Source organism: Niallia sp. FSL R7-0271, from assembly GCF_038005785.1.
Classification (GTDB): Bacteria; Bacillota; Bacilli; order Bacillales; family Cytobacillaceae; genus Niallia.
Window position 1 is genome coordinate 3,643,640 of record NZ_JBBOTZ010000001.1, and the last position, 115,343, is coordinate 3,758,982.

At 39.8% G+C, this 115,343-nt stretch carries 115 protein-coding genes and 1 riboswitch (2 of these 116 running past the window's edge); of the genes, 34 read left to right on the forward strand and 81 right to left on the reverse strand.

Annotation, left to right across the window (positions count from 1 at the left end; translation table 11 throughout):
• On the reverse strand, window positions 1-221 hold the 5' end (the start) of the coding sequence (locus MKX82_RS18635; RefSeq protein WP_233315889.1) for a SpoVR family protein. Its footprint begins 1,195 nt before the window's first position; the window shows 221 of its 1,416 coding nt (coding positions 1-221); its start codon is at window positions 219-221; its stop codon lies beyond the left edge, outside the window.
• A 175-nt stretch (window positions 222-396) separates the two neighbouring features.
• Complete coding sequence (locus MKX82_RS18640; protein ID WP_233315890.1) at window positions 397-2,397, reverse strand: penicillin-binding transpeptidase domain-containing protein; 2,001 nt, start codon at window positions 2,395-2,397, stop codon at window positions 397-399.
• 223 nt (window positions 2,398-2,620) lie between these two features.
• Here MKX82_RS18640 and MKX82_RS18645 point away from each other — a divergent pair, with 223 nt between their 5' ends.
• Window positions 2,621-3,010: a thiol-disulfide oxidoreductase DCC family protein gene (locus tag MKX82_RS18645; protein WP_233315891.1), complete on the forward strand. Its 390-nt coding sequence runs from the start codon at window positions 2,621-2,623 to the stop codon at window positions 3,008-3,010.
• A gap of 55 nt (window positions 3,011-3,065) precedes the next feature.
• Here the strand turns inward: MKX82_RS18645 and MKX82_RS18650 are convergent, their stop codons facing one another.
• Both MKX82_RS18650 and dcuS read right to left on the reverse strand, forming a co-directional pair.
• Window positions 3,066-3,773: a response regulator gene (locus MKX82_RS18650; protein ID WP_233315892.1), complete on the reverse strand. Its 708-nt coding sequence runs from the start codon at window positions 3,771-3,773 to the stop codon at window positions 3,066-3,068.
• Window positions 3,770-5,368, reverse strand: a complete 1,599-nt coding sequence (gene dcuS / locus MKX82_RS18655; RefSeq protein ID WP_237942052.1) for a DcuS/MalK family sensor histidine kinase — start codon at window positions 5,366-5,368, stop codon at window positions 3,770-3,772. Before dcuS ends, MKX82_RS18650 begins: the two co-directional genes overlap by 4 nt.
• Before the next feature lie 452 nt (window positions 5,369-5,820).
• Here dcuS and MKX82_RS18660 point away from each other — a divergent pair, with 452 nt between their 5' ends.
• From MKX82_RS18660 to MKX82_RS18675, 4 genes are all read left to right on the forward strand, one after another.
• Entirely contained in the window at window positions 5,821-6,717 is an 897-nt protein-coding gene (locus MKX82_RS18660) for a helix-turn-helix domain-containing protein (protein ID WP_233315894.1), read from the forward strand.
• A 211-nt stretch (window positions 6,718-6,928) separates the two neighbouring features.
• Window positions 6,929-7,999, forward strand: a complete 1,071-nt coding sequence (locus tag MKX82_RS18665; RefSeq protein WP_233315895.1) for a C40 family peptidase — start codon at window positions 6,929-6,931, stop codon at window positions 7,997-7,999.
• 206 nt (window positions 8,000-8,205) lie between these two features.
• Window positions 8,206-9,822 (forward strand): SWIM zinc finger family protein, encoded by a 1,617-nt coding sequence (locus MKX82_RS18670; RefSeq protein WP_237942053.1) that lies wholly within the window; start codon window positions 8,206-8,208, stop codon window positions 9,820-9,822.
• Window positions 9,809-12,634: a DEAD/DEAH box helicase gene (locus MKX82_RS18675; RefSeq protein ID WP_341079082.1), complete on the forward strand. Its 2,826-nt coding sequence runs from the start codon at window positions 9,809-9,811 to the stop codon at window positions 12,632-12,634. The genes MKX82_RS18670 and MKX82_RS18675 overlap by 14 nt, the downstream gene beginning before the upstream one ends.
• 94 nt (window positions 12,635-12,728) lie before the next feature.
• On the opposite strand, the gene MKX82_RS18680 is transcribed toward MKX82_RS18675, so the two are convergent.
• Window positions 12,729-16,526: a S8 family serine peptidase gene (locus tag MKX82_RS18680; protein WP_341079084.1), complete on the reverse strand. Its 3,798-nt coding sequence runs from the start codon at window positions 16,524-16,526 to the stop codon at window positions 12,729-12,731.
• 381 nt (window positions 16,527-16,907) lie between these two features.
• Here MKX82_RS18680 and MKX82_RS18685 point away from each other — a divergent pair, with 381 nt between their 5' ends.
• A complete protein-coding gene (locus MKX82_RS18685) occupies window positions 16,908-17,345 on the forward strand; it encodes a YwpF-like family protein (protein ID WP_233315899.1) in 438 nt (145 codons plus the stop codon).
• Window positions 17,346-17,381: 36 nt separating this feature from the next.
• On the opposite strand, the gene MKX82_RS18690 is transcribed toward MKX82_RS18685, so the two are convergent.
• The 7 genes from MKX82_RS18690 to spoIIID form a co-directional block, all read right to left on the reverse strand.
• Window positions 17,382-17,789: a hypothetical protein gene (locus MKX82_RS18690; protein ID WP_251646600.1), complete on the reverse strand. Its 408-nt coding sequence runs from the start codon at window positions 17,787-17,789 to the stop codon at window positions 17,382-17,384.
• Between the two features lie 168 nt (window positions 17,790-17,957).
• Window positions 17,958-18,395 (reverse strand): 3-hydroxyacyl-ACP dehydratase FabZ, encoded by a 438-nt coding sequence (gene fabZ, locus MKX82_RS18695; RefSeq protein ID WP_233315901.1) that lies wholly within the window; start codon window positions 18,393-18,395, stop codon window positions 17,958-17,960.
• 104 nt (window positions 18,396-18,499) lie between these two features.
• Entirely contained in the window at window positions 18,500-18,778 is a 279-nt protein-coding gene (locus MKX82_RS18700) for a DNA-directed RNA polymerase subunit beta (protein ID WP_233315902.1), read from the reverse strand.
• A gap of 15 nt (window positions 18,779-18,793) precedes the next feature.
• Window positions 18,794-19,636 carry a flagellar hook-basal body protein gene (locus MKX82_RS18705; protein WP_341079087.1) on the reverse strand — a complete coding sequence of 281 codons (843 nt, stop codon included), beginning with the start codon at window positions 19,634-19,636 and terminating at the stop codon, window positions 18,794-18,796.
• 49 nt (window positions 19,637-19,685) lie between these two features.
• A complete protein-coding gene (locus MKX82_RS18710; protein ID WP_233315904.1) occupies window positions 19,686-20,504 on the reverse strand; it encodes a flagellar hook-basal body protein in 819 nt (272 codons plus the stop codon).
• Between the two features lie 267 nt (window positions 20,505-20,771).
• Complete coding sequence (locus MKX82_RS18715; RefSeq protein WP_233315905.1) at window positions 20,772-21,773, reverse strand: rod shape-determining protein; 1,002 nt, start codon at window positions 21,771-21,773, stop codon at window positions 20,772-20,774.
• A gap of 629 nt (window positions 21,774-22,402) precedes the next feature.
• Window positions 22,403-22,675, reverse strand: coding sequence for a sporulation transcriptional regulator SpoIIID (gene spoIIID / locus MKX82_RS18720; protein WP_016204804.1), 273 nt, complete (start codon window positions 22,673-22,675; stop codon window positions 22,403-22,405).
• Window positions 22,676-23,057: 382 nt separating this feature from the next.
• Between spoIIID and MKX82_RS18725 the strand changes: the two genes are divergently transcribed.
• From MKX82_RS18725 to MKX82_RS18735, 3 genes are read left to right on the forward strand one after another with little or no spacing between them, the layout of a single operon-like run.
• Window positions 23,058-23,519, forward strand: a complete 462-nt coding sequence (locus MKX82_RS18725) for a hypothetical protein (protein WP_341079088.1) — start codon at window positions 23,058-23,060, stop codon at window positions 23,517-23,519.
• Between the two features lie 12 nt (window positions 23,520-23,531).
• Window positions 23,532-24,455, forward strand: a complete 924-nt coding sequence (locus MKX82_RS18730) for an FAD:protein FMN transferase (protein WP_341079090.1) — start codon at window positions 23,532-23,534, stop codon at window positions 24,453-24,455.
• Window positions 24,448-25,032, forward strand: a complete 585-nt coding sequence (locus tag MKX82_RS18735; protein ID WP_233315908.1) for a ferric reductase — start codon at window positions 24,448-24,450, stop codon at window positions 25,030-25,032. Before MKX82_RS18730 ends, MKX82_RS18735 begins: the two co-directional genes overlap by 8 nt.
• A gap of 103 nt (window positions 25,033-25,135) precedes the next feature.
• Here MKX82_RS18735 and MKX82_RS18740 read toward each other — a convergent pair whose 3' ends face one another.
• The 27 genes from MKX82_RS18740 to prfA all read right to left on the reverse strand — a co-directional run bounded on the left by MKX82_RS18740 (window position 25,136) and on the right by prfA (window position 50,766).
• The gene (locus MKX82_RS18740) at window positions 25,136-26,056 is read right to left on the reverse strand and encodes a M23 family metallopeptidase (RefSeq protein WP_233315909.1); all 921 of its coding nucleotides are present in this window, start codon (window positions 26,054-26,056) and stop codon (window positions 25,136-25,138) included.
• 190 nt (window positions 26,057-26,246) lie between these two features.
• The gene (spoIID, locus tag MKX82_RS18745; RefSeq protein ID WP_233315910.1) at window positions 26,247-27,263 is read right to left on the reverse strand and encodes a stage II sporulation protein D; all 1,017 of its coding nucleotides are present in this window, start codon (window positions 27,261-27,263) and stop codon (window positions 26,247-26,249) included.
• A gap of 285 nt (window positions 27,264-27,548) precedes the next feature.
• Window positions 27,549-28,856: a UDP-N-acetylglucosamine 1-carboxyvinyltransferase gene (gene murA / locus MKX82_RS18750; protein ID WP_233315911.1), complete on the reverse strand. Its 1,308-nt coding sequence runs from the start codon at window positions 28,854-28,856 to the stop codon at window positions 27,549-27,551.
• 33 nt (window positions 28,857-28,889) lie between these two features.
• Window positions 28,890-29,645, reverse strand: a complete 756-nt coding sequence (locus tag MKX82_RS18755; RefSeq protein ID WP_233315912.1) for a YwmB family TATA-box binding protein — start codon at window positions 29,643-29,645, stop codon at window positions 28,890-28,892.
• 208 nt (window positions 29,646-29,853) lie between these two features.
• The gene (locus MKX82_RS18760) at window positions 29,854-30,090 is read right to left on the reverse strand and encodes a DUF1146 family protein (protein WP_233315913.1); all 237 of its coding nucleotides are present in this window, start codon (window positions 30,088-30,090) and stop codon (window positions 29,854-29,856) included.
• A 198-nt stretch (window positions 30,091-30,288) separates the two neighbouring features.
• Entirely contained in the window at window positions 30,289-30,696 is a 408-nt protein-coding gene (locus MKX82_RS18765; protein WP_233315914.1) for a F0F1 ATP synthase subunit epsilon, read from the reverse strand.
• Window positions 30,697-30,717: 21 nt separating this feature from the next.
• Window positions 30,718-32,139: a F0F1 ATP synthase subunit beta gene (gene atpD, locus MKX82_RS18770; RefSeq protein WP_233315915.1), complete on the reverse strand. Its 1,422-nt coding sequence runs from the start codon at window positions 32,137-32,139 to the stop codon at window positions 30,718-30,720.
• 61 nt (window positions 32,140-32,200) lie between these two features.
• A complete protein-coding gene (atpG, locus tag MKX82_RS18775) occupies window positions 32,201-33,061 on the reverse strand; it encodes an ATP synthase F1 subunit gamma (protein ID WP_233315916.1) in 861 nt (286 codons plus the stop codon).
• Window positions 33,062-33,096: 35 nt separating this feature from the next.
• Window positions 33,097-34,605 carry a F0F1 ATP synthase subunit alpha gene (atpA, locus tag MKX82_RS18780; RefSeq protein ID WP_233315917.1) on the reverse strand — a complete coding sequence of 503 codons (1,509 nt, stop codon included), beginning with the start codon at window positions 34,603-34,605 and terminating at the stop codon, window positions 33,097-33,099.
• 24 nt (window positions 34,606-34,629) lie between these two features.
• Window positions 34,630-35,166, reverse strand: a complete 537-nt coding sequence (locus MKX82_RS18785) for a F0F1 ATP synthase subunit delta (protein WP_233315918.1) — start codon at window positions 35,164-35,166, stop codon at window positions 34,630-34,632.
• Complete coding sequence (locus MKX82_RS18790) at window positions 35,163-35,693, reverse strand: F0F1 ATP synthase subunit B (RefSeq protein ID WP_233315919.1); 531 nt, start codon at window positions 35,691-35,693, stop codon at window positions 35,163-35,165. Before MKX82_RS18790 ends, MKX82_RS18785 begins: the two co-directional genes overlap by 4 nt.
• A gap of 102 nt (window positions 35,694-35,795) precedes the next feature.
• The gene (gene atpE, locus MKX82_RS18795) at window positions 35,796-36,008 is read right to left on the reverse strand and encodes a F0F1 ATP synthase subunit C (protein WP_127739009.1); all 213 of its coding nucleotides are present in this window, start codon (window positions 36,006-36,008) and stop codon (window positions 35,796-35,798) included.
• A gap of 70 nt (window positions 36,009-36,078) precedes the next feature.
• Window positions 36,079-36,783, reverse strand: coding sequence for a F0F1 ATP synthase subunit A (atpB, locus tag MKX82_RS18800; protein WP_396953816.1), 705 nt, complete (start codon window positions 36,781-36,783; stop codon window positions 36,079-36,081).
• A 25-nt stretch (window positions 36,784-36,808) separates the two neighbouring features.
• Window positions 36,809-37,198: an ATP synthase subunit I gene (locus tag MKX82_RS18805; RefSeq protein WP_233315921.1), complete on the reverse strand. Its 390-nt coding sequence runs from the start codon at window positions 37,196-37,198 to the stop codon at window positions 36,809-36,811.
• A 393-nt stretch (window positions 37,199-37,591) separates the two neighbouring features.
• Window positions 37,592-39,829, reverse strand: a complete 2,238-nt coding sequence (locus tag MKX82_RS18810; protein ID WP_341079098.1) for a S8 family serine peptidase — start codon at window positions 39,827-39,829, stop codon at window positions 37,592-37,594.
• 137 nt (window positions 39,830-39,966) lie between these two features.
• Window positions 39,967-40,596 carry a uracil phosphoribosyltransferase gene (gene upp / locus MKX82_RS18815; RefSeq protein WP_127739133.1) on the reverse strand — a complete coding sequence of 210 codons (630 nt, stop codon included), beginning with the start codon at window positions 40,594-40,596 and terminating at the stop codon, window positions 39,967-39,969.
• A gap of 153 nt (window positions 40,597-40,749) precedes the next feature.
• Window positions 40,750-41,991 (reverse strand): serine hydroxymethyltransferase, encoded by a 1,242-nt coding sequence (glyA, locus tag MKX82_RS18820; protein ID WP_233315922.1) that lies wholly within the window; start codon window positions 41,989-41,991, stop codon window positions 40,750-40,752.
• Window positions 41,992-42,301: 310 nt separating this feature from the next.
• Entirely contained in the window at window positions 42,302-42,874 is a 573-nt protein-coding gene (locus MKX82_RS18825; protein WP_233315923.1) for a TIGR01440 family protein, read from the reverse strand.
• 32 nt (window positions 42,875-42,906) lie between these two features.
• Window positions 42,907-43,356, reverse strand: a complete 450-nt coding sequence (gene rpiB, locus MKX82_RS18830) for a ribose 5-phosphate isomerase B (protein ID WP_233315924.1) — start codon at window positions 43,354-43,356, stop codon at window positions 42,907-42,909.
• Between the two features lie 128 nt (window positions 43,357-43,484).
• Window positions 43,485-44,780: a methyl-accepting chemotaxis protein gene (locus MKX82_RS18835; RefSeq protein WP_237942058.1), complete on the reverse strand. Its 1,296-nt coding sequence runs from the start codon at window positions 44,778-44,780 to the stop codon at window positions 43,485-43,487.
• Window positions 44,781-44,791: 11 nt separating this feature from the next.
• Window positions 44,792-45,235: a low molecular weight protein arginine phosphatase gene (locus tag MKX82_RS18840; RefSeq protein ID WP_233315926.1), complete on the reverse strand. Its 444-nt coding sequence runs from the start codon at window positions 45,233-45,235 to the stop codon at window positions 44,792-44,794.
• 199 nt (window positions 45,236-45,434) lie between these two features.
• Window positions 45,435-45,989 (reverse strand): manganese efflux pump MntP, encoded by a 555-nt coding sequence (locus MKX82_RS18845; protein ID WP_237942059.1) that lies wholly within the window; start codon window positions 45,987-45,989, stop codon window positions 45,435-45,437.
• Window positions 45,990-46,097: 108 nt separating this feature from the next.
• Complete coding sequence (locus tag MKX82_RS18850) at window positions 46,098-47,138, reverse strand: L-threonylcarbamoyladenylate synthase (protein WP_237942060.1); 1,041 nt, start codon at window positions 47,136-47,138, stop codon at window positions 46,098-46,100.
• Between the two features lie 163 nt (window positions 47,139-47,301).
• Window positions 47,302-47,760 (reverse strand): hypothetical protein, encoded by a 459-nt coding sequence (locus MKX82_RS18855; RefSeq protein ID WP_237942061.1) that lies wholly within the window; start codon window positions 47,758-47,760, stop codon window positions 47,302-47,304.
• A gap of 216 nt (window positions 47,761-47,976) precedes the next feature.
• Entirely contained in the window at window positions 47,977-48,723 is a 747-nt protein-coding gene (spoIIR, locus tag MKX82_RS18860; protein WP_233315930.1) for a stage II sporulation protein R, read from the reverse strand.
• A gap of 101 nt (window positions 48,724-48,824) precedes the next feature.
• The gene (gene prmC / locus MKX82_RS18865) at window positions 48,825-49,682 is read right to left on the reverse strand and encodes a peptide chain release factor N(5)-glutamine methyltransferase (protein WP_341079105.1); all 858 of its coding nucleotides are present in this window, start codon (window positions 49,680-49,682) and stop codon (window positions 48,825-48,827) included.
• A 10-nt stretch (window positions 49,683-49,692) separates the two neighbouring features.
• Window positions 49,693-50,766, reverse strand: a complete 1,074-nt coding sequence (prfA, locus tag MKX82_RS18870) for a peptide chain release factor 1 (RefSeq protein WP_233315931.1) — start codon at window positions 50,764-50,766, stop codon at window positions 49,693-49,695.
• A 168-nt stretch (window positions 50,767-50,934) separates the two neighbouring features.
• Between prfA and MKX82_RS18875 the strand changes: the two genes are divergently transcribed.
• Window positions 50,935-51,783 (forward strand): STAS domain-containing protein, encoded by an 849-nt coding sequence (locus MKX82_RS18875; protein WP_233315932.1) that lies wholly within the window; start codon window positions 50,935-50,937, stop codon window positions 51,781-51,783.
• Window positions 51,784-51,831: 48 nt separating this feature from the next.
• Here the strand turns inward: MKX82_RS18875 and MKX82_RS18880 are convergent, their stop codons facing one another.
• From MKX82_RS18880 to MKX82_RS18905, 6 genes are all read right to left on the reverse strand, one after another.
• On the reverse strand, window positions 51,832-52,446 hold the full coding sequence (locus MKX82_RS18880; RefSeq protein ID WP_237942064.1) for a thymidine kinase: 615 nt from the start codon (window positions 52,444-52,446) through the stop codon (window positions 51,832-51,834).
• 222 nt (window positions 52,447-52,668) lie between these two features.
• Complete coding sequence (gene rpmE / locus MKX82_RS18885) at window positions 52,669-52,881, reverse strand: 50S ribosomal protein L31 (protein ID WP_233315934.1); 213 nt, start codon at window positions 52,879-52,881, stop codon at window positions 52,669-52,671.
• A 184-nt stretch (window positions 52,882-53,065) separates the two neighbouring features.
• The gene (rho, locus tag MKX82_RS18890; RefSeq protein ID WP_233316151.1) at window positions 53,066-54,343 is read right to left on the reverse strand and encodes a transcription termination factor Rho; all 1,278 of its coding nucleotides are present in this window, start codon (window positions 54,341-54,343) and stop codon (window positions 53,066-53,068) included.
• 448 nt (window positions 54,344-54,791) lie between these two features.
• Window positions 54,792-56,078 carry a UDP-N-acetylglucosamine 1-carboxyvinyltransferase gene (locus tag MKX82_RS18895; RefSeq protein WP_233315935.1) on the reverse strand — a complete coding sequence of 429 codons (1,287 nt, stop codon included), beginning with the start codon at window positions 56,076-56,078 and terminating at the stop codon, window positions 54,792-54,794.
• A 602-nt stretch (window positions 56,079-56,680) separates the two neighbouring features.
• A complete protein-coding gene (locus MKX82_RS18900; protein ID WP_233315936.1) occupies window positions 56,681-57,538 on the reverse strand; it encodes a class II fructose-bisphosphate aldolase in 858 nt (285 codons plus the stop codon).
• A 329-nt stretch (window positions 57,539-57,867) separates the two neighbouring features.
• Window positions 57,868-58,230, reverse strand: a complete 363-nt coding sequence (locus MKX82_RS18905; protein ID WP_127738990.1) for a response regulator — start codon at window positions 58,228-58,230, stop codon at window positions 57,868-57,870.
• Window positions 58,231-58,521: 291 nt separating this feature from the next.
• Between MKX82_RS18905 and MKX82_RS18910 the strand changes: the two genes are divergently transcribed.
• On the forward strand, window positions 58,522-59,055 hold the full coding sequence (locus MKX82_RS18910; protein WP_233315937.1) for a DUF2529 domain-containing protein: 534 nt from the start codon (window positions 58,522-58,524) through the stop codon (window positions 59,053-59,055).
• Between the two features lie 42 nt (window positions 59,056-59,097).
• Here the strand turns inward: MKX82_RS18910 and MKX82_RS18915 are convergent, their stop codons facing one another.
• Entirely contained in the window at window positions 59,098-60,702 is a 1,605-nt protein-coding gene (locus tag MKX82_RS18915; RefSeq protein ID WP_233315938.1) for a CTP synthase, read from the reverse strand.
• A 303-nt stretch (window positions 60,703-61,005) separates the two neighbouring features.
• Window positions 61,006-61,593: a DNA-directed RNA polymerase subunit delta gene (rpoE, locus tag MKX82_RS18920; protein ID WP_237942065.1), complete on the reverse strand. Its 588-nt coding sequence runs from the start codon at window positions 61,591-61,593 to the stop codon at window positions 61,006-61,008.
• Between the two features lie 323 nt (window positions 61,594-61,916).
• Here rpoE and cls point away from each other — a divergent pair, with 323 nt between their 5' ends.
• On the forward strand, window positions 61,917-63,116 hold the full coding sequence (gene cls, locus MKX82_RS18925; protein ID WP_341079117.1) for a cardiolipin synthase: 1,200 nt from the start codon (window positions 61,917-61,919) through the stop codon (window positions 63,114-63,116).
• A gap of 31 nt (window positions 63,117-63,147) precedes the next feature.
• Window positions 63,148-64,104, forward strand: a complete 957-nt coding sequence (uvsE, locus tag MKX82_RS18930; RefSeq protein ID WP_233315941.1) for a UV DNA damage repair endonuclease UvsE — start codon at window positions 63,148-63,150, stop codon at window positions 64,102-64,104.
• Window positions 64,105-64,143: 39 nt separating this feature from the next.
• Here the strand turns inward: uvsE and MKX82_RS18935 are convergent, their stop codons facing one another.
• The 3 genes from MKX82_RS18935 to MKX82_RS18945 form a co-directional block, all read right to left on the reverse strand.
• Window positions 64,144-64,329, reverse strand: a complete 186-nt coding sequence (locus MKX82_RS18935) for a XapX domain-containing protein (RefSeq protein ID WP_233315942.1) — start codon at window positions 64,327-64,329, stop codon at window positions 64,144-64,146.
• 73 nt (window positions 64,330-64,402) lie between these two features.
• On the reverse strand, window positions 64,403-65,383 hold the full coding sequence (locus tag MKX82_RS18940) for a sensor histidine kinase (protein ID WP_341079120.1): 981 nt from the start codon (window positions 65,381-65,383) through the stop codon (window positions 64,403-64,405).
• A 13-nt stretch (window positions 65,384-65,396) separates the two neighbouring features.
• Window positions 65,397-66,095 carry a LytR/AlgR family response regulator transcription factor gene (locus tag MKX82_RS18945; RefSeq protein ID WP_233315944.1) on the reverse strand — a complete coding sequence of 233 codons (699 nt, stop codon included), beginning with the start codon at window positions 66,093-66,095 and terminating at the stop codon, window positions 65,397-65,399.
• A 228-nt stretch (window positions 66,096-66,323) separates the two neighbouring features.
• Here MKX82_RS18945 and MKX82_RS18950 point away from each other — a divergent pair, with 228 nt between their 5' ends.
• Both MKX82_RS18950 and MKX82_RS18955 read left to right on the forward strand, forming a co-directional pair.
• Window positions 66,324-67,076, forward strand: a complete 753-nt coding sequence (locus MKX82_RS18950) for an ABC transporter ATP-binding protein (RefSeq protein ID WP_233315945.1) — start codon at window positions 66,324-66,326, stop codon at window positions 67,074-67,076.
• On the forward strand, window positions 67,066-68,223 hold the full coding sequence (locus MKX82_RS18955; protein ID WP_233315946.1) for an ABC transporter permease: 1,158 nt from the start codon (window positions 67,066-67,068) through the stop codon (window positions 68,221-68,223). Before MKX82_RS18950 ends, MKX82_RS18955 begins: the two co-directional genes overlap by 11 nt.
• A 36-nt stretch (window positions 68,224-68,259) precedes the next feature.
• On the opposite strand, the gene argS is transcribed toward MKX82_RS18955, so the two are convergent.
• From argS to speE, 4 genes are all read right to left on the reverse strand, one after another.
• Window positions 68,260-69,930 (reverse strand): arginine--tRNA ligase, encoded by a 1,671-nt coding sequence (gene argS, locus MKX82_RS18960; RefSeq protein WP_233315947.1) that lies wholly within the window; start codon window positions 69,928-69,930, stop codon window positions 68,260-68,262.
• On the reverse strand, window positions 69,927-70,376 hold the full coding sequence (locus MKX82_RS18965; protein WP_341079123.1) for a DUF1934 domain-containing protein: 450 nt from the start codon (window positions 70,374-70,376) through the stop codon (window positions 69,927-69,929). Before MKX82_RS18965 ends, argS begins: the two co-directional genes overlap by 4 nt.
• A 502-nt stretch (window positions 70,377-70,878) precedes the next feature.
• Window positions 70,879-71,751, reverse strand: coding sequence for an agmatinase (gene speB, locus MKX82_RS18970; protein WP_233315949.1), 873 nt, complete (start codon window positions 71,749-71,751; stop codon window positions 70,879-70,881).
• A gap of 86 nt (window positions 71,752-71,837) precedes the next feature.
• Window positions 71,838-72,665, reverse strand: coding sequence for a spermidine synthase (gene speE, locus MKX82_RS18975; RefSeq protein ID WP_233315950.1), 828 nt, complete (start codon window positions 72,663-72,665; stop codon window positions 71,838-71,840).
• A gap of 380 nt (window positions 72,666-73,045) precedes the next feature.
• On the opposite strand from speE, the gene MKX82_RS18980 reads away from it, so the two are divergent.
• Window positions 73,046-75,121, forward strand: coding sequence for a transglycosylase domain-containing protein (locus tag MKX82_RS18980; RefSeq protein ID WP_233315951.1), 2,076 nt, complete (start codon window positions 73,046-73,048; stop codon window positions 75,119-75,121).
• 37 nt (window positions 75,122-75,158) lie between these two features.
• Here MKX82_RS18980 and MKX82_RS18985 read toward each other — a convergent pair whose 3' ends face one another.
• A complete protein-coding gene (locus MKX82_RS18985) occupies window positions 75,159-75,668 on the reverse strand; it encodes a YwhD family protein (protein ID WP_233315952.1) in 510 nt (169 codons plus the stop codon).
• 27 nt (window positions 75,669-75,695) lie between these two features.
• A complete protein-coding gene (locus MKX82_RS18990; RefSeq protein WP_341079127.1) occupies window positions 75,696-76,334 on the reverse strand; it encodes a site-2 protease family protein in 639 nt (212 codons plus the stop codon).
• A gap of 202 nt (window positions 76,335-76,536) precedes the next feature.
• Here MKX82_RS18990 and MKX82_RS18995 point away from each other — a divergent pair, with 202 nt between their 5' ends.
• Window positions 76,537-76,722 carry a 2-hydroxymuconate tautomerase gene (locus tag MKX82_RS18995; protein ID WP_233315954.1) on the forward strand — a complete coding sequence of 62 codons (186 nt, stop codon included), beginning with the start codon at window positions 76,537-76,539 and terminating at the stop codon, window positions 76,720-76,722.
• 55 nt (window positions 76,723-76,777) lie between these two features.
• Here MKX82_RS18995 and MKX82_RS19000 read toward each other — a convergent pair whose 3' ends face one another.
• From MKX82_RS19000 to MKX82_RS19010, 3 genes are all read right to left on the reverse strand, one after another.
• Window positions 76,778-77,284, reverse strand: a complete 507-nt coding sequence (locus MKX82_RS19000) for a YwgA family protein (RefSeq protein WP_233315955.1) — start codon at window positions 77,282-77,284, stop codon at window positions 76,778-76,780.
• Between the two features lie 44 nt (window positions 77,285-77,328).
• Complete coding sequence (locus MKX82_RS19005) at window positions 77,329-78,627, reverse strand: HD domain-containing protein (protein WP_237942355.1); 1,299 nt, start codon at window positions 78,625-78,627, stop codon at window positions 77,329-77,331.
• Window positions 78,628-78,787: 160 nt separating this feature from the next.
• Complete coding sequence (locus tag MKX82_RS19010) at window positions 78,788-79,012, reverse strand: DUF1450 domain-containing protein (RefSeq protein ID WP_233316152.1); 225 nt, start codon at window positions 79,010-79,012, stop codon at window positions 78,788-78,790.
• Window positions 79,013-79,288: 276 nt separating this feature from the next.
• On the opposite strand from MKX82_RS19010, the gene MKX82_RS19015 reads away from it, so the two are divergent.
• Both MKX82_RS19015 and MKX82_RS19020 read left to right on the forward strand, forming a co-directional pair.
• Entirely contained in the window at window positions 79,289-80,629 is a 1,341-nt protein-coding gene (locus tag MKX82_RS19015) for an MFS transporter (RefSeq protein ID WP_237942070.1), read from the forward strand.
• A 125-nt stretch (window positions 80,630-80,754) separates the two neighbouring features.
• Window positions 80,755-81,534 carry an RsfA family transcriptional regulator gene (locus MKX82_RS19020; protein ID WP_341079132.1) on the forward strand — a complete coding sequence of 260 codons (780 nt, stop codon included), beginning with the start codon at window positions 80,755-80,757 and terminating at the stop codon, window positions 81,532-81,534.
• A 133-nt stretch (window positions 81,535-81,667) separates the two neighbouring features.
• Here the strand turns inward: MKX82_RS19020 and MKX82_RS19025 are convergent, their stop codons facing one another.
• Entirely contained in the window at window positions 81,668-82,513 is an 846-nt protein-coding gene (locus MKX82_RS19025) for a lipoate--protein ligase family protein (protein ID WP_341079599.1), read from the reverse strand.
• A 149-nt stretch (window positions 82,514-82,662) separates the two neighbouring features.
• The gene (gene pta, locus MKX82_RS19030) at window positions 82,663-83,640 is read right to left on the reverse strand and encodes a phosphate acetyltransferase (RefSeq protein ID WP_233315959.1); all 978 of its coding nucleotides are present in this window, start codon (window positions 83,638-83,640) and stop codon (window positions 82,663-82,665) included.
• 319 nt (window positions 83,641-83,959) lie between these two features.
• Between pta and hemQ the strand changes: the two genes are divergently transcribed.
• Entirely contained in the window at window positions 83,960-84,703 is a 744-nt protein-coding gene (gene hemQ / locus MKX82_RS19035) for a hydrogen peroxide-dependent heme synthase (RefSeq protein WP_233315960.1), read from the forward strand.
• 187 nt (window positions 84,704-84,890) lie between these two features.
• Window positions 84,891-85,403, forward strand: coding sequence for a spore coat protein GerQ (gerQ, locus tag MKX82_RS19040; RefSeq protein ID WP_233315961.1), 513 nt, complete (start codon window positions 84,891-84,893; stop codon window positions 85,401-85,403).
• 43 nt (window positions 85,404-85,446) lie between these two features.
• On the opposite strand, the gene MKX82_RS19045 is transcribed toward gerQ, so the two are convergent.
• From MKX82_RS19045 to MKX82_RS19060, 4 genes are all read right to left on the reverse strand, one after another.
• Window positions 85,447-85,818 carry a DUF423 domain-containing protein gene (locus MKX82_RS19045; protein WP_233315962.1) on the reverse strand — a complete coding sequence of 124 codons (372 nt, stop codon included), beginning with the start codon at window positions 85,816-85,818 and terminating at the stop codon, window positions 85,447-85,449.
• Between the two features lie 18 nt (window positions 85,819-85,836).
• Window positions 85,837-86,136 carry a YwdI family protein gene (locus MKX82_RS19050; RefSeq protein ID WP_233315963.1) on the reverse strand — a complete coding sequence of 100 codons (300 nt, stop codon included), beginning with the start codon at window positions 86,134-86,136 and terminating at the stop codon, window positions 85,837-85,839.
• 260 nt (window positions 86,137-86,396) lie between these two features.
• On the reverse strand, window positions 86,397-87,086 hold the full coding sequence (locus tag MKX82_RS19055; protein WP_341079601.1) for a uracil-DNA glycosylase: 690 nt from the start codon (window positions 87,084-87,086) through the stop codon (window positions 86,397-86,399).
• Between the two features lie 12 nt (window positions 87,087-87,098).
• Window positions 87,099-87,815 carry a DUF4230 domain-containing protein gene (locus tag MKX82_RS19060; protein ID WP_341079139.1) on the reverse strand — a complete coding sequence of 239 codons (717 nt, stop codon included), beginning with the start codon at window positions 87,813-87,815 and terminating at the stop codon, window positions 87,099-87,101.
• Between the two features lie 197 nt (window positions 87,816-88,012).
• Here MKX82_RS19060 and MKX82_RS19065 point away from each other — a divergent pair, with 197 nt between their 5' ends.
• Entirely contained in the window at window positions 88,013-88,336 is a 324-nt protein-coding gene (locus MKX82_RS19065; protein WP_233315965.1) for a general stress protein, read from the forward strand.
• Between the two features lie 39 nt (window positions 88,337-88,375).
• Here the strand turns inward: MKX82_RS19065 and MKX82_RS19070 are convergent, their stop codons facing one another.
• The 3 genes from MKX82_RS19070 to MKX82_RS19080 are packed head-to-tail and all read right to left on the reverse strand — an operon-like array spanning window position 88,376 to window position 90,094.
• The gene (locus MKX82_RS19070) at window positions 88,376-89,398 is read right to left on the reverse strand and encodes a ThiF family adenylyltransferase (protein WP_341079141.1); all 1,023 of its coding nucleotides are present in this window, start codon (window positions 89,396-89,398) and stop codon (window positions 88,376-88,378) included.
• A gap of 5 nt (window positions 89,399-89,403) precedes the next feature.
• A complete protein-coding gene (gene moaD, locus MKX82_RS19075; protein WP_341079144.1) occupies window positions 89,404-89,637 on the reverse strand; it encodes a molybdopterin converting factor subunit 1 in 234 nt (77 codons plus the stop codon).
• On the reverse strand, window positions 89,630-90,094 hold the full coding sequence (locus MKX82_RS19080) for a molybdenum cofactor biosynthesis protein MoaE (RefSeq protein WP_233315968.1): 465 nt from the start codon (window positions 90,092-90,094) through the stop codon (window positions 89,630-89,632). The genes moaD and MKX82_RS19080 overlap by 8 nt, the downstream gene beginning before the upstream one ends.
• Window positions 90,095-90,362: 268 nt before the next feature.
• Here MKX82_RS19080 and pdxK point away from each other — a divergent pair, with 268 nt between their 5' ends.
• Genes pdxK through bshB2 form a run of 3 tightly spaced genes read left to right on the forward strand, consistent with a single transcriptional unit; the run spans window position 90,363 to window position 92,249 of the window.
• Window positions 90,363-91,184: a pyridoxine/pyridoxal/pyridoxamine kinase gene (pdxK, locus tag MKX82_RS19085; protein ID WP_341079146.1), complete on the forward strand. Its 822-nt coding sequence runs from the start codon at window positions 90,363-90,365 to the stop codon at window positions 91,182-91,184.
• A gap of 18 nt (window positions 91,185-91,202) precedes the next feature.
• On the forward strand, window positions 91,203-91,550 hold the full coding sequence (locus MKX82_RS19090) for a YojF family protein (RefSeq protein WP_233315970.1): 348 nt from the start codon (window positions 91,203-91,205) through the stop codon (window positions 91,548-91,550).
• Between the two features lie 30 nt (window positions 91,551-91,580).
• Entirely contained in the window at window positions 91,581-92,249 is a 669-nt protein-coding gene (gene bshB2, locus MKX82_RS19095) for a bacillithiol biosynthesis deacetylase BshB2 (RefSeq protein ID WP_233315971.1), read from the forward strand.
• Window positions 92,250-92,275: 26 nt separating this feature from the next.
• On the opposite strand, the gene MKX82_RS19100 is transcribed toward bshB2, so the two are convergent.
• Window positions 92,276-92,743, reverse strand: a complete 468-nt coding sequence (locus tag MKX82_RS19100) for an SRPBCC family protein (RefSeq protein WP_233315972.1) — start codon at window positions 92,741-92,743, stop codon at window positions 92,276-92,278.
• A gap of 227 nt (window positions 92,744-92,970) precedes the next feature.
• On the opposite strand from MKX82_RS19100, the gene MKX82_RS19105 reads away from it, so the two are divergent.
• The 3 genes from MKX82_RS19105 to MKX82_RS19115 all read left to right on the forward strand — a co-directional run bounded on the left by MKX82_RS19105 (window position 92,971) and on the right by MKX82_RS19115 (window position 95,437).
• Window positions 92,971-93,705, forward strand: a complete 735-nt coding sequence (locus tag MKX82_RS19105; RefSeq protein WP_237942077.1) for an ABC transporter ATP-binding protein — start codon at window positions 92,971-92,973, stop codon at window positions 93,703-93,705.
• Window positions 93,695-94,705, forward strand: coding sequence for an ABC transporter permease (locus MKX82_RS19110; RefSeq protein ID WP_341079150.1), 1,011 nt, complete (start codon window positions 93,695-93,697; stop codon window positions 94,703-94,705). The genes MKX82_RS19105 and MKX82_RS19110 overlap by 11 nt, the downstream gene beginning before the upstream one ends.
• 87 nt (window positions 94,706-94,792) lie before the next feature.
• Window positions 94,793-95,437: a TetR/AcrR family transcriptional regulator gene (locus tag MKX82_RS19115; RefSeq protein ID WP_233315975.1), complete on the forward strand. Its 645-nt coding sequence runs from the start codon at window positions 94,793-94,795 to the stop codon at window positions 95,435-95,437.
• 71 nt (window positions 95,438-95,508) lie between these two features.
• Here MKX82_RS19115 and MKX82_RS19120 read toward each other — a convergent pair whose 3' ends face one another.
• Complete coding sequence (locus tag MKX82_RS19120) at window positions 95,509-96,363, reverse strand: Cof-type HAD-IIB family hydrolase (RefSeq protein ID WP_233315976.1); 855 nt, start codon at window positions 96,361-96,363, stop codon at window positions 95,509-95,511.
• A 481-nt stretch (window positions 96,364-96,844) separates the two neighbouring features.
• Between MKX82_RS19120 and MKX82_RS19125 the strand changes: the two genes are divergently transcribed.
• From MKX82_RS19125 to cydC, 4 genes are read left to right on the forward strand one after another with little or no spacing between them, the layout of a single operon-like run.
• Window positions 96,845-98,248, forward strand: coding sequence for a cytochrome ubiquinol oxidase subunit I (locus MKX82_RS19125; RefSeq protein ID WP_233315977.1), 1,404 nt, complete (start codon window positions 96,845-96,847; stop codon window positions 98,246-98,248).
• On the forward strand, window positions 98,241-99,257 hold the full coding sequence (gene cydB / locus MKX82_RS19130; protein WP_233315978.1) for a cytochrome d ubiquinol oxidase subunit II: 1,017 nt from the start codon (window positions 98,241-98,243) through the stop codon (window positions 99,255-99,257). The genes MKX82_RS19125 and cydB overlap by 8 nt, the downstream gene beginning before the upstream one ends.
• Window positions 99,257-100,957, forward strand: a complete 1,701-nt coding sequence (cydD, locus tag MKX82_RS19135) for a thiol reductant ABC exporter subunit CydD (RefSeq protein WP_341079154.1) — start codon at window positions 99,257-99,259, stop codon at window positions 100,955-100,957. Before cydB ends, cydD begins: the two co-directional genes overlap by 1 nt.
• A gap of 13 nt (window positions 100,958-100,970) precedes the next feature.
• Window positions 100,971-102,713 (forward strand): thiol reductant ABC exporter subunit CydC, encoded by a 1,743-nt coding sequence (gene cydC, locus MKX82_RS19140; protein ID WP_341079156.1) that lies wholly within the window; start codon window positions 100,971-100,973, stop codon window positions 102,711-102,713.
• A 28-nt stretch (window positions 102,714-102,741) separates the two neighbouring features.
• On the opposite strand, the gene MKX82_RS19145 is transcribed toward cydC, so the two are convergent.
• Window positions 102,742-103,641: an SDR family oxidoreductase gene (locus MKX82_RS19145; protein ID WP_341079158.1), complete on the reverse strand. Its 900-nt coding sequence runs from the start codon at window positions 103,639-103,641 to the stop codon at window positions 102,742-102,744.
• A 65-nt stretch (window positions 103,642-103,706) separates the two neighbouring features.
• Window positions 103,707-104,183 (reverse strand): Cys-tRNA(Pro) deacylase, encoded by a 477-nt coding sequence (ybaK, locus tag MKX82_RS19150; RefSeq protein WP_233315982.1) that lies wholly within the window; start codon window positions 104,181-104,183, stop codon window positions 103,707-103,709.
• A gap of 162 nt (window positions 104,184-104,345) precedes the next feature.
• Between ybaK and MKX82_RS19155 the strand changes: the two genes are divergently transcribed.
• The gene (locus tag MKX82_RS19155; protein WP_341079160.1) at window positions 104,346-105,071 is read left to right on the forward strand and encodes a class I SAM-dependent methyltransferase; all 726 of its coding nucleotides are present in this window, start codon (window positions 104,346-104,348) and stop codon (window positions 105,069-105,071) included.
• 30 nt (window positions 105,072-105,101) lie between these two features.
• Here MKX82_RS19155 and MKX82_RS19160 read toward each other — a convergent pair whose 3' ends face one another.
• Window positions 105,102-106,004, reverse strand: a complete 903-nt coding sequence (locus MKX82_RS19160) for an NAD(P)/FAD-dependent oxidoreductase (RefSeq protein WP_233315984.1) — start codon at window positions 106,002-106,004, stop codon at window positions 105,102-105,104.
• Window positions 106,005-106,189: 185 nt separating this feature from the next.
• Here MKX82_RS19160 and MKX82_RS19165 point away from each other — a divergent pair, with 185 nt between their 5' ends.
• Window positions 106,190-106,351 (forward strand): hypothetical protein, encoded by a 162-nt coding sequence (locus MKX82_RS19165; RefSeq protein ID WP_341079163.1) that lies wholly within the window; start codon window positions 106,190-106,192, stop codon window positions 106,349-106,351.
• A gap of 10 nt (window positions 106,352-106,361) precedes the next feature.
• Window positions 106,362-106,449, forward strand: a riboswitch (cyclic di-GMP riboswitch).
• Between the two features lie 450 nt (window positions 106,450-106,899).
• Here MKX82_RS19165 and MKX82_RS19170 read toward each other — a convergent pair.
• From MKX82_RS19170 to essC, 8 genes are all read right to left on the reverse strand, one after another.
• Window positions 106,900-107,094: a hypothetical protein gene (locus MKX82_RS19170; protein WP_341079165.1), complete on the reverse strand. Its 195-nt coding sequence runs from the start codon at window positions 107,092-107,094 to the stop codon at window positions 106,900-106,902.
• Between the two features lie 532 nt (window positions 107,095-107,626).
• Window positions 107,627-108,100, reverse strand: coding sequence for a hypothetical protein (locus MKX82_RS19175; protein WP_341079167.1), 474 nt, complete (start codon window positions 108,098-108,100; stop codon window positions 107,627-107,629).
• Window positions 108,101-108,115: 15 nt separating this feature from the next.
• Window positions 108,116-110,146 carry a ribonuclease YeeF family protein gene (locus tag MKX82_RS19180; RefSeq protein ID WP_341079168.1) on the reverse strand — a complete coding sequence of 677 codons (2,031 nt, stop codon included), beginning with the start codon at window positions 110,144-110,146 and terminating at the stop codon, window positions 108,116-108,118.
• Between the two features lie 12 nt (window positions 110,147-110,158).
• Window positions 110,159-110,422 carry a YwqI/YxiC family protein gene (locus MKX82_RS19185; protein ID WP_233315989.1) on the reverse strand — a complete coding sequence of 88 codons (264 nt, stop codon included), beginning with the start codon at window positions 110,420-110,422 and terminating at the stop codon, window positions 110,159-110,161.
• Window position 110,423: 1 nt separating this feature from the next.
• Window positions 110,424-110,849 carry a YwqH-like family protein gene (locus MKX82_RS19190; protein ID WP_233315990.1) on the reverse strand — a complete coding sequence of 142 codons (426 nt, stop codon included), beginning with the start codon at window positions 110,847-110,849 and terminating at the stop codon, window positions 110,424-110,426.
• A gap of 2 nt (window positions 110,850-110,851) precedes the next feature.
• On the reverse strand, window positions 110,852-111,319 hold the full coding sequence (gene essA / locus MKX82_RS19195) for a type VII secretion protein EssA (RefSeq protein WP_341079172.1): 468 nt from the start codon (window positions 111,317-111,319) through the stop codon (window positions 110,852-110,854).
• A gap of 28 nt (window positions 111,320-111,347) precedes the next feature.
• Window positions 111,348-114,455 (reverse strand): type VII secretion protein EsaA, encoded by a 3,108-nt coding sequence (esaA, locus tag MKX82_RS19200; RefSeq protein WP_341079174.1) that lies wholly within the window; start codon window positions 114,453-114,455, stop codon window positions 111,348-111,350.
• Window positions 114,455-115,343 carry the final stretch of a type VII secretion protein EssC gene (essC, locus tag MKX82_RS19205; protein ID WP_341079175.1) on the reverse strand. Its footprint extends 3,578 nt past the window's final position, so only the last 889 of its 4,467 coding nucleotides appear in the window; its start codon lies off the right edge, out of view — the gene reads right to left on this strand; the stop codon is at window positions 114,455-114,457. Before essC ends, esaA begins: the two co-directional genes overlap by 1 nt.

A 115,343-nucleotide genomic window follows, 5' to 3' on the forward strand; every position in this document is an offset into this window, starting at 1 on the left:
TTAGACAAGCCTAAATCATAATGAAGCTTCATCTTATGAAATTGCTTGCCAAAGCTCCAATGGGAAAAACGTGTAGGCATGCCGTAGGCGCCGAATGTGTAAATGATATCTGCAGGACAAATTTCATACCTCATCGGGTAGAAGTCCAACCCAAAGCCAGTGGCGATTTCTGTAATTTCTTCGATGGCGTATTGAAGTTCCTTTTGCTCTACTTCATTCATTCCGTTCTCTCCCTTCACCGTCTTAAATTAATGTATGAGCGAAATCGCAGAATGATGAGTTATTTCACTGTTTTTAAAAAGTGGAAAAAAATTCTTGCAAGCAATTACTCAAAAAAATATTTTGCCAAACTAAAGAAAAAAGCCTGCAAAGGATTGCCCTTTGCAGACTTAACGTTTATTCGAGGATATTTTTGACCTTTTTCACAACATGACTAGAACCGCCCTTATTTTGGACACCTTCAATCATCATCGCCACAAGCATATCCTTATCTTTCTTATCATATGTCACATACCAGCCGTTTTCTGTACCCTTTTCACCTTGCTTTGCTTTCAGCTCGGCAGTACCCGTTTTCCCAGCAAGCGTCATACCGTTGATTTTGCCAGCATGTGCTGTTCCACTTGGACTGTCGATTACTTGCTGCAAATCATCTGAAATTGTATTAGCAGTTGCACTGCTCATGATGCCTTCCTTCCAGACCTTGCCCTTTTCTTCGTCTTGAAGAAGGATTGGCTTGATTAAGTTGCCGCCGTTAACAAACGGTGTATATGCTGCTGCAAGCTGAATAACGCTTGTTTGAACCTGGCCTTGGCCATAGCCTGAGTCAGCTAACAGAATATCACTGTCCAGCTTGCCGATCGTTGCTTTCGTAATTGGATATGCATAATCAAACTCTTCTTCAAAACCGAATTTCTTCAGCTCTGTTGTATATTTATCTTTGCCCATATCTAATGCTGTCTGCGCAAAGTAAATATTATCACTGTACAGCAAGGCATCAGCTAGATTAACAGGTTCACTGCTAGTATGCACTCTCGTTACATAATAGTTGCCCCATGATTTGTCTTTTTGCCATTGCTTTGTCGTAATTTTGCGTTCCTGCTCTGGTGTGATGACACCTTCTGTTAAAGCTGCCGCTGCCACAACCGGCTTCAGCACAGATCCTGGTGCATATGTGTTCTTAAAGCGGTTCGTGTAAGGCTCCAGCTTATTATTGTTGTACTCTTCTTGTTCAGAAATTGTCAGCCCTGCAACCACCTTGTTAGGGTCATAAGACGGACTGCTGACAAGGGCCATCGTTTCCCCTGTAGTCGGATTGATTGCAGCAGCTGCTCCTGCTTCTCCGTCCATTTCATCATATATTTTCTTTTGAAGCTCGCCATCGATAGTCAGCTTGATGTTCTCACCATTTTTGACTTCTTTTTCAGCGAGAGTGACACTTGTGCCATCGACCTTAGAAATCGAAATTGTCGCGCCGTTTTCGCCTCTCAGCTTCTCTTCATAAACTTGCTCCAAGCCTCTTTTTCCAATAACATCAGAGCTTGAATAGCCTTTGCCTTTTTGCTCTTCCAGCTCTTCGGCAGTGATGTTGCCAATATAGCCGATTAAATGAGCTGCAGCTTCTCCATATGGATAAATTCTGCCTGCAACATCCTGCTTCTGAACACCTGGAAGGGCAAACAGTTTCTCAAGAAATGCTTGATCGCCTGTTGCCAGCTTCTTAATTGGCACAAACAGGTTTGGCTGTACCCAATCTGCACTTAAAGCCTTTTCAATTGTTTCCTTTTTAATATCCAGCAATTTCGCAAGCTCTTCTACTTCTGTTGTCTGATTTTCCATTTGTTCAGGCACAAGACCGATTTGATAAATGATGCCATTCATCGCCATTGGATTTTCATAAACATCAACAATAGCTCCCCGTTCTGCAGGAACCGTTTCTAATGAAACTTTATCCTCAGCACCTAAATCGGCAAAGATATACGTTGTATCCCAATCTATATACCAGTTTTCTTCTTTATCGCGCTCTTCTTTCACAAGCTTCGCAGCCTTATCAAAGCTGATTTCTCCTGCCATACTGTTCATTTTAGCTGTGAAAGGAATCTCTGCAGTCTCTTTTTTCTTATTATCATCCTTTTCATCTTCTGACAGCTTTTTAGCAGAAACATTCAAATCTTTGATTTCCAAATCACTGTATAATTTCTCATAACGAGAAACATAATCTTCCTTTGAAACTGACTTCTTCGCTTCGGAAGACAGATAGCCGTACATTTCATCAAACTTCTGGTCATTCCACAGCTTTATGTATTGGGAAAGCCTATCATCCGGGGTAGGCTCATCATTATTGCATCCAGCCAATATTACAATCAGAATCATCGGCAATAGCCATAATAGTTTCTTCATTCTCATTCTCCCCTCCTAGTATAAGCGTACCATTTTTTACACTTAAATTAAAAGAATATTACAACAGCACCACTTAATTTTCTTACAAATATCAGCACATCGCCTTTTTCTTGCCATATTTCATATTTCATTATAATTTATCCTGTCATTTTCTTGAAATATATTTTCCTTAATAAAGGAAAAATGTTAGATTAGAAAAAAACATAGAAATGCAGGTGGAAAAATGAAGGCGGTCATATTATTTGATGGTGTCTGCAATCTTTGCAACAGTGCCGTTCAATTTATCATTAAAAGAGACCCTGCCGCTTATTTTACCTTTGCACCTTTGCAGGAGGAAAAAGGCAAGGAGCTTCTCACTCCCTTCAAAAAGGACCTCACGATAAATAGTGTCATACTTATTGAAAATGGTAGGCTTTATGAAAAATCAGCTGCTGCTCTTCAAATCTGTCTCCATTTACAGGGAGCTTGGAAGCTTGCCTATATCTTTAAAATTATTCCCTCATTCATACGGGACCCAATCTATGACTATGTCGCTAAAAATCGCTATAAATGGTTCGGTAAAAAAGATCATTGCATGCTCCCGACAAAGGATACAAAGCGGCGGTTTCTATAAGCTAATGCAAAAAGGCCCCTGTTCATCAGGGACCTTCTTATATATGCATGCTTTATTACAGAAACTGCTCAATCCAGCCAGCTCTTTTCGTATTTACGTAATAGACGTTGACCGGTCTGCCGATGCTGCCATATGTCAGCCTTACCTTGATAATATCTTGCTCGTTAAGGAAGTTCAGGTATTTTCTTACTGACACCCTTGATATCTGTGTTTCATCTGCGATAATGTCTGTTGTGAATTCCTGTTCAAGCTGTGCTTCTATCGCATCCCAGACAATTTTGAGCGTTTCCTTCGTCAAGCCTTTCGGCAGCTCTGCTTTTGCAGCCTTTTGGTCTCGGTTAAGGATCTGTTCATCAAGGAAGCTCTGGCTGACTTTCGTCTGCTCCTTCATAAATTCTTTCTTTTGAGCGTAGTTCATTAATGACTCTTTAAAGCGTTCAAATTTAAAAGGCTTAATTATATAGTCAACAGCTCCTAATCGGAGGGCTGCCTGAATATGCTCCATGTCAGATGCGGCTGTGATTAAAATCACATCCATATTTTCATTTAGCTCTCTTATATAAGAAAGGAAATCCAGTCCGCTTTTTCCGGGCATAAACACATCCAGCAGCACTAAATCAATACTTTCTCTCTTAATTATCTCTATCGCTTCGTCCACTTGGCTGGCAACGCCGCCGATTTTAAAGCCATTCAGCTCTTGTAGAAATTGCTTATTAAATTCGGCTACCATTGGATCGTCTTCTACAATCAATACAGAAATCAACTTCCGTTTTCCTCCTTCATATAGGGAATACTTGCTTTAAATGTCGTCCCTTTATTAAGGACGCTTTTCACTTCAATCGTTCCACACACCTTGCGCAAGCTTTCACCGACTAAATAAAGACCAAAACCTCGATTTTCTCCCTTTGAGGAAACCCCTTTTTCAAAGATATGAGCCTCTTCTTCCTTAGTCATGCCTTTCCCTGTATCCTTCACTATCATATCTATCATTCCGTTGGTCATTTTAAGCTTTAGTTCAATTTCTTTATCCGAACTAGTCTCCACTGCATCTAAAGCATTATCCAACAAATTCCCTAATATTGTGATGATTTCAAAGGAAGCAGCTGCAGTCAATTCAGGAATAACGGTTAGAACGGATATTTTCAAGCTTGCGCCCTTTTCTCTTGCATAGCTGAGCTTACCAAGCAGAAGGCCCGCTATGACTGGATCCTTTATGTTACTAGTAATGGCAGAAATATCTCCGCTTTGCTGATCGACAATGTCATCAAGATATTCCTTCAGCCTGTCGTAATTTTTCATATGAAGCATGCCGATAATAACTTGCATGCGGTTCATAAATTCATGGGATTGTGCCCGCAATGCTTCTGCATAGGTTTTCACACCAGAAAGCTGATCGGACAGTTTTTTTATTTCTGTTTTGTCTCTGAAGGTGAACAACGCACCCACAATTTTATTATCGACCTTAACCGGCACCCTGTTTACAAGGATGGTCGTGCCATTGATAATCTGTTCTTCATCAAGCTGCGCTTCACCTGTTTCTAATACAAGGTCGAGTTCCTTTGAAGGAATATAACTGCTGATCGGCAGGCCGATTGGATTCGTATTTAATCCTAGTTTATGTAAATAATCGATAGCAGACTGATTGACGAGGGTGATATTTCTTGCCATATCAACTGCTATAATGCCCTCTCTGACAGAATTAATGACTGCACTTCTTTCCTGCAGCAGTTTAGCAATAGCAGCCGGCTCCATGTTAAACATCACTCTTTTAATATATTTTGCCAGCAGATAGGCGCCAACTATTCCTGCCAGCAATCCGAGCAGGGACCCGTATACAATAATCCACTTCCCTTCAGCCAGCACTTCATTGACTTTAGCAAGAGAAATTCCGACTGCTACAACTCCGATTTGTTTGCCTTCCTCTGAATAAACAGGAGTAAATGCCCGCATCGACTTTCCTAGTGTACCTTTTGAAACACTAGTCTGTTCATTCCCTGACAAAGCCTTCACCTCATCTCCACCCTTGAACTTCTTTCCTATCTTTTGGACATCAGGGTGAGTGAGGCGAATTCCGTTCATATCAAGAATAACAACAAACTCCACGCCATTATCTAGCTGAATTTCCTTCGTATATGCCTGAATATGATTCTTTGCTTCTTCGTCTCCTTCAAGAGCATTTTGAACAATTTCTGTTTTCGCTACAATTCTAGATATAGTTAAAGCCTTTTCCTCCAGGCTGTTTATTGTATGATTATTAATCAAATTGCTGATCAGGATATCTGTCATTAATAAGGAGAAAATAACCACTGCACTGATAAGTGTCATAATGGTAGCAAACAGGCTCCATCTTTTTTTCATTACTTTTTGCTCCCAACAGGTTTTTTTCCTATTATAGCAGAATGAGGCAGCATGCAATAATGAATGGAACCAGCACCTTTGAAGAGTAAATGGGGGGAGAATTAATTCACATAAAAAAAGACCGCTCTCATAAAGAAAACGGCAGAAAATTGGAGATAAAAGGACTACTCGTAAAACAGATAAATGGGGTTTAATAGAAACCGATAAGGTTCTATTAAGTATGCTCAATTAAGATTTTATCTTGCTCTCCTTTTAAAGAAGGCGTAGGTGGGCACTTCTTTAAATAGCAAAATATTCTTAATATATTGCGGTAAAATCTATTAAATCATATTATATAAATAGATGTATTCGTGATTATGACTGATAACGAGTGATATAGCTCTTTTTTTAGGCTTTTTTACATGCATGCGCACAAAAATATAACTTTAGGAATATTTTTAGGGAGTGATCAATTGGATTTTTCAGCTGTTGGAGAGAAGATAAAGGAATTGCGAAAACAGGTAGGACTTTCACAAAAAGAACTTTCCCACAATATTTGCACACAAGCGCAAATTAGTAAAATTGAGAAGGGAGAGGTCCTGCCGCTTTCATCCACATTGTACTTAATCTCACAAAGGTTAGGAATAGACGTGAACTATTTCTTTGATATCGGCACAACTCCAAGACTCGATTACGTTATCGAAACAAGCAGACAATTAAAAGCTGCCCGACGAAATACAGACTATGAAACAATCAAGCAAATCGTTGAAGCGGAAGAGAAAAACCCGCTGTTTACACGCAATAAGAGGCATTATCAAATCCTTCTATGGCATAAGGCCATATATGTCTATGAGGTAGATAAGGATTTCCCTAAAGCTCTAGAGTTGATTGAAGATGCCATCGCCTTAACATTTGAAAAGATTTTCACCGAAAAAGAGATTGAGATCTTTATCAGCAAAGGAATATTTCACTATGAAGAAGGATTACTAGAGGAATCCTTGCAGATTTATTACAAGGCCTTATCCTATTTGCAAAAAATACCTCATTTGCAGGATGAGACAATTAAAAGCCGATTGTACTTCAACATCGCCAAAGCACTTACAGACTTGAATGAATACGAGTCTTCCATTTCCTATTGTAAAGAAGGTATCGATTGGGCTATTCAAAAGGACAACCTATACTTACTTGCCCATTTTCACTATCATATCGGCTATAATTATGAGCAGCAGGAGAATTTCAAGCTTGCCAGCAATTATATGAAAGAAGCACTTGTTATTTTCCACTTAGTAAAGGATAGCCGATATACAGATTATATTCAAGAGAAGATAGACAGATGGCAAGAGGAGCATAATGACAGGCTGACCGATTAGGAAATCCCTATTTGGCGCCTGTCTTTTTTATTTTAGACACTTTTCCTCCTATTCCCCGTAATATGTTTAATAGACCCTAAATTAACCATGATTAATTTCCTATTTTTGCTTCTTTGACCCTATTTTTCTATGAAAACGGGTACTATAGACCGATACGTTATGATAAGATAGTTTTAGATAATTATATTTTTTTGGGAGTGAGTGTAAAAAAATGAAGAAAAAAGTCACAGTCTTTGCTACTGCCGCTATTCTTTCGACTGCTTTTTCTGTCCATGCGTCAGCTAGTACTTATGTAGTTAAGAAAGGCGATACTCTAAGCAAGATTGCGAACAAGTATAATACTACTGTCAAGCAATTGAAATCTGATAATAAATTATCCTCTGATCTTATTTATGTGAATCAGAAGCTGAATGTGGCAGGCACAGGTTCATCTTCAAGCAGCACAACAACTGCAAACAAACAGACAACAACTTCAAGCACAAAAACTTATAAGATCGTTTCCGGAGATTCATTGATTAAGATTGCAAACAAGTTCTCGATTACGTTAGGCGAATTGAAGCAATGGAATAACATCAGTTCTACCATTATATATCCTGGTGATGTGCTTGTTGTATCAAGACCATCTTCTTCTGGGTCTTCCAGCAGCAACAATTCATCAAGTTCTGGCTCATCATTAAACAACTCATCAACTGTGAGTACAGGTACATACACCATCAAAAGCGGAGATACATTAGGAAAAATAGCATCATCTTATAATCTTTCCGTTGCGAAACTAAAGCAGTTGAATAATTTAACATCTGATCTTATTTTCCCTGGCCAAAAGCTGAAGGTTACCGGTTCAACAGGAAATGTAACGGAAACAAACAGCTCTGCTGATAAAGAGGAAGCAAGCAAGCCAGAATTCATTTCTGACAACAGCTCTTCTAATAAAAGCATTGTTTCGGTAGCAAACAGTTTAATTGGTATTCCATATGCTTGGGGAGGATCTACAACAGCTGGTTTTGATTGCAGCGGACTAATTTATTACTTGTTTAACAAAACTGGTGATTCCATTAGCCGTCTTTCTGCACAAGGTTATTATGACCGCAGCTTCTATGTTGATGTCCCTGCTGTCGGTGATTTAGTCTTCTTTGAGGATACATACAAAGAAGGAATCTCTCACGTCGGCGTCTATATCGGCAATAATCAGTTCGTTCACGCAGATTCTGACGGTGTCAGAAAGACAAGCTTAGATAACGCTTATTACAAGAAGCATTTTAACAGTATTAAACGTTTATACTAATGAAAGCAAAGACCAGCCTATAAAAGGCTGGTCTTGTTTTTATGCAATTGTTATTTCTCCTGCCTCTTCCCTACCATCTCCTGCAAAAAAACGCTATAATTATTAAATGGACTTTTTTTAGAAACGAACGTCAAGTTCTTGATTATCATATTATGAATCAGCTTCTCATGATTGTTTGGTTTCGCTGATTTCTGGAGGGATTTACTATGCTGCATGAACAATATTTAGAGCATTTAAACCAATGTGCTAAGAACTTTCAAGAAGCTCTCGATTCTAGTGATCCCCTTACGCAGAAAGTTGTCGAAAAAGGGCTGCTTCTATATCGGCAAAATTATGTCTCACAAGTGAAGATTGATCACGAAACAGTGACTGGGGTTATACAAGATGTAAATTCTGCAAAGGCTGTGCTTCATATTGATGATATCTCTATGAGCAGTTGCACTTGCTTTGCTGAAGGATACTGCAGGCATCAGCTTGCCTTGTTTTTCTCTGTGCTCGGAGCTGCAGGCAAAGTATCAGCTTGGCTTTCAGAGTGGAGACAGCCGCCTCAAAAAGCTGCTGTTGATTTAAGCAGCCTTCCGCTTATGCGTGCAAGCGATCTGTTGAAAAAACCGGGAAACAAAGAACCGGATTATGAAGAATGGGTCGACTTCTTCACTGAAACCTTTCAGTCTGTTATTGGAGAAAGCAGCAGGAAGCCTAGTGCTATATCTGAAATGTACTATATATATATGCGCAAATTAAAAAATTCCTCTCCTCAGCAAAATGAGTGGAAGTATTTATACCTTTTAGTTGGGCATGTAATCACCTTTAAGCTGTTTCTTTCCATGAGCAAAGAAAATAATCACGCGGATGGAGTAATCAACCGTTATTACCGCCATATATTTCAGGATTTGCTCCAAGGAGTGCAGGAGTATTTAAACAGGCTGTCCAATTTCACCTTTCCCTTCGCCTTTGATCTTTTTTTGGAAAAGCTAAAAGATGACAGCGGGGAAATATTGCATCTCCATAAGACGATTGAATTTGAGAGTATTCAAATATATCGAATCCTTTGGACCAACTTGTTCACGAAAAAACAATGGAGACTTGATGAGCTGAAAAAGCTCACAAGCATAGAATCTCCAGTTTTCACAGAGAAGGTTGCTGCTACCCATTTGCAAGTCCTTCTAAGAGAAGACGAAAAGGCAGTTCACAGCATTCAGGAACTGCAGGTAGAGATCATGCCATATATGCTCTATTGGTTAGACATTCTCAACAGTAAACGAGATTGGAACAGACTAGAATTGTATTTAACGCCTTTTATCCAATCCTTAAAAGCTTATATCCAACAGGAGAATGACTTTGAATTCTGCCATGAATTCACAAGTATGAGCATCAGGGCAGCTACTCCGTTTTGTCATGCTAAAAACAGGATGGATATTTTAGAACGGCTGTTTAATCAAACTTTGCCATACAGCTACAGGAAATACGAAGACTTCTTGTATGAACAGAAGCAGTTTGATAAATGGATTGATTTATATACCTATATGGGACTCGGAATCGATATGCTGACAAAAGAGCAAATTAAGACACTGCAGGAATACGATCAAGCATTGCTCTTATCGCTGTATCACCGCTCTGTCCAGGAACATATTGATCAAAAAAGCAGAGACCATTACCGTATTGCTGTCCGCCAAATGAAAAAGCTGCGGACTATCTATAAAAAATTAAAAAAACAGCAACAATTTGAGCTGTTCTTAAAGATGACGCTTGATCGGACGAAACGTTTAAGAGCCTTTCATGAAGAATGCAGAAAGGGTAAATTGATACATGCTGAAGAATAATTATTTAAAAATTAATGTTCATTATTATCAAGATAAAGGCTTTTTCTTAACTGGAGAGGCTGATCACGACTACTTATATCCAAGCTATTGGAAGAATCTTCTCTTCCAGCATCATGAAGAAAGCTTTTATGGTACATTTTTGAACGCTGAAACTGTCGCTGGCACGGAAGGAATTGCTCTCACTCCATGGCAACTGGTCACCCTGTTTGCCAATGAACGGTTCAACCGGTTTATGGAATGGGATTGGAATGACACTGCGCAGGTTTGCTTGTCAGCAGCGCCAAGCTTGTATGAGTCTATCCAAAATAAAGAGTGGATTCCAGACTTCCGCAATTGGGAAAAGGATACCTTCCAATGGGCGTTGCCTAAGCGTGTCACAGAAGAGTTCAATGACTATTTCTGGGAAGAAACATTGGACGAAGAACTGGAAGGAACAAGCAATTTATCCTTTATCAAAAAATGGTTCCATGACTCATTGGATGAGTACTTAAATGAGCATGAAGAAAGCAAACGGGTCTTTGGAGAGAAAATCCATGCGTTGCGGAATGCAAATATTTCCTCTGCCAGTCTGGCTGCCTATTTCACAGAGGAAACTTGGCAAGAATGGATGGGACTCAAAAGTACTCCATACCCTTTCACATTAGGAATAAAACTTGTGGAGCCTGCTGATTTAACGGAAACATGGAATATCGACATATTCTTGAAAGCAAAAAGCAATCCTGATAATGTCATTGATTTAGAAGAACAGGGCATCCCAACAAAGTGGCTTGAATACGAAGGTTATATTGAAGAAGAGCAGGCCAGATGGATTTCCCTGTTCCCATGGCTCGCCGGCAAAAAAGGGCTGACAAATCAGCTGACAGAAGAAGAAGCATGGCTTTTTCTTACAGATGCGAGTGAAACATTGCTTGCCCTTGGAGTTGACATTCTGCTGCCATCATGGTGGCAAGCGATGAAAAGTGCCAGCATGAAAGTGAAGGCTAAGGTTGCGACTACTAGCCACCGCCCATCTTTTGTCGGCCTGCAGGCAATGCTTGATTATAATTGGCGCTTTTCCATGAATGGTGTGACTTTGTCTGAAGATGAATTTAAGCAAATGGTAGAGGAAAAACGGAGGCTTGTCTTTATAAGAGGACGCTGGATTAAGCTCGATCCCTCCTTTATTAAGCAAATTCAGGATCTCATGAAAAAAGCAGAGCAGGAAGGCTTGCATGTGAGGGATTTAATTGAACAGGAGCTAAATCAGCAGGATGACTTATCTGCTGATGAACTGGATAATCCTAAAGCTTTTGCGAAAATCCAGATTGAGCTTAACAGGCAATGGAGAACGATGATTCACCAGTTGAAGGAGGTTAAAAATCTGCCTCTTGAGCAAGTGCCAAGCAAGTTTCTCGGAGATTTGAGAAACTATCAGGTTCTCGGCATGAGCTGGCTATTGTTCTTACGCAAGTATGGATTTGGCGCGGTTCTCGCAGATGATATGGGACTCGGCAAAACAGTTCAGCTTATTTCCTACTTGCTGAAAGTGAAGGAGACGGACAGGGAGGATCATGCTCCAGCATTGATCATTTGTCCTACATCTGTGTTAGGGAACTGGCAAAAGGAAATAGAACGGTTCGCACCGTCACTCAAAACCTATTTGCATTATGGATCAAACCGTTTGAAGGATGAGGAATTCCTTGAAGAGCTGCAGAATTATGATGTTGTTCTAACTTCATATGGTCTATCTCATATTGATTTTGATCAGTTTGAAAAGGTGACATGGAGCTCCATCTCGATTGATGAGGCACAGAACATAAAGAATGCGCAGACGAAGCAATCTCGTGCTGTCCGTAAATTAAAAGGCCGACATTATATCGCGCTTTCCGGCACACCAATGGAGAACAGACTCAATGAATTATGGTCGATATTTGATTTCACGAATCATGGGTATCTTGGCAGTATCGGGCAATTCCAAAAGCGGTTTGTCATTCCAATTGAAAAGGATAATAAAAACGAAAGAATTGAACGGCTTCAGTCACTCATTCGTCCATTCCTGTTGCGGAGAACGAAAAAGGATGAAGAGGTTGCCCTTAACTTGCCTGATAAGCTTGAGCAGAAGGAATATTGCGGCTTAACCCCTGAACAGGCAGCCCTTTATGAACAGCTTGTTACGGATACATTTGTGCGGATAGAGCAGCTGACCGGCTTTGAAAGAAAAGGACTCGTATTACAGATGCTAAGCAGGCTGAAGCAGCTTTGCAACCATCCTGCCTTGTATTTGAAGGAAGAAAATCCTGCTCAATTAATCGACCGCTCCACCAAAATGGAGAAACTTGCCGAACTTGTTGATGCTATTCTAGAGCAAGGAGAAAGCTGCCTGATTTTCACTCAATATATTGAGATGGGTCATATGATTCAAGAAATGATTAAAAAGAAATACAAGGTAGACGTACCTTTCTTGAATGGCAGTGTGCCGAAAAACACAAGGGATACACTGATACAGCAATTCCAAAATAATGAGTTCCCTGTGTTCCTCCTGTCTTTAAAGGCTGGAGGAACGGGACTAAACCTGACTGCAGCAAACCATGTAATTCATTATGACCGCTGGTGGAATCCGGCTGTAGAGAATCAGGCTACAGACCGTGCATACAGAATAGGACAAACAAAATTTGTTCATGTTCATAAGATGATCTGCACAGGAACATTGGAAGAAAAAATAGATGCTATGCTTGAGAAAAAACAATCGTTGAATGACCAAATCATCCAAAATGAAAATTGGCTGACAGAGCTTTCAACAGATGACCTGAAGGATCTTGTATCCCTCTCTTAATCACTAAAACCCGGAGCCTCTCTAGCTCCGGGTTTTATCGTTTTCCAAAGTAAAAACCTAAAGACCAATTTGATTGGCCTTTAGGTTTTTCTAACTATTCTTTATCAGCAGGAACAACTGTTTTACTTGATTGCTTCTCCGTTTTTCCGAGCTTGTAGAAATAGATTGTCTTGGATGTTTTATTACCTCCAAGATCTATCGCTTCAAAAGTGAATTCGTTTAGGCCTGGTTCAAGCATAAGCTCCACCTTCTTAAGCTTTTTCTCTATACTTCTCATTGCATACGGCTCTTTAAATTTCTGTGCAAACAGCTGGCTGCCGTTAAGGGTAAGCTTCAGCTCATCAAAATTATCACGTGCTGTAACGTCAACTGTTACACTTTTCTTGTTTGCTTTTACGATACGGTTTATTGGCAAACCACTTAATTGCAGAGATGCCTTCTCATTATCAACCATAATCGTTCTTTTGAAGACTGCCGTATTATCTGCAGCGTCTACCGCCTTTACTTCAAAAGCGTGGACACCGCTCTTGAAAGGCAAGCTTTGGCTGAATTCATATTCTCCTGTTTCTTGATTAAGCGTTGTTGGAATCGTCTTCCCAGCAATGATTAGTTCCTTAATTGCTGATTCATCTTTAATCGTGCCTGTGAAAGGCACCTCTAACGTATTAAAAATACCAAGCGCTTCTGGATCATTTAAAGAAACAACTGGGATGGTTGTATCCTTTTTAGTATCTGTTGCTGTAAGCTTTGTTTCTGCTGCATTTCCAGCATAATCATAAGCAACAACTGTCAGACTTTCACCAGCATTTAACGCTTTGGACAATGTATAACTTTCACTGTCAGCACTTAATGGTTTTTCTAAAAGGGACTTTCCATCTTTCAAAATATCTACATATGCGATACCAGACCCGTTCTTATCATCTGAAGCAGCTACTGCAAGCACTTTATTATTTTCTGTCAGCTCTGCTTTAACAGATGGAGATTTCGTGTCGACCTTCACTGGGATATCAACAATTTGCGGCTTAGCACCAGGATAATCAATCGTAGCGCTGATACGATAGTAGTATTGACCATCCACTAGCTTATTGTTCACTTTTCCATCCCATGCCCAATCGCTGTCGAGCTTGTAGGATGTTCCGTTGCCGCTGTCATAATAATCCTTTGTCACTTCTTCCTCTGTAAGAAGGGTACGCACTGTTTTCCCGTTTTTGTCTTCAATAGAGAACTCGGCGGTTTTTGCATTGCGCAGGAATGAAAGCACTGGAATGATATCTTCCTGAATACCATCTCCATTAGGTGAAAATGCAATGCCTTCCTTCGTATATTTATCGTTTACAGGATCATAACCTAAGTAGGAGAAATCTTCTCCATCTGTAGTTACTGCTCCACTCATGCCATAGAAAGACTCTGTATCATATTTCATTCCGTCAAGAATAGGAGCCTTGTTCCAATCCCCTTTAAAGCCTACATAAGGGACATTCAAGTCTGCATTCATGTCTGTCGGGTCTGTGAATGTTACAAAGCCTTCAGCAAAATAGCCGTTTTCAAACACTTGATCAATCGCGACAGGTGTTTCAAAGTCTCCAGTTAAGGATGGTTCAACTACCTTTGCTTTGCTCAAATCGACAGTAACTTTAATTTTTTTGCTTTTGTTTGCCCCGATTTTCACTGTTTTCTCTTTTTTGCCGTCAATCAAGATGCTCGCATCAAGAATTTCCTGTGCTTCAAGAACATCTGCACTATAGCCTAGCTCTCCATATGCTGCAAAATCCGTTTGTAGATTCGCAGTAATGTCATATGAAACTGCTTTATCGCTAAAGTTTTCCGCCTTTAAGGTAAAGCTGAATGTATTGCCTACCTCTTTTAAGGATACCTTTGCCTCATCCGTTTTATTTTCCGTTACGATGACTGGCGATTGCAGGGCAGAATGAAGCTGCATTAAGCCTGCTCCCTGTCTCCGCGGTGAATAAGGAATATCCCATTCAAATGCGCTGTTTACTGTACCGATATCCGTTACAGGCTCAGAGGTATTCATCAGCAAATTCTTGGCAATGCGGACACGATCAAAGCCTGTTGCCCCAAATTCACTGTCCACTCTTTCCAATATTAAGGCAGATCCGCCTGATACATGCGGTGCTGCCATGGAAGTACCACTCATCACCCCATATTGATTGTTTTCTAATGTAGAATAAATCTGACCACCAGGTGCTGTGATTTCTGGTTTGAAATCAAGATTTGGTGTTAATCCCCATGAAGTAAAGGCACTCATTTTGCCGGCTTCAGGATTAGCTGCTGTCACTTGGCTGCCATCAAAATTAATAGACACTGTTTCATTTTGCTCCAAGACAGCTGCTAATTTATCTCCATCAGTTTTCTGAAGGAACAGTTGCGGAATTTTAATAGCTGGGTCACTTGCCATACTGACAAATCCATCTGTATTGTTGTAGATGATTACTCCAGCAGCACCAGCATTCTGGGCATTTATTGCCTTATCCACAAATCCTATTTCTCCCCTTTGAATAAGCGCGTACTTCCCTTTAACATCACTGTTAAAGTTTTCTGGCTTTCCAAGCCCTGCATAAGAAAGCTCGAAGTCCTTCTGCTCTAAATCATTGGGATGGACACTTCCAGCTGATAAGAAGGCTGCTTGTCCATTTTCTTCACCAATTGTATAATTCAAGCCATCCAATTTCATAAAATTATTTTCAACAGAAGCTACTTGGACACTGTCATAGGCCAAGCCTGGTGAACCAGACACGCCGATGTCCGGATTAGAGCTTTGCGGGTTTGCAAAGCCGCTGCCTAAATGTGCAGAGTTTCCTGCTGAAATGGACATAAGAATGCCGTTATTAACAGCCTTGCTGATTGCCTGCTGTTCTGGAGAATCCTCTGCTACGAACCCAGCTGTGGATCCTAAGCTCATGTTAATGACATCTGCACCAAGGATGATTGCATCATCGATTGCTTTAATATAGATATCACCCCATGTGGACTGCATATTAGGGTCATTTCCGAAAACTTTAAGTGCAAGCACTTGAGCCTCTGGAGCAATTCCCTTAATCCCGCCATTTTCTTCATCACCATTCGCACCGACAGTTCCAGCTACATGCATACCATGCATGCTTGCCCCTTCGGCAACATCTTGGATAATATTGTTTTCATCCATATAATTGTAGCCATACGGAACCTTTTCTGTGTAGTAATTGCCTAGTAGGCCAGTATCCGTTTTAGCTTTGTCTACCTCAGATTTCGTTAGTTCCCCTTCTGTCCCTTCAGACAAAATCATATCTCGATGATTTGGATCGATTCCAGTATCAATGACACCGACAACCATTCCTTCTCCTTTATAACCATAATCCCGCCAAGCTTCTTGGGCTTGAACAAGCTCTTTGCTGTATACCATATCTGTTTCTTCGTCTGGTCTTTCATATGAATTTACGATATGTACTTTTGCCACCTCCGGAAGCTCTTCCACGGTTTTAATGTCACCATATTTCATTTCACCACTAAACCCGTTGAAGATTGTTGTAAAGCTTTCCTTTTCTGTAAATTTGACTTTTTCCTGCTTTACCTTCGCCTTGACTTCCTTCTGTTCTGCAAGTTTATCTTCTTTCAGCTTCTTCTTCGTTGCTTTAGGCAGCTCCTTTACTTGCTTGTCCTGTTTCTGAGCATAATCGACTGTCGGCTCTGTTGCCATCTCGACCACGACCCGGACAGTATCAGTGTCTTTATATTTCTCCTTTACATCACTGCCGCTGATTTTTTTTACTGTAAGCTGGTTGTCCTTCCCCTTAGTACTTTCCACCTTATTTGGTATGCCAGCAGCTAAGACGCTATTGGAAAATAACATAAACAGCATAATGACAAAGATTAAAATCTTCCCTTTTTGCATATCAAGGCTCCCCTCCTGATAATTCTTTATTTTCTGAATATATCGATACCCTATAAAAGTATCATAGTTAGTTTCTACTATTAAGGTGCTAAAGTCCTTTTGCACAGGAATTTATACTAGGATAATAGTTGGTTTCCATCGCATATTCCCCCGTCATTCGACACATATTTGCGAAAGGCACGATAGTATGACAAGTTTCTATCCTTTCCTCCACCACTTTAGCAGTATAAATCCTAAAAAATTTCTTAATATAGTAATAACAATAATAATTCAGCAGCAAAATCAAAATTGTCAAAACAGTCAATATATGCATGCATTGGAGCATGAACCAATCTGCGTTATAATAAAAGGAACTAAGATACTTTCGGGGGAGGCATTCTAGTGAAGACATTCAAACTTATCTCCATTCAGCTGCTGCAAGGGGGGAACGCAACAGCAATACCTATTTTAGACGGATTAATTATCAATAAAGAGGATGACCATCATAATTGGCTGATCGAATTATATATGGCTCACACAGATTACTCTTTTTTTGAAAATGCGCTAAATGATGGACAAAAGCTACTAGTACATGCTGTCATTTCTAAAAAGGAAAATGACCCCGCACCGTTTGAAGTCATTGTCCATTCTGTCAGTAAATTTACGGACACAATCAGTGTGCTGCTGCAAGGGAGCTTGATGAGGAATCGCAAGGATTATGCAGAGATGCTGCTTGATCATCTCCTTGAAAGCGGCTATGAAGGCCGTGTGCTGTCTGAAAGGTTTAAAGAACTGATGCACAGCAAACAGCAGCTCTTTGTAGAAAAAAATACAGACTAAAAAAGCAGTCTACATTTGTAGACTGCCTTTTTAAAATCAGCTATCTTTGTCATCCTTGTCATTGCGATCTTTACGGTCTTCAATCATGTCTTCGCCAGGATCATTATCATCTTCAGCGGCATCAAGATCGTTGTCAGTGTTACGGTCATTATTGTCATTGTTGTCATCGATAAAGCCATCATCACCGTTGTCTATATTGTTGTCATTGTTGTCATTGTCGCCATTTCTGTTGTTCAGACCATCATCATTGTTAAGACGATTATTGTCTGTCCCGTTATTCATGTCACCGTCTGGAATGATGTTATTGTCTGGAATGATATTATTGTCTGTAGTATCTGTGTCTTCTACAGTCGTATCATCTTCCGGAGCCGGACTTTGATCATCATTATTACCGCAGCCAGTAAGAAGCATTGCAGACAATGCAGAAACACCTAATAGCGTCATCCATTTATTCAAGTGAAAAACCCCTTTTCCTTTAAGATTTTTAAAGACCTTTTATATGGTCAATAATTATCTTGTCCAAGAAAAAGGACATTTTACATGTCATTTGACTTTCCCATAAATATATAACAATAGGCATTAAACACCAGATGCTTCTGCCGAGCAAAAGCTCTATTCTTCTTTTTTATCTCCTAATGCAAACATGATTTCTGCTTCACACGCTATTTCACCGTCTACAGTAGCAACACATTTTCCTTTGCCAAAGTTTCCGCGCACTCTTGTCATTTCTACTTCGAGACGAAGCTGATCGCCAGGGTATACCTGTTTTTTGAAGCGGCAGCTGTCAACACCTGCAAAGAAAGCAAGTCTTCCTTTATTTTCTTCTTTAATCAGCATCGCCACAGCTCCAACTTGAGCCAATGCTTCAACGATAAGCACACCTGGCATTACTGGGAATTCTGGAAAGTGACCATTAAAGTACTCTTCATTTGCTGAAACATTCTTGATTCCGACTGCACGCTTCCCTTCCTCGACCTCTAAGATGCGGTCGACCAGCAAGAATGGGTAACGATGGGGAATGATTTCTTTAATTTGATTTATATCTAACATTTTTATGACCTCCTACTAATATGTGGTTATGTATAATTGTACTAAATAACCTTATAAAAAAGGAAGGGAAATTATCCCTTCCTTAAAAAAATAATTATATATCCTTATTCTTTCTCAACAAGATCTATTATATGTGTCCATGTCGACTTTTTGAAAGTATCTCCAGCTTTACCGTCACCGATAACACTATAGCCAATTACAGCACCGGCTGTGATGCTTACAGCTGTCAATACAATAATTAAGATTAACCGTAGCCAAATCGGGAACATCCGAACTCTGCCAAACCTTGAAGAAGACTTCTCTTGCGAGTTATTATCTTGTCTTTCTTCCCTTATCTGCTCCCTTGTCTTCATGACTTCTTGACTGCTTGTATTAACTGACATTATTTTATCTCCCTTTTAGCGTATCTCATTTACTAATCCCATCATCTGATCAGCAATAGTGATAGCTCTTGACTGAAACTGATAGGAGCGCTGTGTCGACATTAAGTTAACCATTTCCTTGCTCATATCAACATTGGATTGTTCCAGAACATTCTGCTGGACGGAAACTTCTCCGCGTAGTGCTCCGTCCAAATCTGTCAGAACTTGATCTCTCGTCATGTTAAGCTCATCTAGATTGGCAGGCAAAGCATACAGATTATCTCCCTTTTTCTCAAGGAATTGAGGATAATTAACAGCTGTCACACCTAGATTAACGTTCTGAGTCTGTCCATTGTTCAGAGTTGCAGATAGAGTACCTGTTTCTGATAAAGTATATTGACTTACGTTTTTATCGAGCATTATCGGATTATTATTTTCATCAAGAACTGCATACCCCTGCTTTGTCACAAGCATGTTTTCCGTATTTGATACCGGAGACAAATAAAAAGCACCGTCTCTTGTGTATTGAACTTCAGTGTTTTGCCCATTTTGGACAAGCACACGGTAAAGCTGGCCCTCTGACGTAAATGCCGTATCCAACGGACGGTTCGTCGTTTTTAAAGTGCCTTGTGTCATAACTGTCTGGGTCTGGGCAACCATTGCACCGTTTCCTTGTCTAATGCCATTAGGAGTCTGACGGTTAACCTCCTGCGCAAGATCCTTTTGGTTATTAACCTGTTGGACAAGCAAATCAGTGAATGTAGCATTATTCTTTTTGTAACCAGTCGTATCAACATTAGCCATATTATTACTGATTGTATCCATTTGTTTTTGCAACTGTGTCATTGTATTTGTAGCGATAAGCATCGTTCTGTTCATCTTATATTCTCCCCCTTAACCTGGGTTGCTTCCCCAAACGTGGTCTGCCTTAAACTTTACCTATTTCGTTTGCGGCTTTATCCATGCTTTTGTCATATGCTTGAAGAATCTTCTGGTTTGCTTCAAATGAACGATATGCAGACAGCATATCTGTCATCGTCCTGGATGTATCTACGTTAGAGCTCTCCAGGAAGTTCTGTTTAAGCTGGAATGTTACACCGTTTGCTGTATAAGCATTTTCAAGTGCCTGTCCATCCTCAGCCCGGTAAAGGCCATCGCCTTCTTTTACTAAAGATTTAGGATTTGCTGTATAGCTCACCCCAAGGCGGTATGCTTGCCCTTCACTTGTTGTAAGCACACCTTCATTAGACACGGAAAAGTTATCGTCAGGCAGCTGAATTCGCTCATTGTTTTCATCCATTACATATAAGCCGCTTCCTGTTGTCAAATAACCTTGGCCGTCCAGTGTGAAGTTTCCGTTCCTAGAATATCTTGTCTCACCGTTTGCATTTTGAATATTAAAGAATATGGAGCCTGCCGTATTATTGTCATCCCCAGGAACATTTATATTCACTAGGGCGATGTCTGTTTTCAAGTCAGTTTGAGTAATATCACCTTGTGTGAATGTTGGGATGGCTTCTTGCATATAAACACCAGTCCCTAAAGAGCCAATTGTTGATTTTGTTGTTTTTCCGCTGGGAGTATAGGTATCTACCGTTTGCTGAAGCAGCTCCGGGAATGTGCGGACAGCAGATTGATCGGCTTTATATCCAGGTGTATTGCTGTTTGCCATATTGTTTGTCAGCATTTCAGTTCTTCTTTGCTGTGCTAACATACCTGATGCAGCTGTATAAAATCCTTTAAACATATCATTTTCTCCAATCTTTGAGAAGTTAAGGTCATATTACAGTTAGTTATATTATAAAATAAGTTAGGTTCATTTCTGTAGTCATTTGTTGAAAAAAGTCATATTTTGTATTGTATTTACTTCATCCCTTATTATATCGGATGTTATTTACAAATATCTAATGGTATTTAATGCAAAACAGAAATTTATTTTAAATTTTAAACAAAAAAAACGGCTTACCCTTTCGGGCAGCCGATTTTTCATTTATTTAGCAATGGAAAAGCCTGATTAGCCAAGCTTTCTTTTTGGTAAACGGTCAATATTGTCAAGCATGATGCCTGTACCAATTGCGACACAATCCATTGGATTTTCTGCAACCAAGACTGGAACTTTTAATTCATCAGCAAGCAGCATGTCAATTCCATGAAGAAGCGCGCCGCCTCCTGTCAAAATAACTCCTCTGTCAATGATATCTGCAGAAAGCTCAGGCGGAGTTCTTTCCAGAACACTCTTAGCAGCTTGTACAATCACTGTTACAGACTCTCTTAGCGCCTGTTCAATTTCCTCTGAATGAACCGTAATCGTTCTAGGAAGACCTGAAACCATATCACGGCCGCGAATTTCCATCTCTTCTTTACGCGCGCCAGGGAAAACAGTTCCAATGTTAATTTTGATGTTTTCTGCCGTTCTTTCTCCAATCAAGAGCTTATATTCTCTCTTAATATATTGAAGAATTTCACTGTCAAACTTGTCCCCTGCCATTTTGATGCTTGAAGAAGTAACAATATCACCCATTGAAAGAACAGCTACGTCAGTTGTTCCCCCGCCGATATCCACAACCATGTTGCCGCTCGGCTGGAAGATGTCCATACCCGCTCCAATTGCAGCAACTTTCGGCTCTTCCTCCAGGTAGATTTTTTTGCCGCCGCTCTTTTCTGCTGCCTCTTTAATAGCTTTTTGCTCTACACTTGTAATGTTTGTAGGACAGCAGATAAGGATGCGTGGCTTTGATAAAAATCCTTTTACATTCAATTTATTGATAAAATGCTTAAGCATTGCTTCTGTGACATCAAAATCAGCAATAACTCCGTCTTTCAGCGGACGAATAGCGACAATATTTCCAGGTGTACGTCCAACCATACGGCGCGCTTCTTCTCCAACTGCAAGCACTCTGCCTGTGTTTTTATCGAGAGCGACTACCGAAGGCTCATTTAAGACGATCCCTTTCCCTTTTACATGAATCAACACATTTGCTGTTCCTAAATCAATACCGATATCTCTAGCGAACATTTTTTACACTTCCTCCTTATGGCTATTATTCAGTTTTTTCCATTTGTTCTCTTTATAAACAGACCTTTACATGAAAAGTTAATATTTCTCCTATTATTTAAACGCAAAAAAGCAAAACTAGTTTCATTAAATTATGTAACGCATTTTAATAAGCAGATCATTTTAACAATTCAAGCAATACTATGACAGACAGAAGAACAGTTGTTCGATATAAAATACAACTGCTGACTCTCTTATATTCGTTTTCTGATAAGTGTATGTCTAACACTTCACATGTCTTGCAACCCTTGCCATAACACGTATCATATTAGTCCTACTCTAATTTTCTATTCTATCATACCGCTGACGAAAGAAGTAACTTTTTGTCAAAAATATGCGCATTTTTTCTTATTTTTAATTGTAAAATTTTCATATTTGTTCGCTTAAACGATTATTTATCTATTTTTTTCCAATCTCTTATATAACTGTTAGTAATACAGGAGCGTGTTGGATATGTATTTTGACATATAAAAAAGACTTAGTATTTCCTAAGTCCTATTTCTGTCTGTTTTTTTCTCTACCGATGGAGGATGTCCTCCATCGATAGATAAGCATAAATGAAATTCTTGTGTTTTTTTCTTTCCATGTTGTTATTGTACTGTTTCCCCTTCCAATTCTTCCTTCTTGTACTTCATTTTTGTCGCTTCCCCACCGCGAAGATGTCTAATCGATTTATGATAATCAAGAATTTCCTTTACTTCGTTTGCCAAATCCGGGTTTATTTCAGGAAGCCTTTCTGTTAAATCCTTATGGACTGTACTTTTGGATACGCCAAACTCCTTCGCTATAACGCGAACTGTTTTCCTCGTCTCCACGATATACTTTCCAATCTTGATAGTTCTCTCTTTGATGTAATCGTGCACACCACTCGCCCTCCCTAAATTGGATGTGAGAAGTGTGAAATGAGACTCGCTTTTCGCTTCATCGAAATTCTTCATCCCGCACGTTTCCTTTCATGAATATTCCTTTTTACATGCGGCAGAAAGCTTTTGCTTTCTGATCTTATCGTGATTAAACATGTCCTCGACTACATATCCATTTATCTATAAACGATCCCTCACTCCAAACTTCATCTTTGTAAGGTTTGTAACAGTTTATTAGCTTGGGTCAAAGTTTATGCAGAAAATTATGAATAGGGACAAGGTTTCCTTTGATTTTTTTAAAAGTGGGTAGCGCTTAAGAAATAATTAAGGATTGTTTCGTACAATCCTTATTAATAAATATTGATAGATACGGGGGATGTATATGGCATCGAAAAAAACAAAGTGGATTATAGGTTTATCCAGCGTTGCAGCTTTTACAGGTTTTATAGGGTTTTTAAATGGAACAACTTCAACTGGGAACAGTCAGCAAACTGCTTATAATCAATCAGGGGGCACCAGCGAGCTGCCAAGCAGCCAAAATCCTTTCGCACAGGAAGACGGAAGCCAAATCCCTTCAAATGGGAGCAATGGAAGTTATACAACCCCTGACGACGGTTCAGGCAGCAGTGATTCATCAGGAAGTTCCTATTCATCTGGAAGCAGCGACTCTTGGGCTGGTGATTATCAAGAGGACAGTTCTTCTGATACGTCAAGTGACAGCAGCGGAGGTACCACAACAGACCCAAACAGCGGGTCCAATAATTTCAGCGGCGGGTCCTTTCAAGCACCTCCAACTAACGGGAGCACAACTGAAAGTGGAGACCTTCGCAGCCATTCATCTTAAGGAGATAAGTATATGCAGCAAACAGAATTCCCATGTATGAACACCACTATTCGCACATTTGATTTACCAGAGGAATCATCAAAAAAAACATTACATCTGTTTAAAAAGGCAGAAAAGACGCTGTCACGGTTTGACAAGGCTAGTGAATTATCACAATTAAATAGGACCATTCACATCCCTTTTGTATGCAGCTCTATCCTGTTTGAAGCTATTAGGATTGCGGACTTCTACTTTACAGTCACAAAAGGTATTTATAATCCTTATCTAGGCAGGACGCTTTGTGCTCTCGGTTATGACCGAAGCTTTGAACTGATGGAGGCATGTCCGAAGACAGCTGAACAGCCTACCTCATCTAGACTGATTTCCCGCCCGCTCACAATCGATACAGGCATGAGGAGCGTAACCCTTGAACAGGATATTCAAATAGATTTAGGGGGCATAGCTAAAGGCTGGACAGCACAATGCATCGCTGAGCTTTTACAGGATGACGGAATAAAGACTGGCGCTATTTCTGCAGGCGGGGATATTTGTGTTTGGGGTTTAGAGCAAAGAAAGCGTGTGGTCAAAATAGATCATCCAAGCAGACCAGACGAAACGATTGCCTCCATTGAATTACAAAGAGATGCAGGTATTGCAACAAGTTCTACAGTAAAAAGGCATTGGATAACTGCCAACGGACAGCACTGTCACCATATAGTAGATCCGCGAACCTGCCTGCCGAGCACCTCCAACCTTATTCAGGCAACTGTGATTGCCCCAACATTAACAGAGGCAGAAGCTCTTGCTAAATGCATGCTTATCCTTGGCTGGGAGGAAGGCTTAAAGCAATTTAAAGGAAATAATTTAGCTTTTATTGGGCTGACAAGCGATGACCAATGCCTTCAAGCTGGCAATATAAACTTTTATGCAAAAGAAGGAGTGAAACAGTATGAATGAATGGTTATCCACCTTTGGCGACCTATTCAGCATTTGGAATGTAACAAGGGCAGCAGCCATCACATCTTATTTATTGCTGTTTATCTCCATGCTGACTGGGCTAACTTTTAAACTTCCAATATTTCCGAAGAAAATGCAAAAAATAATTCTAAATACTCATGAGGCTGCCGGCTGGTTCGGGCTGCTTTTTGGAATGGTTCATGGTCTTGTCCTAGTATTCGATACAGAATATACCTCTTACACCATCTTTAATATCCTGATTCCTTTTACAGTCGAACATAATGTCATCTCCCTATCATTAGGCATATTTGCCTTTTATGGATTCTTGTTATTAGTTTTATCAACAGACTTCTTAAAAAAGATTGGGAAGAAGATGTGGAGAGCCATCCATTTTCTCGCATTCCCAACATTCTATGCAGCTCTTCTTCACGGATTGCTGCTGGGCACAGACAGCCAGACAACATGGATGCTTATACTCTATATATTTACAGGCGCAACTGTGTTTATTTTAACTATCCTGCGAATTGTCCAAGCAATGCAGCTAAAAAAGAAGCCTATAATGGACAAAAAAGCATGATTTACAGGTATGGATTATTTCCCGAGAAATTTGTCTTTGAAATAGGTTTATTCATGAAAAAAGAGTCCCATTCTGTCGAAGAATGGGACTCTTTCGTTTTGCATTATGCGTTTGGATCAGCTGAAGTGCTTTCGTCTGCTGCATCATCACTTGAAGAATCTGTTGATTCATCTGTTGCGTCAGCATCTGTATTTTTCGAGTCTGTTGACTCTTCTGTTACTTCTTTATTTGATTGATTTTCTGTTGCATCCTCTGAAACAGACTCTTCTTTGTTCGATTCATCTGTTACTTCATTTTCCTCAGAAGTGCTGCTTGCTTCAGAAGTATCAGCATTTTCTAATGAAGCCAATGATTTATTGAAGTAATCAATTGGATTTACTGCTACATTATCTTTACGAATTTCAAAGTGAACATGTATGCCGCCATCTTTGTTATATAAGCTTTGTCCAGAAGTAGCAAGAGGTTGACCTTTTTTCACTTCATCGCCCTCTTTTACTTGGATATCCTTTACAGACTGATAGAAAGTTTTGATACCATCAGCATGTTCGATTTCGATTGAATTACCAAGTACAGAATCTTCTGATACTTTTGTAACTGTTCCGCTTAATGAAGCAAGTACTTCGAATTCACTGTTATCTTCCATTTTCAAATCTACACCAGTATTAGGCTGGTACATATTATCATAGAAAACTAGTGAGTTTATTTGCTCTTCCTTGCTTTGGCTATTGTCATAAAAACCTTTTTGAGTAATTACTGCATCTGGATCATTTACTGGCCATGCAAAGTTCTCAACATCATTTGTAACTGGTACAGAAGGCTCATCACCATTAAGCTGCGTATTTGGATTTTTTGACGCATCATAATTGAACTTGTCTGTATCGCTTGCACTGTTTTGATACCAAAGGACACCTGTTAGAATAATAGCTGCACTCGCGATATAAACAGCTGGAAATGCCCAACGCTTTTTAAAGAAACTCTTTACTTTTGATTTTGGAGAAGTACGTTTGTTTTCTTCCTCTCTCATTTTATCATCACCTCAGCAATCATTCTGAACAGATAATGATAAATATATACATGCAAGAAAAAATTTTTTAAAAACTTATTTTTCGACAAACTGGTTTTATTTATGCATGAAAATAAAAACTTTTTTTCTAAAGGGATGAAAAGTAAAAAAAGCCCCCTTGCTGCCAAGGAAGCTTCCTGCTATTTCTTTATTATTTATTTGCCATATAAGCTGTCAGAAGTTTCTCAGAATCGGTTACAGCTACACCTTTATAGTAATACTTGACGATATCCTCATATGTCTTGCCTTCAGCCGCCATTCCGTTTGCACCATACTGGCTCATCCCGACACCATGACCATATCCCTTCGTCGTCACAACGATATTCTGGCCTTCTCTGGTCATAGTGAAGTCTGTTGACTTTAAACCAAGCTTATCGCGAATGTCTGTCCCTGCAAGCTCTTTTCCGCTTATATTCGCTTTTGCAATTCGCTTGCCTTTCGTATACTCTACATTTGTCATAATGCTTGTACTGCTTCCTACAGAGACGCCAAGTTTGCTTTCGAACTCTTGAATACTGAGCTCTTCTTTGCCGTTAAACTTTGGGGAGTTCTTATCCCACGGGCTTTCAACACTCGTTAAATAAGCAAGAGAGTTAGCCCAGACATCATCAGCGTTTTCTGTATATCCATTACTTGTGGAGAAAAATAGAGCATCGATTGGCTCTCCGTCATATGTCAGAATCTGTCCTGCTGTTGCTTGAACGGCATCCTCAATCTTTTTCATCTTCCAATCATAATCACCGGTTTTCCAGGTTGATTTTAATTCTGCTTTATTCTTATATACTTGATAAGTAATAGAATCACCGACTATTGCTCCATCAGGCAATCCTGAATCCGTTTGGGAGATCATCCTGCGGACGATATAGGTTCTTGCTGCTAATGCTTGCGCTTTTAGTGCTTCAGGTTCAAAGCTTGCATTCATCTCCAGTGCCACAACACCGGCAACATATTCTTCTAAATCAACTTTCTCTATCTTTTTTTGCTCTTCCCGATAGATGGAAACTTCCACAGATGGACCTGTGTTTTCTGCTGGCGTAACTTGTGCTGGCGTATCATTTGTGTCATTCCCTCGTTCTGAAATAAAGGGAAGCACCAAAACAGCTGGAAGCAATAAAGTGATGCTGAACAGAATGGCTCCTAGTGCGATAAAGGGTTTGAATTTGATCATATATAAGCCTCCATAAGAACGATGTAGATATTGCTTCGAGAAGACGATTAATGTCTTACAAAACATTCTTATGGGCTTGGACAAGCATTTATGACTTTATTCATCAGGAAAAAACCATGAAAATAATCGGTCTAGGCGTTCTATTTTTTCTAACTTTGCATAGTATGGGAGTAATCTCTCGTTATCTCTTCATTTCCTCATTAACCTCTTCCAAGCTTAACTGCACAAAAAAAAACAGCTATATCCATCTCATAAGGGAAATGAATAATAGCTGCTTATGTTTTATTACGCATTCATATCTGCGACATAAGTTGCAGTCAATGTAACTTGCTCTTCTTCTGTCACTCGTTCAATGTCAGCACCTAATCCCGCCAGCTTCTCATGGAAGTTAACATATCCGCGATCCAAGTGCTTCAGTTCAGTAACTCTTGTAATACCTTCAGCCACAAGTCCTGACAATATTAATGCTGCTGCAGCACGTAAATCTGTTGCTGCTACTTCAGCACCTTGCAGGTTTGTTGGTCCATTCATAATAACAGAACGACCTTCAATCTTCACATCGCCATTCATGCGTCTGAACTCTTCAACATGCATAAAACGGTTTTCAAAAACAGTTTCTGTTATCATGCTAGTTCCTTTAGCGCGAAGCAACAATGCCATCATTTGTGACTGCATATCTGTTGGGAATCCAGGATGAGGCATTGTCTTAATATCAACAGCTTTTAAGTTTTCTGCACTAATAACACGAAGTCCGTCTTCTTCCTCTTTGAAGACTACACCCATTTCTTCCATTTTTGCGATTAAAGATGAAAGATGTTCTGGCACTGCACCTTGTACAAGGACATTTCCGCCTGTGATAGCAGCGGCAACTAAAAACGTTCCAGCTTCAATTCTATCCGGAATAATTGTATGTTCTGCACCGTACAGCTTTTCTACACCTTCAATTCGAAGTGTGCCAGTTCCTGCACCTCTTACTTTTGCACCCATTGCATTTAGGAAATTAGCTAAATCAACAATTTCAGGTTCTTTAGCAACATTTTCGATGATTGTTGTACCTTTAGCCAGTGTCGCAGCCATCATAATGTTTTCTGTTGCCCCTACACTTGGGAAATCTAAATAAATTTTCGCTCCATGCAGACGATCTTCAACAGACGCCTCAATAAAACCATTTCCTACCTGTACTTTTGCACCCATTGCTTCAAAGCCTTTAAGATGCTGATCAATCGGTCTAGAGCCAATTGCGCAGCCTCCTGGCAAAGCTACTCTTGCATGGCCATTTCTAGCCAATAATGAACCCATTACCAAAACAGAAGCTCTCATTTTGCGCACATATTCAAATGGCGCTTCCACACTCAACTCTTTTGATGCATCTACTGTTACTTCGTTGTTGGCAAAAGTTACGTCAGCATTAAGAAAACGCAATACCTCGTTTATTGTAAATACATCTGAAAGAGTTGGAACTGACTTAATTATGCTTTTTCCATCACTTGCTAATAATGTAGCGGCGATTACAGGCAAAACGGCATTCTTTGCGCCTTCTACTTTAACCGTTCCATTTAACCTTTTTCCGCCGCGGACGATGATTTTATCCAAAGTGTATTCCCCTCCGCGTCCAATGTCTCTATATTAATATTCAATCGTTATGATGGGTGTGCCAACTACAAAGGTAGTCTTACCGCCCATTCCTTGTGTCCTGATTCCCAATTGCAAGTTCATTGCCTTGTCATTTTCCTGAATTTTCTCATCAAAGATAGACGTTATGGCTGAAGCTGATACAAAATCATCTTCCTCTAACGCCTCTATTTGTTTCGCTTGAAAAGCATCCAATAAATGGTTTACATAATAAGGCAGACTCTTACTAATCTTATCATTGAATTCGCCTTTTATACAAGAGAAAATTGTTGGTTTTCCACGAAATATAGCTGAAACTTTTTCTTCTATATCCTTTTTCAGCATTTTGCTGAACTGGTCACTTAACTCCTTCCCTTTCACTTCATATATAACATATGATTGAGCAGTTTGAGTTGTTAATGAAGCAGTGACCGTTATACTCTCTTCTTTGCTGCTGTCAGCTGAAAGTAAAGCTTTAGCCTGCCAGCTGCTGCTGTTTTCTGTTTCCGTCCATTTTGCATCAGGAAATTTTTCCTGCAATTCAGCCTGAACGGCTTTTGCATCTGATAAGCTTTTCACATTTTCCAATTTTTCTCTTGCATGCAGAGACCATTCAGTTACATTAATGTTCTGTTCCTCTTGTAAAATTCCATTTATGATAAATAGGTCTAGCTGTTTTTTCGCGATAATTGGGTTATTCCCAAAAGTGACTGCTGCCAAACCAACTAGTATTGTTAACACGATATAAATTACTGTTCTTTTTTTATTCATCTTATATTCCTCCCCCTTACTAGCATTGTTTCCATAGTAGGGGAATGAAATACTCACGAATTGTCGTCACTTTTTGACATGAATATATTCTATATCAGCGTACAAACTAATTTTATTCAACACGCAAGTTGAATTGTACTGAAAAAGTGAACAAAAGAAAACATGTATGAAGACCTATTTAGTTGGTAATTGTTTCTTCCAATGCATCTTATTGCATAATTAGTGGCAACTGTTGTGACCAAAGCAGATAATTAAGGAAGAAGTCACTGACTAGTGATCCCATTATTATCGATAATAACACATATAAAACTCTTGCTTGAACTACTTTGTTTGCACGGATGAACTTTTCAATGTTCAAGGACTGCAATGCCCACCAAGCCAGGGCAATAAATACCACATTTGTTACAATGCTGAGCAACGCCTGTTGGCCAAAATCTTCTATCACGGCCGAACCTCCACTCTTAAGTTTCCTTGCTAACTTCTATTTGACGAACTAACTACCTAAAAGGTTTCATATTTTTTCATTTTCATTTCATTTTTATTTCATTTTCGTTTCTTCTAGACCTTTTTTGTTCTTTTAAAGCCCTTTCACGAACGAAAAAAATGCCCCCAATTTGCATTTTCGCAAAGGAGGCATTTGGTTTTAATATCTTTTTTCGATTATAGAAATACGGTTCATTGCACGTTTGAGAGCAAGCTCTGCGCGTTTAAAATCTATATGTTCACTACTCTGCGCATGCAATCTTTGCTCTGCACGCTCCTTAGCTCGTAAAGCACGATCATAATCGATATCTTCCGCAGTTTCCGCAGATTGAGCAAGCACCGTTACTTTATCTGGCCGAACCTCTAAGATTCCGCCGTTGACTGCCAAATACTCAGAAGTCTTTCCATTTTTCAAGTGTATGACACCTATTTTAAGGGGAGCAACCATTGGAACATGGCCTGCCATTATTCCAAGTTCTCCGCTTTCTGCTTTTGCGATAACCGTCTCAACGTCTGAATCATGCACCGGGCCATCAGGAGTTACTACATGGACTTTAATCGTCTTCATTTCTACCCCTCCTGACTAGAATTATACTTCAACACCCATTTTTTTAGCATTTTCGATTGCTTCTTCGATTCTTCCGACTAGGCGGAATGCATCTTCTGGAAGGTGATCGTATTTACCATCAAGGATATCCTTGAAGCCTTTAACAGTTTCTTTAACAGGAACATAAGAACCCTTCTGTCCTGTGAACTGTTCTGCTACGTGGAAGTTTTGTGACAGGAAGAATTGAATTCTTCTTGCGCGATGTACGACCATTTTATCTTCATCATTCAACTCATCCATACCAAGGATGCTGATGATATCTTGAAGCTCTCTGTAGCGCTGTAAAGTTGATTGTACTTGACGAGCAACATTGTAGTGCTCTTCTCCTACGATTTCAGGCGACAAAGCGCGTGATGTAGATGCCAATGGATCCACCGCTGGGTAAATACCCATCTCTGTCAATTTACGCTCAAGGTTTGTTGTTGCATCCAAGTGAGCAAATGTTGTTGCAGGCGCTGGGTCTGTGTAGTCATCTGCTGGTACATAAATCGCTTGGATAGATGTTACTGATCCTACGTTTGTAGAAGTGATACGCTCTTGTAATTTACCCATTTCTGTTGCTAGAGTCGGCTGGTAACCTACTGCTGAAGGCATACGTCCAAGCAAGGCAGAAACTTCAGAACCTGCTTGTGTGAAACGGAAGATGTTATCGATGAAGAACAGAACGTCTTGTCCTTGCTCATCACGGAAATATTCAGCCATTGTCAAACCAGTCAAGGCAACACGCATACGAGCACCTGGCGGCTCGTTCATTTGTCCGAATACCATTGCTGTTTTCTTAATAACGCCGGAATCTGTCATTTCGTGGTATAGGTCATTTCCTTCACGCGTACGCTCTCCAACACCGGCAAATACAGAAATACCGCCGTGCTCTTGAGCGATGTTGTTGATAAGTTCTTGGATAAGAACCGTTTTACCAACACCTGCTCCTCCGAATAGACCGATCTTTCCACCTTTAATATAAGGTGCAAGCAAGTCTACTACTTTAATACCTGTTTCTAGTATTTCAACTTGTGTAGAAAGCTGCTCGAACTTCGGAGCTTCTCTATGAATAGAGTCTCTTCTAGCATCAGCTGAAATTTCTGGATCAAGGTCGATTGTTTCTCCCAATACGTTAAATACACGTCCTAAAGTAACATCACCAACTGGTACAGAAATAGACTTACCTGTATCTGTTACTTGAGTTCCTCTAGTGATTCCATCAGTAGAAGACATCGCGATTGTACGGACCGTATTGTCACCTAAATGCAGGGCAACTTCAAGGGTTACTTCAGCGTTGTCAGAAGCATTTTCTCCTGAAATACGAACCACTTTCAAAGCATTATTTATATCAGGCAAATGGCCACCATCGAACTTAACGTCGACTACAGGACCCATTACCTGAAGAACTTGTCCTAAGCTCATGTTTTTCCCTCCAATACTTCTTTTCATAGAATTGCAAAGTCGCAATTCTATTGCTTAAATCCTATTCCAGCGCAGCTGCACCGCCGACGATTTCCGTAATCTCTTGCGTAATAGCAGCCTGGCGAGCTCGGTTATAAACTAGACTCAAATCATTGATAATTTCTTTCGCATTATCAGTAGAGTTCTTCATTGCTGTCATCCTAGCAGAGTGTTCACTCGCTTTACTGTCAAGCAATGCACCGTAAATTAGGCTTTCTGCATATTGCGGCAGCAATACATCCAAAATCTCTTCTGCAGAAGGCTCAAATTCATAGGAAGTAAGTGCAGCAGAGTTATTCCCGATATCTGTAAGAGGGAGAATTTTCTTCTCCATTACATCCTGCTGGATTGCACTCACATAATGGCTGTAAATGATGTGTACTTCATCAAATGTTCCATCACTAAACATGCCGACAGACTTGTTTGTAATATCCTTAATGTCCAAGAAGTCCGGCTGGTCCGCAATTCCGACAATGTCCAAAATGACATTTGTCCCTTGCTTCACAAGGAAATCTCTGCCGACTTTACCGATTGCAATAACTGCATACTCATCTTTTGATTGATGCTTAGCTTGTACAATCTGGTTCAGCTTTCTTAAAACATTACTGTTATATGCACCCGCAAGTCCGCGGTCTGATGTGATAATAATATAACCTGTCTTTTTAACCGGACGGGCAACCAGCATTGGGTGGGAGCTGCCTTTGCTCCCTGCCGCTACTGACTGTGTCACTTCTTCTATCTTTTCCATATATGGAACAAAAGACTTTGCATTTGCTTCTGCTTTATTCATCTTAGCAGCAGATACCATTTGCATCGCTTTTGTGATTTGGCTTGTCTTTTTCGTTGAATTAATACGTGACTTTATATCGCGTAATGATGCCAAACGTTTTCACCACCATTCATCAGATTTTCCTTTTATTACTCAGTTGCAGCGAACGTCTTTTTGAAGTCGTTAATCGCAGCTGCCATATCGTCGTCAGAAGGAAGCTCTTTCGTTGACACAATGTGATCCAGCAATTCTTTACGGTTATGATCCATCCAGTTCAATAACTCATCTTCAAATCTTCTGATATCATGTACTGGAATATCATCAAGGAATCCGCGCGTCAATGCATAAAGGATCGCTACTTGCTTTTCTACTTTTAATGGTTTGTTCAAGTCTTGCTTCAGTACCTCAACTGTACGGGCACCGCGGTTCAACTTATCTTGTGTTGCTTTATCAAGGTCTGATCCGAACTGTGCGAATGACTCAAGCTCACGGAATGACGCTAAGTCAAGACGAAGCGTACCTGCAACTTTTTTCATCGCTTTAATTTGTGCAGAACCACCTACACGGGAAACAGACAACCCTGCGTTGATTGCAGGACGTACTCCTGAGAAGAACAAGTCAGACTGCAAGAATATTTGACCATCTGTAATAGAGATTACGTTTGTTGGAATATATGCAGATACGTCTCCTGCTTGTGTCTCAATGAACGGCAATGCAGTAATAGAACCGCCGCCTTTAGCGTCGCTCAGCTTCGCTGCACGCTCAAGTAAACGAGAATGCAAGTAGAATACATCCCCTGGATATGCTTCACGGCCTGGAGGACGACGAAGCAGCAAGGATAATTCACGGTATGCTGATGCTTGTTTAGAAAGATCATCATATACGATTAAAACGTGCTTGCCGTTATACATGAATTCCTCACCCATAGCTACACCTGCATATGGAGCTAGGTAAAGCAATGGAGCCGGCTGGGAAGCAGATGCAGTCACGACGATGGAATAATCCAATGCACCGTGTTTGCGAAGTGTTTCAACCGCATTACGAACAGTAGATTCCTTTTGTCCGATTGCTACATAGATACAGATCATATCTTGGTCTTTTTGGTTAAGAATTGTATCGATTGCTACAGATGTTTTACCTGTTTGGCGGTCACCGATGATAAGCTCACGCTGTCCGCGGCCGATTGGCACAAGTGCATCAATTGCCTTGATACCTGTTTGAAGCGGCTCACTAACTGATTTACGGTCCATAACACCAGGTGCCAAGAACTCAATCGGTCTAGTTTTGCTTGAGTTAATCGGACCCATTCCATCCACAGGCTGACCTAATGAGTTAACAACACGTCCAATCAATTCTTCGCCTACAGGTACTTCCATGATTCTGCCTGTACGACGCACTTCGTCACCTTCGCGAATGTCTGTGTAAGGACCAAGGATGATGATCCCGACATTGCTTTCTTCTAAGTTTTGGGCAAGACCCATAACTCCGTTAGAGAACTCAACAAGTTCCCCTGCCATACAGTTGTCCAATCCATGAACGCGAGCGATTCCATCACCAATACTGATAACCGTACCTACTTCACTCACTTGAACTTCTGATTGGTAATTTTCAATTTGCCTTTTTATAAGAGCACTGATTTCTTCCGCTTTGATGCTCATGCGTTTCACCCCTATCTTGAAATCTTATCCTAATAATGTACGTTGCAGACGTGCAAGCTTGCCTTGTAAGCTGCCGTCGAATATTTTGTTACCTATGCGAACTTTAATTCCGCCCAAAAGGTTGGAATCAACAATATTTTCAATATTTAGCGACAGTTTCCCTACTTTGGCAGCAAATGCCGCAGAGATAGCCGATTTTTCACTATCTGTAAGTTGTCTTACAGAGTAGACTTTCGCTTCTGCAATTCCTTTTGCATCATTAACAAATTCCAAAAAGTAATTACAGATGCTGACGATATAATCTTCGCGATGTCTGTCCATTAAAAGCATCAACATGTTTTGCACATGAACACTTGCTGAACTGAACGCATTTTTTACTATCTCTTTCTTTTGCTCCAATGAGATATTAGGAGACTTGAAAACTTGCTGCAAATCCGGTGAGTTGGCCACAACTGCTTTTACAACACGCATTTCCTCTTCCAACTGTTCCACATTGCCATTTTCTTTCGCGATTTGGAAAAGGGCTAAAGCATAGCGCTTTGATACTCCTGTATCCATCATCGTTTTTCGCCTACCTCTTGTATGTAATCATTAATCAGTTTCTCCTGATCCTGTTCACTCAGCTCTTTTTCGATTACTTTAGAAGCGATTAATACAGATAGGGAACTAACTTGCTCGCGAATTGCAACAACTGCCTTTTCCTTCTGTTGTTCAATTTCAAGCAATGCTGAATTCTTTAGTCTTTCCGCATCTTTTCTTGCATCAGCAATGATTGTTTCTCTTTGCAGCTCACCTTGAGCCTTTGCATTGTCGATCAATTCTTTTGCCTCAGTGCGCGCCTCTTTCAGCAATGCCCGCTGTTCTTCTAGAAGCTTAGAAGACTCGATGCGGTTTTTCTCCGCACTGTTTATTTCATTTGCTACAAATTCTTCCCTTTGCTTCATGATTCCCATAATCGGTCCCCATGCGAATTTCTTCAATAGCGCAAGAAGAATTAAAAAGATTACTAATTGAAATATGGCTGTTCCACCATTTATACCGTGAGAAGCTGCTCCAGCAGCTCCTAATACGAAGCTATTTAATAACACAACGGTTCACTCCCTTCCAACTGCTTACCTTCAAACTGACTTTTTTTGCATAAAGTAAAGGCGAAGTTTTCAAAAAAGTCTTCGCCATTTTTTAGCTATTTATTAACGGTTAAGTACCATGAATGCAATTACAACTCCGATAATCGGCAATGCCTCAACTAATGCTACCCCGATGAACATTGTTGTTTGTAGGAAACCGCGTGCTTCTGGTTGGCGTGCAATCCCTTCAACTGTACGTCCTACGATCAAACCGTTACCAATACTTGCTCCTAATGCTGATAAACCAATTGCGATTGCTGCTGCTAAAAGATTCATTATTAATTTCCTCCTAAATATATCAATATGATTTTTTTATAGTTTCACCTTAAAAAAATAAGGGAATAGATTAATGCTCGTCACTTACTTTATGAGACATGTAAACAAAAGTTAACATTGTAAAGATATAGGCTTGTATAAACCCTATGAAGATAGAAAAACCTTGCCATGCCATTGTTAAAGGAATTGCAGCAATAAAGCCTGCCCATCCTGTCCACGCTAATGAACCTACTAATAGGGACAATAGCAGTTCCCCGGCATAAATATTTCCGTACAGACGCAAACCAAGCGTCAAAGTATTGGAAAACTCTTCGATTATCTTTAAAGGAAGCAAGAACTTCATCGGCTGAACATAGCCTTTGAAATACCCTTTAACTCCTTTTTGCTTAACACCATAATAATGTGTCAATGCAATGATCATAGAAGCTAATGTCAATGTGATAATCGGATCGGCTGTTGGTGATTTCCACCAAAGAACACCGTCAACCACTATAGAAAACGGCAAACCAAGCAGGTTGGAAATTAACACGTAAAAGATGATTGTCATCCCTAACATGTGGAACTTCCCTCCATCTTTCCAATCCATGTTGCTTTTGATGATGTTTTTCACGAAGTCCATTACCCATTCGATCATGTTCTGCATCCCTGTAGGCTTAAGGGCCAGTCGGCGCGTTGCAGCAACAGCGATAATAAATACGATCAAACTTGTTATGGCTATCATCAAGACACTGGATAAATCTACTCTCAAGTATTCCGAACCGAAAAGGTAAAACACTTTCTCTTTGTGATCCAAGCAATTCTCACCTCTCTTTTCTAATACTATTTTTAAAAATAGTACTAAATAAGTAATCTATCATAATGACTATGTAAGCCGTCATTAATCCAATAACAACGCTGATAAGGTGTATCTGCTCAGGAAATTCCATGGCTAATGCAACCCCAAGGACCGCAGCCGCCATTCTTTGCAGCATTCCTAATGATTGCGTTTTTTTTCCTTCATCTATGTTTCTGCTGAATCTTGCCATCCTTCTCACTAAAAGCCAAATATTATAAAGGCTTAAGGCTGTCCCAATTAACAGACCCATAAAAACAGGCTTATAAGGGGTTGCAACCCACCCGATAAGGTAAAGTGAAAGCAGTATAGATATGTACTTAAGTTGTTTTGTAAGCATCTGCTTTATTTCAAACATAATTTAGCCAAATCTCCTGACAACAGACTTTCTTTCAGACAGCTTTAACAGGGAACAAAAACAGCCTTTTTTGCGTCACAAAAAAAGCAATATTTTTTGAAAAGGCCCTGAAAACCCTATCATCTACTTTGTAAGCATACAATAAGGTTATGTCAAATGTCAATTAGTATTAACAACATAAAAAGATTAAAATCTCACCTTTAAATATTATCGTTTAACCCCTAAATTATCATATATGAAGCGTTTTATTTTTTCTCTCCTTTCCCGGTAAAAATTTTCTTTTTTATTCTATCATGAATCGAAAAATTTTATATCGAAAAAGGAGATTATTCACATATCTTTCAATTAATTTCCTATTACTTTTATATTAGGGAGATGTTTACAATTGCCAAACTATTTTCGCTTAACGTTTTCACTATAATTAACTTTATTACCTACAACCGTTAATTGTCCGCTGACAGCATCTTCTTTGCCTGCTTTTTTGGCAAACGCAATAATTTCATATATACCACTGTCTGGCAGAGAATCTTTCTTAATATTCCCCTTTAACTGACCTCGTTTCACCTCTTTTTTCCAATCAAGAAATTTCACAAACTTTAAGGACTCCTTATCGAATGCAGCTATGCCAAACTCCTCGGCACCTGTCGGTAAATAGGCTTCATAACTGAAGCTCCCATTATTCTCCTCTACCATATTAAAGCCCATTAAACGAGGATATTCCGGTTCTTCAAGTACATACAAATATGGTATCGTTATGGAATTCCTACCTGCATTTACTTCAAGCGCTCCATTCTGCAGCTTGTTTTTAAATAATTTATTGTCTATCATCATTCGGATCGGCACTTTTTTGGTACTGCCGGGAGCTAATGTAAAGGACAACGGCAACTGCCATGTCATGCCTCTTTGCTTAGCAGGCTGTTTAAATGTTACCCATTGAGGTTCACTTCCTTTGTTGACTATTGTTAAATAGGAAGTATGTTCATGTAGATGGTCTGCAAGCTTAAATTTCCCGAATCTCATGCTGCCCGGCAAAACAAGCACCTCTGCTCGTACAGCTTTATCCACCTGGATTCTGCCAGCACCTTGCTCATACACCTTGTAAAGTTCCCCGTTTCTGTTGCGAAGCGGCAGTGCTGTATTCATTAAAGCTGCCTTCACATCTTCCGGACTCCAATCAGGATGAGCTTCTAGCAGAAGAGCAGCAGCACCGGCTACATGAGGAGCTGCCATGCTCGTGCCTTGAAGCGCCAGATAGCCTCCAGGCACTGTGCTGTTAATCACTACCCCAGGAGCAACAACATCTGGCTTTATATCCCATGTGCTTGTGACAGGTCCTCTTGAGCTGAACTCTGCCAGAATATCTTTTTCCCAATAACTGTTGATTTTTGCATATAACTTATTTTTGCCAAGCTTCTCAAGGAGAATACTGCCTTCCTGTTTCGTTACGCCTGCAACTGGAATTGGTATATCTTTTTCCAAGCTTCCAAGCAGAGGACCATCCATATCATTCATAATAAGAACAGCCTTCGCTCCTGCCTTATACGCATTTTCAGCTTTTTCCCCAAACGTTAGCTCCCCCCGCTTCAGGAGCACCACCTTTCCTTTTACGTTATTTAACTCCTTCTTGCGGCCAAGCCCCCCTTGTGCTATTTCTAAACTATTTGTAAAGCTCCATTGCTTACTTTTATCCATCTTATTTAAGATAATCCTTGCTCCGTCTACCTCTATATAAGGAATTTTCATATTAGGTGTTGTTGCTCCAACTGATATAGCCTTAGCAGCTGTGCCCGGAGAACCTACTGTCCAATCGGATGGCCCCGCATTCCCTGCTGCTGCAACAGCCACAATCCCTTTCTCAACTGCCTTATTTAAGGCAATACTTATCGGCAAATCCGGCCCGTTCACTTCACTGCCAAGTGAGAGGTTAAGCACATCGACCTTATCCTTTACCGCTTTTTCAATCGCACTTAATATTTGCTCTGTTGTTCCTGCTCCTCCAGGACCAAGCGCACGGTACGCATAAATTTCTGCATTTGGAGCAACTCCTTGATGCTTGCCCTTTGCGGCAATAATTCCAGCGACATGTGTACCATGCAAAGTATTTCTTAACCCGTTTCCGACTGTTTCCATCGGGTCCTTATCACGATCAACAAAATCCCAGCCTCTTTTAAAGCTTTTCTTTAAGTCAGGATGATTATAATCAATGCCTGTATCAATCACTCCTACCTTTATTCCCTTTCCAGTCAAGGCAGAGCTCTCCTTTAATGCCCCTCTTATCCAATCAGCACCAATTATCTCAGCAGGCCGTTCACTTTCTGCAGTATATGTTTTAACTTGTGATACAAGCTCCACATCATGATTGTCAGCAAGCTTATGCAAATCATCTACCGTAGCGCGCACGGAAAATCCTGAAAAAATTTCACAAAATACGGTTCTCTTTTCGCCACTTTTCAGTTTCGTCATTAGCTCGTTCACTTTCGCCTGATAACATCCGCCTTTTAGCTTTACAATGGCTACCTTTTTTTCCTGTTTGCTTTCTATTGGTAGATCAGGGAGGTCGAGCGCAGCTGCAATAATATGATTAGAACAAGGGAGGATTATAAGCGATAGCAGCAGGATTAGTTTCTTCATATGTAATCTCCTTAGCAAAGGGGCTGTAGTTGGTTTTATAATTTGCAGAAGTGATTAAAATATGTGTGGGCATTTTTGGTTACATGTTCTCGAAGCACAAAAAAAGACTGACCTATACAGGCCAGTCTTTTAGCTATTTATTTAGTTCCGAACAATCGGTCACCAGCGTCTCCAAGACCTGGAACAATGTAACCTTTTTCGTTTAGCTTCTCATCAAGTGCAGCGATATAAATATCTACATCTGGGTGAGCTTCTTTCAGAAGTTCTACACCTTCAGGTGCTGCAATTAAGCACATGAACTTGATGTTCTTTCCGCCTCTTGTTTTCAAGGAGTTGATTGCTTCAATCGCTGAACCGCCTGTTGCAAGCATTGGATCTACTACAATGAAGTCTCTTTCTTCTACATCAGACGGAAGCTTCACATAATATTCTACAGGCTTAAGTGTCTTTGGATCACGGTAAAGCCCAATATGTCCAACTTTTGCAGCTGGAATAAGCTTCAGGATACCGTCAACCATTCCGATACCTGCGCGCAGGATTGGAATAATCCCTATCTTCTTACCGGAAAGTACGTTTGATTTTGTTCTGCTTACTGGAGTATCAATTTCAATTTCTTCTAAAGGCATATCACGAGTGATTTCAAAAGCCATCAATGTTGCCACTTCATCTACTAACTCTCTGAATTCTTTTGTACCTGTTTGTTTCTCACGAATGTATGTAAGTTTATGTTGAATAAGTGGGTGATCAAATACGTATACTTTTGCCACATCTTTCACTCCGTTTCCTTCTTTATCGTAAACACACTTCTTGTAATTCTACAGAAAAAAGGCTTTCAAATCAACTGAAAGTTTAACTTTACTTACATTATTTTTACCCAAAAAAGAGCCAGCCTATGCTTATGATAGGCTGGCTGCTGTTTCTTATAGTTCTTTATACAATACAAATTTGCTAGTCAATGCTTCCACTCTTTTAGCTGCTTCTGCTAATTTTTCTTGATCTTCATGATTTTTCAATGTGAAGCCGATAATAGAAGCAATTTCGTCCATATCTTCCAAACCGAAACCGCGGGATGTCACAGCAGCTGTACCGATACGAACTCCGCTTGTCACGAATGGACTTGCAGGATCAAATGGAATTGTATTTTTGTTTACCGTAATGCCGACTTCATCCAAAACATGCTCGGCAACTTTACCAGTCAGTCCAAGAGTCTGTAAATCTACTAGCAACAGGTGATTGTCTGTTCCATTAGATACAAGTCTCAAACCTTCTTTTTGTAATCCTTCTGCTAATCTCTTTGCATTTGCGATAATGTTTTCAGCATATACTTTAAAGTCATCTTGCAATACTTCTCCAAAAGCAACAGCTTTAGCAGAAATGACATGCATAAGTGGTCCACCCTGGATTCCCGGGAAGATTGACTTATCGATTTTTTTGCCGAACTCCTCTTTACAAAGGATCATTCCGCCGCGAGGGCCTCTTAATGTTTTATGCGTTGTTGTTGTAACAAAATCTGCATACGGAACAGGATTTTCATGCAATCCTGCAGCAACAAGTCCGGCGATATGAGCCATGTCGACCATTAAGTATGCGCCAACTTCATCTGCAATCTCACGGAATTTCTTGAAATCAATCGCGCGAGGGTATGCACTAGCACCAGCTACGATAAGCTTCGGCTTATGTTCGCGAGCTTTTTCAAGCACGTCCTCATAATTGATTTGTTCTGTTTCCTTGTCAACACCATATTCAACAAAGTTATATTGAACACCACTAAAGTTTACTGGGCTTCCATGTGTTAAATGTCCGCCGTGGGAAAGATTCATACCGAGCACTGTGTCCCCTTGCTCAAGTATAGTGAAATATACAGCCATATTTGCTTGTGCTCCAGAATGGGGTTGAACATTGACATGCTCTGCACCAAAAATTTCTTTCGCACGATCGCGAGCGATATCTTCAACAATATCAACATATTCACAACCGCCATAATAACGTTTTGCCGGATAGCCTTCTGCATATTTATTTGTAAGGACAGAACCTTGTGCTTCCATTACTGCCTCACTTACGAAATTCTCTGATGCAATCAACTCGATTTTTGATCGTTGGCGGCCCAATTCTTGCTGAATAGCTTTGTATACTTGTTGGTCGTTTTGTGCTAAATGCTTCATTTGAATCCTCCCTGTAACACTTATATTATATTTCTTTGATTCTACGGAAAATCTTCTTATATTCTAACACGTAACAAATTTAAAAAGAAGCTAAAAAATACGAATTATTATTTTTATACCTTTATTTATTGTTCGTGTTTTGCTAAGAAAATATCCAATTCCGTCTGATTATTTTCTTAAAATAATATAAATTCGTTTTTTTTATAAGATTTAGCAGTTATCATATATAAAAAACACTGCCGTTTTTAGATTAGCAGCTTATTTGTATAATAAAAAAAGATATCCTGACTTCTTTCAGGATATCTTTTTTCTAGCAAGATTCATTCTCTTTATTTTTTTCATATACAGCTCTTTGTCCGCCAATCAGCTTTGGTCTTGCTTTGGCAAGAGTGACATGTGCTGCACCGAGCTGCTTTTGCGCTACTCTTATCGGCACTGCAACATGCTTTATATGCATTCCTATTAAAGTATCTCCGATATCAATGCCGCCGTCTGCTGTAATATGTTCAACGACAACAGGATCTGCCATATGCTGATAAGCATATGCCGCCATAGCTCCACCTGCCTGGCGTACAGGAATAACAGTAACTTCCGGCCAACCTTTTTCCTCTTGCAGCTTACGCTCAACTACTAAAGCTCTGTTTAGATGTTCACAACATTGAAAAGCCAATGCAACACCTGTTTGTTCCTCGTATTGCTTAAACTCTTGAAAGATAATACTTGCGACATCCTCAGCACCTGCAGTCCCGATTCTTTCACCGATGACTTCACTTGTGCTGCAGCCAACAACAAACAGATGGCGGCTCGTCAAATTTGCCTGTTCTTGATAATCATTTAAGATGCTGTGCAGCTGTTCCACTAACAATGACTTATCTATACCCATAAACAACACTGCCTTTCGTTATAGCATTATGCTTAGGAAGATGTTTCTAATTCATAGTTTGCGATTTTATCGATTCTTGTTTGATGTCTGCTGCCGCTAAAATCAGAAAGCAGCCAAGTCTTCGCTATTTCCCGGGCAAGTCCCGGACCAATTACTCTTTCTCCCATTGCAATCACATTGCTGTCATTATGCTCCCTAGTCAATCTGGCGCTGTAAACATCATGCACAAGTGCGCATCTGATACCTTTTACTTTATTAGCTGCAATGCTCATGCCAATACCAGTTCCGCAAATCAGAATCCCGCGATCGAACTCTCCGCTCGCAACCTTTTCTGCAACTGGCAGTGCATAATCCGGGTAATCTACTGAAGTAGTGCAATCACACCCAAAATCTACATATTCTATCTGCAATTCATTAAGCAAGCTTTTGATTTCTTCTCTAATATTCAATCCGCCATGATCTGAAGCTATAGCAACTTTCATCCTGTTAACCTCCTCTTATTCCTCTATTATTTTCACATAAAAAAGAGCAAATAGAAAGGCTGTTTACATTCTTTTTAGAAACAGAAAACTAAGTAAAAAGTAAGCAGGAAAAAGCACTTATAATACGATTAAATCTTAAATCTGGTGATAGTTTCTTTCAGCTGCTCAGCCTGCTGCTGAAGCTCCATTGCAAGAATATCAACTTCATTAATGATCTTCGTCTGGCTTTCTGCAATAATCATTACCTGCTGCGTTCCTGCAGATGTCTCCTCCGCAATTGCCGCTACTTCTTGAGACTGTCTGGAGGTATGCTCAATCTGCTCCATTTGCTGATGAACTTGGGCTGTAATATGTTTAGTGGAATCTGCCATTTGTTTCACAATAGCTGTCATTTCTTGAAGGGTAGCATTCGTTTTTTCACCTTGTTGTGCTTCTGCATTGGCGCTTTGAACCTGCTTTTTAATCTGACCAACGACATTTTTGACTTCTGACTGCATATTGGCAATTAGTTCACCAACACCTTCAACAGCTTTGGCGCTCTCATCCGCTAGAACCCTTACCTCTTCTGCTACAACCGCAAATCCTTTACCGTGTTCCCCAGCTCTTGCCGCTTCAATGGAGGCATTTAAAGCAAGTAAGTTTGTTTGTGAGGCAATTGTTCCAACAAACTTTAGAATATCACCGATTTTAGCGGCATTATCTTCTAATCTTTTTACAGATGATAAGGAACGGCTGTTTTCTTCGGCCAACTGCTTAAGGCCAGCTACAAGAGAATGAACCACTTTATTCGTTTCATCTAAGTTTGCAAGCATTTCATTAGAGATTTGCTGTGTATGATCTGCATTTTCCTGGACTGTTTGGGCAATTTTCATCGACTGCTCCACTGCTTCAGCTGTTGCTTGAACAGAATTGGCTGCTACCTCAGATCCGCCTGCAATTTCTTCCACTGCCTTTGAAATAGACACTGTCTGTTCATGAGCTTCCTGTGATTTACCTGTAATTGTTTTAACTGTAGCATTAGTGCTGTTAAAGTTATCTTCAATACTTTTAACCATTTCCCGCAAGTTAGCCAGCATATCATTATAAGCAATGCCTAGTGATTGAATTTCATCATCCGAACTTGAAATTTCCACTTCTTCTCTTATATCTCCATGTGCTGCTTTAATTGCACTCTGCTCCAGACGCTTAAGCGGCTTAATGATAAAACCCGCTGCCAAAAATGCCAGAAATCCAGACCATAAGACTCCTAATGTCAATGTAAGAAGATTAAATACAAAGGCACTAATTCCTAAATCATCTGGAAGCAAAGGAAACAGAACATAGATGAAAAACGCACTTGTTGAGTAAGTAATCAATGCCAATACTGTAATAAACAATGCCAGTTTCTTTCTTAAGCTGAACCTATATGAAGCAGTCTTATCCATTTTGTTCTCCCCTAGTTTTCCATTTCTAATTTTTTTATCAGTGACTGTATCAAGCTATGTAATTCCTGATATGTCATTCTATAAAGCTCGACCGAACCTCCAAATGGATCGACAATATCTCCATACTTATCATCATTTACAAATTCCTTTAACGTAAATGTTTTTTCAATTGCATGGGGAAACTGATTGACAATTGCATTCTTATGGCCGACCGTCATCGTAAACACATGTGTTGCCCAGTCTAACAAGTCGCTAGTCAGCATAGAGGAGCGATGATTATGTTCCATTCCCTTTTCCGCAAGCACTTCCTTCAATTGATAAGAAGCCTCCGCGCCGTCTATTGCATAAACACCGGCAGATTTAACTTCGATATTTACGCTGCTATTCTTAAGGATTGCTTCTGCCATTGGGCTGCGACAAGTGTTCCCTGTACAAACAAACAGTACACGTACCATATTTTCTACCTCCTTTTAAGTAAAAGTATAGTATAGACTTTTTTGTCAGCCTAATTTTATGTCACCATTTGGAATCACTACTATATCTATCGACAGGAATTATTATTTTTACACTTCATTCCAAAGATTTAGCTGTTTTTGCAAAACAAAAAGGCAGCCTGTCAATGAAGCTGCCTGCATGTTTATCACTTCGATGTAGTTAAAGATGTAATAGCAGCTTTACGCCAAAAGCAAGCAATATCCCTCCGCCTAACACCTCACCGTAATTACCTAAAAGTCCTTGTGCTTTTCTCCCAATAATCAAGCCGAGCCATGTGAGTAATGTTGCGCTCAAGCCAAAAGCAAGCAGAACTAGCCATGTTTTCGCTTTATAAATACCTAAGCTTAAGCCGACTGAAAAGCTGTCCAGACTCACACTGACCGCAAACACAATCAGGCCGAATCCGACTGGTGTGATTTTATGTTCATCATCTTCTTTAAAGCCAGTCCATATCATTTGCACACCTAAAATGACAAGAAGCACTCCTCCAATAATACCGGCAATTTCTCCAAAATTATCAGATAAGAATCTTCCAGCTAGGATGCCTGCAAGCGGCATAATGACATGAAATATTCCGATAATAAATCCTATCTTCATTATTTGCCTTAGCCGGAGTCTGTACATTCCCATTCCCAGCCCAACAGAAAATGCGTCCATTCCTAAAGCAAATGCCATCAGCATAAGTGTAAATATTTCTCCGATTAGTGTAGACATTACCTTCCCCCTTGGACTTGCTAGTTAAGAATATGCACGTCCAAGTTTTTTTAGAAGCATTTTGTCTATGGTCTATTCAGAAATTTCTTTTGGCATTTTCCCTCAGGGTTATTCAATCACTTGGTGAGAGGCTGCTTTCATCAATCTGTTCATGATTGCGTGTCCTAGACCTTCATATGGAAACATCTCAGAAAAAATAATATCAACATTACTATGGTTAAAGCTTCTCAGCCCATCATATAAATTCGCAGCGACTGTGGATAATTCAGCTCTTTTTCCACATACAAAAATATAATCTGCTTGGTAGAAATCTTGATTTTCTTCTGTTGTAAGCACTCCTGCTTTTTTGCCATTCCGACGTTCTTCCGCTACTAACTCCTGAATTCTTTCTCTTGGAGCCTTCACTAAAAACAACGGTGCGTTTGGGGCATAATGCGTGTACTTCATCCCTGGTGCCTTCGGGGCAGACTCTTTATTTACAAGCGCCTTATCAAGCTTCACTTCTCCAATGACTTTTTCCATTTCCTCCTGTGACACTCCACCTGGACGCAAAATCGTCGGTACAGCATCCGTGCAGTCAATTACTGTTGACTCCACTCCGACACCAGTTGGACCACCATCGACAATGCCTGCTATGATAGAATCTAAATCTTCCTTCACATGAAGAGCTGTAGTTGGACTCGGCTTGCCAGAAGTATTAGCACTCGGTGCAGCGATTGGCAAATTAGCCTCTTCGAGCAGCCTTAGTGCAACAGGATGATCAGGCATTCTTACTCCAACAGTAACTAGTCCTGCAGTAGCAAGCTTAGACAAGGCTCCTTCCTTCAATCGGAAAATAATTGTCAGCGCTCCTGGCCAGAAAGCCTCCATGAGCTGTTCAGCCTTCTCGGGCACTTCTGAAACTAGTTCTGTCAGCTGCTCTTTATTAGCGATATGAATAATGAGAGGATTATCTGACGGCCTCCCTTTAGCAGCAAAGATTTTAGCTATCGCCTCATCGCTTTTGGCATTACCTCCAAGTCCGTAAACCGTTTCTGTTGGAAATGCAACTACTTCATTCTTGTTTAAAAGGTCTGCAGCCTGTTGTATTTGTGGATAACCACTATCTATATCCACATACTTATCCACTGACCATATATTTGTCTTCATACTTATCCACCTTTAGCCAAAACTTGTTTAAATACATGAAATTGCTTGTGATTCTTCAATTTTCGACAAGAATTTTTTAACTGATTCTCGCTAAAATTTTTATCTTTTATCTGACTTGTCCACAAATTGTGAATAAAATGATGATTTTTGTGGATAACTCTCCTTAATTATCCACATTACTAATGGAATAATACATAATTTTCGAGTTATTCACAACTTTCATCGCATTAACTGTTGATGACTCTCTGACATCAACAGGCAAATCTTCGACATTAATCTCCTTAAAGCCCAGCAAATAAAAGAGATTACTCGCATTTTTATTATTTACTACGCAATATAGCATACCTAAATTTTTTTCTTTAGCCAACTTTATCGCCTGCTGGAGTAAAAATAGAATTTCCTCTGCAGATCCTTCCTTAAGCACTAGCGCTCTTAATAATCCAGAATCTGCAAAAGGCTGAATACCGATCGTTCCCTTCAGCATGCCTGACTCTGCATCACTCGCTAGAAGACAGAAGTCAATCCAGCTTTCGAGATCATGTAACTTCACTTCTGTTGTTCCCATAAAATCCTTCAAGCTCTCTAAATCCTCACGATTTGCTTTACGTACGATATGCTCCATTATCTCCGTCTCCTTTTTATCATAAAATGAATCTGCTCTTAATTCTATTAATATGAAAAGGGACCGAAAAAAATGATAGAATATTTTCTAATATATATGTATCTATCTACCATCAGCAATTCCGACCATTATTATATAACACTTAGCAGAAAATATCGTTGATTTCTAAAATTGTAAAGCCATCTGCAGTATACTACTTGCGCAGATGGCTTCTTTTCATCCAAAAATTTTATCCCAAAGCTCTACTAAGAAAAACTTCACTTCTACATCACTCTCTGTTGATTCATCAACATAGACAGGGTCTTCCTTGTTTTCTTTTTCTTCTTTTTTATTTTCCTGTTTTGCTTCTTTTTTCACTGACTCCGCACTTGCTGTTTTACTATCTGCTTCTTCCTTATCTGCTTTTTCTTTCTGCTTGCTGCCCTCTTCCTTCTTCTCCTCTTCAAATCCGTCACTTACAGCAACACTGTTGGAGAAATCAAGGAAACATAATGGCGGAAATAATACACACCACCAATTTGCACCTTCACCTGCTCCTAATGTAATTAAGATTGCTTCATACTCGCCTGCAGGATATAAGAACTCTCCATAAAGCTTTGTAGGAAAATCTACTTTTCCGAATTTCACTTTCACTGCCTGATCAGAATTTTCTTCCATAACTACGTTTTCTGCTATTTTTTGAATTTCCGGCTGCTTTGCTTTTAATAGCTGTTCAGCTGCTTGCTTTGAAGTTAAATCTGCTACCCACTTTGTAATTTCTGCATTCACTGCATCCCTAACTTTTCGTTTTAAAGCTTGATCTTCTTCACTGTCACTGTTCGCTAAGATTCTTAGTCTGATAGCATCATTCGGAATCACCACTTGCTCGTTTGCTGTTACTTCGTTTTTCGGTATATATAAACTAAAAATAGTTGATATGATAAGTACAAATATATAACTTGTTGCCATTGATTTTCTTTTCATATTAATTCGCCCCCTTGTACAAACAGTGTGGACAGATTAATAGATTCTTAAACTAGCAACTTTTATTTTTTTCAAAATAAAAAACCGCGGAAGAACCGCGGTTAAAATCCAACTTCTGCAAAGACCATTCGATCCTTTTTATTAATATCATACACAACATCCACCTTAGCTGCAGGAAAGGCATTTAACAGCAGTTGTGAAACTGCCTCGCTTTGACCCATGCCGACCTCAAAGCCGACTATGCCTTTATCCTTTAAAACGGAAGGCAGCTGTGCACAAATTCTCTTATAAATATCCAAACCATCTATTCCAGCAAACAGTGCCCGATGAGGCTCATGCTCTACAACTACTTCTGACATTTCAGCAATATCTTCATCTGGAATGTATGGAGGATTAGAAAGGACTACATCGAACCTCCTGCCTGTTTTTATAAACGGTTCAAACAAATCACCATGGACAAAATCAATTGATTCAGCACCATTTCTCTCTGCGTTCTTTTTTGCAACCTGTAATGATTCCTCAAATAAATCGCTTGCAGTCACTTGCAGTCTAGGGTTTTCCAGCTTCATCGTAACAGCTATTGCTCCGCTTCCTGTGCCTATATCAACTATACTGACTTCCCGACTTCCATATAAAACCTTGATTCGCTCCAACATATGATATACAAGTTCTTCTGTTTCAGGCCTCGGGATTAGAACTTCTTCATTCACTTCAAAAATACGGCCATAAAATTCTTCATAGCCAATTAAATATTGAATTGGTATCCCTTTACCATGAAGAGTGATATTTTGCTCAAACAGCTTAAAGGACTCTTCACTCATATCATCCCGAAATTTCATTAACATTTCGGAACGAGTCACACCTAATGCATGCCGCAGTAAAAGCTCGCCGGCATGCTCCTCCCGTCCGTGCTCCTGCAAATAAGAAGAAGCCCATTTAAGGGCTTCAAAAACTTTCATTTGTCTTGTATTACACATCAGATGCACTTTCCAAACGGCTTGATTGTTCTTCAAAGATTAGGGCATCAATGATATCTTCCATTTTTCCTTGGAGAATTTGATCAAGCTTTTGAATAGTTAGTCCAATTCGATGGTCTGTTACACGGTTTTGCGGGAAGTTATACGTTCTTATGCGCTCAGAACGGTCCCCTGTACCAACTGCTGATTTGCGCTGCTGGTCATACTCTGCTTGCGCCTCTTGCTGGAACTTATCATAAACACGAGCACGTAAAACCTTCATCGCTTTTTCTTTATTTTTGATTTGCGACTTTTCATCCTGACAGGATACGACTGTTCCTGTCGGCAAATGCGTCAATCTTACTGCTGACATCGTGGTATTAACACTTTGTCCGCCTGGTCCACTCGAAGCAAATGTATCTACACGTATATCCTTCTCATGGATTTCAATTTCAACCTCTTCTGCTTCAGGCAGACAAGCAACAGTTGCAGTGGAGGTATGAATTCTTCCGCCAGATTCTGTTTCAGGCACACGCTGTACTCTGTGTGCTCCATTTTCAAACTTAAGCTTTGAGTAAGCGCCTTTTCCGTTAATCATGAAAATGATTTCCTTATATCCGCCTACACCTGTTGAACTTGCATCAATTACTTCCATCTTCCAGCCCTGTGATTCTGCATAACGGCTGTACATACGGAACAAGTCTCCTGCAAATAAGGCTGCTTCATCTCCGCCCGCTGCTCCGCGAACCTCCATGATAACGTTCTTATCATCATTAGGATCTTTCGGTATTAGCAGTATTCTTAAGCGCGCTTCTAGCTCTTCGATTTTCTCTGCTGTTTCATCAAGCTCTTCTTTTACCATTTCCCGCATTTCCGGATCAAGCTTTTCCTCTAACATAGAACGGGCGTCTTGGTTTTGTGCTTTTACTTCTTTATATTCCCGGTAAACTTCCACCGTTTCTTGTATATCTGATTGCTCTTTAGAATAATCACGCAATTTTTTTGTATCATTGACAATTTCAGGATCGCTTAATAACTCATTAAGCCTGTCATAACGATCCTCTACCGCTTGCAGACGATCAAACACGTATATTCACCTCAATTTTTTTCCATAACATTTTAATTATATTATAGGCTATTATCCCCGTCAAAACCAAATTAACAAGGAAAAAAACCGCTTCATCGCGTTTATGCACTTATATTAAACCAAAATTGCTTTATAATGAAGATATTCATAGAAAGAGAGGGCTCCTATATGTCCCTATCCAACAGTTCTGTCTACCATTATATAATGGAAAATGCTTCGGTAATAACAGAAAAATGGTTCGCCATAAAAGATGGTGAGGAAGGCTCTATTTACAGCAAACAATCTGATGATAACGTCAATAATCTTCTCCGTGCTCAGCACGCCTTTACAATTGAAACAGTTATCAGCTCTTTTTTGGACGATGATACCATTTTCTCTGCTAACTTATCAAAATGGGCAATTAAAATTGCGCAAAGCAGAGTGGAACTAGGGGTGCCTGTTCATGAAGTCCTGCACGCGTTAAGTCTGACAAGGCAAACCATCTGGGATATGATTACGAGATTCATAGAAGAGCTCAGGAATGTTCCACAAGCAACTATACTAGAGTGGAGTTCGATATTCCATCTTACATTTGATAAGTTAAACAACGAATTCACCGAGATGTATCATGAATACAATCAAAGAAAGCTATTATCCCAACAAGCGACAATCAACGAACTGAGCAACCCGATTATTCCAATTATCAATCATATTGGTGTGCTTCCAATCATCGGGGCCATTGATACAGCAAGAGGGAAAGCAATTCTTGAGAATGTGCCTGCTAGATGTCAGGAGAAGCAAATCAGACATCTATTTATTGATGTTTCCGGAGTGTCTACCATTGATACAATGGTGCTGCAAGAGCTGATGAAATTAGTGAAGGTCCTCCAATATACAGGTATGAAGTCCACTATCTCTGGACTCAGACCAGACATGGCGCAAGTGATACATGCATTAGGAATCAGTTTAGATGACATTCCCACGTTCAGCACACTAAAACAGGCGCTTTCTAAACTCGGTTTAGCTGTTTCTTCATAAATCATAAAAAAATCTCCCATTAGAGTTTTCTCTAATGGGAGATTTTAGCTAAATGGATGTGCTGCTGTCTGCCTTTTTCAGCGAAGGGGATTTCGGAACTTCGTGATGATGACGGCATCTTGGCTCATAAGATTCAGAAGCACCTACTAGTATGATGGGATCATCGTATGATGCTGGTGAACCATCAATCAGCCGCTGAGTCCTGCTGGCCGGTGAACCGCATACTGCACAGACTGCCTGCAGCTTTGTCACAAGCTCAGCTATTGCCATAAGTTCAGGCATCTTTCCAAATGGTTCACCACGGAAGTCCTGATCCAATCCTGCACAGATGACTCTATAGCCGCTGTTGGCTAAATGCTGGACAACAGCCACTATTTCCGGGTCAAAGAACTGGATTTCGTCAATCGCAACCACCTCGACATCTGGTGTCACATATTCAAAAATCTCCGAGGATTCACTGATTGGAACAGCAATTGTAGTAGAACCATTATGAGAAACGACAGCTTCCTCACTGTAGCGGTTATCTATTTTCGGCTTAAACACAACGATGTTTTGTTTAGCAAATTGGGCTCTTCTTACTCGACGGATAAGCTCCTCTGATTTACCGGAAAACATGCTTCCGCAAATCACTTCTACCCATCCATGATGTTTCATCACGTACATGAAACCTCTCCTTCCTTCCTCCAAAAACATGTCCTTTACATAAACTAACTTCTCTTAGCAAAGCGACTGCAGCGTTCAACTTTCTCTAGAAGACGCTTAAGAATACAAAAAACGGAGAAGATCCTTGCATTCTTAAACTTCCTCTTTCATAAATAGAAGACAATATCTCATAAAGAAAGAACAGGCAAGGTATGAAGCATTCTTGCCTGTTCTTCGGATTGATTATTGCTGTTGCTGTTTAAGACCGTATTTTTTGTTGAAACGGTCAACACGTCCGCCAGCTTCAGCGAATTTTTGACGTCCAGTATAGAACGGATGGCACTCAGAGCAAGTTTCAACTTTCATCTCTTTTGCAACAGATCCAGTTGTGAACTCATTACCGCAAGCGCATTTTACCGTGATTTCATTATAAGTTGGATGAATTCCTGATTTCATTCCTTTTCATCTCCTTCCGCCCTGCAACTTTCGAAGCAGAGTTATAGAATAACGTATAGAATTATTTATTCCCATACATTATTATTTTAAAAACACACTGTCATCATTATAGCAAGGACATAGGCATTTTGCAACTTCATTTCCTCATCCCTTGCTATGAATTTTTTTCCAGCTAATACTAGATTTAAGAACGCTTCCCAGCTGTTCCTGCCTTCATTTGATCAGACAGCACAGCAAAAAACTCTTCATTGGATTTCGTTTGTCTAAGCTTTCTTAAGAAACGCTCCGCAAAATCGGGAGAATCTGACATAGACTTGCGAATGGCCCATAATTTGTCCAAATGTTCCTTCGGTATTAACAGTTCTTCTTTGCGAGTACCAGAACGGCGAATATCGATCGCTGGGAAAATCCTTCTTTCCGCAAGAGAGCGATCCAAATGAAGCTCCATATTACCTGTACCCTTAAACTCTTCATATATAACGTCATCCATACGGGAACCTGTATCTACCAGCGCTGTAGCCAGGATGGTTAAAGAACCGCCTTCTTCAATATTACGAGCTGCCCCGAAGAAGCGTTTCGGACGATGGAAGGCAGCAGGATCTATCCCCCCTGATAAAGTTCTTCCACTCGGAGGAATGACAAGATTGTATGCTCTTGCAAGTCTTGTAATGCTGTCCATTAAAATGATAACATCACGCTTATGCTCTACAAGGCGCATCGCTCTTTCTAACACGAGCTCTGCCACTTTAATGTGGTTTTCTGGAACTTCATCAAAAGTGGAGCTGACTACATCGCCGCTGACTGAACGTTCAATATCAGTCACTTCCTCCGGTCTTTCATCAATTAAGAGGACAATAAGCTCTGCATCCGGATGATTTGTCGTAATGCTGTTGGCAATTTCCTTAATAAGCATTGTTTTACCTGCTTTAGGAGGCGCAACAATCAATCCACGCTGTCCAAAACCAACAGGAGCCAGAACATCCATTATACGAGTAGATGTATACTTTTGTGTTGTTTCCAGCTTCATTTGTCTGTCTGGATATAATGGCGTCAATGCCGGAAAATGGACTCTTTCCTTTGCCGTTGCCGGGTCATCGCCGTTTACCGCTTCCACCTGCAGCAATCCAAAATAACGTTCATTTTCCTTTGGAGGTCGCACCTTTCCAGATACTTTATCCCCATTTCTCAAATCAAACTTTCTGATTTGGGAAGCAGATATGTATATATCCTGCGAACTAGGTGAATAGTTGATTGGTCTTAAGAAACCAAAACCTTCTGATTGGATAATCTCCAGAACGCCTTCCATAAAGAAATATCCTTCCTGTTCCGCTCTCGCTTTCAAAATAGAGAATATTAATTCTTTTTTTGTCAGCTTGCTGTAATAAGCAACTTTATATTCACGAGCCAATTCATACAGCTCTTTTAATTTCATGTTTTCCAAACTAGATATGTTCAATCCCATTTTGCCACCACTCTTTTTCATTTTCAGTTATTCCTACCATTTAGCGAAATTTGTATTTGGAAAGGAATGTTTTCGTTTTTTTGAGGCGTTATATGTTTGAAGAGAAAAAACTATAAATTGAGTATAGTTAATGAAGTATAGTATTGATTATCGCATTCCTTCCAGTTAAAAGGCAATGCGTTTTTTCAGTCACTAAAAAGCAATCTCTATTTTACCTAATATAAACGTTTATATGCAACAATATTTTAATAGACTGCATCTTCACCTTAACTTTTTGAGAAGGCAGACAAACGAGCCATTCTCCCTTTAGAACAGCTACTGCAATCGTTATCTTTTATGCTTTCTGTTTAGTAAACCAAAAAGCATGTTGGTAAAACGGCAGAATCAGGCAAGTCTTATCTAAGAAATGCTCAAAAGAATATCTTAACCTGATCCCGCCTTGTTATCATCACACATTCTTAATCTGTTCGTACTCTTCCTGGGACATGCCTTCACGCCATATGGACGCCCCTAAACCTTTCAACTTCTCTACAAGCTGACCGTAGCCTCTGTCAATATGCTCAACACCAGTGACTTCGGTAATACCGTCCGCCATGAGTCCTGCTATTACCAACGCGGCTCCAGCTCTTAAATCACTAGCCTTCACACGAGCTCCTTGAAGATGAACTGGTCCATTAATGATTGCTGATCTTCCTTCCACCTTAATGGTAGCATTCATTCTTCTTAACTCATCGATATGTTTAAAGCGGGCACTGTAGATTGTATCAGTTACCATGCTTGTACCGTTTGTTTTCGTCAGCAGCGAGGTAAACGGCTGCTGCAAATCGGTCGGAAATCCTGGATATACTAATGTTTTAATATCAACAGGCTTTAAATCAGGATTGGAACTTACAAAGACTTGGTCGCCGCTTGACTCGATTTGCACTCCCATTTCCCTTAGCTTTGCAATCAAAGATTCCAAGTGCTGCGGGATAACATTATCAATAAGGATTCCATCGCCAACTGCTGCACCGATAATAATATAAGTTCCAGCTTCAATTCTGTCAGGAATAATAGTATGGCGGCAGCCATGCAAATGATCCACCCCATCAATTCGGATTACATCCGTTCCTGCACCTTTGATTTTTGCTCCCATATTTGTCAGCAATGTAGCAACATCGATGATTTCAGGTTCCTTTGCAGCATTTTCAATGATGGTTCTGCCTTTAGCTCTAACAGCCGCAAGCATAATATTGATAGTTGCGCCAACGCTTACAACATCTAAGTATATTCTTGCTCCCCTTAACTCATCAGCACGAAGATAAATGGCTCCCTGCTCATTCGTTATTTGAGCTCCTAAAGCCTCAAAGCCCTTTATATGCTGATCAATTGGCCTTGGACCTAAGTGACAGCCTCCCGGCAGGCCAATAACAGCTTTTTTGAATCTGCCGAGCATCGCTCCCATCAAATAATAGGAGGCACGAAGCTTCTTGACCTTTCCATTTGGCATCGGCATAGATATCATTGATGTCGGATCAATCGTCATATCGGAATCAGAAAATGAAACGCTTCCTCCTAACTCCTCCATAATCCCTTTTAATATGTGAACATCAGAAATGTCAGGCAACCCTTCAATGGTTACTGGAGATTCTGCTAAAATAGTGGCTGGTATTAATGCAACTGCGCTATTTTTTGCTCCGCTAATGCGAACGGTCCCTTTTAATGGAGATCCACCTGCAATCATAAGTTTTTCCATTTCTAACTCCCTTCTAAGCCAAGCAAAGCATGTACTGCTTGTCTAGGACACGTACTAACTTCGCCATTAACTTCCCTGTTTACAGGAATATAAAAATTGAATCAACACTTGGATGTAATTAATTAAGAATTACTACTAATTCAATTATTATACCAAAGTTGAGGAAGATAGGAAAAGTGCAAGCACATGCACTAATAATAGGACAGGTGCATGACCTAAGTAGGTTAACATGGACAAATAGGCCTGTTCCTAATTTGGCTAATAAATCTCTAGTAGTAATGTGTCAAAATTAATATTGCCAGGTCTAATTTGCGAATGAAGAAATTTAATATAAGTCAAAATTTAAGTCTGGGTGTTTTTTCAATAGAAGCTTGATAACTAGAATACTGGATGTGTTGAACAAAAAGGTGCTTTAGTCTAGTCCAGATGGGGACTGCTTGATTTATTCCTTTAAGCAGCAGACAGCCAGTCTTCAAATGGGGATATATCACTCTTTATACATCATAACCGACAATTTGTCTGTTTATTCGACTGACTTTCTAAAATACAATAAATGAACGGAAACCGCCCTGATAAGGACGGTTTCAATCGTTCCATTTATATTACGCTTTGTTAGAAGAACCGAATTCTTTGATTTTGCCGATAACAGTTGCTTTAATAGCGTCACGAGCTGGTCCTAAGTATTTACGTGGATCATACTCTTCAGGTTTAGCAGCTAGAGTTTCGCGAACTGCTTTAGCAGAAGCGATTTGGTTTTCTGTGTTAACGTTGATTTTAGCTGTTCCTAGTGACACGGATTTTTGGATATCTTTTGTTGGGATTCCAGTTCCTCCATGCAATACTAGTGGAAGACCAGTTAGGTTACCGATTTCTTCCATTTCTTTGAAACCAAGGTTTGGTTCACCTTTGTATGGTCCGTGTACAGAACCTAGTGCTGGAGCTAAAGTATCGATGCCAGTACGTTTAACAAGTTCCACACACTCTTGTGCATCAGCGTAGATTACGCCTTCTGCTACAACATCGTCTTCTTGTCCGCCAACAGTTCCAAGCTCAGCTTCTACAGAAACACCTTTTGCATGAGCGTAGTCAACAACTTTTTTAGTTGTTTCAACGTTCTCTTCAAATGGGTGGTGAGAAGCATCGATCATAACGGAAGTGAATCCAGCGTCGATAGCTTCTTTACATTTTTCAAAGCTAGAACCATGATCCAAGTGGATAGCAACTGGAACAGTGATTTTATAGTCTACAAGTAAACCTTCTACCATTTTTACTACAGTTGTGAAACCACCCATGTAACGAGCAGCACCTTCAGATACCCCAAGGATAACTGGAGATTTTTCTTCTTCTGCAGCTTGAAGAATAGCTTGAGTGAACTCAAGGTTATTTAAGTTAAATTGACCAACAGCATAGCCTTCTGCTTTTGCTTTGTTTAACATGTCTTTCATTGAAACTAAAGGCATATATTCTTCCTCCTTCTTATGATCGTTCAATTACTAGGTAACCTTTATTAAATTTCCCAAAGAGAATTTGAATATGTATATATTACCCAAAGTAATCTAAACGAATCACTTTGCTTTTAAATTCCATAGGTAATCATACCAAAATAAGCAGAGAATTGCTATCAATCCAACCACTTTTTATTAAATGTCATAAAAAAAATTGCTTTTATTCACAATATTAATAGAGCTGGCAACAGCTCTATTAATATTTTTTATTATGTATTTATAGTAATTTTTAAACTTATAATGCCAGGATACAGCAGTTTTAGCCAAGATTAGACATATGTTTATCAGCTGACAATATACTCTTTAACAGCCGCACGCAAATCGTCAATGTCAAATGGTTTTGCAAAATGTGTCAAAGCGCCAAGATCCTTTGCTTCCTGAATCATATCAAGCTCTCCGTAAGCAGTCATAATAATAACACGGATATCCTTGTACAATTTTTTCATTCGCTTTAAGATCTCGATGCCGTCCATTCCAGGAATCTTCATGTCGAGGAGCACTAAATCAGGCACCTCCTGTGTCACTATCTCAAGCGCTTGTACACCATTTGCTGCCTGAAAAGTTTTATAGCCCTCTTTTTGGAATACTTCATTCAATAAAATTCTGATGCCGAACTGGTCATCCACGATTAATATTTTCCCTTTCATTGTAGACCTTCCCTTCTATGTGTTCTCTATTTTTTGAAAAGATATTCCCCGTTATTTCCCACTCACACATACTGCTGATAAATCGACACAGCAAAAAGACTATTTTAGACAATAGACCCAATTACATCCATTATATAACAAAGTTTTTTTCTTTAAATAACTTTCTACTTTTTATTGACAAATTCCTGCTGACAAGCATAAATTTTGCCTTTTCTTGTACATTACTTATAATACTATTGAATCTAATTCCATTGCATAACCTTGAAATATAAACACAGGAGGTTTCTCACATTGTTAAAAATGTTCTCCACACAGTTAAGTGGGTTATTTAAAAGACTGCATGAAAAAGAAGAAGAAGCAATTGAAGATAGTGCAAGAATACTTGCCCAAGCATTAAGCGGGGAAGGAAAAATCTTCATTTGTGCAACAAACGAAATGAAAGCAGTAGTTGCAGAAGCATTATACAGCGCCGAACCGTTGCAAGGAGCAGAAGAATGGACGAGCTCCCACTCGTTAGAAAATATCAGTCCTAATGACCGGTTTCTATTCTTCTCTAGAACTTCAGATGATGAGGAACTGCTGCCCTTTGCTGAAAAACTCACAAAGGAGTACATCCCATTTGTATCAGTGAGCACTATAATGTCATCAGACTCACACGGTATTCACACAAAAGCAGATGTACATATAGACCTTAAATTGACAAAAGGTCTGCTCCCTGATGATGAGGGAAACCGCTTTGGTTATCCTGCTTCTATCGCGGCTATTTTTGTTTATTACGGTATTAAATTTACGCTGGATGAGTTTATTAAAGAATATGAACTCTAAGCAAAAAAAAAAGCTAACCTATAAAGGTTAGCTTTTTTTTGCTTATTTTTCAGAGAAACGCAGGGATGAACCTACAAACTCACGGAATAAAGGCTGTGGTCTAGTTGGTCTTGAGATAAACTCCGGATGGAATTGTGATGCTACAAACCAAGGGTGATCCTTCAGCTCGATAATTTCTACCAAACGGCCATCTGGACTTGTTCCAGAGAAGACGAAACCTGCTTCTTCCATCTCTTGGCGGTATTGGTTATTGAACTCATAACGATGACGGTGTCTTTCATAAATAACCTCATCCTGATATGCTTCGTATGCTTTTGTATTTTCTTTCAACTTACATGGATACAAGCCTAAGCGCAGCGTTCCGCCAAGGTCCTCGATATCCTTTTGCTCTGGCAACAAGTCGATAACAGGATATGCCGTATTTTCATCCAACTCAGATGAGTTTGCTCCATTCCAGCCTAATACATTACGCGCAAACTCGATAGATGCTACTTGCATACCAAGGCAGATTCCAAAGAAAGGTACTTTATTTTCACGAGCATATTGTGTTGTGATAATTTTCCCTTCTACTCCACGATCACCAAATCCTCCTGGAACAAGGATTCCGTCTGCATGCTGCAACAGCTCTTTTACATTTTCAGAAGTTACGTGCTCTGCATTAATCCAATCAATTTCGATGTCTGCATCAAAGGCATAACCTGCATGTTTTAATGCTTCAACTACAGAAATATAGGCATCCTGAAGCTCAACATACTTACCAACAAGAGCGATTTTAACTGTTTTAGACAGATTGCGGACTACATCAACAAGCTCAATCCATTCTGTCATATCTGCTTCTTCACACTTAAGGTGAAGATGGTCGCAAACGATTTGATCCAAGTGTTGTTCTTGAAGAGCTAATGGAATTGTATATAATGTATCTGCATCACGGCACTCAATTACTGAATTCGTGTCAATATCACAGAAAAGAGCAATCTTATCTTTCATATCTTGAGAAATTGGCTTTTCCGTTCTTACAACAATCACATTTGGCTGAATACCTAAGCTGCGAAGCTCTTTAACACTGTGCTGTGTTGGCTTTGTTTTCATTTCGCCGGCAGCCTTGATGTACGGCACCAATGTACAATGAATATACATCACGTTTTCTCTGCCAATATCATTTTTGATTTGACGAATTGCCTCCAGGAATGGAAGTGATTCGATATCACCAACAGTTCCCCCGATTTCCGTAATAACAACATCTGCATTCGTTTCACGGCCTGCTCGGTAAACTCTTTCTTTAATTTCATTTGTAATATGCGGGATAACTTGAACAGTTCCTCCCAAGTAGTCGCCTCTGCGTTCTTTTCTTAGGACAGTTGAATAGATTTTTCCCGTTGTAACATTGTTGAATTTCGTCAAATTAATGTCAATGAAACGCTCATAGTGTCCTAAGTCAAGATCCGTTTCCGCGCCGTCATCTGTTACAAAAACCTCTCCATGTTGGTAAGGACTCATTGTTCCTGGGTCCACGTTAATATATGGATCAAATTTTTGAATCGTCACGCTCACTCCGCGATTTTTAAGCAGCCTTCCCAATGATGCTGCAGTAATTCCTTTTCCAAGTGATGAAACTACCCCACCTGTAACAAAAATATATTTTGTCATTTTAAAATCCCCCTTAGTTAAAGTTTGTGCATATTTGTCTTTATTTAAAGAAAAATAATCGAATATTTTTTTCGAGGGGAGTGAAACAAATTGCCGTAAAGCTACTTTTATAAAAAAGCCTTTCAGCACCCTATGCTTAGCATTTTAAGCAGGTTCTGGGCCTAGAAAATCATTTTATAAAAACAAAAAAGCTCCACTTACTTCTTCAAGTAAGGGAGCGCTATTTAAGCAAATATCAGTTTGTTCCTTTTTTAAGGAGCCCAAAAATGATTTTACAAGCAAGGCATATAAAAGTCAAGGGTCTTATTTATCTTCTTCCTCGTCCTCAAACTCATCTTCATCCTCGTCTTCTTCCTCATCTTCCAGATCCTCGTCCAGCTCATCTTCGTCGATTTCATATGTATCTTCGTCTTCAAAGCTTTCGTCATCATCTTCCTCTGCAAGATCGTCATCCAGCAAATCGTCCTCTTCTTCGATAACATCTTCGTCTTCATCGTCATCAAGAAGATCATCATCATCGAATTCATCATAATCTTCTTCAACGCTGTCATCATAGTCATCGAAATCGTCTTCGGCAGCTTTTTTCGCTTTCTTCTTCTTCGGCTTCGTCACAGTAACGACATCTTCCTCTGACTTATCAACTGGATACCATGTGCGCAGTCCCCAACGATTGTCGCCTAATGATAAAAAGCGTCCATCAATATTTATATCTGTATAGAATTGGGCAATTCTATCATTGACTTGATCTTCAGACAAGTTCAACAGTCTGCTTACTTCCTTCACAATTTCATGGAAAGAATACGGCGTTTTTGCGCCATTTAATAGTTCGTATGCGATTTCAATTAAAGACATTTCATTTAGTTGTTCTTTTGTATAGTTATCAACACTCATTTTGGCACTTCCTTTCGCTATCTGCTCTTTATCCGAATTGGATTGTATGGTGTTATACCATTTCTTTATTGAAAGCTGTAAACCAGCTTAATTACCTCATGGAGTTTCATTGTATACAGTTTCCATTTCATAGTAAAGAGAAAAATACATATTCTCCATTATAAACAATTTTCTAGTGAATATGCTAGTTCTAGCTAAGGTTTATTTAGCTTTTACTTTTCTTTTTCATTCACTAAAAATTTAAGAGAAGTTTATCACGTCTTTCTTCCCTCTTATAGAATATAGCAAATTGGGGCACAATACATAGCCAAGGGGGAACTTCCATGCAAATTTTTTGGACTATCATCTGCATTTTGCTGCTGCTAATCATCTTGCTTTATGTAGATTTAATCGTAGGCAAGGCACTGACTAAACGGAAGGTAACGAGAAGAAATTATCCGTTCAGGCACAGTGATTTTCATATTTTCAATGATGGGAAGGATCTTTTCCCAGACCTGTTTCACGAGCTTGAAGAGGCAGAAAATCATATACATATATTATTTTACACTGTTAAGGCTGACACAATCAGCAACCAGTTCTTATCCATTCTCGAGCGAAAAGCGCAAGAGGGCGTTGAAGTAAGACTGCTGCTCGATTGGCTCGGCAGCTTTCAAGTACGCAAAAAAATCCGGAATAAATTAAAAGAAGCTGGTGTGCAGTTCTCCTACTGCAATACACCAAAAATGCCGTTATTCTATACCCTGCAAGTCAGAAATCACCGAAAAATCACCATTATCGATGGTAAAATCGGCTATGTAGGCGGCTTCAATGTCGGAAAAGATTATATTCATGGCAACTTAAAATTGAGTCCATGGAGAGACTATCACTTTAAAATGACAGGAGAAGGTGTCGATGACCTGCAGCGGGAATTTTTGCTCGATTGGTCTGCTGCGACAAAAACAAATCTCCTACAAAACCCTGTATATTTTCCTGAACAGCCGAAGGGACACTCCCGCCATCAGTTCATTCCAACACAAGGTGTGTATTTAGAGGACGTCTTATGCGGTCTTATTCGAAATGCTAGAAAAACACTGTTTATCGGAACACCTTACTTTATTCCAAGCAAAAGGATTATGGAAGAGCTTAGCCTGGCACAAGACCGTAATGTGGCGATAACGTTACTTTTACCGACAAAACCAGATCATCCTTTAGTAAAAGAGGCATCTTTCCGTTATTTACGCACCTTATTGAAACGTGGAGCAAAGGCTTATCATTATAAACATGGTTTTTTTCATGGTAAAATTATTACAGCAGATGACGAAATTTGCTTTATTGGTACTGCCAACTTTGATAAGAGAAGTATCTTTTTAAACCATGAAATAATTTGCTGTGTTTTTGATTCCAGCTTCATAGCAAGGATGAACAACATTGTAAGGCAGGACCTTTCTTTTTCGGAAGAGTACACACTTAAATTCTTGCTGAAACCTAAATTTAAAACTGTGTTATTGGAGTATCTTGCCCGATTATTTGCACCCTTGCTGTGATTCACTGGTAAATAAGGGAAAGGAGAAAAAGATGAAATTCAGATTCGGCTATGTATCTACTGCGACTAATCTTTGGGACGCCTCTCCCTCCAAAACAATGACTTATGCACGCTACAGTGAACTACCTGACGAAGAACGGCAAAGGAAGCTGCTTGAAATTACGAGGACAAACCTTACGAATACAATGAGAGCACTTCACTATAATATCGGACATGAAATCATGTTATACCGTATGTCGAGCTCTATCGTTCCGTTAGCAACCCATCCTGAGGTGATGTGGGATTTTGTAACTCCCTTTGAAAAGGAGTTTGCCCAAGTGGGGCAGCTTGTGAAAGATCATGGACTCAGGGTCAGCTTCCATCCGAACCAGTACACCCTGTTTACTTCCCCAAGACCGGAAGTGACTAAAAACGCTGTAATTGATATGGAATATCATTATAAAATGCTTGAAGCAATGGGAGTAGAGGACAGAAGTGTTATTAACATTCATATTGGCGGATCATATGGTGATAAAGAAAAAACACTGGCCCGCTTTTATGAAAATATACAGTCATTGCCGTTACACATAAAAAAAATAATGACATTAGAAAATGATGACAAGACATATAACACAGAGGAAACTTTGACAGTATGTCAAAACGAAACAATCCCACTCGTTTTTGACTATCATCACCATATGGCGAACTTATGTGAAAAACCGCTGGAAGAATTGCTGTTACCAGTTTTTGAAACATGGAAGCATCGAGGGATTACACCGAAAATCCATCTGTCTTCTCCAAAAACAGAGAAGGCTTTCCGTTCTCATGCAGATTTTGTAGATGCAGAGTTTGTTAAACCGCTCTTACAGCTTTTGCGCCCGCTCCAGATGGATGTTGATTTTATGATTGAAGCAAAGCTTAAAGATCAGGCCTGTCTGCAGCTCGTAGAGGATCTCAGTAAGATAAGAGGAGTTAAAAGAATTGGCGGAGCAACACTAGAATGGAATTAAAAATTAAAGGCGGCAGTCGTTTTCTGCCGCCTCTTCTGCTTAGTTTTTTGAAAAAAGGTTAGAAATCCACGGTTCCAAACTTACATACACTTTAAATCCTGCATAAATGCCAACAATCCCAATAATCCCTGGCAATGCGCCTGGTGCTGGTATCGGCAGCTTGAGCAAGGCAAAGATAAATCCTGTCAAAAATCCAGTTATTAATGCTAATAGAAGTAATTTCATAGACACCTTCCTTTTCCTTATTGCTCTTATTATTTGAAAAGAAGGCGCATTTAAACCTCATAACATAATTAAATCAGCGAATGGACGGCAGCTTGATTTTTACTGTAAATTCTTCTTCCTTATAAACAAAATCCAAAACACCTTGATGTTTTTTGACAATATCGGCAATTATTTTTGTCCCATAGCCTCTTTCATTCCCTGCTTTTGTCGACAGACCATACTGATGATAAAGCCTGTCTAAAATTTTTGCAGGGATTGGCAATGACTTATTTTTGACTGTTAATATATATAATCCGCTTCTTTTTACTAATTGCAGTGTAATAAAGGCATGCTGCTGATTAACCTTCTTCCAATTCAAACATGCTTCAACGCAGTTTTCAAGCAAATTGCCGACAAGTCCTACAAGCTCTTTATCCGGAACCGGCATAGAGGAGATAGGAACTTCTATATCATAAATGATTTCCATTCCTTCCTTTTGAGCCTTTAGGTAATACTGGTGCAAAGTTGCCGCAACTGCTCCGCTTTCCCCCTTAATGGAGAGATTTGTTTCGTTGTACCCGTCAACAAGCACATCTAAGTAAGCCCCTGCTTCTTTAAATTCTTCTTTTTCAAGCATAAAATGAATGGCTGCTATATGTTTTAGAAAATCATGGCGCTCGCTTCTGACAGTCCTGAATGTCTCATTCATGCGAAATATTTCTTCATCTAGCCTGTTAATTTCTTTGCTGAATTTAGACAGTTTTCTAACTTGAATAGCCCTGATAACTTCAACAAGCAAGAACAGCAGGAAAAACAGAAGCCGAATATATTCTGATTCCTGCATAACTGTAGCAGCTGCAATCATAGCCTGAACGAGCCAAAATAAGACCTCAAGTCTCCAGTCGAATGATGCGCCTTGCCTATTTCCTAGCCTCACTAGAAGGAAGCCTCCTGCTAAAAGCATGAGCACCAATATATAAATGGCACTATGCCATCCAAAAGCGTAAAGGAATGCTCCAAGATGAATGGCGGAAAATAAGCTGATTAAACTCCAAGATAAGTGGTCTGCCTTCACTATTTTTTACTCCTTAAAAATAATTGTTTTGAATGAATTCTACCTTTTCCTTTGTAATCATGGCTTTTGCCTCCGTTCCTTCAAATGTAACAGTATAGGAGTTCTTGGCATACAAAGAGAAGCTTTTTATGCAGTGAATGTTAATAATAAAGGAACGATGTGATCTGACAAAGTCCCTCTCTCTCAATTCACCCTCTAATTCATTAAGTGTCTGGTATGTTTTGATTGCTTCTGACTTCGTATGAATGGTCGTCGACCTGCCGGATCTTTCAATGAAAATAATTTCTTTCTTCAGGATAATATGTATGTCATTCTTTTGTTTAATATATAATCTCCCAGCTATTTCAGCTGAACTGGTTTTCTCCATCAGCCTTTTAACAGATTGGACAAGTCTATCTTTTGAATAGGGCTTCATAATATAATCATGGACATTCAACTCAAAAGCGTGAACAGCATAACCGCTGCTTGCTGTTACAAAAATAACAGCGATATTAAGAGCATGAGAGTGGATAATATCTGCAAGCTCATACCCTGACAGATTAGGCATCTCTATATCTGCAATCAGAAGTGTAATGGATTCTTTTTTGATTTGTTCATATGCTTCCTCTGCAGAAGTAGTGGCAAACACGATCTCTGCTTCTGGAATAGAAGAGACAATGCCCGCTAACTTATCCAAATCAATTGCTCTATCGTCTACCAATCCAATTTTCATCCTCATTGTATCCCCTTGTTGAGTATTTTCCACATTGTTTTATTTTACCATGTTTTTAACTCACCATGTTTGCCACCTTGGAAATATTAGGAGGTAAGAGTAAATATCCTTCCCTTACTTCTTCTGGCATTTTCACGACAGGAAACGGACTTTTCACGACATCTATACAGACGCTCATTTCCTTTATCTGTATGATAAAGACATAGAAAACGAGAAGGAAGTGACTAGATGATAACAGTAAATAAAGTAACGAAAACATTTAAGGATAAAAAGATATATGTAACAGCTTTAAAGCATGTTTCCTTTCAAATAAAAAAAGGAGAAACTGTCGGCTTGCTGGGGGAAAACGGCGCAGGAAAAACAACCTTACTTAGGTCGATCGCCACATTGCTTCAGCCAACAGAAGGCTCTATCACTGTCTCTGGATTTGATACGAAGGCAAACCCAAATGAAATAAAGCAAAAGATTGGTGTTTTATTTGGTGGTGAAACGGGTTTGTACGATCGCTTAACCGCAAGGGAAAACTTAGAATACTTTGCCAGGCTTTATGGTCTCAGCAAACATGAAACAAAGGTAAGAATTGATGAATTGGCAAGGATGTTCGGAATGAGAGATTATCTGGACCGAAAAGTCGGCAACTTCTCTAAAGGGATGCGTCAAAAGGTGGCCATTGCGAGGACACTTATTCATAATCCGGAGATTATTCTCTTTGATGAACCGACGACAGGCCTTGATATTACTTCATCCAATGTATTTCGCCAGCTTGTCCATCAGCTGAAGCAGGATGGAAAAACAATTATCTTCTCAAGCCATATTATGGAGGAGGTCTCTCTGCTGTGCGATAGTGTTGCAATGATGCACAAAGGAGAGCTTGTTCATCATGGAAGTCTAGAAGACTTATATACTGCCGAAGGAAGCAGTGATTTGAACTATATCTTTATGAGCAGACTTGTCAGAGGAGGAAATACCCATGTTTCTTAATATATATTTAAAAGAATTAAAAGACTCTTTCAGGGATAAACGAACCTTATTATTGACCGTATTATTACCAATTATCATTATGACTATGCTTACCCTTTTTTATGAAAAGTTGGTATCTGAAGACGAAGGAGAATCCTATATACTAGCGGTTGCCTCTTCTCTGTCAGATGAAGTAAAAACGAGCTTGCTTGCTAACAGCAGCATTGAACTAGTAGAATCACAAGACCCTAAAGAAACATTGCAAAACGGAGATGCACAAGCGGCCTTAGTAGCAGATGATAATCTCGCTAACCTTGTATCAGAAGGACAAAACGCAGAAATAACAATAATCGGAGATTCTTTCAGTCAAAGCTCTTCTACACTCATGTCCCTTACACAAGCTGCGTTATCCCAATATGAGAGCATGATAGTCTCCCAAAGATTGGGTGATCTTGGCATAGAAACTGATACCATAAAGCCATTTTCTATTAATCAGGAGGAATTAAACAGCGAGGATCCGACTATTAATCTTGTTGCCATGCTCATTCCGCTTATTCTAGCTGTTGCAATCGGTGTTGGTGCCGGACCGGCTGCTGCCGACCTCTTCTCAGGAGAAAAGGAGAAGAAAACAATGGAGGCATTGCTGATGACCCCTGTTAGTCGTTCGACACTTGTATTTGCTAAATGGCTGACAATCTCTACAATCGGTACAATCACGGGAATCGTTACATTGCTTGTGGTTGTTTTGGAAATAGCCTTCCTGACAGAAAACTTAAAAAATGCAATTGAATTCAAAGACAACTTTCTATTAGTTGTTACTTTGTCACTCGTGCTCACCATTGTTTATTCGATGTTTGTCGCTTCCCTGCTTATGCTGACTAGCATCGTCGGCAAATCTATTAAGGAATCACAAAGCTATAGTGCGCCAATTATGATGGTTACCATTTTGCCATTAATGTTAATGTCAAATATCGGCATCAATGAATTAGAGTTCAAGCATTTCGCCATACCGGTTATGAATATTTATGCCCTGTTAAAAGAGCTGATTTTCGGCATTACTAACTATGAGCATTTCTTTATCACAATTGCCAGCAATCTTATTGTATTAGTAGTTGTTTTCTTTATCGGAAGAATAATGTTTTTGAAGGATAAATGGGTGATGAATTAAAGAAAAAAGGATGGAAGCAATTCCATCCTTTTTTTATTACATTTTCTCTGGCGCAGAGACACCGATAAGGCGCAGTGCGTTTTTAAGTGTGATTTTTGTAGATTGAATTAATGCCAATCTCGCTTTTGTTCTTTCCATATTATCTGCATCTAATACTTTTTCAGCATTATAGAAGCTATGGAATGTTGATGCTAAATCAAAGATATAATTTGTGATGCGGTGCGGCATTCTTTTTGCAGCAGCTTCTGTCACTGCTTGCGGGAATTCTCCTAGTTTCTTTAATAGGTCAAATTCTTTTTCTGCCGAAATGTAGGAAACATCAAGATTATTGTCCAGTTCAATACCCTGTTCTTTCCCTTGTCTTAAGATGCTGGCAATACGTGCGTGCGCATATTGAGCATAGTAAACAGGGTTGTCGTTAGATTGAGAAACAGCCAAATCAAGGTCAAAGTCAAGATGTGTATCAGCACTTCTCATCGCAAAGAAGTAACGTGTTGCGTCCAAACCTACCTCTTCCACTAAGTCTCTCATTGTAACAGCTTTTCCTGTACGCTTGCTCATTTTCATCTTTTCGCCGTTTTTGTAAAGATGAACCAGCTGAATGATTTCCACTTCCAAAGCATCCTTATCATAGCCTAATGCTTGGATAGCTGCTTTCATACGTGGAATATAGCCGTGGTGATCAGCACCCCAAACATTGATAAGCTTAGTAAAGCCTCTTTCTAGCTTATCTTTATGGTAAGCAATATCTGGAGTCAAGTATGTGTAGGAACCGTCGTTTTTAATAAGCACGCGGTTTTTATCATCACCGAAATCCATAGAACGAAGCCAAGTTGCTCCATCCTCTTCAAAGATATAGCCATTTTCTCTTAGAGAGTTTAATGCTACATCGATTTTTCCGTTCTCATATAGGGAAGTTTCCGAATACCAAACATCAAACGGAACACGGAAATCTTCCAGATCCTGTTTCAGTTTGCCCATTTCGTACTTAAGTCCGTATGAACGGAAGAATTCAAAACGTTCCTTTTCATCAGCATTTACATATTTATCGCCAAACTCAGCGGCAAGCTTCTTTCCAATTTCAACGATATCTTCTCCATGATAACCGTCTGCAGGCATTTCCTTTTCTAAGCCTAAAGCTTGGAAATAACGTGCTTCAACAGAAAGCGCTAAGTTATTGATTTGGTTACCAGCGTCATTGATGTAATATTCTCTAGAAACATCATAGCCTGCTTTATCAAGGATATTGCACAAAGAGTCACCAACAGCTGCACCTCTGGCATGTCCTAAATGAAGATCTCCAGTAGGGTTTGCTGATACGAACTCAACTTGTACCTTTTCTTTATTTCCAAAGCTAGTTTCTCCGTAAGCATCGCCTGCTTCAAGGATTGTCGGAATTAAATCAGCCAAATAGCTGTTATTCATATAGAAATTAATAAATCCAGGACCAGCAATCTCAACCTTCTCAATGGAAGCTTTCGATTGATCAAAGTTTTCGATAATTGCTTCTGCAATTGCTCTAGGAGCTTTTTTTGCCACTCTCGCCAGCTGCATCGCCATATTCGTAGAGTAATCTCCGTGCGCTTTGTCTTTTGGCAATTCAAGGATTACTTCTGGAATCTGTGCCTCTTCAGCAAGACCTGCCTTCATAACACTTGCTTTAATTTCATCCTTCAGTTTATCTTTTATTTGGTCTACTATATTCATGCTTGTTCTTTTTCCTCCTTCAGTTGGATGGTCATATGATAGGTTCCATTGTTATTGCCATTCACATTTAAATCATACAATATATCAATAAGCCCATATAAACTTTCTGCTTCCTTTTCAAAGCTCAACCGCTTCGTATCTGTTACCATCAGAAAGGTTCCATAGGGGGTTTCATAGCTTCCGTTTCGCTTTTTATTCAACAGAAAGGAAAGGCGCATTTTAACGGCTCCGCTGCGAAGTATTAAACCTTCGTGTTCTGCAATCTTGACGATTGTCTTGATGGTCCCTTCTTCGATCACTTCTTCATACTTCACATAACTGCTTCCATCTTTTTCTAAGTATTGTCCAAATCCAACCCACTCAATACTTTCCTTGTTGCTTCCATTGTAGATATTGGTGGTCACATGTATTTTAACAGGTGTTTGTTGCCCTAACGTATTAGACAACGGCAACACTTCCTTTTCCTCTAAACTATAACTTAATAAGTATAAATTTTTTAAAAGGGAAGTGCAAGATGATGTATGGATATAGATGAAAGTATCTTGGTTTGTATAAAAAAGCGGGGGGGCAATCCATCCTATCTGATCCATAAAGACGAATAATAAATACTTTGAAACATACGGTCCTTGAGTTGACAGGAAAATGGGTTCGTTCCATTGCGCTCGGCCACTCGCTTCACTAGAGGTGACCTCTGCACCTTTTCCCTAACATTTTAAATCAATAATAAAAGAACCGAACTATTTAACCAATAAAAGGTTAAAATAGTTCGGTTCCAACTTAGGATTAAATACTTATGTCACAGCCTCTTGCAAATGGAAGACTTATTATCCTCTAGAAAAGATTTCCACGGGTCGAGCGCCGAACCTCGCTAATAAAAGCAAGAAGTCTCACCTATCCGCTCCAATCAATCTCCTTTTATGAAGCAGGATAGCTACTTCATACTCTTACTTATTTCACCCAACCAAGGATCATTTCTCTGATAAGCTTACTTGCAGTATTTGCTGTTTGTTCTGATGGATCGTAGATTGGAGCTACTTCTACTAGGTCTGCTCCTACGACATTTACTTCAGAACGAGCGATTTCGTGGATGGATGCAAGCAATTCTTTCGAAGTAATTCCGCCTGCATCAACTGTTCCTGTACCTGGTGCATGGGCAGGATCTAGTACATCAATATCAATCGTTACATATACTGGTCTGCCAGCCAATGTTGGCAGAATTTCTTTAAGTGGCTCTAGCACTTCAAATTTAGAAATATGCATGCCCACTTCTTTTGCCCATTCAAATTCTTCCTTCATTCCAGAACGGATTCCAAAGGAATAAACGTTTTTTGGACCAATCAGGTTTGCAACCTTTTTAATCGGTGTTGAGTGAGAAAGAGGCTCTCCCTCGTATTCATCGCGAAGATCTGTATGTGCATCCATATGGATAATTGCCAAATCCGGATATTTTCTGTACATCGCTTGGAAAACACCCCATGATACTAGATGCTCTCCACCCATTCCTAATGGAAACTTGTCTTCTGCCAGTACTTTTCCCACAAATTCTTCAATCATATCTAAGCTTTTTTGTGGATTACCGAATGGCAGCGGAATATCTCCAGCATCAAAATAATTAACATCCGCCAAGTCACGATCTAAATAAGGGCTGTATTCCTCTAGCCCAACTGACACCTCACGAATTCTTGATGGACCGAAGCGAGATCCGGGACGGAAAGAAACTGTCCAATCCATAGGCATTCCATAAAGAACTGCCTTGCTTTCCTCAAAACTTGGGTGACTTTTTATAAAAACATTACCTGCATATGCTTCATCAAAACGCAAAACCTGTCCACTCCTTTTTAGGGTTATTCCCTAAGCTTCTTTTTATATCAGGCTCTGCAAAGATTCTTTATCCTTAAAAGAGCCGTCTATTCTGTTAAGTCTTTTACGAACTTCGGGAGCACAAAAGCAGCTTTGTGCAACTCCTTCGTATAGTATTTTGTTTCCAATTCATGAAAACGGTCTTCCTTCACTTCAAGCGGGTCATACTTTTTTGAACCAATAGTGAATGCCCACATACCACTTGGATATGTTGGAATATTAGCAACATACAGTCTCGTAATCGGGAATATCTCTTTAACATCCTTTTGCACCGTTCGAATGAGGTCAGCCTTGAACCATGGGTTGTCTGACTGCGCTACAAACAAGCCATCTGCCTTTAATGCCTTTGAAATTCCTGCATAGAAGCCTTTAGTGAACAAGTTAACAGCAGGGCCAACTGGCTCTGTTGAATCGACCATAATTACATCATAGTCATTTTCACTTTCAGCAATATGCATAAATCCGTCTCCAACCTTAACATCAACTCGTGGATCCTCCAGCTTACCTGCAATTTCCGGCAAAAACTTTTTACTATATTCAATTACCTTCCCGTCAATATCTACTAAGGTTGCTTTTTTAACAGTAGGATGCTTTAGAACTTCTCTAATAACACCGCCGTCGCCACCGCCGACTACTAGCACATTCTCTGGATTCGGGTGTGTGAATAACGGTATATGTGCCACCATTTCATGATATACGAACTCATCCTTGACGGAGGTCATGACCATATCGTCCAATAAGAGCATATTGCCCCATTCTTCTGTTTCAACCATATCAAGCTTTTGAAATTCTGTTTGCTCTGTATGTAATGTTTGCTTTATCTTCATCGTAATTCCGAAATTATCTGTTTGTTTTTCTGTAAACCATAATCCCATCTTTTGCTTCCTCCATTCTTTATTACCTCAAAATAAGGGTTTGAAAAAGGTGCTCTCGCCATTAATTTCCTCTTGCCTCCCTATGAAAGGCTCAAATCAACAGAGACAGGCTGTTACATATAAAAAGCATGAAAAGGGGCCAAGTTGACTATTCCTTCCTATATACTTCCCAAACAAATAAATAACAAACACGAAAAAAAGTATAGAGTAAATTCGCTAAAATGCAAGAAAAATTTACTAGCACAGTTATAAAAGGTTTAAAATGCCATTCTTATCCACATACTAGTGCTATCTAAAAAACTTGAGCATTCCTCGCTATAGGAGTTCACAATATGACAAGATTTATAAAAATCACAAATCCACTCGGAGGTGCGGCGTAAATGGAACTCATCGCAAAGGATCGCCTTAAAAATTCAGCCAAATATATCCGGCTGCTCATTATTCTGGCCATCCTCGCCGGGTTTATTTTCAGCGTTATTTTTGCAGGTGTCCTCATATATGCGAAAGCATTAGGAGCACCGCCACTAACTGTGTCCCAATCGACCATTTACTATTCTGATGATGGTACAATCATTGGCGAAAGCAACAGCGGACAAAAAAGGTATTGGGTGCCGATTGAGGAAATAAGTCCAGATTTAGTCAATGCGACCGTATCGATAGAAGATAAGGGCTTCTATGATCACCATGGCTTTGATTATAAGCGAATTGGTGCCGCTGTACTTGCAGATATAAAGGCAATGGCGAAGGTGCAAGGTGCAAGCACGATAACACAGCAGTATGCCAGAAATCTGTTTCTTGAGCATGAAAAAACATGGAAAAGAAAGCTCTCAGAGGCATTTTATACAATCAGACTTGAAATGTTTTATACAAAACAAGAAATTCTGGAAGGTTATATTAACACCATCTATTATGGTCACGGCGCTTACGGTGCTGAAGCGGCAAGTCAATATTATTTCGGCAAGCCTGCTTCTGACTTAACTTTAGGTGAGGCCGCAATGCTTGCGGGTATACCGAAAGGACCGAGTATTTACTCTCCCCTTGTTTCACCTGATAATGCAAAAAAAAGACAGGAAATCATCTTAAATTCCTTGCTGGAGAATGGCTATATTAACGAGCAGCAAAAGAAGACAGCGTTTGAAGAAAAGCTCAAATTCACAGGAGAGTTTCCGATTTCCAGCACAGAAACTGCGCCTTACTTCCAGGATGCTGTTAAAAGCATCTTGAAGTCAGAACTGAAGATGGATGATCGCACCATCCAGTTAGGCGGCTTACGGGTATATACAACATTAGATACAAAGCAGCAAAAAATCGCTGAAGATACGATAAAAAAACAGATAAGTGATACAAGCAAGATTCAAGTTGGGTTTGTAGCAATGGATCCTAGCAGCGGCTATGTTAAAGCAATGGTCGGGGGGCGAGATTACAGCGAAAGCCCATTTAACAGGGTTACCCAAGCAACACGTCAGCCTGGCTCTACAATGAAGCCGCTCCTTTATTATGCTGCATTGGAGCATGGCTTTACACCTGTGACGATGATGAGCGGTGAGAAAACGACCTTCCGATTTGATGACGGGCGCGATTCCTATACTCCTCATAACTTTAACAATCAATATGCTGAAGGAAACATCTCAATGGCACAGGCACTTGCCTTATCCGATAATGTTTATGCTGTTAAAACACATTTATTTCTAGGCATGGATGTCTTGGCGGACACTGCTGAAAGATTTGGACTGACCACTCCAATGCAAAAGGTTCCTTCACTTGCGCTCGGAACCTCGAATGTAAAGGTGCTGGACATGGCTAATGCATACAGTATGCTGGCAAATGGCGGGAATAAGGTAGCTCCCGTATTTATCACAAAAATTGAAACTGCCGACGGCCAAGTGCTTTATAAGCAAAAACAAGAAAATGAACAAGTGTTAGACACTGATTTAGCGTTTATCATGAATTCCATGATGACAGGCATGTTTGATAAAAATCTAAATGGCTATGCAAGCGTGACAGGGAGCACAATCGTAAATGACATAACAAGGATTTATGCAGGCAAGTCAGGATCGACCGAATCAGACAGCTGGATGATCGGATACACCCCACAGCTTGTATCTGCAGTCTGGACAGGTTATGACCAAGGAGAGTCTATTACTCTGTCTGCAGATAAAACATATGCTAAAAAGGTTTGGGTGAACTTTATGGAAAATGCCTTGAAAGATGAACCTATTCTAGGCTTTAAACCGACAAAAGGCACTGCAGCTGCTTATATAGACCCAAAAAGCGGAAAGCTGGCAACAGAGGCTTGTTCAACAAAGAGGCTTATGTACTTTACAAAAGAGAAAGTACCAACCCAATATTGCGATGATCTTCCTAAATATGATTCAACAGAACAAAGCGGGAAGAAAAATGACGGGAAAGAACAAGTGGAAAAACAGCCTTGGTATAAGCGGATTTTTCATTGGTAATAGAAAACAGCCTTCCATAGAGAAGGCTGTTTTTTATTTATCCAAGCAAATCCTTTTTCAGCTGATCTGTTGAATTATTCCAAAGTGACTCGTCATGATTAATAAGAAAATCAGCAAGCACTTTTTTTGATTTATCATCCATATGATCTACCATAATATGGCGTTTCATTGATTTATCCATTTTATTTACATGTTCTGGAAGGGATTTATATCCTCTGCGAATAGAGCGGTCAACTGTCATTTCACAAGCTGTCACACCAGCATAGTATGGACCTTCAAGCTTACGGTCGATTGTTACCCACACAAGCCAGTATGGCTTACCGTTCGGGACTTCTTCTTTTTCTTTCAAAAACTTTATTCCTTTTTCAACAGCACTTCTAGCATGCATGGCGCCGACATCGACAACTGCCTCACCAGCTTCTACATCTATAATTACTGGAGAGACATTCTCCAAGCTCAAAGAGCCGATGCCGAAGCCTTTATGACCGTCTGTCGGATCGTTTTTAATAATATTGAAGCCGACTGGCTTTTTCTTTTTCTCTTCCAATGTGTACACTCCTTTAATAGTATTTTGTTAAAACAAGATGGAAGTAAATAGACTGGCAAAAAATCCAGAGATACTATTTATCCATGGTGAAATTGTTTGATCAGACAATCCAGTTACAAGCAGCACAATAAAAAGAATCGAGCCATACACTTCATACTTGGACAAGATAGATCTAACTCTTGAATTAACTAAGTCTTCAATAATACGATAGCCGTCCAATGGAGGCAGCGGCAGCAGGTTAAATGCAAAAAGCATTAAGTTTATAGACACAAAAATGGACAGGAACGGATAGAGATCAAAGGCAGTCCCAGTAGGAACCCCTAATCGGTACAAAATAGACACACCTGCATAGCCAATAAACGCTAAGATCAGATTACTAAAAGGTCCTGCAAATGAAACTAAAACACCAGCAAGTTTTGGCCGCTTAAAATAATGACGGTTGACCGGAACTGGCCGCGCCCAACCAAAGCCGGCAATCAAAATGAAGATGGCCCCGATTGGATCAATATGGGCAATCGGATTAAATGTGAGCCTCCCCTGTTTTTGTGCGGTCGGATCCCCAAACTTATATGCCACATATGCATGGGCAAATTCATGGACCGTAAAAGCAATAATGATGGAGATGATAATGTATGGCAAACTCGCCAAAGATTGTGAAAATAACAAAATGCTTTTTCTCCCCTCAAATTACGTATTGTTTTCTATATCTTCTTTCTATTTTCTCTATTTAGATAGACGTACTTGATAAAATTATACATGATATAAATTAGAAAAGAAATCTTTCAAACAGCAACTGGCTTTGTTTAGCTTACTTGCTATTTTTTTGAAAATATGAAAAACTAAAAAAAATGCATTTGGAGGGATATATATGCCGTATATTACAGTTAAAATGCTGGAAGGCCGAACAGAGGAGCAAAAGAAGAATCTTGTTGCGAAGGTGACAGAGGCCGTTGTTGAAACGACTGGCGTACCAAAGGAGAAAGTTGTTATTTTCATTGATGAAATGTCCCCAAACCATTACGGAATTGCAGGTGTGCGCAAAAGCGACGAATAGAAAAAAAGGATAGTGTTCCTTTGGCTTTGCCTTAAAAGAACACTATCCTTTTTTCTTATTGTTTTGCCAGCCCTTTTAAAGAATCAATATATTGGTAAGCAGCTTCGACTTCTTCCACTGTATACTTCTGCTTGCTTTTTAACGTAAATACCTTTTCTTGCACTTCTTCCTTTTCCAAATTGTCAAAAAAGAGGACAGTGGATACAAGTTCAAGGAAACGGGAGTTTTGTCTGTTCATATCATTCAGACAGCCAGGCAATGCCGGCATTTCCACATCATTCTGTTCTAAAAATTCTTGGCCGTTGTCTGTCAGCGTATACCGATACTGATAATAGCCGCCCTTTTTTTCTTTTATTTCATTGAGAAACCCCATATTGCAAAGTTCTTCTATCCTCAATGTCAGCTCTTCTGAATACGGTCCAAAAAAATGAAATTGATATTTTTCATGGAAAGGGAAATCCAGCTTCTTTGCGATGTAAATCATCTTTTGCAATTTTTTTCTTCCGATAATCTCACCTGAAGCAGCAATCGCGTTCATAATTTTCGCATGATCTTTTAACAAAATTGGTCATCTCCTACTCCGAATAATCCTGTAAATACACCTTATTAAATATCTAATAACTGCCTTATCTGCATCTTTGTTTCTTCGTGTTCACGATCGTCTTTCAAGATGTCTTTAGGGAAATAAAGTTTATGATCTGTCCTTCTTTTGCCCGAAATACTGTCCACAATCTCGGATTCTCTTGATAGCTCTCTAATTTCATTGTTCTTCATCAAAAGATGAATCGGAAGCCGCTCCTCCTCTTCACCTGGACGGTAAAAGTCATACGGAAGATCGGAGGATGAATCTACTACCAGGTAATACTCTGGATCTAGACCAATCTCTGTAAAGAGCTTAGATAATTCAGCGAGCTTCTTGTATTCTTTTGCCGGATCAAACTCAACATATTTGAACAGGTTCCGGTTCATGAAGCGTCGGCATAAATCCCTTAAAATCTCATCCTCTTCTTCTTGCCACATTTGGAAATAATAAAGAATGATAGACTCATCCAGCTTCAAGTAGTCTTCTAACGATGTTTCTTCTTCAAAGATAGAGTAGAAATGGGTTGGATGATGAATAAAGGAGTAAAATTGCTCATGCAAGTGTTTCGCTCTATGTAGAATTTTCGTCAAGATGACTTCCGCACTTCTAGACACAGGGTGAAAATAAACTTGCCAATACATCTGATAGCGGCTCATTATATAGTCTTCTACTGCATGCATTCCGCTCTGCTTAATAACGGCCTGATCCTCACGAGGGCGCATAACACGCAATATTCTTTCCATATCAAAGTTCCCGTAGCTTACACCGGTAAAGTACGCATCTCGCAACAGATAATCCATGCGATCAGCATCAATTTGACTAGAAATAAGACTTACAACTAGCTTTTCTTTTGATGTCTTGCCAATGACTTCTGCTACTCTTTTCGGGAAGTCGGCTGCTACTCTTGACAGCACTTGATTGACCTCTGTATCACCAAGAATGATGTCCTGTGTGAATTGCTCATGATCAAGATCAAACACCTTTTCAAAAGAGTGAGAAAAAGGACCGTGCCCTAAATCATGGAGCAGCGCGGCACATAATGACAAAAGCCTTTGGCTGTTATTCCATTCCTTCCTGTCCTTAAACACGTCATCGATAATTCTTCTGACAATCTCGTACACGCCAAGAGAATGGTTAAACCTGCTGTGCTCTGCACCATGGAAGGTTAAATAAGTGGTTCCAAGCTGTTTAATTCTCCGCAGGCGCTGGAATTCTTTCGTTCCGATCAGATCCCAAATAGCCCGGTCTCTGACATGGATATATCGATGCACAGGATCCTTAAACACCTTTTCTTCATTTAACTTCTCTGTAGAATATGCCATGCTTTCGTCTTCCCTCTTTTCTTTTATTGTCGGTTTCTCTGCAAGAAGAATATAAAAAGAGGGATTTCTGTTTAAAAAGGTTATCTGCATGCAGGCTTTGCCTCTCAAGCTGATGTTACACTTTTTAGAAACTCCTCTTTTCAGTTAAGCTGTTATAAGATTATTTCTTTAGCTTATTATTTACTTTATCCATTAATTCCTCTTCTGTTAATGCTGCAAGCGGACGATTATTAACAAATGCAAAGGTTTTCTTGCGACCTGGTCCGCAATAGGATTGACAGCCAATCTCTATCTTTGCCTCAGGATCTATTTGCTTCAGACGCGGTATCAGTGTTTTTAAGTTAACTGCCTGACAATCGTCGCAAACTCTAAATTCGTTTGCCATCATGACAACCCTTTCTATCTCAAACATTCTTTAATCTAGTAAAGATATTCATAAGTTCGTTATATTGCTATATGGTATTTTACCCCTTCTTCCAAATCAATGCAAGATGCAAACTATTGTCAAAACAGCTCGAAAAAAGGCTCCTTTTAGGCAACAAAAATACAGAATAGGCTTGTCTCGAAACCGCTCTATTCCTAGTTTAAAGCTTCTGAGCATACATCTATGTTTCCCAGGGAAATTATTGTATAATTCATCTGAATTTAAGGAGGAGTAAATATGACAAAAAGCAGAACATTAGTCATGGTAAGTATCGTCCTAGCCATGCTCGTTGCTTCTATTGATACAACGATTATGAATACGACAATGCCTATCATTGCAAAAGAACTAGGGCGATTTGATTTATATGCATGGTCCTTTGCATCCTATATGATCACAAGCACTATCCTTTCTCCTATTGCAGGGAGACTTTCAGATATATTTGGAAGAAAAAAGGTCTTTGGTTTCGGGATACTGTTATTTTTGGCTGGCTCTTTATTGTGCGGCATTGCAGGCGATATGGTCCAGCTTATCCTTTTCAGAGCTCTTCAAGGGATGGGTGCAGGCTTTATGATGCCATTTCCCGCTATTATTGCTGGTGACTTGTTTCCCATTGAAAAGAGAGGAAAAATCCAAGCGTTGTTCACAGCAATGTGGGGCTTATCTGCCATCCTTGCTCCCCTACTCGGCTCATTATTTGTAGAGTTTTTAACATGGAGATGGATATTCTTTATCAACTTGCCTGTTTGTATCGTTGCATTTTTAACCTTATTGCCATATAAGGAAGACTATCAGCCGAAAAAGGCAAGTGTCGATTATATTGGTGCCATTTTGTTTGGTGCAGCAATCACTTTCCTGCTGTTAATCACATTAGTGGAAAAAGGCCAAGTTTTGTATGGATTAGCCGGCATCATTCTGTTGATTTGTTTTTATCTATATGAAAAAAGACAAACATCTCCGATTGTTCCGCTGTCCATCTTTAAGAAAAAGACAATTTTCTGGATTTATATTAATGGATTTATTGGGACATTGGCATTGTTCGGCACGTCAAGCTATATTCCCCTCTTTCTTCAGGATGTCGCCGGACTTTCTCCTTTTCTGAGCGGAATTGCGTTATTAGGTGTAGCAGTTGGCTGGATGCTTGTATCAGTGCCTGCCGGTAAATGGATACTAAAATACGGCTATCGCATTCTACTAATCATCGGCAACGGACTTCTCGTTTTATCAGGTATAATGCTTGTGCTCCTCAATGAGACCCATGGATTTGTGTATACATTCATCATCATGCTCATACAAGGTTTAGCATTTGGTTTGCTTTCAACCGTCGGGGTAATCGGCTCTCAAGCATTAGTAGGCCCGCATGAAAAAGGGATTTCCACCTCTTTCTTTATGTTCTGCCGAAATATGGGTACATCCATTGGTGTTACTATCATGGGCGCACTTCTTACAAGTCAGGCTGTGTTTATGACAGGAATTCATCATCTTTTCCTTTATGGGTTCATTACAAGCATCGCAGCACTGGTAACAGCATTTTTTATCCAGAATGAAAGTTCAGTAGAAAAAGCTGGTTCCACAAGATAACGGTATTCTTTCGCTCTATAAAAAAATCTACTATCCTTGTATTTCGTTTGTATAAATAAGCGCCATGGTGGCAATGATGTAACTAGAAATACTTATTTATCGAAACAAATCGGGAGTTGAGTGATATGAAGATACGCCAAGATGCTTGGTCAGAAGAAAATGATTTATTGCTGGCAGAAACAGTTTTGCGCCATGTCAGAGAAGGAAGCACACAATTAAATGCTTTTGAAGAAGTTGGGGATAAGCTCAATCGCACATCAGCAGCATGCGGCTTCCGCTGGAACGCAGTTGTTCGCCACCAATACGAGAAAGCACTGCAATTAGCAAAAAAGCAGCGTAAACAGCGGCAAAGAATCCTCGGCAAAGACCAAGGTGGAAAAAAGAAGCTTTTGTATTCTCCACCAGTGCCTTCTGCAGACGATTTGGAAGCTTTAACAGTCTCCACAAGCATGGAATTTTCCTCATTTGAGATTCAAAATATAGAAGAGGAAGAAGAGGCTGCTCCAGTTTATCAGGAAAGTGTTCCAGAACAAATGCTGCTTGCTGCTCCACAGGAAACAACAAGCATCTATAAGAGCCCTAGTGCCAACACTAATTCTTTGGATTTTGACACAGTCATTGCCTATTTACAAAATTTCCGTAATTCTCAGCTTCAAGTAGAAGTGCTAAAAAATGAGAATGAAAGATTAAAAAGGGAAATGGCCATGCTGAAGAGCCGCAATCAAGAATTAGAAGGAAAATTGGACAAGCTGGAAAGCAACTCAGAAACTATTCAGGAAGATTATGAAACATTGCTTAAAATAATGAACAGAGCTAGGAAGCTAGTCGTTTTAGAAGAAGATGAGCGTCCGGCAACAAAGTTTAAGATGGATCGAAACGGAAATTTAGAAAAGCTTGCTGAATAGCTATTCGTGCACACCCTTCTAGTCACAGGACTTAAGTGCTGGTTTGGCAACCATTCTCGTTAACCATAAAAGAGGATTATAGATCGATAAAAGCGTTAAATAGCGCCTACTATCCATCTATAATCCTCTTTTCTTATCTGAACGGACCCAGGAACTTTTCGTTGCGCTCGATTACACGCTCATAGTAAGAATCAAATAAAGGTATCTCTTCTCCTTGCAGCTGGTCAGCAAACAAAAACTCTGCATGATCCTTTAAGGAATAAAGCAGCTTTGTCAGCACTTGATCAACTGTGAGCTCGACTCCGAGCAATTCGGATAATGAGGCCATCACTTCAGGCACTATGTCTGGATAAGCAAACTTTGTTTCTTCGCCGTTTTTTCCAATAGCATAAAACTCTTCTATAGCTTCTGCTCGTTTTTGACCGCTTCCAGAAACACAAAGATAGATTTGAACAGCAACTCCGCTTCTCATTCTTCTTTGGGAAATTCCTGCGAATTTTTTACCGTCTATGCTTAAATCATAGCTGCCAGGGCAATAGGATCCTACGATTTCCTTTGCTTCAATGTTTTTATGAAAATCAGAGAACATATATTTAATAAGCTCCCACATCGTATCATAGCCGCTGTTAATATCTATCCCCTTTTCCTGCTCAGGCAAGATAAGGGAAATGTTTAATACCCCTTCATCCAGAACAACTGCCAATCCGCCTGAATTTCTGACGATATATTGGAATCCCTCTTTTTCTAAATAGGCAAGCGCATCCTTTAAATAAGGCAGCTTCGTATCTTGAATTCCTAATATGACTGACTTGCCATGCACCCAAGTGCGCGCTGTTGCTGGCGCCAAACCTCCGCCGACAGAAGCGCATAGCGTATCATCCATTCCAAAGGAATGCAATGGGGAAACATGTAAACCGGTGCTCGACTGGTCAATGATTCTCCATTTCTTTTGCTTTAACAAACTGTTGTTTTCCATTATTGCCAAGCTCCTTCATAAGGAAAAGTCATGCTAGTGTTACAGGTTTTCCTGAATCAATAGCGCCATATTATTATATAGCAAATAAATAAAAGAAAAAACTATTCATCTTCAGCAGAACTTAACTAAAAGATGAATAGTTTTTAGGAGGATTAATGGCTGATGCTTTGAGCTGCAGTAATTAATGCAAGCTTGTACACATCTTCTTCATTACATCCGCGAGAAAGGTCATTAACAGGACGGTTTAATCCTTGAAGGATTGGACCTACTGCCTCAAAATTACCAAGTCTTTGCGCAATTTTATAACCGATATTTCCTGCTTCTAAGCTTGGGAATACAAATACATTTGCATCACCTTGAATTGGTGAATCAGGAGCTTTTTGCTTCGCAACAGATGGAACGAATGCAGCATCAAATTGGAACTCCCCATCGATTACTAATAGAGGATCCTTAAGTTTCGCTTCAGCAAGTGCACCTTCCACTTTTTCTGTTTCTGGCGATTTTGCAGAACCTTTAGTAGAGAAGCTCAACATAGCAACACGTGGGTCAACATCGAACATTCTTGCTGTTTTTGCACTTTCTACTGCAATTTCAGCAAGGTCGGAACTATCTGGATTGATATTGATTGCACAGTCTGCAAATACATATTTCTCATCTTCACGAACCATGATGAAAACGCCAGAAGTTTTCTTTACGCCTTCTTTTGTTTTAATGATTTGCAATGCAGGGCGTACAGTATCAGCAGTTGAGTGAATCGCACCGCTTACCAAGCCATCTGCCTGGTTAGCATAAACAAGCATTGTGCCGAAGTAGTTTTCATCAAGAAGCGCTTTGCGAGCATCCTCTTCTGTTGCTTTCCCTTTTCTTCTTTCCACAAAAGAAGCTACTAATGCATCGAATTGTGCATAGCTTTTCGGATCATAGATTTCAGCATTTTGTAAAGAAACACCTAAGTTCTCTGCTTTCGTTTGAACTTCTTCCAAATCTCCGATTAAGATTGGTGTTAATATATTCTCTTCTGCCAGACGGCCAGCAGCTTTTAATATTCTTTCATCCAGTCCTTCTGGAAAAACAATTTTAAGGTTTTGGCCTTTTACTTTTTCTTTCAAGCCTGTAAATAGGTCACTCATTAACGAATTCCTCCTTTATGTATACATATTATAGGATACTCTTCCTTGCTAAAAATTCAAGGAATTATACCGATATTTTAAAATTAAGCGCCAATTCCTGTTGTAACACCTAAAATCTGTTCTAAACGGCGCCAGATAAGCTATATCCTGTTATAGCATAACTACCCGTTATATTTTTCCCTAATCATGTTCTAACATGCACATGATTTTTACTAGGTTCGTTTTATGCTTTATTTTGTTCAAGTTTTATTCACAACTTTTATGGAGAAACTATGTTATAGTAAACCTATATGAGAATTATTATCAAGGAGTGGTAGCAATGAGCGAAGCAGCAAAAACACTTGATGGCTGGTATTGCCTTCATGATTTCCGGACAATGGATTGGACTACTTGGAAGATGGTTCCAAGTGAAGAGAGACAAGCAGCCATTAATGAATTCCTAGGATTGCTAGAAAAATGGAATGCTGTTCAAACAAATAAACAAGGTAGCCATGCTGTTTATAATATTGTAGGCCAAAAAGCAGATTTCATGATGATGATTTTGCGCCCAACAATGGAAGAATTACAGCAAATCGAAACAGAATTCAACAAAACGAAGCTAGCAGAATTTACTGTACCTGCTCATTCCTATGTTTCTGTAGTAGAATTGAGCAACTATCTTCCATCTAATTCTGATGAAGATCCTTATGAAAACCCGCATGTAAAAGCTAGACTATATCCGATTCTACCTGAATCAAAATATGTCTGCTTCTATCCAATGGACAAGCGCCGCCAAGGCAATGATAACTGGTACATGCTGCCGATGGACGACCGCAAAAGCTTAATGAGAAGCCACGGAATGATCGGGCGTCAATATGCCGGCAAAGTGAAACAAATCATCACAGGATCTGTCGGCTTTGATGACTATGAATGGGGCGTTACATTATTCTCAGATGATGTTCTCCAATTCAAAAAATTAGTATATGAAATGCGCTTTGATGAAGTAAGTGCCCGCTACGGCGAATTCGGTTCTTTCTTTGTCGGCAATATCTTGTCAGATATACCTGCATTCCTGGAAGTTTAATACGTTTTTAGAACCCCACTATTTTAATGGTGGGGTTTTTTCACTTATTAATTTTTCAGTCCCCTAGGAATAACTTCTTTCTTCCCCTCATAGGATGGAATAGTGAGCAAGCAGCCCAGCTTTTTAAAAATGCAATGAATGAATGTTTGCAATAAAAATGTTTTGTTTAAAAGATGGAGGGATGAAAATGAGTCAGTCTAATTATTACCCTTATCAAGACGGGCGAAACCAAGGTTATGGTTTCCCACAAGGCTATGGAACAGGGCAGCAAGGTCAAGCATTGCCTGGCAGTCAAGGAGCAGCACCCGGACAGCTTTTTGGTACAGCACCACAACCTGGATATGGCACACAGGCGCCGTACATACAGCCGCAAAGCAATGCTCAGCAGACAGCACCTTCCCTGCCAGGCCAGCTTCCTTTAGAAGCTTCTTATATAGAGAATATTTTACGGTTAAACAAAGGTAAGCTTGCCACTGTTTACACTACATTTGAAAATAACCGTGAATGGAATGCAAAGATTTTTAAAGGTCTTATTGAAGCAGCTGGACGTGATCACCTTATTTTAAGTGATCCACAAACAGGACAGCGCTATCTGATTCCAATGATTTACCTTGATTATGTAACATTTGACGAAGAAATTGAGTATGAATATCCGTATGTCACAGGTGCTCCAAACTTAACTTCGTACCCGCCAAGATAAATAATCAAAACGAAAAGCCGCCCAGTGGGCGGCTTTTAGAGCTTTACAGATGTTTAACTGCTGCGATTACAATGAGTAGCCAAGCAGCAATAAACGCCACTCCACCAATTGGAGTAATAGCTCCCAATATTCCTACTTGAGTAAGTGCTAATACGTAAAGGCTGCCTGCAAAGAAAATAATTCCTGCAACCATCAGCCATCCAGCCCAAGTCAAAAGAGTGTTTTCTGGAAATTTACTCATAAGAATACCAATAATAAGAAGGCCTGTACTATGGAACATTTGATATTGCACACCTGTTTTCCAAATTTCCAAGTATTTTTCAGGGATCCTCCCTTCAAGACCATGTGATCCGAAAGCACCAATAGCCACAGATAGCATGGCGCTGATTGCTCCAATGATAATAAACATTTTCATATTATTCTCCTCGTTTCCTTAGAAATCAAATAAAGAGTCGCCATTTCCTTCATCAGTATCCAATTTAGGTGTTTGCACTGGCTGCACTGGCTGCAGCTGCTGAACCGGAACAGGGGCAGGCTGAGCAATGCTTGGCTGGTATACAGGCTGGCTGTATGTTTCACTTGAACGATACGTGCTTTCTTGTTCCAAACACAGCTCACATAATGATTTTATCGCATAAACCCTTTCGCGAATAGTCGCCTCGCTGCCGCTTGCTTTTGCTTCCTTCAGCTGATCTTCTATCTTTGCCAATAATTTTTGGACAGAAATGTTCATAGTTTTAATCCTTCCTTCTTTTGCTGCCGCGTTTATTTGTGAGTGAAGCGGAGACAATCTTGTCCGGATGCCCTCTTCACTTCAATAGACGGAAGTGCTCTGCCTTTAAATTCAAAGGCTTTACACCCCTTTGGGAATCTAGAGTCCCAAGTAATATAAAAATGCTTGCACTTAAAACAATCTATCCTTTTTTGCTCTGTCATCTTTTTCTCCTCGTCAAAAAAGCGGACTAGCAATAGTCCACTTCTTATTTTATTATATTACTCCTTGCCAAAACAATCATCTGCACACCAATTTATTGGATTTGTGCCTAACTCTTCTAAAATGGCATTTATTTTGGAAAAAGGTTTGCTTCCGAAAAAACCTCTATATGCTGATAAAGGGCTAGGATGACTTGATGTAATAATTCGATGCTTGTCTGTATCAATGAGCTTCATCTTTTCCTGTGCAGGCTTACCCCACAACACAAAAATAACTGGCTCCTGCCTTCTGTTCAGCTCTAAAATTACTTCATTCGTAAACAATTCCCATCCTTTTCCTTTATGGGAATTAGCCTGACCTTGTCTGACTGTCAAAACTGTATTCAACATAAGCACACCTTGTGTTGCCCAGCCTTTTAAATAACCATTATCAGGAATTTCACAGCCGACATCCTCTTTCAGCTCTTTAAAAATATTCTTTAAGGAAGGCGGAAGCTTTACACCAGGCTTAACAGAAAAGCTTAACCCATGCGCCTGCCCCGGTCCGTGATAAGGGTCCTGCCCTAAGAAGACTACCTTCACTTCCTTTAGTGGAGTGTATTTTAAACTATTGAATATATCTTCCTTTGCAGGATAAACCGTATACTGACTGTATTCCTCTTTCAGGAATTCTTCCAAGCTAGTAAAATACTCTTTCTGCCGTTCACGCTCTAAGAGCTGCTGCCAGTCATTATTAATTAAATCCAACATAATAATCATCCTTTAACCTTCTGTATATTCTATCTTTACACTGTATCCAAGCTGTGAATAAAACTCTTTTATAGTCTTTTCGGCATTTGCTTCTGCCTTTTCCAATAAACCTTGTGACTCTGCTTCCTTCTTGATTTCCTCTTTAGCCTCATTGGCAAGCTGATAACCTTCTTCCCAATCTACATCTCCTCTAAATAAACCAGAAATAGAATATGTCTCTACTTGATCAAAGTCTATCGACGGCTCTTGCAAAATTTCTGCATGAGGAAGCTTGAGGCTAATCTCTTTTTTCTCTTCGTCAACTGCTATCCGGTCCGATTCTATTTCCTCCAGATTTACACCAGCAGTAACAGACCCAGGGACAACAAGAAGAATTTTCCGTTTTGTTCCAGGAATATCTGTACTGATTTCTTTTCCAAAGATTTCATTATCCTCTTTTTCCAGAATAACCTTCACAAATGCTTGCGAGGTAGCTAATGAGGATAGATCCTTCATCTGCTCAACAAACCTGCCTTCCTTTATGGCAGGTTCATCTGCCATTGCCATTTTCCAACATGCTATAATAATTGCTACCAAAACAAGTAAGAGGACAACCATAAAAAAGGCTCTTTTTATCCCCCGTTTTGTTCGATTGAAAATCCCTAGTTTTGGCAGGTAAGAACGCTGCTCTGCTTCCATTACTGCTGCCGCTTGCTCTCTTCGGCTCTGCTTCCAGTCTTTTCTCTTCATTCCTTCTCCCCTTTATTAATAGCTTATGTACTTTTTATTATATAGGGAAATTTGTCGAAAGTGGTGCATTTCACGTTTGTATCATTTTTCCAGTTTAGTGGAAACAAAATTTTATGTTTCACTATTAGTAAAATCGGATAAATAGTAGATAGAGAGAGCGACAGAAGCTCTATACAAATTCTAAGGAGGAATTAGATATGTATAAAGTAGAAGTAGTGGAAAATGGTGTACAAGCAACTAATGTGATTACACAATTAGAAAATCAAGGGTATACAAAGGAAAATATCTATATTTTCGCCCACGACAAAGATCGCTCAGAAGATTTGACTGCGGCCACTGAAACTGGTGATGTCAGCATGAAGGAACAAGGCTTAATGGACACAATTGGAAATGTCTTCAGAAAAAGAGGAGACGAGCTTCGTTCTAAAATGCAATCCGTAGGATTAACAGAAATGGAAGCGGAGAAATACGAAGAAGTGCTGGACACAGGAAAATTAGTAATCGTCGGACACCAGCAATAATTAATAAAGTCAGCCCAATGTTTAACGGGCTGACTTTTTTTATCCAAGCAGCTTGTCATATAGAGATTTAGCATACGTAACATCCTTTGTGTCATGCACAAGGGCTCTCCCATCTTCAAAGAGGACCAGCCTGTTTTGTTCCAGTTCAACAGTAAGCAAAAATGGATGGACCATTACTTTATAGCCGTTCTTCTTTAAACTGTCAGCCAGCTTTATTAATGAGAGCTTCTTTGCATGGGAAGGCCTTATTTGGACCGTTTCTCTTCCGCACAGCACAGCTGTTTTTGTCTTGTTTTCCCCTTTTAAATATGGATAAGACCGCTCCGTTCCGCATGTTTGGCAGGCTGGGTTTTTGGCACGGCTTACCTTCATGCTGGAGTATGCATTCGACCATAAATCAAAGTGTAAAAAGCTTCCCCTTAAAGCCTGTCTGTCTTCAATAAGGATTTTCAGCGCCTCCGTAACTTGGTGCGTCACGACCATCTGGACAGCAGGTGCAATGATTCCGACTGTATCACAAGTCATGCCTTGTACAGGCAGCTTCTGAAGCAAACAATTAAGACATGGAGTTTCCTCAGGAATTATAGTAAAACTCATTCCTGAACTCCCTACACATGCACCGTATATCCATGGAATATGATGATAAACGGCTAAATCATTTAAAAGCATTCTTGTTTCAAAATTATCTGTGGCATCGATTAGGACATCAGCATCTATCAAATATTGTTCTAGTAATTCCTTCGTTGCCTCTGCAACAACACCAGTGACAGCAGCAGAGGAATTGATCTCTTTCAGTCTTTTTTCAGCTGCAATTGCTTTCGGCACACGGCTAGTAGCATCCTCTTCTGTATACAGCTGCTGACGCTGGAGGTTTGAGAATTCCACATAATCCCGGTCGATGATTGTCACCTTGCCGACACCAGCTCTCACAAGCATTTCCGCAGAACTGGAACCAAGTGCGCCAGCTCCGACAATAAGCACCTGCTTTTTTTGAAGCTTCTCCTGACCGGCAGCTCCTATCTGGGGAAACAGCACCTGCCTCGAATAACGATTGTCCTTCATTTGCTTCATCCCCCGCTCACAGGTGGAATAAAGGCAATCACATCATTCTCTTCGATGATGTCATCATCGAAGGCAAACTCTTCATTAATCGCCGTCATCACTGATTCCAACGGAAGATCACTATACTGCTGCGCTAGCTCTGCCTTTACTTCCTTCACCGTTTTACCTACCATATCGAGCTCTAGTTGGTCAGCGTTTACAATATCCTTTAATCTTGCAAAAAACAGCAGCTTATTCATATGTATCCACTCCTTCCGGCTTGCCGCTTGGATAGGCTTTTGTCTGCTTCTGGTTGCCTATCCATTCTTCCCCGTCTTCCCAATACTCCTTTTTCCAGATAGGCACTATTTCTTTAATTCTCTCAATTGCATAGCGGTTTGCCTCATAAGCATCATTTCTGTGAGGCGTCGATACTGCTATTACTACTGCAATATCTGTTATGTCAAGCTCACCGATTCGGTGAAAAATCGCAACCTCTGCATTCTGCCATTTTGCTTTTATCTCAAGTCCTATCTGTTCCAGCTTTTTTCTGGCCATTGGTTCATATGCTTCATAGCAAAGCCTCATCGTCTTTTTGTTTCCAGTCATTTCTCTGACCGTTCCAATAAAGGTTGTAACAGCTCCTGCATTTCTGCTTATTACAAGATCAATTGCTTCCTGAACAACAATAGGTTCATGTACAATACGATAGTTCATAGCCTTCTCCCTTATACTGATTCTTTTAGTTTTAATTAAACCGAACTTTCGTGATTATTTCAATTATTAAACGAATCGAAAAAGCCTTTTTTAGGAATTCGCATACACTTATAATTTCAGTGGCATCTTAAAAGATAGACTTATTAATGCTAACTTAATGAAAAAAAAAACAATTAGTAGTATCATTAGCTTAAAATGAACTACAATAATTCCATCTATCTATTTGGATTAGAAACATCTTCGATGATTACATAGGGGGGCTTATACAATGAAAAAAGTATTAACTTTGGCTGGATCTGACTCAAGTGGAGGTGCAGGCATCCAAGCCGATTTAAAAACATTCCAGGAACTTGGTGTCTACGGAATGACTGCACTGACAACAATTGTTACAATGGATCCAAAAAACCACTGGCATCATAATGTTTTTCCGCAAGATATTGACACCGTTAAATCTCAATTAGAAACAATTCTCTCTGTCGGAATTGACGCTATGAAAACAGGAATGCTTGGTTCTGTTGAAATTATTGAAGAAGCTGCAAGGGTAATTGATGAAAATAAAATCAAGCATGTTGTTATCGATCCTGTTATGGTCTGCAAAGGGGAAGATGAAGTGCTTCATCCAGAAACAGCGGATGCTCTTAGAGAATTGCTTGTTCCAAGAGCTACTGTTGTAACACCTAATCTGTTCGAAGCTTGGCAACTGGCAAAAACCGATAAACCGATTAAAACAGTAGATGACATGAAGGAAGCTGCTGTAAAAATCCACGCATTAGGACCAAAATATGTGCTGATTAAAGGCGGCAGCAAATTGAATCATGACAAAGCAATAGATGTTCTTTATGACGGAAAAGACTTCACTGTACTAGAAAGTGATCTTGTGGACACAACTTATACTCATGGAGCAGGATGCACAAACTCTGCTGCTATCACAGCAGAACTTGCAAAGGGCAAACCAGTTGAAGAAGCTGTACAGGTAGCTAAGGATTTCATCACTGCTGCAATCAGCAACGGCTTCAAGCTGAATGAATATGTCGGCCCAACAATGCATGGTGCATACCGCAACCAAAGAAACGGCGCAGCTGTAAAGTAAAGCCGAAGGAGGGATAGCATGGATTTCATTCAAGCTGACAAGGTACAAGAGCAAATTAATGAGAAGGCTAAAAAGGAAGTTTATATTCATTTAGAAACAACAAACGGCGCCTACGCAAACCATAATGACGAATCCTTCTTTAATTCCGGCGCCTATATTCGCAACGCAAAGCTTGCTTATGAATATGGTAAAATCACAGGCAATGGACCATATCGAATTGGTCTTAAGACAGAAATTGGCTGGGTTTATGCAGAGGGAATCACTCATTATGAAGTAGATGATAAAGGACGTCTCCTTTTGGCAGGACTCGATTTTACAGGCAAGCTTGCTGTAGCATTGGAAATTAGTGAAACACCATTTGATTAATTTAGTTGAATTAGGCAGGAGGAAATAACATTGGAAAAAGAAAGACATGTTTTAGTCATCTTTCCCCATCCAGATGATGAAGCTTTTAGTGTTTCTGGAACAATAGCAAAGTATATTCATGACGGCACGCCTGTCACTTATGCATGCTTAACTCTGGGACAAATGGGCAGGAATCTTGGAAGTCCTCCATTTGCAACAAGAGAAACACTTCCGGATGTCAGGAGAGAAGAACTTCAAGAAGCAGCAAGAGTACTTGGCCTTGAAGATTTAAGAATGTTAGGCTACAGAGACAAAACGATAGAATTTTTGGATGACTCTGTTCTTGTCAATGAATTCACAGCATTGATTGAAGAGCTTAATCCATCGTTAATCATCTCGTTCTACCCTGGATATTCGGTTCATCCGGACCATGATGCCACGGCAGAAGGAGTTGTAAGAACATTAGAGAAAATAGAGCCATCAAAAAGGCCTAAGCTCCAATGTCTTGCTTTTTCCCGCAACTGCATAGAAGACTTAGGTGAACCAGATGTTCACGTTGACGTTCAAAATTTTGCAGAGAAGAAAATAGCAACGATCGCAGCACATCGTTCCCAAACACAGATGTATGCCTTGTCCTTGCAAGAGGGATTGAATAACCAAGATCCTGCTGTGCTGGAAAGACTGTACACAGAAAAATTATGGACATATAAATTCAAATAAAAAAAGGATGCGACCGCATCCTTTTTTTAATATTCTCTATTAAGCTCCAAGCTTGTTTCTTCTCGTTCAAGTAATTCCTTTGCCCGTTGGACATGATCACCGTCTTCTGTCTTGATAATATTAACCAGCACTCTTTTCGTCAGCCTCATCATCAAGCCCTTCACATGGACCTTTCCTTCAAATTCTACTTGTGTGCCTTCTTGGATTTCTGCGAATCTGTAATCATAATCTACCAGCAATCCATTTGAATTGCTTCTCCGTTTAAATCCAACATTTTTTTCATAAGAAAGATACTCTATTTCAGCTGTTGCGTTTTTTCCACGCACTTTTCTTAGTTCTCTAAATTTAGTTCCAACCCCGATAGGGCCATCTGTCAGCTTCTCCGTTTCCTCAACATTACTCATGTACTCCGGTGCGTAGCTCATATTGGCAAAGTAGGCAAAAACAACATCTACTGGTTCTGTTATGATGACACTTGCACGAAAGTCTGCCATATTTCCACCTCATATTATATTCTATCTATTAATCTAGCTATTATTTGAAATACTTTTTATAAGTATAACCGATTTTCATAAAAGACTCTATTTTATTGCCAAGCTTATTTAAAAAAGCAGCAATAGTCACAAATTATAAAAATGAGTGATTACTCACTTTACATTATCTTTTATAGATTTTATTATTAAAGTGAGTAATCACTCATTAAAAGACAGGAGGAGTCATTATGGCAGAAAAACCAGTTGTAGCTATTCATAAACTCTCCAAAGCTTTCGGCAAGCGTCCTGTATTAGAAAATATTAATCTAGAGGTGCAGCAAGGAGAAATATTAGGTCTGCTTGGACCTTCAGGTGCTGGGAAAACAACGCTTGTAAAAGCAATGATTGGCCTTGAAACACCAAGCAGTGGAAGTGTAACAGCACTTGAGACAGCCATGCCTAACCTCAAAATCATGGAGAAAATTGGCTATATGACGCAAGCTGATGCCCTATATCATGATTTAACAGCACTTGAGAATCTCCAGTTTTTTGCGAGGCTTTATGGGTTGAAAAAGGCTCAAAGAAAGGAGCGGATTGAAGAGGCTGCTCATCTTGTTAACTTAACAGAACATCTCCATAAAACAGTTTCTCAGTATTCAGGCGGTATGAAACGGAGATTGTCTATTTGCATCGCTCTGTTAAATAAACCACAACTTCTTATTTTAGACGAACCAACCGTTGGCATAGATCCTGTTCTCCGTAAAAGCATTTGGGAAACATTCCGCAGTCTTAAAGACTCAGGCACTTCTATCATTGTGACAACACATGTGATGGATGAAGCCGAAAAATGTGACAGACTGGGTATGATTCGCAACGGCAGAATCATCGCATTAGGATCTCCAGATGAACTGATGGCCCGCTGTAATGCCCGAACAATGGAGGAAGCTTTCTTATATTTTGGAGGGGTTAACGATGAGAATTAGAGCATTAGTCATCCGTATCTTACAGCAATTTTATCGGGATAAAAGAACAGTCGCTATGATGATAGTTGCACCAATTTTTATTTTAACAATGGTTCATCTTGTTTTTAACGGTAATGGCTATGAACCTACAATTGGGCTCATTAATCCTCCGAGCAACATAGAAAATGCCTTTACCAATGATTCCACAACCCTTTATAAAACAGAAAAATCTGCGCTCACTGACCTGGCTGCAGGCAAGATAGACGGTTATCTTCTTATTGGCAAGGACCTTAGCATTATGGTGGAAGGCAGTGATCCAAGTATAAGTAAATCTGTACTTGAAGCGGTTCAGTCAGCCCTTCCTGCTGGGACAGATGTTCCTAATATGAGGATAGATACTTTGTATGGTGAAGAAGAAATGAGCCAATTTGACTCCTTTGGTCCCATTCTACTTGGTTTTTTTGCCTTCTTTTTTGTCTTTCTTGTCGCAGGCGTTTCCTTTTTGAGAGAAAGGACATCCGGTACATTAGAAAGACTTTTCTCTAGCCCAATTAGAAGATGGGAACTAGTTCTCTCTTACGTAATTGGCTTTGGATTATTCACCATGCTTCAATCTGCGATTATTGTTTTATTTGCAGTATATATTCTAGGGATGATAAATGAAGGCTCTATATTTCTTGTTTTGCTTATTACACTTATCCTGTCCTTAACAGCACTGACACTTGGCATTTTATTGTCTACCTTTGCTAAAAATGAGCTGCAAATGATTCAGTTTATTCCAATTATTGTGGTACCACAAGTGTTTTTTTCAGGATTGTTTCCTTTAGAGACTATCTCTCGATCCATCAGCTGGATTTCTGTTGTTACGCCATTGTACTATGCTGGCAATGCCATGAAGGATGTTATGATTAGAGGAAAGGATTTAACAGAAATCGGTGGCCCGATTCTCGTTTTGCTCGCCTTTTCCACCCTTTTTGTACTAATCAATATAGCAGCATTAAAGCGGCATCGAAGTATATAACATACTAGGCAAAGTTATTTCTAAATAGGTTTTCTGCATTTTTCATTGTACAATAGGAGAAAGATCCTGCAATTAAAGGAGCGTCTCATGAGTAATCAAGAATCCATATTAGACTTCATTCTTAAAGATGAAGATAATGTGACAGAAAAGCAAAAACAAATAATCGCAGCAGCAATTGAAGCCTTTTCCGAAAAAGGGTTTGCAGCAACTTCCACGAGCGAAATTGCCAAAAAAGCTGGCGTCGCCGAAGGAACAATCTTCCGTCATTACAAAACAAAAAAAGACTTACTGCTAAAGCTTCTTTCTCCTATGCTTTCAAAGCTGATTGCACCAGTTGTGCTAAAGGATTTTAATAAAGTATTGGATGCAGAACATCACAGCTTTGAGGATTTTCTTCGAGCGGTCGTCAAAAACCGGATGGAATTTCTGCAAAAGAATGAAGCACTTTTTAAAATTCTCATACAAGAAATTCCCTTCCATCAAGATTTAAGAGAAATTTTCATTGAACAAATTGCCTCAAAGGTGTTCAAGCGGTTGCAGGAAATCATGGATTTCTATCAGAAGAAGGGCGAAGTAAAAGAAATGCCCAGCCTTTCTGCCGTACGTCTAACAGTCACTTCTATCATTGGATATTTCATTGCCCGGCACCTCATCATCCCTGATTTTAATTGGGATGATGAAGCTGAAATCGAAAGAACGCTTGAATTCATATTAGCCGGCCTTGCCCCTTAAAAGGTACATTCACAAAAAAATCCCCTGTAGCCACTTGGCCAACAGGGGATTTTCATATATGTAAGTTTTCATCATGCCTCTAGAGCAAGCTTAATCGCTTTGCCAACACCGCTTTCTTCGTTTGTTGCTGTCACAAAGTGGCACTGTCTTTTAATTTCATCATCAGCATTTCCCATTGCCACTGCTCGTCCAACCTTCAGCATCATGGACAAATCATTATAGTTGTCGCCGATTGCCATTGTGTCCTGTAGCGAAATTCCTCTTGACTGTACAAACTCCTCTAAAGCAATGCCCTTTTGAGCTTCCACTGCTGTTATTTCCATATTTTCCTTGCCTGATGCACTGACTGCAAGCTTTGAAATTTGCTTTAATTCTTCTCTTACCTTATTTAATGTGACTGGTTCAAAGTGGAATGCCAGCAGCTTGTAAATAATCTGGTCTTCATCCTCAAACAGTACAGCATAACTGTCCAGCTGATTAACCTCCTGCAAACGCTCCTCTGCAGCCTGCTTAATTTCTTCCATGTCTTTTATATGCCCATTTACAGTAAAAATGTCCATAATCAACGATCTGGCCATTGTCTTATCCAAAGTGTATGTTCCTCTATTTGTGTAAACTTCATAATAAACTTGATTGCTATGCAGAATTTCCGCAACTTCCTTTGCAAGTTCCTTGCTTAGTGGATTTGTATGGATAATTTCATGTGCGCTTGTGCGGATTTCCGCTCCATTTGCACAAATCATCGGTGTGATAATACCTGCATCCTTCAGCAAATCGCCTGCTTCTTCATAAGCACGACCTGTTGCAATCACGACCTCCACTCCGCTCTCCTGTGCGAGTTTAATCGCCTCACGGTTTTCCGTTGTTATTTGCTGAGTTGATGTCAGCAGCGTGCCATCCATGTCTATCGCAATACATTTTACCATTCTTTGAACACCCTTTTTATTTATTTGCGGAAGGAGTAACACTAGTAAAGTTTAGCGCTTCCAACCTTCCTAAAAAAAATTTAATCTTGTAGCCAATATCTTTATGATACCATGTATCCACCAATTTTAATAACACCCCGCTTTGTAGTGCCTCCACTCTTCTTCAACAGGGTATTTTTGTCATATTTGTGAACTAATATTGTGAACATTTTTCAAACACTTTGTGATTTATAACGCAGAAATATCCTTTTTCATTATGATATAGCTATCATTTGGAAAAGGAGACGATAGAGGCACAAACAACTGTACAGCAGCTTTTTTAAAGAGTAAAGAGACTAAAAAACACATTCAGGTTGCTGCTCTAACATGCTACTGATTCCAAATGTTTTTTTCTTTTTCACTGGTTAGTCAACGATATTTATCGCAATTTTAATTATCATGTTCACAAATTCACATTTTTAAGAACAAGGAGGAAAAACACATGGATATGGTGTTTTTATCACGTTTGCAATTTGCTTCCACCACCATCTTTCATTTCTTCTTCGTGCCAATTTCCATCGGCTTAGTATTCATGATTGCTATTATGGAAACGATGTACGTTAAAAGCGGAAATGAAGAGTATAAAAGAATGGCAAAATTTTGGGGAAAGTTATTTCTTATTAATTTTGTCATCGGAATCGTTACAGGGATACTTCAAGAATTCCAGTTTGGTATGAACTGGTCGAACTACTCCCGCTTTGTAGGAGATGTTTTCGGTGCTCCCCTTGCGATTGAGGCATTGCTTGCCTTCTTTTTAGAATCCACCTTCATCGGGCTCTGGATTTTCGGCTGGGATCGGTTATCCAAGAAGGTTCACCTTGCCTGCATTTGGCTGACATCTTTCGGTACGATTATGTCTGCCTTCTTTATTCTTGTGGCAAACAGCTTTATGCAGCATCCTGTCGGTTATGAAATCAACAATGGCAGAGCAGAAATGAATGACTTTTTGGCACTTCTTACAAACGGGCAGGCACTTGTTGAAATTCCCCATACTGTTCTCGGGGCTTTGGCAACAGGAGCTTTCCTTGTTACAGGGATAAGCGCAATTAAACTATTAAAAAAACAAGATGTTTCTTTCTTCAAAAAATCGTTCCAAATTGGGATTGCAGTTGCGTTAATTTCGACATTTTTGACAATGGTCGCAGGTCACGCACAAGCTCAATATTTGGTAAAAACACAGCCAATGAAAATGGCAGCGAGTGAAGGTCTTTGGGAACATAGCGATGATCCGGCATCATGGACTGTTTCTGCTTTTATTAATGTCGACAAAAAGGAAAACACAGGTGAAATTAAAATACCTTATCTGCTCAGCATTCTTTCCTACAATACTTTGGACGGCAGCGTAAAAGGGATGAATGAGCTTCAAGAAGAGTATACGCAAAAATACGGGGAAGGAGATTATATTCCTCCTGTTAAAACAACGTTTTGGAGCTTCCGCATCATGGTTGCTGCTGGAGTTGCCATGTTTGTGTTAGGCATTTACGGTGTTTACTTGGCCTGGAAAAAGAAACTTGTTTCTAAACCAAATAAGTGGTTCTACCGTTTTATGGTGGCAGGTATATCCTTGCCATTTATAGCCAATACTTCAGGATGGATTATGACAGAAATAGGAAGGCAGCCATGGACAGTTTTCGGTCTTATGCAAACAGCAGACAGTATAAGTCCAAGTGTCAGTGCAGGCCAAGTCTTATTTTCCATCATCACGTTCTGCACCGTCTATGCAATACTGGCTGTAATCATGATTTTCCTTTATGTGAAGGTAATCAAAAAAGGCCCGTACAAAATGGACGCAAAAGAGCAAAAAATCAACAATGACCCATTTGCAAAGGAGGGTTTCCATGTTTGATCTAGGTGTACTTTGGTTTATCTTAGTTGCTGTCTTATTCATCGGGTTCTTCTTTCTGGAAGGATTTGATTTCGGTGTCGGCATGTCCACACAGTTAATTGCCAGAAATGATATGGAAAGACGAATTCTCATTAACACAATCGGCCCATTCTGGGACGCAAATGAGGTTTGGCTGATAACAGCAGGAGGAGCGCTATTCGCTGCCTTCCCTCATTGGTATGCAACATTGTTCAGCGGATTTTATACACCGCTTGTCGTCGTGCTGCTTGCTTTAATTATTCGTGCAACAGGTTTTGAGTTCCGAGCAAAAGGAAATCACCCATTGTGGAAAAAGACATGGGACATCTGCATATTTTTAGGCAGTCTCCTTCCCCCACTCTTGTTTGGGGTTGTGTTTGCCTGCTTTATACAAGGACTTCCGATTGACAAAAACATGGAGCTTAATGCCGGCTTTTTCGATATTGTTAATGTTTACACACTAACAGGCGGCATTACTGTCCTTATGCTTTGTCTAGTTCACGGGCTTATGTTTACAACAATCCGGACTGTCGGCGATTTGCAGGACCGCGCCCGCAGCCTTGGCCAAAAACTACTGCCGCCATTAGGTATTTTATTAACAGCATTTACTGTAATGACATATATCAAAACGGATATCTTCGAAAGACAAGGCACCATCCTTTCCTTCCTGTTCGGAATCGGTGTTATTGCATTTGTTCTTAGCGGATATTTCATTTCTAGGAAAAAGGACGGCTGGGCATTTGGAATGACAGGTGCTGTCATTGCCCTCTCCTTTATATCCATTTTTATCGGCTTATTCCCAAGACTGATGATCAGCTCGATCAACAGCACATTTAGCTTAACGGTTTCCAATGCAGCCTCCGGCCATTATTCCTTAAAGGTAATGACCATCGTCGCACTTACCTTGCTGCCTTTTGTATTAGGGTATCAAATTTGGAGCTATATTGTATTCCGTAAACGCGTTACAGAAAAGTCCCATCTGGAGTACTGATGGATAAAAACTTAATGAAGTCAAAAGGAATCAAGCCGATTCTTGCATTGCTAGCTGTTTCAACAATCTTTCAAGGTGCCGCCATTATTCTGCAAGCCAAGTTGCTTGCAGAGGCGATCACCTCTTTATTTAATGGGGAAAAAATTCAAGAACAATATGAGACGATCATATTGTTCTTGTTGGCATTTCTGGTTCGCCATCTTCTCCAGCTCTTCCAGCAGAGCATCTCCTCTCGCTTTGCTGAAAAAACTAGCAGGGAACTGCGCTCCCGTCTTATCAATAAATTGTTTCAGCTTGGACCGAAATATACGAAAAAACAAGGGAGCGGAAATATATCAACACTTGTACTTGAGGGAATATCCCAATACAAAGGTTATGTAGAGCTGATTTTGCCAAGGATGATCAGCACTGCCGTGATTCCGCCAATGATATTACTGTTTGTTTATTGGAAGGATTGGATTGCAGGCATCATTCTGACCATTACCATGCCAATTTTAATAGGTTTTCTTATCCTTGTTGGGCTAGCAGCAAAGGGGCAAATGAACAGACAGCTCGCAACTTATCGAATTCTTTCCAATCACTTTCTCGATTCTTTGAGAGGATTGGAAACACTTAAGTTTCTTGGAAAAAGCAAAAAACACAGTGACAATATTGTTAAAGTCAGCGAACAATATCGGGCTGCGACAATGAAAACACTGCGTGTCGCTTTCCTATCTTCTTTTGCACTGGACTTTTTCACTTCGTTATCTGTTGCTTCTGTTGCCGTTAATTTAGGTGTCCGCCTTATCAATGAGAACTTGATGCTGCTGCCGGCACTGATGATTTTAATTTTAGCACCTGAATACTTTCTGCCAGTCAGAATGGTTGGAGCTGACTATCATGCTACATTAAATGGCAAAGAAGCAGGTGCATCCATCTTGGGAATTCTCGATGAGAAAAGTGATGATATTTCGAGTAGGCAAGATGCAGATATACAGGACATTTCTTCCATTTCATTTGAGCATGTTGACTACCAGCATGCTCAAAGTGAACAGTTTACACTTAAAGATATTTCCTTCCATATTAATGGCAGTAGAAAGGTTGGAATTGTCGGTGAAAGTGGCGCAGGGAAATCAACACTTATCGACTTGCTCAGCGGTTTCTCTGCAAATACAGAGGGAACCATTTTGCTAAACAATAAAGCTATCCCTAGCCTCATGCAAGAAAAATGGCGACAACAAACGGTTTATATCCCACAGTCGCCGTATATTTTCAGCATGACATTGCGAGATAATATTAAGTTTTACTGTCCAGAAGCGAAAGATGAGGACGTGGAAAATGCCTTACGAGCAACTGGATTGGAAGCATTGTACCGCTCCCTTCCAAATGGACTCGATGAAATGCTTGGTGATGGCGGCAGGACACTCAGCGGCGGACAAGAACAGCGGATTGCATTAGCTAGGGCCTTCCTAACCGATCGGAAAGTCATGCTGCTAGACGAACCTACGTCCCACTTAGATATTGAAACAGAGTACGAATTAAAGGAGACAATGCTTCCATTATTTGAAGATAAGCTTGTCTTTTTAGCAACACACCGCCTTCATTGGATGAAGGACATGGATCAGATTTTCGTAATGGAAGACGGTAAAATAGTTGAAAACGGCACACATGAAGAGCTTGTAACAGCAAAAGGAAGCTATTACAAGCTGCTGACACAGTAAGGAGCTGCTAATCATGAAAGAAGACAAATGGATTTTTCCGTTTATGAGAGAAAACGCTGGACGAATCCTAATCATTCTCTTATTGGCCATCTTGGCACTCGGTACAGGAGCAATGCTCACCTTTACGTCCGGCTTCTTGATCAGCAGATCTGCTATGCCGATTGAAAACATCCTGATGGTTTATATTCCCATCGTCGGTGTGAGGGCATTCGGAATCAGCCGAGCTGTGTTCAGCTACCTGGAAAGACTGGCAGGTCATGATGCGGTGCTGCGCATATTATCGAAAATGCGCATTAAGCTTTACCGTATTTTAGAGCCACAGGCACTTTTCATTAAAAGCCGCTTCAAGATGGGCGATATGCTCGGTGTGCTGGCTGAAGATATTGAACAGCTGCAATATATTTACTTGAGGACGATTTTCCCTACAATTGCCGCCTTTGTACTTTATATCATCGTCATCTGCTCTATCGGAATTCTTGATATTCCGTTTGCGATCTTAATGGCCATATATTTAGCATTGCTGCTTATTGTGTTTCCGATTTGCTCTCTCTTTTTAATGAGAAAAAAACAAACAGACTATAAACAGCGAAGGAACGGGCTATATCAAAGATTGACTGACAGTGTTTTAGGCATCACAGATTGGGTTATCAGCGGGCGCTCTGGCAGCTTTATTTCCTCTTATGAAGAAGATGAAGTCTCTGCTGCTCAGGTAAACAGCAGGCTAACAAGCTTTTCAAGATGGCGTAATTTTGCACAGCAGGCAGTTTCTGCATTAGTTATCACTTCTTTGCTTGTTTGGTCTGCTGAACAGTATGCACAAGGGCATATACCAGCTACATTGATTGCCGCAATAGTTTTAGTAGCATTACCTATACTGGACGCACTTCTCGTCGTTTCCGAGGCATTCGAAAGAATTCCAGGCTATCAGGATTCCTTGAACAGACTAAAAAAAATAGAAAACGGTGCTGAACAAAAAATTAGCGCACAGGAAACTGCTGCAAAAGAAGATTCTGTTCACATTAAGCTCGAGCAAGTTTCCTATTCCTACACAAAAGCTGATATTCCTTCCGTTCAAAATGTTTCTGTGGATATCCCACAAGGAAAAAGAATTGCAGTTATCGGCAGAAGCGGTGCTGGAAAATCAACATTACTAAAGCTAATCCAAGGAGCGATTCCTGCTCAAGTTGGAAGAGTATCCTATAATGGAAAGACTGCTTGCATTCAGATGGACTCTTCAGCAATCATTTCTGTACTAAATCAAAATCCTCATCTTTTTGATACAACGCTAAGAAACAATGTGCTGTTAGGATCAGAAAATGCTGGTGACAAGGAATTAAATGAGGCAATTAACCTTGCCCAGCTCAGTGATTTAGTCCAAAAACTGCCAGAAGGACTGGACACATTTATGCAGGAAACAGGGCAGCGCTTTTCTGGAGGCGAAAGACAGCGTGTCGCACTTGCGAGAATTCTCTTAAAAGACACACCAGTAGTCATTTTGGATGAGCCAAATGCAAGCCTAGATCCTCGTACAGAAAAGGAGCTTCTGCAGACCATCTTTACCGCTCTAGAGGGAAAATCAGTCATCTGGATTACTCATCATTTAGTCGGCGTAGAGCATATGGATGAGATTCTCTTTATGGAAGCAGGCCAGATAGTAATGAGGGGCACCCATACGGAACTTCTGAAAGAGAAACGCTACAGACAGCTATATGAACTGGATCATCCAGATTTTCTCTTAAAAAAAGATGAGGCATGATTAACTGCCTCATCTTTTTGTTTATTATTTATGTCGTTACGACTTGCCCGCCGTTTATATGAATAACTTCCCCTGTCGTGTAGCTTGAATCATCAGACGCCAGGTATACATAAGCAGGCGCAAGCTCAAACGGCTGGCCGGCCCGTTTCATTGGTGTATCGGTCCCGAAAGTCATAACATTCTTTTCAGAAAAGCTTGCCGGAATCAATGGTGTCCAAATTGGACCAGGCGCAACAGCATTCACCCTGATTTTCTTTTTAGCCAACGACTTAGATAACGACCTTGTCAATGTAAGAATTGCACCCTTTGTAGCGGAGTAATCAATTAAATCCTTATTTCCCTCATATGCAGTGACAGAAGTTGTATTAATGATGGAACTTCCCGCCTTTAAATGAGGAAGCACAGCCTTTATTAAGTAAAAGAATGAAAATATATTCGTCTCAAAGGTATTCAGCAATTGTTCCTTTGTAATGTTAAGAATGCTCTTTTGTACAAATTGTACGGCATGGTTATTGACTAATATATCAATTTTTCCAAAACGCTGGATTGCCCTTTGTGCAACAACCGCTGCGTTTTCTTCGACTCTGAGGTCTGCTGCAATAAATAAACTTTCTCCGCCCAGCTGTTTAATTCGCTGCTCTGTCTCTTTGGCATCTCTGTGTTCATTTAAGTAAACGATAACGACCTTTGCCCCTTCCTTTACAAAGGCATATGCTGCTGCCCTGCCAATACCGCTGTCGCCGCCTGTAATAATTGCCACTTTTCCCTTGAGCTTGCCGCTGCCTTGATAGTTGGGATTTTCTGAAATAGGCAGTGGGTTCATCTCATATTCAAAGCCTGGCATTCTGTTCTGATGCTGCGGGGGAAAGGCAATGGGGATCGTTTTCACTTCTTGCTTTTGATCATAATATGGATATTCGGGATACATTATATTCGCACTCCTTTGGGCCTTTGTCTTTACATATGGTATGCCCAGTAAGAAGAAGTGGTGCATTATGACAGAATATCAGCGAGCACTGCGTCTGTCGCAGACATTAAATCCTTAACTTCCAGTTCAATCTGCAGACCTATTTTTCCTCCGCTGACAACAATGGACGGCAGCCCATCTGCACCTTTATCAAGCACTGTTGTATATTTTTTCTTCATGCCCACAGGTGAGCAACCGCCTCTAATATAACCTGTAAGCTTTTGAATATCTTTTACTGCTGCCATTTCAACCTTTTTAGCATGAACTGCTTTTGCTGCTTTTTTTAAATCTAGCTCCTCGGCAACTGGAATAACAAAAACATAAACCTCCTTCCCCCCATCTTGGACAACAAGTGTTTTATACACAATCTTATTATCAACACCAATCTTGTCCGCTACAGAAACACCGTCAATTTTTCCATCTTTATTTTCATACGAGTGAATTTTATAACTGACGTTTAATCCATCCAGAATTCGCATTGCATTTGTTTTTCCTTTGGCCATCTAATCACTTCCCACTCTCTACTCTCTTTTTTTCATTATAGCTCATCCCTTTCTCTAAATCCCGCCCATTACCAGAACCTATTTTTAAGATGTGCCATATAGTATTGGAAAGCTTCCTTATTTCAGCAGGAAGCAAAATGCTTTCGGACTATTGGAGGAATAATGATGAAACCATCCTATCAAGATGCACTAGCTTACTACGGGGTAAACGGTGCCCATCCTGGCGGACTTTCCTTGACCAAATACTTGCTGCAGCAAGAAAGAATAACATCAACAACACAACTTTTAGACGCAGGCTGCGGCACAGGACAAACCTCCGCCTTTATAAAAAAACATTATCCATGCTCTGTCACAAGCATCGATCTTCATCCAACAATGATAAAAAGAGCAGCAATCCGTTTCCAAAGGGAGAACTTACCTATCAGACTGCTTGAAGGCAGCGTTGAAAAGCTTCCTTTTCCTGATGGAAGCTTCGATATTATTCTTGTAGAATCTGTCCTTATCTTTACAGATATCCACAGATCTTTGAGTGAGCTAAAGCGAGTGCTGAAGCCAAATGGTGTCGTCCTTGCATTGGAAATGACATCTGAAAGGGATTTGACACCAGCAGAACAAGGCAATATGCGGGCTGTGTATGGTATTGACAGGGTATATACAGAAGGAGAATGGGTGCGCAGCTTAGTGAACGCAGGATTTACAAATGTAGACATAAAGCTGTCTCATACTGTTTTCTCCCATATGTATGCCAATATGGAAGCCGAAGAAGAGGAAATGGATTTTACTGTTTCAAGAAATATGGAAATGGAAAATAAGCTATCAGAGCATGCGCAAATCTTATACACATATGGAAATTTCATTGGTTATCGTGTTTACAGGGCCTCTTTGTAAACGAAGGAAACCTCCTGAAAAATCAGGAGGTTATTTTTCATTTAATAAAGATTTGTGTATCCAAATAGCAGCCTGAGAGCCATCCCCCATCGCAATCGTCACTTGTTCGGAATGAGCAACAACATCTCCAGCAGCCCAAACATTCTCGACATTTGTCATCTTTGTTCTGCCATCAACCGTTATATGGTTGTTATCCATGACTTGAACGCCAAGCTGTCTGGCCAGTTCTGACTTAACAATATTGCCGCCAAATGCAATAAAGCTGTGTTCTCCTTCAAGAAATTCTCCATCTTCTAATGTATAACCTTTCAAGTTGGATCCTTCTGCTTCTACCTTTTTAATCTGCTTATTTATGACAGGAATATGATGCTCGTCCAGCTTCTTCTGCACTTCCTCATCAATTGCTTCACCGCCGTGATTAATGTAAACTAGCTCCTGCGTCCAATAAGTCAATGTTAATGCCATATTAGCACCGACTTTGCCATTGCCGATAACAATCGTCTTCTTGTTCTTAACCTCATATCCGTCACAATCTGGACAAAGATAAACACTGATACCTAAACAAGGATATAGCTCAGGAAATGGCGGAATATTATCAATGATACCAGTTGCGAGCAGTAGTCTTTTCGCCTCAAACTCCCCTGCTTCTGTATAAATATGAAAAGAGTCACTCTGCTTCTCTACTTTAGTAGCGGCAGCAGCAAGAAACTCGACACCAAGGCTTTCTGCATGCTGCTTTCCCTTCTGACGCAGCTCGACACCGCTGATACCGTCCGGATAGCCAAGGATATTATGATAACTCCTGCAAAGAGTAGACCTTCCCTTTTCTGAATCAATCACCAATACATTATGTTTATACCTGCCAAGCTGAATAGCCGCCTGCAAGCCAGCGATACCTCCGCCAATAATTGCACAATCCAATGTTTTCTTCATTATGAACTCCTCTTATTAAAGTTTATCGGTTTTATTAGATTTCCTGAATCGAATGATGTTTATACAAGGCGAAATGGTGAACATCTTTTTTACTGTTTTCCCCAAAATAGACATGAATACTTTTCAAGTTGGCTATAATAAGTCATAATAGATTCAGCAACCCCAAATTAAGGAAGTGGTTTTGTTTGCAGCTGGTAAAAAGGGAGCTTGCGCGCTTATTAGACGATCACAGCAGATGCCCTGATTTTCTTATAAAAAGGGAAATCGAAATAGACATACAATTATTAAAGGAAGCCATTTCCATCTTCGAAGAACAGCAGAGCAGCTTCCACCAGAAAGAAACCTGAATATATGAATATCTTGCAAAGGCAAATTTTACGAAAGTAAAAGACGCAAAGCCACGGACCTAAGATAGACAACCTATTATGGCCGCCGGGCTGCCAGGATCCTTATAGTTCCATTAATACCCCAATAGAAAAAAGCATAACTTCTAATGAAATTATGCTTAAAAGTATCTCTTATAAACTTTAGTCCTTCATTACTCATATCCATTTACTCTAATATTATATCTTTGCGATTCTCTGTTAAGATAACAATATATCTCATCCAGGGTCACTCTCTTTTGATAGTAGAATGTATCCGTTCTTTCAAGAGCGTTTGCAAATACAAACTTTGCATCTCCTGTACCAAAGCAGACTTCATTTAAAATTAAGCCAGAAAAATATTGAGATCTTCTTCAGAGTTTTCAGCACTTACTCCTTCTAACTGCAGTATTCTGCTTATATTTTGTTCAAATAGATATAGCAAAAAAACTTTTTAAAGGTAATAAATAGTGCTCTTTAATAATCAATTGGTATACTGGAACTCACTGTGTTTCCTTTACTGCCAACATATGTTACAGACGTTGCGCTTCGTCTAGCTGTTTTAGCTTAACAGCATTATTTTCACGTATAAGCATATCGCTAGGTATTCCAGCCAAAGACATCGCAATCCATAATTTATTTTCATTAACAGTTGGCCTGCCGATATTAAATTGTGGATGCTCTTTCATAAACGGACTGATATACCTCGCAAAATAGTAGTCCAACAATCTATTAAGTAAGAAGTATTTTTGCCGCATCTGTTTCTGATTTGAATTGTTTTTTCTGTTTTAGATAAGGCTCATTCTGCCTCTCTACAATAACTAAATCAAACTCCCATATTTCCCTTTTCTTTTCTAACGCATAGTAATTCTCATATGGAGGAACAATTTCCTTTATATAGTTTCCCTTAACCTCTGTTATTTTCCTATACCTGACTAATAATCATTAATATCGCTCACCTCGTTTGTTATTCCTCAAGTTCTAAAAGGCAACCTATAAATAAAAAGCATTATTTTAAAGGAAACACCTTTTAAAATAATGCTTTAGCATTGTTACTTTTTAAAGTAAATTCTCTTAAGATTTTCTATATCTTTAGCAGCAGTAGTACCTTCCTTTCGAGCTAAAGGAAGGCTATTTTTATTAACTTGCTTTAAATAGAAACTATAATTGTACATGACAACAAAAGCTGGCGATTTTTAACTATCGATATCTTTTTACCATTTGTAATATGATAGTAAATCTCATAATTCTCCTAATTCCTTAAAATAGTTCGTTATCTATAAACTCCTTTATTTCAGTACTAGGAATTATCTTTCTTTCTACAGGTAAATTGTTGAATTCCATAATTGGCTCTATAATTTCTACTAATGCATCAATGTCTTCTATTCTAACGTTTTTCGTAAACACAAATTGCTCCTGTTTCTCGAACCCTTTATTATGATAATCCTCGGAATCACTGCTCACTAATTTAATTTTTCCATCATTTATCACTAATTCCCCTATTGCAAAAGTATCATATTCTTTTCCTTTATATATCACCTTATATTTTCGTTCAAATATTAACTCAATCTCATCAATGTCTACTTCTTTAATAAATATATTATCATGAACATTGCCACCTAAATCCACTAATACCTTAAATCCACTTTCCTTTTTATTACTCTTTAATCTATACGTATTATTACGTATATTTAGAGGATAATTTGCACTTTTATATCTAGCGTATCTCGCCATATATGTAACACCACCCTAATTATCTTTAACCCATCCAACTTCTTCATCAAAAATAAATTTGAAAACAGGTTCCCCTGTTTTGCTATCTCTAATAATCAACAAATCTCCATCAACAAACTTTCTTGCTTGTTGGTAGTATTCTGGAAGAACAACTTCTCTGCTTCCTGTAAAACCTCTACCTGTGTACGGATAGGAATCAGGTTTAGGCTCCCATCTTGGGATAGATAACTGTTCAGGCTCTAGTATCTTATATTCTATTGTTCCAAAAAAATTATCTGGACTTCCAACAGACTCTGATATACCGTCAATACCGTTTGTTATTTTAAATGCTGTATTATTATAATCTAGACGAGCCCCCTCAAATTTCTCTTCTAAAGTTATCAACTTTTCTGTATGCTCCTTCACAGCAGTAAACCCTCTTACTCCAATATATTCTTCATTATAAAGATAATTGTATAGATCACTTTGTGGAATTACTTTTGCCATTGGAGTATTTTTTGGCGGTAAGCCTATTTCATCTCTAATTAAATTAACTTTCTGAAAATCTTCTTCACTTAATAATTTATCTGGATGTAATAAAACCAAAAATTCATCAACTGAATAACCATACTTCTCTAAAATAATTTGTATAGATTCACTAGTTTTAGTTTTTATTGGCCCATTTTTAAGTTGTGGTCTTTTTTGCCCAGACAACAAACTCAAAGCCTTATCCTTTTCCCCGCTAACAGACTCCACTGCCTTACTTTCTGCTTTTACAGTATCATCGATGTGGACAATTCCGGTTTCTGTCACAAGTTTGGGTGAGCTGCTGATACGCTGTGTGACGTCATCAATCCAGCCTTTCCCCATACTTGTCGCTTCCCGCGCCATAGTTGGCACAAAGGGCAGCCCTGCAAAAATGCCTTGGGCAAGGCTTGCTTGCCTTTGCTCGTCTGTTAGTTCGTTGCCGAACATGTCATTGCCTGTCATGTATTCGGACAGGCCGTTTGCTGCGATTAGACCGTAAAGGCCCATTTCTGTTTTCTCTAAGGCGGAGAAGGTGTTGGCACTTCTGTATGCATCGAGAGCATGATCGGCTGCTGTGATGGCTTTCGTTGCGGAGTAAATGCCTTTGCCGCCTTTGATGGCCCGTCCTGCCCAGCCGACTATTGGGATAAATCCTGCTGCGGCCATGGCTCCTGCTGTGACGCGCTGACCGGCTGAAAGCTTTTCTCCTGTTACGGGGTCGACGCCGTCTTTTGCCCTAAGATAATCATAATAGCCGGAGAATTCTCCTGCAAATGTTTTGGTCCCTTCCCATAGATCTTCGTACCATGGCCGGTTTGCTATTTCTCTCGCTTCTTTTTCCTCTTTTTTGAAGCTGAGATATGCATCTGTTTGTGCTTCTGCTTCAGATTTGAGCTGATACACTTCGCTTGTTAGGTAAGCGTCTGCGTTAAAATGAATTGGTGATATATCGCTGCCCTGTTTTGTAGCTTCAAGGAGGGCGCGGAAAAGGGCTGCCACGTAGAATTCTTCTCCTTCTGAGGAGAGGTATTCTTCTAATAACTCCTGGTCGGTTTGCCCGACGGCATCTAGTGTATCGGTCCTTTTCTTTCTAGCTTCTACCATTTCGTTGTCGAACCGCTCTCTAGAAAAAGGATCGAGGGATATCAGATCCTCGATCTCTGCGAAAATATTTTGGAGAGCTTTGCGCTGCTCACTGACCATTTCATCTGCCTGTCGTTCTTTATAAAGCAGCGCTTCTTCAAGAAAGCCAGTTTCCACTCTAGTATTGCTGCCTAAGTTCTTATCCTCCAGCTTGCCTTGCACACCTTCAAAAAAGGCAATTTGCCTGTCTATCAGGCGCTGCCATGCTTCTGTTACTTCTATTTGACCTCTGTAAAATCCTTTAATTGCCTCTGCGCCTCGCCCCTCAAATTCATTTAGTTCAACAATGTCTTGAAAGGCTTTGCGCAGCTGTGCAAACTGTTCCCGTATGGATGAATAGTGTTTAGCTCTTGCTTCCATTGTTTCACGTAAGCTATTTCCATCTAATACCTTCACTGACATCACCCTTTACCTGGTTATCGCTTCATCTTGTTCCTTCAATGCATCAATATTATCCTTCGTATCGGCCACATTCTTTAGAACAATCTTTTTGTATTCCTCTATCAAGTTCTCGATTCGTTCTTCTCTTTCTTTCCATTCTGAAGTGAAATCAAGCTTGTTATCCTTCAGCTTGCTTGTCGGTGCACTGCTCATATCAAGATTGTGCACCGCCTGTTCTGCATTGCTTAGTTTGCTGATTGCATTTGCATGGTTTAGTTTAATCGTAGCCATATCACAACATCCTTCTAATTTCAGATATTTTGCCTTTGACATCCTCAACCATTTCTTCTCCGCGGTCCAATAGTTTGTTTGCTTCAGAAACAAGGACCCCGATACCATGGAGACTGGCTTTTTCTATTTCCAGGAAGTTGATTTTATTTTCGATTGAGCTTTGGTAATATTCATATTCCCTGTTCCCAATATCACTCATCGTCTGATACACATCTTCCCGCTTTCCGTCAAACTCATCTGCTCTTTTGCCAACCCAGTTTTTGTCTAAATCAGGCTTTTTCAGCTGTCTGATTTCTTCGAGCATTGCATCCTGCTCATTCGCCACTTTATTTTTAGCTGATCTTAACCTTTTAATTTTTCGTTCAATATTATCTATTTTGCCGCTTACATCGCCGCCTAGGTTTGCGAGTATACTAGAAAGACTCATAATTATTGCCCCTTTCTTTCCCCTTGTTTTGCTGTCCGATAGAAAACAGTTAAAACGATGCCAAGCAAAGTGATGCAGACAGCAATCAAAATGCCTAAAAATAAGGATAAAGAGGAGGTGGTATCAGGCAATGTTTCTTCTGATACTCCCGCTTGCCTTATTTCATCATCACCTGCAAACAATCCAAGCTGTTCTGCATTCTGTTCAATCTTATTTGTGGCTGCTTTTTGGAATAGCTTCTCTTTGACATCATCAGCAGAAAAGGTCTTTTTGCCGTCAAATATGAGCTGCTTTTGTTCTTCTGGAATTTCAGACTTACTTGATGAGGAAGCATCCTCATCAAGCAAGTCTGTATTTTTGTCAGTTGATTTACCTTCATAATCATTTGGTGCCAATTCATCAATATTTGTATTTGTCTCTGCATATGCTTTTTTCACAGCTTCATTGTAAAAATAAACATTTATTCCCATAAAACAAATAACCAGATATATAATCCATTTACACCGTTTCATTAGCTCCCACCTCATGCTCTAAGCTGCTGGAGGAACCTTTAAATCGTTCAATCAGCACCTGCAGAACGATAAGAAGAAGCAGTGCAAACACCAGGATGATAGCAGCCGGAGCAAATAATGATTCAGTGCTGTACTGAATGGAAATATATACATTGCTCATCGGATCAGTAAATTTAAAGTTAGGTGTGCTCAATGCCAGCAATGGTGTGACATACAAAGCAACCATACCTGCTGTTACAAACAGACCGGCAAGGCGGTGCAGTGAAAATGCTACAGTAATTATGCCTGAGCTTACCATTAGCAATAAGATAGTGAACACCGTCCATTCCATTGTGGCCTGCTCTGCCAGCTGATATATTTTCAGACCGTAAAGGCTGATGATAAAGCCGACAAGGGTGTTGACGAGCAGGAATAGTGCTGCTCTTACCCAATATGGCAGGCTGTTGAAATAGTAGGTTGTATAACCGATTAACAGACTGCTTAATAAAACGATAAACAGCACAACTACCGGCGGCACTGTGTTTGTTTCAACCTTTTCAGAAGTTCCTGCAGTCAGCTGCAGCGGACTTGAAAGGAAGTCATAAACAACACCATTCGATTGATCGTCAACAAAAGCATTGCCAAGCACGGAGAAGACGTCATCTCTTATTAGCTGTGTTGACTTAACATTTGTTGACCATTTATTGTTCAGCACATCTGCATCTGTCTGAACAGCAGAAACCTCTTGATGTAAATCATTGGTGTAATCAATAATGGTATCCTGACTTTCGCTTGCTTCCTTGAGCCCATTGTGGAAGGAGCTCATTTGCTCTTGAATAAGCTTGTAGCTCGTTGCAACTCCAGTTCCCTTTGCTTCGGCACTTAAATTGCCAGCCTCGTTTTGAACCGGCTGCTGAATTTGCTCCATTAGTTTGCTCGCCTCCTCTTGCATGGAAGTAAAGCTGTCTAAAAGAATGCTTTGATTTTCATCCATTGTTTTCTTGTAATCTGCCATAAACAAAGTAAATCTATCGTTTAATGCAGTTAAACCGTCACGCATTGTTGGTGTTTCCTGCTCCAGCTGATTCCAATAGCTGGCTTCTTCATCTGTTACTTGGAAGATAGCTTGAATTTGTTTAAGGAAATCTTCATTTGCCATAACTTCTTCTTTTGCTGGATTCTGACCGAGCATGCTTGACAATGTGCCTTCATACTCGTTTAAGAACGCATAGTAATAAAGGAGATCTACCACTTTGCCTGTCTCCATATCTTTATCAAACCAGCTCTCAAGCTCCTGTTTACGCTCTTCGGAAAGAGCTTCAGATGATAATATAGACTGTTCCTTTTCTTCAATCACATCCAATATTGCGGTCATATTATCAGCGTATTGGGAAAGCTGGTCTCTCAGCTCGTCATTTACCTCTGTTAAATCCTCTGCGTACTCTATTAATCTTTCTTTTTGCTTCGTCAGCTCTTCGAGTTGTTTATTTAAGTCTTCATTCTTCGTTTCCAGCTCTGTCAAGCTTGTTGCGTTATTGGTGAGCTGATTTGTTAGTTCGGCAATTTGTGAAAGCAGTCCTTTAACATAACCTTGCTGGTTATCACCGCTTGTCTTTAGACTTTCGCTCACTTTCAGCACACGCTCATTAATAGCCTTCAGCTGTTCAACAGCCTTTGCCACTTCTTCGCTAGAGGTGCTGCCTGCCATGCTTGCCAATTGTTCCTCAAGGCTTTGCAAAGCAGCATGGATATCTTCTAATTCCTTTTGTTCACTACCTGCTTCATTCGAACCTCCAGGCTGTTGTTCCTGTTCTTCACCTGTTTGCTCGTTTCCGTTAGTCCCGTCTTGCTCAATTGTGGCAGATGAGTTTTCACCGCTGTCATCAGCTGGCTTATCACTATCTGCTCCCTCTTCTTCTGTGCCTTCATCAGGCTCTGTTCCTGGATCTTCTGTAACATCATCGTCCGTCATTTCCTCTGGCACTTCCGGGTTTTCCGGCGGAGCCTCTGGCAGCAGCACTTCTTCTCCATCTGATAAACCTTGTTTTGTAGCTACTATTTTAGTCTGCAAGGAGTTAAGTGTTTTCGTATCAACTAACTGCTGATAATAGTCTAAAAGATTGCTTTGATATTGATTATAGGAAAGCAGCTGGCTTCCGACTGTATCAATCCGCTCTTGCTTTGTTTCTAGAAGCAGGCTTTCATTTGTCTGCAGAGAAGTGTTCAAGTCGGCCATTTGCTGCAAAACTGTTTGTTCATTCTCATTTAACAAGTTTTGTGTCTGCAAATACGGCGACTTTTGGTTTTCTGTCGCTGTGCTAATATTGGCAACCGCATCCTCTTGAATGCTTGCAAGAAGCTTTTGTTGCTCCTGTTGATATTGTTCATATGCTTTCACATTATCAACAAAACCTGTTAAGTCCTCTGAAAAGGAATCAGCTGAAGCTGCCTGATCTGTCCCTTGATCAGCAACTTGCCCGAAGGAGTTCTTAATATTGTTTAGCATCGTTTGCTGTTCTTTTATCTGATCTGTTAGATCCTTTGAGCTCGGCTTATAAAAGGCAAGCATCGTAGTTTGGAAATCAAGCTCCTTTTGCAGGATTTGGTCGAATTCCTTCTTAACAGAATTCATGTCTGTCGCGACATAGCTCCAATATAAAGAAGATACGCGCTGATTTGTCCGCTTTGTTGCTTTTTCAATTTCCAGCTTTACCTTCTCTGTATTGACAGCATTTAATTGTGCTTGCAACTTATAATCAAATGTCACCTTGGCTGGGTTCTCACTCTCATAATCCATTACTTTCTTCGAAAAGTCTGATGGAATATAAATGACAGCATCATATTTATTGTTGCGCAGCCCGCTTTCGCCGGCGCTTCTGCCAACAACACTCCAGTTATATGCAGAGTCTTTTGCCAAAATACTTGCAGCACTTTCGCCTAAACGAATTTCTTGCTCCCCTTGTACGCCAACATCTTCGTTTACAATAGCAATTGATTTTGTTGCGTTCTCCTTCTCTTTAAGGGGATTTTCCCCAATTGCCTTAAAAAACAGCAATGGGGAACCAATAATGACAACTAATGCGATAATTATCTTCCATATAGGAAAGCCCTTCACTATAGGCTCACCTTCCTTTCCACTAACATCAACGGAATCTGGATTCTCTTTTCTTTACCATTTTCCACATAATAGCCGAACCCTGGCTGCACTTCCTGCTCTTGTCTGTCATAAGCGAGGGTAAATAAGGTCTGCTCTGACTTCTTCATTAAGACAAGTGCCTGGCGGACTTGCTTCAACTCTAATGTCAGTGGGTCATAGCCTTTGGTCAGCTCATTGTTTGTTCCAGATACAACGATATGGAAACCAAGATGGCTGTAATTCTTCATAAGTCGAACAATATTTTCTTGAATGCGGTTATCGACTTGCTGTAAAAACCTTCCGTATCCATCAATAAACATATAGATATGCGGGTGCTTCTCTGGCATCCTGCCGCTTTGCACAGCCTCTGCATAATCTGATTCCCTCTGCTTTAAAATGTTCTCAACATTGTCTATCCAAGCAGCAATCATTTCCTTGTTATCGATAAAGCTGACCTCATCCTTATCTCCAACATGTGACAGGCTTCTGTCAATAGAATCAAAGATGGCAGGCTTTTCGGTCGTCTGATTAAGCGCCTCATTTAAAATAAGCTGCATGGCATTTGTTTTGCCTTTTTGCGCTTGACCTAAAATTAAGCAATGATTGGTCTTGGCAAAGTTTATGCTGACAGGCTCGACAAGCTCCTCTTCCAATCCAATTGGAATTAAGCCTTGCTGCTGCTCCTTTACATACAAGTAGAACTGTTTATTATTCAGTTCAGAAGGCAGCATTGGCACTGCTTTCGGCTTATCACATTCCATATACTTCTGTTTTAAAGCATCAATGTCTTCTTTCAGCAATCGCAGCTGCTCATATTCATCCATTCCGATGTTTGGCAGAACAACTTGAGAGAAAAAGGCAGAATCC

Bases quoted from the DNA above. Each gene is read 5' to 3' on its own strand.
- glyA (WP_233315922.1), bottom strand. From the start codon at position 41,991: ATGAAGCATTTAGCACAAAACGACCAACAAGTATACAAAGCTATTCAG.
- MKX82_RS18980 (WP_233315951.1), top strand. From the start codon at position 73,046: ATGGAACTCATCGCAAAGGATCGCCTTAAAAATTCAGCCAAATATATC.
- MKX82_RS18880 (WP_237942064.1), bottom strand. From the start codon at position 52,446: ATGTACGTGATGAAACATCATGGATGGGTAGAAGTGATTTGCGGAAGC.
- atpA (WP_233315917.1), bottom strand. From the start codon at position 34,605: ATGAGCATCAAAGCGGAAGAAATCAGTGCTCTTATAAAAAGGCAAATT.
- MKX82_RS19145 (WP_341079158.1), bottom strand. From the start codon at position 103,641: ATGTATCCCGAATATCCATATTATGATCAAAAGCAAGAAGTGAAAACG.
- spoIIR (WP_233315930.1), bottom strand. From the start codon at position 48,723: ATGAAAAGAAAATCAATGGCAACAAGTTATATATTTGTACTTATCATA.
- MKX82_RS19060 (WP_341079139.1), bottom strand. From the start codon at position 87,815: ATGAAGAGAAAAGACTGGAAGCAGAGCCGAAGAGAGCAAGCGGCAGCA.
- rho (WP_233316151.1), bottom strand. From the start codon at position 54,343: ATGGGATTGAACATATCTAGTTTGGAAAACATGAAATTAAAAGAGCTG.
- MKX82_RS19155 (WP_341079160.1), top strand. From the start codon at position 104,346: ATGATGAAACCATCCTATCAAGATGCACTAGCTTACTACGGGGTAAAC.
- MKX82_RS19120 (WP_233315976.1), bottom strand. From the start codon at position 96,363: ATGGTAAAATGTATTGCGATAGACATGGATGGCACGCTGCTGACATCA.
- MKX82_RS18640 (WP_233315890.1), bottom strand. From the start codon at position 2,397: ATGAAGAAACTATTATGGCTATTGCCGATGATTCTGATTGTAATATTG.
- MKX82_RS18705 (WP_341079087.1), bottom strand. From the start codon at position 19,636: ATGAACAGAACGATGCTTATCGCTACAAATACAATGACACAGTTGCAA.
- MKX82_RS18725 (WP_341079088.1), top strand. From the start codon at position 23,058: ATGGCATCGAAAAAAACAAAGTGGATTATAGGTTTATCCAGCGTTGCA.
- MKX82_RS18690 (WP_251646600.1), bottom strand. From the start codon at position 17,789: ATGACGCTATTAGGTGTTTCTGCATTGTCTGCAATGCTTCTTACTGGC.
- MKX82_RS18825 (WP_233315923.1), bottom strand. From the start codon at position 42,874: ATGGGTATAGATAAGTCATTGTTAGTGGAACAGCTGCACAGCATCTTA.
- gerQ (WP_233315961.1), top strand. From the start codon at position 84,891: ATGAGTCAGTCTAATTATTACCCTTATCAAGACGGGCGAAACCAAGGT.
- cls (WP_341079117.1), top strand. From the start codon at position 61,917: ATGCAAATTTTTTGGACTATCATCTGCATTTTGCTGCTGCTAATCATC.
- MKX82_RS19185 (WP_233315989.1), bottom strand. From the start codon at position 110,422: ATGGCTACGATTAAACTAAACCATGCAAATGCAATCAGCAAACTAAGC.
- ybaK (WP_233315982.1), bottom strand. From the start codon at position 104,183: ATGGCCAAAGGAAAAACAAATGCAATGCGAATTCTGGATGGATTAAAC.
- uvsE (WP_233315941.1), top strand. From the start codon at position 63,148: ATGAAATTCAGATTCGGCTATGTATCTACTGCGACTAATCTTTGGGAC.
- MKX82_RS18710 (WP_233315904.1), bottom strand. From the start codon at position 20,504: ATGTTTAAAGGATTTTATACAGCTGCATCAGGTATGTTAGCACAGCAA.
- MKX82_RS19105 (WP_237942077.1), top strand. From the start codon at position 92,971: ATGGCAGAAAAACCAGTTGTAGCTATTCATAAACTCTCCAAAGCTTTC.
- MKX82_RS18855 (WP_237942061.1), bottom strand. From the start codon at position 47,760: ATGGAGCATATCGTACGTAAAGCAAATCGTGAGGATTTAGAGAGCTTG.
- MKX82_RS19010 (WP_233316152.1), bottom strand. From the start codon at position 79,012: ATGGCAAACGAATTTAGAGTTTGCGACGATTGTCAGGCAGTTAACTTA.
- cydB (WP_233315978.1), top strand. From the start codon at position 98,241: ATGTTTGATCTAGGTGTACTTTGGTTTATCTTAGTTGCTGTCTTATTC.
- MKX82_RS19065 (WP_233315965.1), top strand. From the start codon at position 88,013: ATGTATAAAGTAGAAGTAGTGGAAAATGGTGTACAAGCAACTAATGTG.
- MKX82_RS18955 (WP_233315946.1), top strand. From the start codon at position 67,066: ATGTTTCTTAATATATATTTAAAAGAATTAAAAGACTCTTTCAGGGAT.
- MKX82_RS18785 (WP_233315918.1), bottom strand. From the start codon at position 35,166: ATGATGGATACAGGAGTATCAAAGCGCTATGCTTTAGCCCTTTTCCAA.
- MKX82_RS18715 (WP_233315905.1), bottom strand. From the start codon at position 21,773: ATGTTCGCTAGAGATATCGGTATTGATTTAGGAACAGCAAATGTGTTG.
- MKX82_RS18945 (WP_233315944.1), bottom strand. From the start codon at position 66,095: ATGAAAATTGGATTGGTAGACGATAGAGCAATTGATTTGGATAAGTTA.
- MKX82_RS18675 (WP_341079082.1), top strand. From the start codon at position 9,809: ATGCTGAAGAATAATTATTTAAAAATTAATGTTCATTATTATCAAGAT.
- rpoE (WP_237942065.1), bottom strand. From the start codon at position 61,593: ATGAGTGTTGATAACTATACAAAAGAACAACTAAATGAAATGTCTTTA.
- atpE (WP_127739009.1), bottom strand. From the start codon at position 36,008: ATGAATCTTTTAGCAGCAGCAATCGCAATTGGTTTATCAGCATTAGGA.
- MKX82_RS19110 (WP_341079150.1), top strand. From the start codon at position 93,695: ATGAGAATTAGAGCATTAGTCATCCGTATCTTACAGCAATTTTATCGG.
- MKX82_RS19100 (WP_233315972.1), bottom strand. From the start codon at position 92,743: ATGGCAGACTTTCGTGCAAGTGTCATCATAACAGAACCAGTAGATGTT.
- MKX82_RS18835 (WP_237942058.1), bottom strand. From the start codon at position 44,780: ATGGATAAGACTGCTTCATATAGGTTCAGCTTAAGAAAGAAACTGGCA.
- spoIID (WP_233315910.1), bottom strand. From the start codon at position 27,263: ATGATCAAATTCAAACCCTTTATCGCACTAGGAGCCATTCTGTTCAGC.
- MKX82_RS18735 (WP_233315908.1), top strand. From the start codon at position 24,448: ATGAATGAATGGTTATCCACCTTTGGCGACCTATTCAGCATTTGGAAT.
- MKX82_RS18805 (WP_233315921.1), bottom strand. From the start codon at position 37,198: ATGTTTGAAATAAAGCAGATGCTTACAAAACAACTTAAGTACATATCT.
- MKX82_RS19080 (WP_233315968.1), bottom strand. From the start codon at position 90,094: ATGAACTATCGTATTGTACATGAACCTATTGTTGTTCAGGAAGCAATT.
- MKX82_RS18755 (WP_233315912.1), bottom strand. From the start codon at position 29,645: ATGAATAAAAAAAGAACAGTAATTTATATCGTGTTAACAATACTAGTT.
- MKX82_RS19020 (WP_341079132.1), top strand. From the start codon at position 80,755: ATGAAGATACGCCAAGATGCTTGGTCAGAAGAAAATGATTTATTGCTG.
- dcuS (WP_237942052.1), bottom strand. From the start codon at position 5,368: ATGAAAAAAAGATGGAGCCTGTTTGCTACCATTATGACACTTATCAGT.
- MKX82_RS19160 (WP_233315984.1), bottom strand. From the start codon at position 106,004: ATGAAGAAAACATTGGATTGTGCAATTATTGGCGGAGGTATCGCTGGC.
- argS (WP_233315947.1), bottom strand. From the start codon at position 69,930: ATGAATATAGTAGACCAAATAAAAGATAAACTGAAGGATGAAATTAAA.
- MKX82_RS18810 (WP_341079098.1), bottom strand. From the start codon at position 39,829: ATGAAGAAACTAATCCTGCTGCTATCGCTTATAATCCTCCCTTGTTCT.
- rpiB (WP_233315924.1), bottom strand. From the start codon at position 43,356: ATGAAAGTTGCTATAGCTTCAGATCATGGCGGATTGAATATTAGAGAA.
- MKX82_RS18915 (WP_233315938.1), bottom strand. From the start codon at position 60,702: ATGACAAAATATATTTTTGTTACAGGTGGGGTAGTTTCATCACTTGGA.
- hemQ (WP_233315960.1), top strand. From the start codon at position 83,960: ATGAGCGAAGCAGCAAAAACACTTGATGGCTGGTATTGCCTTCATGAT.
- MKX82_RS18850 (WP_237942060.1), bottom strand. From the start codon at position 47,138: ATGAAGACAAATATATGGTCAGTGGATAAGTATGTGGATATAGATAGT.
- MKX82_RS18995 (WP_233315954.1), top strand. From the start codon at position 76,537: ATGCCGTATATTACAGTTAAAATGCTGGAAGGCCGAACAGAGGAGCAA.
- MKX82_RS19050 (WP_233315963.1), bottom strand. From the start codon at position 86,136: ATGAACATTTCTGTCCAAAAATTATTGGCAAAGATAGAAGATCAGCTG.
- moaD (WP_341079144.1), bottom strand. From the start codon at position 89,637: ATGAATAAGCTGCTGTTTTTTGCAAGATTAAAGGATATTGTAAACGCT.
- MKX82_RS19090 (WP_233315970.1), top strand. From the start codon at position 91,203: ATGGATTTCATTCAAGCTGACAAGGTACAAGAGCAAATTAATGAGAAG.
- atpD (WP_233315915.1), bottom strand. From the start codon at position 32,139: ATGAGCTTAGGACAAGTTCTTCAGGTAATGGGTCCTGTAGTCGACGTT.
- pta (WP_233315959.1), bottom strand. From the start codon at position 83,640: ATGAGTGACCTATTTACAGGCTTGAAAGAAAAAGTAAAAGGCCAAAAC.
- MKX82_RS18670 (WP_237942053.1), top strand. From the start codon at position 8,206: ATGCTGCATGAACAATATTTAGAGCATTTAAACCAATGTGCTAAGAAC.
- speE (WP_233315950.1), bottom strand. From the start codon at position 72,665: ATGGGATTATGGTTTACAGAAAAACAAACAGATAATTTCGGAATTACG.
- MKX82_RS18700 (WP_233315902.1), bottom strand. From the start codon at position 18,778: ATGTCAGTTAATACAAGCAGTCAAGAAGTCATGAAGACAAGGGAGCAG.
- MKX82_RS18645 (WP_233315891.1), top strand. From the start codon at position 2,621: ATGAAGGCGGTCATATTATTTGATGGTGTCTGCAATCTTTGCAACAGT.
- MKX82_RS18900 (WP_233315936.1), bottom strand. From the start codon at position 57,538: ATGCCTTTAGTTTCAATGAAAGACATGTTAAACAAAGCAAAAGCAGAA.
- MKX82_RS18950 (WP_233315945.1), top strand. From the start codon at position 66,324: ATGATAACAGTAAATAAAGTAACGAAAACATTTAAGGATAAAAAGATA.
- essA (WP_341079172.1), bottom strand. From the start codon at position 111,319: ATGGGAATAAATGTTTATTTTTACAATGAAGCTGTGAAAAAAGCATAT.
- MKX82_RS19175 (WP_341079167.1), bottom strand. From the start codon at position 108,100: ATGGCGAGATACGCTAGATATAAAAGTGCAAATTATCCTCTAAATATA.
- MKX82_RS18740 (WP_233315909.1), bottom strand. From the start codon at position 26,056: ATGAGAGAGGAAGAAAACAAACGTACTTCTCCAAAATCAAAAGTAAAG.
- cydD (WP_341079154.1), top strand. From the start codon at position 99,257: ATGGATAAAAACTTAATGAAGTCAAAAGGAATCAAGCCGATTCTTGCA.
- MKX82_RS19055 (WP_341079601.1), bottom strand. From the start codon at position 87,086: ATGTTGGATTTAATTAATAATGACTGGCAGCAGCTCTTAGAGCGTGAA.
- MKX82_RS18845 (WP_237942059.1), bottom strand. From the start codon at position 45,989: ATGTCTACACTAATCGGAGAAATATTTACACTTATGCTGATGGCATTT.
- MKX82_RS18665 (WP_233315895.1), top strand. From the start codon at position 6,929: ATGAAGAAAAAAGTCACAGTCTTTGCTACTGCCGCTATTCTTTCGACT.
- MKX82_RS18935 (WP_233315942.1), bottom strand. From the start codon at position 64,329: ATGAAATTACTTCTATTAGCATTAATAACTGGATTTTTGACAGGATTT.
- fabZ (WP_233315901.1), bottom strand. From the start codon at position 18,395: ATGTTAGATATAAATCAAATTAAAGAAATCATTCCCCATCGTTACCCA.
- MKX82_RS19070 (WP_341079141.1), bottom strand. From the start codon at position 89,398: ATGAAGGACAATCGTTATTCGAGGCAGGTGCTGTTTCCCCAGATAGGA.
- MKX82_RS18905 (WP_127738990.1), bottom strand. From the start codon at position 58,230: ATGAAAGGGAAAATATTAATCGTGGATGACCAGTTCGGCATCAGAATT.
- rpmE (WP_233315934.1), bottom strand. From the start codon at position 52,881: ATGAAATCAGGAATTCATCCAACTTATAATGAAATCACGGTAAAATGC.
- prmC (WP_341079105.1), bottom strand. From the start codon at position 49,682: ATGAAAGTTTTTGAAGCCCTTAAATGGGCTTCTTCTTATTTGCAGGAG.
- MKX82_RS18680 (WP_341079084.1), bottom strand. From the start codon at position 16,526: ATGCAAAAAGGGAAGATTTTAATCTTTGTCATTATGCTGTTTATGTTA.
- MKX82_RS19190 (WP_233315990.1), bottom strand. From the start codon at position 110,849: ATGAGTCTTTCTAGTATACTCGCAAACCTAGGCGGCGATGTAAGCGGC.
- cydC (WP_341079156.1), top strand. From the start codon at position 100,971: ATGAAAGAAGACAAATGGATTTTTCCGTTTATGAGAGAAAACGCTGGA.
- MKX82_RS19115 (WP_233315975.1), top strand. From the start codon at position 94,793: ATGAGTAATCAAGAATCCATATTAGACTTCATTCTTAAAGATGAAGAT.
- pdxK (WP_341079146.1), top strand. From the start codon at position 90,363: ATGAAAAAAGTATTAACTTTGGCTGGATCTGACTCAAGTGGAGGTGCA.
- MKX82_RS18895 (WP_233315935.1), bottom strand. From the start codon at position 56,078: ATGGAAAAACTTATGATTGCAGGTGGATCTCCATTAAAAGGGACCGTT.
- MKX82_RS18840 (WP_233315926.1), bottom strand. From the start codon at position 45,235: ATGGTACGTGTACTGTTTGTTTGTACAGGGAACACTTGTCGCAGCCCA.
- MKX82_RS19005 (WP_237942355.1), bottom strand. From the start codon at position 78,627: ATGGCATATTCTACAGAGAAGTTAAATGAAGAAAAGGTGTTTAAGGAT.
- MKX82_RS19015 (WP_237942070.1), top strand. From the start codon at position 79,289: ATGACAAAAAGCAGAACATTAGTCATGGTAAGTATCGTCCTAGCCATG.
- MKX82_RS19125 (WP_233315977.1), top strand. From the start codon at position 96,845: ATGGATATGGTGTTTTTATCACGTTTGCAATTTGCTTCCACCACCATC.
- MKX82_RS18765 (WP_233315914.1), bottom strand. From the start codon at position 30,696: ATGAAGACGATTAAAGTCCATGTAGTAACTCCTGATGGCCCGGTGCAT.
- MKX82_RS18730 (WP_341079090.1), top strand. From the start codon at position 23,532: ATGCAGCAAACAGAATTCCCATGTATGAACACCACTATTCGCACATTT.
- MKX82_RS18875 (WP_233315932.1), top strand. From the start codon at position 50,935: ATGTCCCTATCCAACAGTTCTGTCTACCATTATATAATGGAAAATGCT.
- MKX82_RS19045 (WP_233315962.1), bottom strand. From the start codon at position 85,818: ATGAAAATGTTTATTATCATTGGAGCAATCAGCGCCATGCTATCTGTG.